The organism is Ruegeria sp. YKSD163 (assembly GCF_059612905.1).
The window spans coordinates 1-114037 of record NZ_JBXWRM010000001.1; the positions used below are offsets into that span (position 1 = coordinate 1).

The 114037-nt window shown below is 63.4% G+C and carries 109 protein-coding genes and 1 tRNA gene (1 of these 110 cut by a window edge); 64 read left to right on the plus strand and 46 right to left on the minus strand.

The features are described 5' to 3' along the window. Positions 1-443 (plus strand): IS110 family RNA-guided transposase (locus AC2FNA_RS00005; RefSeq protein WP_496823431.1); only part of this gene is annotated, 443 nt, incomplete at its 5' end. 346 nt (positions 444-789) lie between these two features. Here the strand turns inward: AC2FNA_RS00005 and AC2FNA_RS00010 are convergent. Continuing rightward, positions 790-1806 carry a helix-turn-helix domain-containing protein gene (locus tag AC2FNA_RS00010; RefSeq protein ID WP_496823433.1) on the minus strand — a complete coding sequence of 339 codons (1017 nt, stop codon included), beginning with the start codon at positions 1804-1806 and terminating at the stop codon, positions 790-792. A 77-nt stretch (positions 1807-1883) separates the two neighbouring features. On the opposite strand from AC2FNA_RS00010, the gene AC2FNA_RS00015 reads away from it, so the two are divergent. The 11 genes from AC2FNA_RS00015 (at position 1884) to AC2FNA_RS00065 (ending at position 12712) form a co-directional block, all read left to right on the plus strand. Beyond that, positions 1884-2636: a hypothetical protein gene (locus AC2FNA_RS00015; protein ID WP_496823435.1), complete on the plus strand. Its 753-nt coding sequence runs from the start codon at positions 1884-1886 to the stop codon at positions 2634-2636. Positions 2637-2742: 106 nt separating this feature from the next. Then, positions 2743-2964 (plus strand): YMGG-like glycine zipper-containing protein, encoded by a 222-nt coding sequence (locus tag AC2FNA_RS00020; RefSeq protein WP_496823436.1) that lies wholly within the window; start codon positions 2743-2745, stop codon positions 2962-2964. Between the two features lie 43 nt (positions 2965-3007). Next, entirely contained in the window at positions 3008-3382 is a 375-nt protein-coding gene (locus tag AC2FNA_RS00025; protein ID WP_496823438.1) for a hypothetical protein, read from the plus strand. Between the two features lie 87 nt (positions 3383-3469). Next, positions 3470-5377, plus strand: a complete 1908-nt coding sequence (locus AC2FNA_RS00030; RefSeq protein ID WP_496823440.1) for a DUF3604 domain-containing protein — start codon at positions 3470-3472, stop codon at positions 5375-5377. A 78-nt stretch (positions 5378-5455) separates the two neighbouring features. Beyond that, entirely contained in the window at positions 5456-7378 is a 1923-nt protein-coding gene (locus tag AC2FNA_RS00035; RefSeq protein WP_496823442.1) for a DUF3604 domain-containing protein, read from the plus strand. Then, entirely contained in the window at positions 7375-8112 is a 738-nt protein-coding gene (locus tag AC2FNA_RS00040; RefSeq protein ID WP_496823444.1) for a hypothetical protein, read from the plus strand. The genes AC2FNA_RS00035 and AC2FNA_RS00040 overlap by 4 nt, the downstream gene beginning before the upstream one ends. Further along, complete coding sequence (locus AC2FNA_RS00045) at positions 8109-8696, plus strand: HupE/UreJ family protein (RefSeq protein ID WP_496823446.1); 588 nt, start codon at positions 8109-8111, stop codon at positions 8694-8696. The genes AC2FNA_RS00040 and AC2FNA_RS00045 overlap by 4 nt, the downstream gene beginning before the upstream one ends. 86 nt (positions 8697-8782) lie before the next feature. Then, positions 8783-9616: a peptidyl-prolyl cis-trans isomerase gene (locus AC2FNA_RS00050; RefSeq protein WP_496823448.1), complete on the plus strand. Its 834-nt coding sequence runs from the start codon at positions 8783-8785 to the stop codon at positions 9614-9616. Positions 9617-9639: 23 nt separating this feature from the next. Beyond that, positions 9640-10638, plus strand: coding sequence for a HupE/UreJ family protein (locus AC2FNA_RS00055; RefSeq protein WP_496823450.1), 999 nt, complete (start codon positions 9640-9642; stop codon positions 10636-10638). 92 nt (positions 10639-10730) lie between these two features. Next, complete coding sequence (locus tag AC2FNA_RS00060; RefSeq protein ID WP_496823452.1) at positions 10731-11279, plus strand: HupE/UreJ family protein; 549 nt, start codon at positions 10731-10733, stop codon at positions 11277-11279. 167 nt (positions 11280-11446) lie between these two features. Beyond that, complete coding sequence (locus AC2FNA_RS00065; RefSeq protein WP_496823454.1) at positions 11447-12712, plus strand: alpha/beta hydrolase; 1266 nt, start codon at positions 11447-11449, stop codon at positions 12710-12712. Positions 12713-13063: 351 nt separating this feature from the next. Here the strand turns inward: AC2FNA_RS00065 and AC2FNA_RS00070 are convergent, their stop codons facing one another. Beyond that, complete coding sequence (locus AC2FNA_RS00070; protein ID WP_496823456.1) at positions 13064-14053, minus strand: GlxA family transcriptional regulator; 990 nt, start codon at positions 14051-14053, stop codon at positions 13064-13066. 75 nt (positions 14054-14128) lie between these two features. Here AC2FNA_RS00070 and AC2FNA_RS00075 point away from each other — a divergent pair, with 75 nt between their 5' ends. Together AC2FNA_RS00075 and AC2FNA_RS00080 are read left to right on the plus strand one after the other, a co-directional pair. Further along, complete coding sequence (locus tag AC2FNA_RS00075; protein ID WP_496823458.1) at positions 14129-16609, plus strand: CoA transferase; 2481 nt, start codon at positions 14129-14131, stop codon at positions 16607-16609. Between the two features lie 4 nt (positions 16610-16613). Further along, positions 16614-18239, plus strand: coding sequence for a N,N-dimethylformamidase beta subunit family domain-containing protein (locus AC2FNA_RS00080; protein WP_496823460.1), 1626 nt, complete (start codon positions 16614-16616; stop codon positions 18237-18239). Between the two features lie 272 nt (positions 18240-18511). On the opposite strand, the gene AC2FNA_RS00085 is transcribed toward AC2FNA_RS00080, so the two are convergent. Genes AC2FNA_RS00085 through AC2FNA_RS00110 form a run of 6 tightly spaced genes read right to left on the minus strand, consistent with a single transcriptional unit; the run spans position 18512 to position 24512 of the window. Beyond that, positions 18512-19507: an ABC transporter ATP-binding protein gene (locus AC2FNA_RS00085; RefSeq protein WP_496823462.1), complete on the minus strand. Its 996-nt coding sequence runs from the start codon at positions 19505-19507 to the stop codon at positions 18512-18514. Position 19508: 1 nt separating this feature from the next. After that, entirely contained in the window at positions 19509-20537 is a 1029-nt protein-coding gene (locus tag AC2FNA_RS00090; RefSeq protein ID WP_496823464.1) for a Gfo/Idh/MocA family protein, read from the minus strand. Next, a complete protein-coding gene (locus AC2FNA_RS00095) occupies positions 20534-21373 on the minus strand; it encodes a carbohydrate ABC transporter permease (RefSeq protein WP_496823466.1) in 840 nt (279 codons plus the stop codon). The genes AC2FNA_RS00090 and AC2FNA_RS00095 overlap by 4 nt, the downstream gene beginning before the upstream one ends. 12 nt (positions 21374-21385) lie before the next feature. Beyond that, on the minus strand, positions 21386-22300 hold the full coding sequence (locus AC2FNA_RS00100; RefSeq protein WP_496823468.1) for a carbohydrate ABC transporter permease: 915 nt from the start codon (positions 22298-22300) through the stop codon (positions 21386-21388). A gap of 56 nt (positions 22301-22356) precedes the next feature. Then, positions 22357-23607 (minus strand): ABC transporter substrate-binding protein, encoded by a 1251-nt coding sequence (locus AC2FNA_RS00105; protein ID WP_496823470.1) that lies wholly within the window; start codon positions 23605-23607, stop codon positions 22357-22359. Further along, on the minus strand, positions 23604-24512 hold the full coding sequence (locus AC2FNA_RS00110) for an N-acetylmuramic acid 6-phosphate etherase (RefSeq protein WP_496823472.1): 909 nt from the start codon (positions 24510-24512) through the stop codon (positions 23604-23606). Before AC2FNA_RS00110 ends, AC2FNA_RS00105 begins: the two co-directional genes overlap by 4 nt. A 158-nt stretch (positions 24513-24670) precedes the next feature. On the opposite strand from AC2FNA_RS00110, the gene AC2FNA_RS00115 reads away from it, so the two are divergent. Genes AC2FNA_RS00115 through nagA form a run of 4 tightly spaced genes read left to right on the plus strand, consistent with a single transcriptional unit; the run spans position 24671 to position 28517 of the window. Continuing rightward, on the plus strand, positions 24671-25561 hold the full coding sequence (locus AC2FNA_RS00115) for a glucosamine kinase nucleotide-binding domain-containing protein (RefSeq protein WP_496823474.1): 891 nt from the start codon (positions 24671-24673) through the stop codon (positions 25559-25561). After that, the gene (locus AC2FNA_RS00120) at positions 25558-26334 is read left to right on the plus strand and encodes a GntR family transcriptional regulator (RefSeq protein WP_496823476.1); all 777 of its coding nucleotides are present in this window, start codon (positions 25558-25560) and stop codon (positions 26332-26334) included. The genes AC2FNA_RS00115 and AC2FNA_RS00120 overlap by 4 nt, the downstream gene beginning before the upstream one ends. Before the next feature lie 9 nt (positions 26335-26343). Next, positions 26344-27375 carry an SIS domain-containing protein gene (locus AC2FNA_RS00125; protein WP_496823478.1) on the plus strand — a complete coding sequence of 344 codons (1032 nt, stop codon included), beginning with the start codon at positions 26344-26346 and terminating at the stop codon, positions 27373-27375. Continuing rightward, positions 27372-28517, plus strand: a complete 1146-nt coding sequence (gene nagA, locus AC2FNA_RS00130) for an N-acetylglucosamine-6-phosphate deacetylase (protein WP_496823479.1) — start codon at positions 27372-27374, stop codon at positions 28515-28517. The genes AC2FNA_RS00125 and nagA overlap by 4 nt, the downstream gene beginning before the upstream one ends. Before the next feature lie 175 nt (positions 28518-28692). On the opposite strand, the gene AC2FNA_RS00135 is transcribed toward nagA, so the two are convergent. The 11 genes from AC2FNA_RS00135 to AC2FNA_RS00185 all read right to left on the minus strand — a co-directional run bounded on the left by AC2FNA_RS00135 (position 28693) and on the right by AC2FNA_RS00185 (position 41253). Beyond that, the gene (locus AC2FNA_RS00135) at positions 28693-30795 is read right to left on the minus strand and encodes a molybdopterin oxidoreductase family protein (RefSeq protein WP_496823480.1); all 2103 of its coding nucleotides are present in this window, start codon (positions 30793-30795) and stop codon (positions 28693-28695) included. 73 nt (positions 30796-30868) lie between these two features. Further along, positions 30869-32029: an ABC transporter substrate-binding protein gene (locus AC2FNA_RS00140; protein WP_496823481.1), complete on the minus strand. Its 1161-nt coding sequence runs from the start codon at positions 32027-32029 to the stop codon at positions 30869-30871. A gap of 29 nt (positions 32030-32058) precedes the next feature. Next, positions 32059-33945 carry an AMP-dependent synthetase/ligase gene (locus AC2FNA_RS00145; RefSeq protein WP_496823483.1) on the minus strand — a complete coding sequence of 629 codons (1887 nt, stop codon included), beginning with the start codon at positions 33943-33945 and terminating at the stop codon, positions 32059-32061. A gap of 17 nt (positions 33946-33962) precedes the next feature. After that, entirely contained in the window at positions 33963-34736 is a 774-nt protein-coding gene (locus tag AC2FNA_RS00150) for an ABC transporter ATP-binding protein (RefSeq protein ID WP_496823485.1), read from the minus strand. Continuing rightward, positions 34733-35497: an ABC transporter ATP-binding protein gene (locus AC2FNA_RS00155; RefSeq protein ID WP_234136653.1), complete on the minus strand. Its 765-nt coding sequence runs from the start codon at positions 35495-35497 to the stop codon at positions 34733-34735. The genes AC2FNA_RS00150 and AC2FNA_RS00155 overlap by 4 nt, the downstream gene beginning before the upstream one ends. Then, positions 35494-36591, minus strand: coding sequence for a branched-chain amino acid ABC transporter permease (locus AC2FNA_RS00160; protein ID WP_496823487.1), 1098 nt, complete (start codon positions 36589-36591; stop codon positions 35494-35496). The genes AC2FNA_RS00155 and AC2FNA_RS00160 overlap by 4 nt, the downstream gene beginning before the upstream one ends. 4 nt (positions 36592-36595) lie before the next feature. Next, entirely contained in the window at positions 36596-37471 is an 876-nt protein-coding gene (locus AC2FNA_RS00165) for a branched-chain amino acid ABC transporter permease (RefSeq protein ID WP_496823489.1), read from the minus strand. 78 nt (positions 37472-37549) lie between these two features. Continuing rightward, complete coding sequence (locus tag AC2FNA_RS00170) at positions 37550-38578, minus strand: zinc-binding dehydrogenase (RefSeq protein ID WP_496823491.1); 1029 nt, start codon at positions 38576-38578, stop codon at positions 37550-37552. An 18-nt stretch (positions 38579-38596) separates the two neighbouring features. Next, a complete protein-coding gene (locus AC2FNA_RS00175) occupies positions 38597-39238 on the minus strand; it encodes a TetR/AcrR family transcriptional regulator (RefSeq protein WP_496823493.1) in 642 nt (213 codons plus the stop codon). Positions 39239-39449: 211 nt separating this feature from the next. Beyond that, entirely contained in the window at positions 39450-40133 is a 684-nt protein-coding gene (locus tag AC2FNA_RS00180) for a hypothetical protein (RefSeq protein WP_496823495.1), read from the minus strand. 151 nt (positions 40134-40284) lie between these two features. Beyond that, positions 40285-41253 (minus strand): LysR family transcriptional regulator, encoded by a 969-nt coding sequence (locus AC2FNA_RS00185; protein ID WP_496823496.1) that lies wholly within the window; start codon positions 41251-41253, stop codon positions 40285-40287. Between the two features lie 93 nt (positions 41254-41346). On the opposite strand from AC2FNA_RS00185, the gene AC2FNA_RS00190 reads away from it, so the two are divergent. The 10 genes from AC2FNA_RS00190 to AC2FNA_RS00235 all read left to right on the plus strand — a co-directional run bounded on the left by AC2FNA_RS00190 (position 41347) and on the right by AC2FNA_RS00235 (position 50563). Further along, complete coding sequence (locus AC2FNA_RS00190; protein ID WP_496823498.1) at positions 41347-42213, plus strand: ABC transporter permease; 867 nt, start codon at positions 41347-41349, stop codon at positions 42211-42213. Then, positions 42213-42998: an ABC transporter permease gene (locus AC2FNA_RS00195; protein ID WP_496823500.1), complete on the plus strand. Its 786-nt coding sequence runs from the start codon at positions 42213-42215 to the stop codon at positions 42996-42998. The genes AC2FNA_RS00190 and AC2FNA_RS00195 overlap by 1 nt, the downstream gene beginning before the upstream one ends. Before the next feature lie 53 nt (positions 42999-43051). Next, a complete protein-coding gene (locus tag AC2FNA_RS00200; RefSeq protein WP_496824296.1) occupies positions 43052-44191 on the plus strand; it encodes an ABC transporter substrate-binding protein in 1140 nt (379 codons plus the stop codon). Between the two features lie 64 nt (positions 44192-44255). Beyond that, positions 44256-45332, plus strand: coding sequence for an ABC transporter ATP-binding protein (locus AC2FNA_RS00205; RefSeq protein WP_496823502.1), 1077 nt, complete (start codon positions 44256-44258; stop codon positions 45330-45332). Position 45333: 1 nt separating this feature from the next. Further along, positions 45334-46665 (plus strand): aminotransferase family protein, encoded by a 1332-nt coding sequence (locus tag AC2FNA_RS00210; RefSeq protein ID WP_496823503.1) that lies wholly within the window; start codon positions 45334-45336, stop codon positions 46663-46665. A 1-nt stretch (position 46666) separates the two neighbouring features. After that, positions 46667-47593: a 3,5-dioxohexanoate:acetyl-CoA acetone transferase gene (gene kce, locus AC2FNA_RS00215; RefSeq protein WP_496823505.1), complete on the plus strand. Its 927-nt coding sequence runs from the start codon at positions 46667-46669 to the stop codon at positions 47591-47593. Then, positions 47593-48072 (plus strand): GNAT family N-acetyltransferase, encoded by a 480-nt coding sequence (locus tag AC2FNA_RS00220; protein ID WP_496823507.1) that lies wholly within the window; start codon positions 47593-47595, stop codon positions 48070-48072. Before kce ends, AC2FNA_RS00220 begins: the two co-directional genes overlap by 1 nt. Next, positions 48069-49094: a histone deacetylase family protein gene (locus tag AC2FNA_RS00225; protein WP_496823509.1), complete on the plus strand. Its 1026-nt coding sequence runs from the start codon at positions 48069-48071 to the stop codon at positions 49092-49094. Before AC2FNA_RS00220 ends, AC2FNA_RS00225 begins: the two co-directional genes overlap by 4 nt. Further along, on the plus strand, positions 49091-50191 hold the full coding sequence (locus AC2FNA_RS00230) for an NAD(P)/FAD-dependent oxidoreductase (RefSeq protein ID WP_496823511.1): 1101 nt from the start codon (positions 49091-49093) through the stop codon (positions 50189-50191). The genes AC2FNA_RS00225 and AC2FNA_RS00230 overlap by 4 nt, the downstream gene beginning before the upstream one ends. An 18-nt stretch (positions 50192-50209) precedes the next feature. Next, entirely contained in the window at positions 50210-50563 is a 354-nt protein-coding gene (locus AC2FNA_RS00235) for a RidA family protein (RefSeq protein WP_496823513.1), read from the plus strand. A gap of 402 nt (positions 50564-50965) precedes the next feature. Here the strand turns inward: AC2FNA_RS00235 and AC2FNA_RS00240 are convergent, their stop codons facing one another. From AC2FNA_RS00240 to AC2FNA_RS00250, 3 genes are all read right to left on the minus strand, one after another. After that, a complete protein-coding gene (locus AC2FNA_RS00240; protein WP_496823515.1) occupies positions 50966-53929 on the minus strand; it encodes a hypothetical protein in 2964 nt (987 codons plus the stop codon). 305 nt (positions 53930-54234) lie between these two features. Beyond that, a complete protein-coding gene (locus tag AC2FNA_RS00245; RefSeq protein ID WP_496823517.1) occupies positions 54235-54879 on the minus strand; it encodes a hypothetical protein in 645 nt (214 codons plus the stop codon). Between the two features lie 95 nt (positions 54880-54974). Then, positions 54975-55823: a hypothetical protein gene (locus AC2FNA_RS00250; RefSeq protein ID WP_496823518.1), complete on the minus strand. Its 849-nt coding sequence runs from the start codon at positions 55821-55823 to the stop codon at positions 54975-54977. A gap of 246 nt (positions 55824-56069) precedes the next feature. On the opposite strand from AC2FNA_RS00250, the gene AC2FNA_RS00255 reads away from it, so the two are divergent. The 3 genes from AC2FNA_RS00255 (at position 56070) to AC2FNA_RS00265 (ending at position 59958) form a co-directional block, all read left to right on the plus strand. After that, positions 56070-56717: a 2OG-Fe(II) oxygenase family protein gene (locus AC2FNA_RS00255; protein WP_496823520.1), complete on the plus strand. Its 648-nt coding sequence runs from the start codon at positions 56070-56072 to the stop codon at positions 56715-56717. A gap of 127 nt (positions 56718-56844) precedes the next feature. Then, complete coding sequence (locus AC2FNA_RS00260) at positions 56845-58641, plus strand: type I secretion system permease/ATPase (protein ID WP_496823522.1); 1797 nt, start codon at positions 56845-56847, stop codon at positions 58639-58641. A 3-nt stretch (positions 58642-58644) separates the two neighbouring features. Further along, on the plus strand, positions 58645-59958 hold the full coding sequence (locus AC2FNA_RS00265; RefSeq protein WP_496823524.1) for an HlyD family type I secretion periplasmic adaptor subunit: 1314 nt from the start codon (positions 58645-58647) through the stop codon (positions 59956-59958). 206 nt (positions 59959-60164) lie between these two features. Here the strand turns inward: AC2FNA_RS00265 and AC2FNA_RS00270 are convergent. Continuing rightward, a tRNA-Ser gene (locus AC2FNA_RS00270) sits at positions 60165-60254 on the minus strand. Positions 60255-60376: 122 nt separating this feature from the next. On the opposite strand from AC2FNA_RS00270, the gene AC2FNA_RS00275 reads away from it, so the two are divergent. From AC2FNA_RS00275 to AC2FNA_RS00315, 9 genes are all read left to right on the plus strand, one after another. Then, positions 60377-61216 (plus strand): DUF2059 domain-containing protein, encoded by an 840-nt coding sequence (locus AC2FNA_RS00275; RefSeq protein WP_496823526.1) that lies wholly within the window; start codon positions 60377-60379, stop codon positions 61214-61216. Further along, positions 61216-62019, plus strand: coding sequence for a DUF2059 domain-containing protein (locus AC2FNA_RS00280; protein ID WP_496823527.1), 804 nt, complete (start codon positions 61216-61218; stop codon positions 62017-62019). The genes AC2FNA_RS00275 and AC2FNA_RS00280 overlap by 1 nt, the downstream gene beginning before the upstream one ends. A gap of 290 nt (positions 62020-62309) precedes the next feature. Further along, a complete protein-coding gene (locus AC2FNA_RS00285; protein ID WP_496823529.1) occupies positions 62310-62891 on the plus strand; it encodes a 50S ribosomal protein L21 in 582 nt (193 codons plus the stop codon). A gap of 11 nt (positions 62892-62902) precedes the next feature. Beyond that, positions 62903-63172, plus strand: a complete 270-nt coding sequence (gene rpmA, locus AC2FNA_RS00290; RefSeq protein ID WP_011047720.1) for a 50S ribosomal protein L27 — start codon at positions 62903-62905, stop codon at positions 63170-63172. Between the two features lie 96 nt (positions 63173-63268). Next, on the plus strand, positions 63269-63880 hold the full coding sequence (locus tag AC2FNA_RS00295) for a LysE family translocator (RefSeq protein WP_496823531.1): 612 nt from the start codon (positions 63269-63271) through the stop codon (positions 63878-63880). Continuing rightward, the gene (locus tag AC2FNA_RS00300) at positions 63877-64413 is read left to right on the plus strand and encodes a GNAT family N-acetyltransferase (RefSeq protein ID WP_011047718.1); all 537 of its coding nucleotides are present in this window, start codon (positions 63877-63879) and stop codon (positions 64411-64413) included. The genes AC2FNA_RS00295 and AC2FNA_RS00300 overlap by 4 nt, the downstream gene beginning before the upstream one ends. Positions 64414-64449: 36 nt before the next feature. Beyond that, positions 64450-65484, plus strand: coding sequence for a GTPase ObgE (gene obgE / locus AC2FNA_RS00305; protein ID WP_496823533.1), 1035 nt, complete (start codon positions 64450-64452; stop codon positions 65482-65484). Continuing rightward, a complete protein-coding gene (proB, locus tag AC2FNA_RS00310; RefSeq protein ID WP_496823535.1) occupies positions 65472-66578 on the plus strand; it encodes a glutamate 5-kinase in 1107 nt (368 codons plus the stop codon). Before obgE ends, proB begins: the two co-directional genes overlap by 13 nt. Before the next feature lie 54 nt (positions 66579-66632). Beyond that, positions 66633-67886, plus strand: coding sequence for a glutamate-5-semialdehyde dehydrogenase (locus AC2FNA_RS00315; protein ID WP_496823536.1), 1254 nt, complete (start codon positions 66633-66635; stop codon positions 67884-67886). On the opposite strand, the gene AC2FNA_RS00320 is transcribed toward AC2FNA_RS00315, so the two are convergent. Further along, positions 67887-68483 carry a histidine phosphotransferase family protein gene (locus AC2FNA_RS00320; protein WP_496823538.1) on the minus strand — a complete coding sequence of 199 codons (597 nt, stop codon included), beginning with the start codon at positions 68481-68483 and terminating at the stop codon, positions 67887-67889. A 49-nt stretch (positions 68484-68532) separates the two neighbouring features. Here AC2FNA_RS00320 and AC2FNA_RS00325 point away from each other — a divergent pair, with 49 nt between their 5' ends. The 3 genes from AC2FNA_RS00325 (at position 68533) to olsA (ending at position 70415) form a co-directional block, all read left to right on the plus strand. Further along, positions 68533-68715, plus strand: a complete 183-nt coding sequence (locus tag AC2FNA_RS00325; protein WP_496823539.1) for a DUF3553 domain-containing protein — start codon at positions 68533-68535, stop codon at positions 68713-68715. 108 nt (positions 68716-68823) lie between these two features. Continuing rightward, positions 68824-69579: an L-ornithine N(alpha)-acyltransferase gene (gene olsB / locus AC2FNA_RS00330; protein WP_496823541.1), complete on the plus strand. Its 756-nt coding sequence runs from the start codon at positions 68824-68826 to the stop codon at positions 69577-69579. A 2-nt stretch (positions 69580-69581) separates the two neighbouring features. After that, positions 69582-70415, plus strand: a complete 834-nt coding sequence (gene olsA, locus AC2FNA_RS00335) for a lyso-ornithine lipid O-acyltransferase (RefSeq protein ID WP_496823543.1) — start codon at positions 69582-69584, stop codon at positions 70413-70415. 4 nt (positions 70416-70419) lie between these two features. Here olsA and AC2FNA_RS00340 read toward each other — a convergent pair whose 3' ends face one another. Together AC2FNA_RS00340 and AC2FNA_RS00345 are read right to left on the minus strand one after the other, a co-directional pair. Next, on the minus strand, positions 70420-71598 hold the full coding sequence (locus tag AC2FNA_RS00340) for a hypothetical protein (protein WP_496823545.1): 1179 nt from the start codon (positions 71596-71598) through the stop codon (positions 70420-70422). Next, positions 71592-72614 (minus strand): hypothetical protein, encoded by a 1023-nt coding sequence (locus AC2FNA_RS00345; RefSeq protein ID WP_496823547.1) that lies wholly within the window; start codon positions 72612-72614, stop codon positions 71592-71594. Before AC2FNA_RS00345 ends, AC2FNA_RS00340 begins: the two co-directional genes overlap by 7 nt. Before the next feature lie 309 nt (positions 72615-72923). Here AC2FNA_RS00345 and rpsB point away from each other — a divergent pair, with 309 nt between their 5' ends. Further along, positions 72924-73697, plus strand: coding sequence for a 30S ribosomal protein S2 (rpsB, locus tag AC2FNA_RS00350; protein WP_234136745.1), 774 nt, complete (start codon positions 72924-72926; stop codon positions 73695-73697). Between the two features lie 77 nt (positions 73698-73774). After that, positions 73775-74650 (plus strand): translation elongation factor Ts, encoded by an 876-nt coding sequence (tsf, locus tag AC2FNA_RS00355; protein ID WP_234144218.1) that lies wholly within the window; start codon positions 73775-73777, stop codon positions 74648-74650. A gap of 492 nt (positions 74651-75142) precedes the next feature. Here the strand turns inward: tsf and AC2FNA_RS00360 are convergent, their stop codons facing one another. The 4 genes from AC2FNA_RS00360 to AC2FNA_RS00375 form a co-directional block, all read right to left on the minus strand. Next, the gene (locus AC2FNA_RS00360) at positions 75143-75898 is read right to left on the minus strand and encodes a helix-turn-helix transcriptional regulator (RefSeq protein ID WP_496823549.1); all 756 of its coding nucleotides are present in this window, start codon (positions 75896-75898) and stop codon (positions 75143-75145) included. Continuing rightward, positions 75895-76344: a type II 3-dehydroquinate dehydratase gene (gene aroQ / locus AC2FNA_RS00365; RefSeq protein WP_496823551.1), complete on the minus strand. Its 450-nt coding sequence runs from the start codon at positions 76342-76344 to the stop codon at positions 75895-75897. Before aroQ ends, AC2FNA_RS00360 begins: the two co-directional genes overlap by 4 nt. Before the next feature lie 99 nt (positions 76345-76443). Next, positions 76444-76932, minus strand: coding sequence for a MaoC family dehydratase (locus tag AC2FNA_RS00370; RefSeq protein ID WP_496823553.1), 489 nt, complete (start codon positions 76930-76932; stop codon positions 76444-76446). 24 nt (positions 76933-76956) lie between these two features. Beyond that, complete coding sequence (locus tag AC2FNA_RS00375; protein WP_496823554.1) at positions 76957-77781, minus strand: enoyl-CoA hydratase; 825 nt, start codon at positions 77779-77781, stop codon at positions 76957-76959. A 56-nt stretch (positions 77782-77837) separates the two neighbouring features. Here AC2FNA_RS00375 and AC2FNA_RS00380 point away from each other — a divergent pair, with 56 nt between their 5' ends. Next, positions 77838-78494: a histidine phosphatase family protein gene (locus tag AC2FNA_RS00380; RefSeq protein WP_496823555.1), complete on the plus strand. Its 657-nt coding sequence runs from the start codon at positions 77838-77840 to the stop codon at positions 78492-78494. A 6-nt stretch (positions 78495-78500) separates the two neighbouring features. Here the strand turns inward: AC2FNA_RS00380 and AC2FNA_RS00385 are convergent, their stop codons facing one another. Next, positions 78501-79493 carry an NADPH:quinone oxidoreductase family protein gene (locus tag AC2FNA_RS00385; RefSeq protein WP_496823557.1) on the minus strand — a complete coding sequence of 331 codons (993 nt, stop codon included), beginning with the start codon at positions 79491-79493 and terminating at the stop codon, positions 78501-78503. Between the two features lie 138 nt (positions 79494-79631). On the opposite strand from AC2FNA_RS00385, the gene AC2FNA_RS00390 reads away from it, so the two are divergent. The 11 genes from AC2FNA_RS00390 to AC2FNA_RS00440 all read left to right on the plus strand — a co-directional run bounded on the left by AC2FNA_RS00390 (position 79632) and on the right by AC2FNA_RS00440 (position 91362). Then, positions 79632-80789: an acyl-CoA dehydrogenase family protein gene (locus AC2FNA_RS00390; RefSeq protein ID WP_496823559.1), complete on the plus strand. Its 1158-nt coding sequence runs from the start codon at positions 79632-79634 to the stop codon at positions 80787-80789. 5 nt (positions 80790-80794) lie between these two features. Further along, the gene (locus AC2FNA_RS00395; protein ID WP_496823561.1) at positions 80795-81910 is read left to right on the plus strand and encodes an acyl-CoA dehydrogenase family protein; all 1116 of its coding nucleotides are present in this window, start codon (positions 80795-80797) and stop codon (positions 81908-81910) included. A gap of 9 nt (positions 81911-81919) precedes the next feature. Next, positions 81920-82738 (plus strand): SDR family NAD(P)-dependent oxidoreductase, encoded by an 819-nt coding sequence (locus AC2FNA_RS00400; RefSeq protein WP_496823563.1) that lies wholly within the window; start codon positions 81920-81922, stop codon positions 82736-82738. Positions 82739-82748: 10 nt separating this feature from the next. After that, positions 82749-83678: an SDR family NAD(P)-dependent oxidoreductase gene (locus tag AC2FNA_RS00405; RefSeq protein WP_496823564.1), complete on the plus strand. Its 930-nt coding sequence runs from the start codon at positions 82749-82751 to the stop codon at positions 83676-83678. A gap of 13 nt (positions 83679-83691) precedes the next feature. Next, positions 83692-84693 carry an NAD(P)H-dependent flavin oxidoreductase gene (locus tag AC2FNA_RS00410; protein WP_496823565.1) on the plus strand — a complete coding sequence of 334 codons (1002 nt, stop codon included), beginning with the start codon at positions 83692-83694 and terminating at the stop codon, positions 84691-84693. Positions 84694-84696: 3 nt separating this feature from the next. Further along, positions 84697-85347: a histidine phosphatase family protein gene (locus AC2FNA_RS00415; protein WP_496823567.1), complete on the plus strand. Its 651-nt coding sequence runs from the start codon at positions 84697-84699 to the stop codon at positions 85345-85347. Positions 85348-85357: 10 nt separating this feature from the next. Beyond that, a complete protein-coding gene (locus tag AC2FNA_RS00420; RefSeq protein WP_496823568.1) occupies positions 85358-86386 on the plus strand; it encodes a phosphotransferase in 1029 nt (342 codons plus the stop codon). Then, a complete protein-coding gene (locus AC2FNA_RS00425; protein ID WP_496823570.1) occupies positions 86383-87183 on the plus strand; it encodes an IclR family transcriptional regulator in 801 nt (266 codons plus the stop codon). Before AC2FNA_RS00420 ends, AC2FNA_RS00425 begins: the two co-directional genes overlap by 4 nt. Positions 87184-87288: 105 nt before the next feature. Beyond that, the gene (locus AC2FNA_RS00430; RefSeq protein ID WP_496823572.1) at positions 87289-88524 is read left to right on the plus strand and encodes a serine hydrolase domain-containing protein; all 1236 of its coding nucleotides are present in this window, start codon (positions 87289-87291) and stop codon (positions 88522-88524) included. Next, entirely contained in the window at positions 88521-90476 is a 1956-nt protein-coding gene (locus AC2FNA_RS00435; protein WP_496823574.1) for an acetoacetate--CoA ligase, read from the plus strand. Before AC2FNA_RS00430 ends, AC2FNA_RS00435 begins: the two co-directional genes overlap by 4 nt. Before the next feature lie 16 nt (positions 90477-90492). After that, positions 90493-91362 (plus strand): acyl-CoA thioesterase, encoded by an 870-nt coding sequence (locus AC2FNA_RS00440; RefSeq protein WP_496823576.1) that lies wholly within the window; start codon positions 90493-90495, stop codon positions 91360-91362. Here AC2FNA_RS00440 and AC2FNA_RS00445 read toward each other — a convergent pair. From AC2FNA_RS00445 to AC2FNA_RS00455, 3 genes are all read right to left on the minus strand, one after another. Further along, positions 91359-92129, minus strand: coding sequence for an SDR family oxidoreductase (locus tag AC2FNA_RS00445; protein WP_496823578.1), 771 nt, complete (start codon positions 92127-92129; stop codon positions 91359-91361). The two genes, AC2FNA_RS00440 and AC2FNA_RS00445, sit on opposite strands and share 4 nt — an antisense overlap. Positions 92130-92361: 232 nt before the next feature. Then, a complete protein-coding gene (locus tag AC2FNA_RS00450) occupies positions 92362-94110 on the minus strand; it encodes a SulP family inorganic anion transporter (RefSeq protein ID WP_496823580.1) in 1749 nt (582 codons plus the stop codon). 142 nt (positions 94111-94252) lie between these two features. Next, on the minus strand, positions 94253-95479 hold the full coding sequence (locus AC2FNA_RS00455) for an acyl-CoA dehydrogenase (protein ID WP_496823582.1): 1227 nt from the start codon (positions 95477-95479) through the stop codon (positions 94253-94255). A 98-nt stretch (positions 95480-95577) separates the two neighbouring features. On the opposite strand from AC2FNA_RS00455, the gene AC2FNA_RS00460 reads away from it, so the two are divergent. Further along, positions 95578-96489 (plus strand): LysR family transcriptional regulator, encoded by a 912-nt coding sequence (locus AC2FNA_RS00460; RefSeq protein ID WP_496823584.1) that lies wholly within the window; start codon positions 95578-95580, stop codon positions 96487-96489. Between the two features lie 16 nt (positions 96490-96505). On the opposite strand, the gene phoB is transcribed toward AC2FNA_RS00460, so the two are convergent. The 10 genes from phoB to AC2FNA_RS00510 form a co-directional block, all read right to left on the minus strand. Beyond that, complete coding sequence (phoB, locus tag AC2FNA_RS00465; protein ID WP_011047684.1) at positions 96506-97195, minus strand: phosphate regulon transcriptional regulator PhoB; 690 nt, start codon at positions 97193-97195, stop codon at positions 96506-96508. Between the two features lie 15 nt (positions 97196-97210). Beyond that, on the minus strand, positions 97211-97912 hold the full coding sequence (gene phoU, locus AC2FNA_RS00470; protein ID WP_234144245.1) for a phosphate signaling complex protein PhoU: 702 nt from the start codon (positions 97910-97912) through the stop codon (positions 97211-97213). A 17-nt stretch (positions 97913-97929) separates the two neighbouring features. Further along, positions 97930-98727: a phosphate ABC transporter ATP-binding protein PstB gene (gene pstB, locus AC2FNA_RS00475; protein ID WP_496823586.1), complete on the minus strand. Its 798-nt coding sequence runs from the start codon at positions 98725-98727 to the stop codon at positions 97930-97932. Positions 98728-98741: 14 nt separating this feature from the next. Next, entirely contained in the window at positions 98742-100100 is a 1359-nt protein-coding gene (gene pstA / locus AC2FNA_RS00480; RefSeq protein WP_496823588.1) for a phosphate ABC transporter permease PstA, read from the minus strand. Then, positions 100097-101557 carry a phosphate ABC transporter permease subunit PstC gene (gene pstC, locus AC2FNA_RS00485; RefSeq protein WP_496823590.1) on the minus strand — a complete coding sequence of 487 codons (1461 nt, stop codon included), beginning with the start codon at positions 101555-101557 and terminating at the stop codon, positions 100097-100099. The genes pstA and pstC overlap by 4 nt, the downstream gene beginning before the upstream one ends. A gap of 72 nt (positions 101558-101629) precedes the next feature. Next, positions 101630-102658, minus strand: a complete 1029-nt coding sequence (locus AC2FNA_RS00490) for a substrate-binding domain-containing protein (protein WP_496823592.1) — start codon at positions 102656-102658, stop codon at positions 101630-101632. 213 nt (positions 102659-102871) lie between these two features. Beyond that, entirely contained in the window at positions 102872-103918 is a 1047-nt protein-coding gene (locus AC2FNA_RS00495; protein ID WP_496823594.1) for a sensor histidine kinase, read from the minus strand. A gap of 15 nt (positions 103919-103933) precedes the next feature. Next, entirely contained in the window at positions 103934-104458 is a 525-nt protein-coding gene (locus AC2FNA_RS00500) for a gamma carbonic anhydrase family protein (RefSeq protein WP_496823596.1), read from the minus strand. Continuing rightward, positions 104455-105096 carry a guanylate kinase gene (gmk, locus tag AC2FNA_RS00505; RefSeq protein ID WP_011047676.1) on the minus strand — a complete coding sequence of 214 codons (642 nt, stop codon included), beginning with the start codon at positions 105094-105096 and terminating at the stop codon, positions 104455-104457. Before gmk ends, AC2FNA_RS00500 begins: the two co-directional genes overlap by 4 nt. 18 nt (positions 105097-105114) lie before the next feature. After that, a complete protein-coding gene (locus AC2FNA_RS00510; RefSeq protein ID WP_496823598.1) occupies positions 105115-106005 on the minus strand; it encodes a YicC/YloC family endoribonuclease in 891 nt (296 codons plus the stop codon). 247 nt (positions 106006-106252) lie between these two features. Here AC2FNA_RS00510 and AC2FNA_RS00515 point away from each other — a divergent pair, with 247 nt between their 5' ends. After that, on the plus strand, positions 106253-106945 hold the full coding sequence (locus AC2FNA_RS00515; RefSeq protein ID WP_496823600.1) for a PAS domain-containing protein: 693 nt from the start codon (positions 106253-106255) through the stop codon (positions 106943-106945). A gap of 75 nt (positions 106946-107020) precedes the next feature. Here AC2FNA_RS00515 and AC2FNA_RS00520 read toward each other — a convergent pair whose 3' ends face one another. Continuing rightward, entirely contained in the window at positions 107021-108391 is a 1371-nt protein-coding gene (locus AC2FNA_RS00520; RefSeq protein ID WP_496823601.1) for a class II 3-deoxy-7-phosphoheptulonate synthase, read from the minus strand. Positions 108392-108562: 171 nt separating this feature from the next. On the opposite strand from AC2FNA_RS00520, the gene AC2FNA_RS00525 reads away from it, so the two are divergent. Then, complete coding sequence (locus AC2FNA_RS00525) at positions 108563-109567, plus strand: GlxA family transcriptional regulator (RefSeq protein ID WP_496823603.1); 1005 nt, start codon at positions 108563-108565, stop codon at positions 109565-109567. 107 nt (positions 109568-109674) lie between these two features. On the opposite strand, the gene AC2FNA_RS00530 is transcribed toward AC2FNA_RS00525, so the two are convergent. After that, positions 109675-110787 carry a PQQ-dependent sugar dehydrogenase gene (locus tag AC2FNA_RS00530; RefSeq protein WP_496823605.1) on the minus strand — a complete coding sequence of 371 codons (1113 nt, stop codon included), beginning with the start codon at positions 110785-110787 and terminating at the stop codon, positions 109675-109677. 159 nt (positions 110788-110946) lie between these two features. Between AC2FNA_RS00530 and AC2FNA_RS00535 the strand changes: the two genes are divergently transcribed. The 4 genes from AC2FNA_RS00535 to AC2FNA_RS00550 all read left to right on the plus strand — a co-directional run. Continuing rightward, on the plus strand, positions 110947-112140 hold the full coding sequence (locus tag AC2FNA_RS00535; protein ID WP_496823607.1) for an ABC transporter substrate-binding protein: 1194 nt from the start codon (positions 110947-110949) through the stop codon (positions 112138-112140). Between the two features lie 138 nt (positions 112141-112278). Beyond that, positions 112279-113067 (plus strand): ABC transporter ATP-binding protein, encoded by a 789-nt coding sequence (locus AC2FNA_RS00540; RefSeq protein ID WP_234170370.1) that lies wholly within the window; start codon positions 112279-112281, stop codon positions 113065-113067. Beyond that, positions 113064-113894: an ABC transporter ATP-binding protein gene (locus AC2FNA_RS00545; protein WP_496823609.1), complete on the plus strand. Its 831-nt coding sequence runs from the start codon at positions 113064-113066 to the stop codon at positions 113892-113894. Before AC2FNA_RS00540 ends, AC2FNA_RS00545 begins: the two co-directional genes overlap by 4 nt. 3 nt (positions 113895-113897) lie before the next feature. Beyond that, on the plus strand, positions 113898-114037 hold the start of the coding sequence (locus AC2FNA_RS00550; RefSeq protein ID WP_496823611.1) for a branched-chain amino acid ABC transporter permease. It continues 871 nt past the right edge of the window; the window shows 140 of its 1011 coding nt (coding positions 1-140); its start codon is at positions 113898-113900; its stop codon lies off the right edge, out of view.

Consider the following 114037-nt stretch of genomic DNA (forward strand, 5'->3'; position numbering starts at 1 on the left):
TAGGCAAGATCGAACGACAGCTGATGGCGTGGCATCGGCAGAGTGCGGCGAGCCGGCGGCTCGAAACGATCCCGGGCGTGGGCATCATCACCGCCACGGCGCTCGCGGCCAGCGTGCCGGATCCGTCCGTGTTCAAATCGGGCCGGCAGTTTGCGGCTTGGCTCGGGCTCGTGCCGCGGCAGAACTCGTCTGGCGGGAAGGAGCGATTGGGGCGCGTGTCGAAGATGGGGAACGGCTACCTGCGCCGCTTGCTGGTCGTCGGCGCCACCTCGGTGACACGGCGCGCGACAACTGCTGACACCCGGACCGGGGCCTGGGGCAGATCCCTGCTTGAACGTAAGCCAACGCGGCTCGTGACCGTGGCCATCGCCAACAAGACAGCGCGCAGGGCTTGGGCGCTGCTCGTGAAGGGAGAGAACTACAGGGCTGCGCCGGCGATCTGACGAAGGAGGAAATTGCGGGGCTCCAGAAGCGCCCTACCAAGATGCAAGGGCAGATGTGAATGATGATGATCGAACGGAACCGCTGTTGGGACACTCCGGGGTGGTGTCTGGGCTTCAAAGCTCGCCTGTCTGAAAGGAACCCGGCATGCGGACTTCATCAAGGCCAGCGGTCACATGCACCGCACACACAGGCCGGACAAATGACCGCAACCTGCTTCGATCAATCTTGCTCAAGAAAACCCTTGCAAAACAGGAGCCGTCCACAAATGACACCACCGTCCTGACTCGTTGACGTCACCCGACAACGCGAAGTGGTCAAAACAACTACGTTCTCAACCCATCTATGTTATTCATCTGAGTGAACCGTTCGGTAGGCGTGAGGCCAAAGCCCCGTCCACTTGCGAAACGCACGCTGAAAGCTTTTGGGTTCTTCATAGCCAAGTGATCGGGCGATGGTTGCAACGGTAAAGTCCGTCTCCGTGAGCAAGACGCGTGCGCGGTTTTCTATTACACGGGCCTTGATCTCTCGAAACGACGTTCCTTCCTGTTGCAAAGCGCGTTGTAACGTGCGTCGTCCTTGCGAAAGGCGGGCGGCGACAAGGTCCTCGGACGCTTCGCCCATTGTGACCTGGGCCTGTATGATCTGTTCCACCATGTTCGTCATCGTCCGGGGCGGTCGCACTCCCATCAGAACCGGGAGATCCGACAGTGTCACGATGTCCCGAGGATGCGGCGGGTGCGGGTTCGGGGTGCCAAGGTCGCCCGCTTGTATGGCGACGAGGGGCATCTCTGCGCCGCATCGGACCGGCGCGCCGATCTTGTCCTCCAGATATTGCATGCGCCGATCCGCGCTGCCTGTCACCTCTACCCAAGCTGGTCGCCAGTCCGGTCCAAGGAAATGCCGGATCACTTGGATGAGGATGAAAAGTGCGCCATCGTCGAGGTGATGATGCCCGATGACCGTGCCGACCGTGGATCGGCGCCCCAATAGGACGTGCGCTTTGGCGTCTTGCAGAACGATCTCACCCCCGGGCTGTATCAGGGGAAAGGTCATGCGGCCCCGTTTCAGCGCCGCGCCCAGGTCGCCGGCGCCCAGAACATACCGGGCATAGGCGGCATAAGCCTGGTAATCGAACTGCGTCGCGACACGGGCACCCAGATGCGGGTCTCCGAGCGACCGGGCGACATGCTCCACAACGCTCGCTTCCAGTCGGTAAGGAATGAATCCCTGTGTTTGGGACAGCAGCCGACGGGAGATGTCTGACGCCGCCAGTGCCCGGTCCACGACACTCGGAGTCGCGACTTTATCAAGAAGGTCAATCACCTGCTTGAATTCGACGACGTTTAACAAGGGAACAATCATACCCAAGAATGTCGCAAAATGATCCCGACTTCCAGTCTATCATTTAGGAGAATCGTTTGTGGGGTCGGGATTTGAGCATGAAGAACAGGGTTTTTTCGTTTTTTGTGCTGGCGATGCAGGGCACTGGTACCATTGCGTCCGCGCAGTTGGCGGACAATTGGGAGTTTCAAGTCACGCCATATGCCTGGCTCTCAGGACTCTCCGGCGAAGTGGGCACCATTCCGGGGCTGCCATCCGGCAGTGTCGATCTGTCGTTCGGCGATATTCTCGACGATCTTGATTTCGCGGGGATGTTGATGGCCAGCGCCAGAAACGGACCTTGGGTCGTCTATCTAGACACAACCTATGCTCGCACAACATCGAATGAGGCTCTGGGCGGTGTCATATTCGACAATGTGAAAATCGAAAGTGAAACGACAACCTTCGCGCTCGCTTTCGGCAGAACGCTTGCGGAGACGTCACAAGGTCACCTTGACGCTTACTTCGGGGCGAGGGGCTGGTGGCTCGAGAACAAGTTCGACTTGACGGCAACGGGTGGCGGCATGTCCAGCCGAACCGAGAAAGCGGACTGGATCAGTCCCCTGATCGGGTTGACCGGTCGTTATCAAGTTGCGGATCGCTGGGCTGTCTTCGGTGCGGTGGAGGCCGGCGGCTTTGGTATCGGCGCAGATAGCGAATGGTCCGTTCTGGCCGGCGCTACATGGCAGGTCAATGACAGGTTCGGCATGAGTTTCGGCTGGCGGCATCTCGATGTCGATTACAACAAGGCCGGCGTCGTGTTCGACGCGGCCCAGTCCGGGCCGGTGTTCGGCGCGAATTTCAGGTTCTGAGGAGAGATTTTCATGCAGCACTACGCAGCGTTGGTGCCGGTGAGCGATAACGCCCCTCGGGCGGGTGGAGACGGCCTTTTCGATGCAGATGTAAGGAGTGAGTGACATGATCCAATTTGCAAAACCCGTTCTGACGGCAGCCCTTGTCGGATGCCTTGCGCTTTCCCTGCCTGCCGAAGCCAGTTCCAAGCGCGCCAAGAACACGATCGGCGGCGCAGCAATCGGCGCGGGCGTCGGCTACCTTGTCGGCGGAGATGACGGTGCCAAGGCCGGCGCCGTTGTGGGCGCAATTTCAGGGTACACCAAGAAAACGAAAAAGAAGAAGTAACCGGCCGGTTCGACCTCGGTCAAACATTGTATTGGAACCGATCATGAAACAGTTTCTCCGCGTCCCGCTCATCGCCTTTGGGATCAGTGCACTTTCCGGTGCGGCACAGGCAGATGACGAGATGGAGCGCATCATACAGGCCGCCACGCCGCATATGCACCACAGCTGTGAAAGTGCTTTGGAAACCTATCCAGACGACGATCAAATGGTAGCAGAGATCGTTCGGCTCATGGCGATGGTGTCACTCTACAATCGTCAGATCGACGTGCTGGCCGAGGTCCCAAACGAGTCCGACCGCTCTGGTCTCAAGGTCGAGTTCATCGAGGAACTCGAAGACGCATGCGACGATGATCCAGGCAGACTTCTTGCGGGTGCGGTGGATGACGCCGTCAAAGAAACGATGGAGGCATTCGAGTGAGGGGCTTTAGGCCTCTCATGACGCGCCGGCCTGCTGACAAGCAGTTTCTGCTTCGATGAGCAAATAAAAATCAGAAGGAGACTTTGCATGAAGAACTTTCTTTTGAGTGTATGCGCTGCAGCACTGATGGCCGGAACTGCTTTGGCGCAAGAGCTTGTCGGCATGGCGCCCGACCCGAACGTCGAGTACTCGCCCTACCTGCAGCATGATTATCCGGATCAGGTGCTCTTCGGAGACACGCACCTGCATACTTCCTATTCCGCCGATGCAGGGCTGATGGCAGCGACGACGACACCGGACGATGCCTATCGCTTTGCCAAGGGCGAAACGGTGATGTCGTCAAACGGAATCCCCGCGCGGCTGGCCCGGCCACTCGACTGGCTCGTCGTCGCCGACCACGCGGAAAACCTCGGACTCGTCATCGCGCTTGACGAACAAAGCCCCTTGCTGGAGGGGAACGCGTGGGCCGAAGGCCTCGCCGAAGTCTTTGCACCGCGCACCCCCGCCGCGATGGGCCAAGCCTATCTCTACTGGACCGGCGGGTTCAGTGAGGAGGCTCCGGACGGCGACCCGTTGGCTAGCACCGGACTCGAGGCGACGATGTGGCAGCGCATCACCGAGGCGGCCGAGCGTCACAACACACCCGGCGCCTTTACCGCGTTTAACGGCTTCGAATGGTCATCGGGCCCGGGCGGCAACAACCTGCACCGCAACGTGATCTTCCGGGACGGCAAGGATTTGGCCGATCAAGTCGTTCCGTTCTCCGCCTACGACAGCGAGGACCCGGAGGATCTCTGGGACTGGATGGAGCGCTACGAAACCAAGACCGGCGGTCGGGTACTGGCGATCCCGCATAACGGCAATCTTTCTAATGGCCTGATGTTCGATGACGTGACCATGGCGGGCGAACCGCTCTCGGCAGACTACGCCACGCGCCGCATGCGCTGGGAGCCGGTCTACGAGGTCACACAGATGAAGGGCGACGGCGAGGCGCACCCGATGCTCTCGCCCGACGACGCATTCGCCGATTACGGCACCTGGGACGTTGGTAGCTTCGGGGCCGAACTGAAGACACCCGAGATGCTGCCGCGGGAATACGCGCGCGAGGCCTTTAAGCGCGGCATGGCTTATGAGGCGGAGATGGGCGTCAACCCGTTCAAGTTCGGCATGGTCGGCTCGACGGATTCGCATACCGGCCTCGCCACCACGACCGAGGACAACTTCTTCGGAAAGGTCTCGATCACGGAGCCGACGGCTGATCCGATCCGCTTCGAGGAACTGATCACTGGCCGGGCGACGCCGGACGATCCGTCCGACGACATCACCCACGCGCAGGTGCTTGCCTCCGGCCTTGCCGCCGTATGGGCGAAAGAGAACACGCGCGAAGCGATCTGGGATGCGCTGGCGCGCAAGGAGGTCTATGCCACGACAGGGACGCGCCTGCGCGTCCGCGTCTTCGCAGGAGCGTCTTTTTCCGAAGATGACCTCTCACGGTCCGATTTCGCGGCTTATGGCTACGCAAACGGTGTCCCGATGGGCGGGGATCTGACGGGCCTCGGCGGTGGCGACGTGCCCGGCCTCCTCATCCGCGCCCTGCGCGATCCCGAAGGGGCCAATCTCGACCGCGTGCAGGTGATCAAGGGCTGGGTCGACGCCGAAGGTGTGACGCAGGAACGGGTCTACGACGTGGCTTGCGCCGACGGTCGGGAGATCGTCGAGGGTGCCTGTGATGGTGCGGTGGGCAATACGGTAGACGTGGCCAGCGCAAGCTACACTAACGTGATCGGAGACCCTTTCCTCGAGACCTATTGGCGGGATCCGAACTTCGATCCGTCGCTGCGCGCCTTCTATTACGTGCGGGTCCTCGAGATCCCGACGCCACGCTGGACCACCTACGACGCCGCTTTCTTCGGGGTTGACCTGCCGGACTCCGTGTCGCCAACTCATCAGGAACGCGCCTACACCTCGCCGATCTGGTACGCGCCCGAGGGCTGATCCTCGTCAATGACAGGCTGCGCGAAGTATATTGAGATCGCGCGGCCTGCCACCAGACCGTTCTGAAGGAGAACCGATATGATCCGCTCTGTCACGATAGCAATCGCCGCAACGACGGCTCTGGCCAGCCCGGCCATGGCGCAATTCATTCCGTCGGAAGAGAGCCTTGAGGGGTTCTATAAGGGCACGGCCTATTCGCCCTATGCTCAGCGCGGGTTTCCCAGCCAGGTGTTCTGGGGCGACACGCATTTGCACACCAACATCTCGCTCGATGCGGGCATGTTCGGTAACGCGCTCGGCCCCGACGAGGCCTATCGCTTCGCCAAGGGAGAGCAGGTCACCTCCTCCACCGGCCTGCCCGCGAAACTCGGCCGCCCGCTGGACTGGCTAGTCGTCGCCGACCATTCCGACATGATGGGGTTGGCCGCCGACTTCGTGGCCGGATCGCCCGTCATCACCCAAACCGAGCAGGGTGCGCGCTGGTACGAACTGTTCTCACAGGGCGGAGAAGGTGCAGCCATGGCGGCGCTGGATCTGATCGGCAACTTCTCGCAAGGCACAATGGATCCCGCGCTGCTCGAAGCCTATGCGCCGGGCGGAACAGCCTATGCCGGCGCCTGGCAACAGATCATCGACGCGGCCGAAGCGCATAACGAGCCCGACCGCTTCACCGCGTTCATTGGCTACGAGTGGACTTCGCTCGAGAAAGGCAACAACCTGCACCGCAACGTCATTCTTCGCGACGGGGCGCGTCGGGCCGAGCAAGTCCTACCGTTGGTGACACAACCGCCCTTCGGTTCGAACGATCCGCTCAAGCTCTACGAGTGGATGGAGATGTACGAACAGGAGACCGGCGGTCAGGCGCTCGCCATCGCACATAACGGCAATCTCTCGAATGGGATCATGTTTCCGGTCGACGCGCAGTTCACCGGGCGGGCGCTCGACGCCTTCTACGTCGAGCAACGCGCGAAATGGGAGCCGCTCTATGAGGCGACCCAGATCAAGGGCGACGGCGAGGCGCATCCCTACCTCTCGCGAGACGACGAATTCGCCGACTACGAGACCTGGGATGCCGGCAACCTGGATCTTTCAGGCGCCAAGACCGAAGACATGCTCGCGGGCGAGTACGCCCGCGAGGCGCTGAAACAGGGCCTCGGTCTGGAGGCAAAACTCGGCACGAACCCCTACAAGTTCGGCATGATCGGCTCGACCGACAGCCATACCTCGCTCTCCACCGCCGAGGAGGAGAACTATTTCGGCAAGGCGCCGATAGCAGAGCCGACGATCATGCGCGCACTTCACCCCTTCGCCAAGAGCGATGTCGGCGAATTCCCCGGATGGTCGCTGGTCGCTTCGGGCTACACCGGCGTCTGGGCGACAGAGAACACGCGCGAGGCGATCTGGGACGCGATGGCGCGCAAGGAGGTCTACGCGACCACAGGCCCGCGCATGATGGTGCGCTTCTTCGGCGGCTGGGACTTCGACGAGAACGACCTGCGCTCGCGCGCGCCCGCCTTCACCGGCTACGAGAAGGGCGTACCGATGGGCGGCGACCTGCGCGCGGCACCCGCAGGGGCGGAGGCGCCGACCTTTATGGTCTATGCGCTGCGTGACGCGGTCGGCGCGAACCTCGACCGCATCCAGATCGTGAAGGGCTGGCGGACGCCGGACGGCGAGTTGAACGAACAGGTCTACGACGTTGCCTGGTCGGACGGGCGCGAGCCCGGCGCGGACGGCAAGCTGCCACCCGTGGGCAACACCGTCGACATCGAGGCTGCGAACTGGACGAACACCATCGGCGCCTCTGAACTCGCGACCGTCTGGACCGATCCGGACTTCGACCCGGCGGCGCAGGCCTTCTACTACGCGCGCGTGATCGAGATCCCGACGCCGCGCTGGGTGCTCTACGACAAGGTGCGCCTGGGCGCCGAGATTCCCGAGGCGGCAACGCTGACAGGGCAGGAGCGGGCCTATACCTCGCCGATCTGGTACACGCCATGACGATGACCTTCAGAGCGGGTTGGCTTGCATTTGCCATGTTCTGGATGGCGCATCCCGCGCTGGCCTGCGGCGTCTGCATCGAGAGGCCTGAGGACAGCTTGTCCGACCTTCTGTTGGAGACCGATAGTGTTGTCGTGGCGCGCGAAGAACTCACCCGACCGTTTCGTTTCGGCGTTACGATGGTTCTGGCCGGTTCCGGCGAGCGCGACACCGCCATCCCGTTTCTGGTCGACAGCGCCACGCGGCGCAAACTGGCGTTGAACCCTTCGGACGTCCGTGACCGGATCGTAGCAGCGTTGCACAATGGTATCATCGGCCAGTTGGGGGCTTGGGCAACGGCTCTTGTCGAGATCGATGGAGTGGCAGGAGTGGAACGTCTGACAGCGGGATGGTTTGACCGACCGGACAGCAGAGCAGAGGATATTCGTGATGTCGTATCGGCTTTGGCGTTGCACGGGCGCTACGGCGATCCAGCTCTTCGCCAACGGATCCTCGAGGAGCTTGCGTCATTGCCATCATTGCGACCCGATGTCGTGGGCTCTGTCGTGATCGCTTTGGGGAACATCGGCGATTATACAAGGACGGACGCCACCCGAAGCGCAGTGGCCAGAGCGCCGGGAAAAGAGCTTACTCGTATCGACTCCGCAGAACTGTTCGCGGCATCGTCCCATGTTTATCGGGCAGGGCAAATTGGTAGCATTCCCGCGAGATCGGATCAGGAGAATAAAGAATGAAGAGAGGGGTAGTTGTCACCTTAACCATCGCTCTCTTTCTCACTGGGGCTGCTGCACAAGCACACACAGATGAGGGCATGCAGGGTGGGCTTCTCAGTGGGTTCACCCATCCGCTCTTTGGATGGGACCACGTGGTGGCCATGGTCGCGGTAGGGCTTTGGGGTGCCTTTCTCGGTCGCCCCGCCATCTGGATCCTGCCCGTGGTCTTCCCGGTGGTGATGGCGTTTGGCGGCGCACTTGGCGTGCAGGGCGTGCCACTTCCGGCAGTCGAGGCGGGCATTGCCCTGTCGGGCGTGGTCCTCGGCCTGATGGTTGCGATGGCGGTCAAGGCCCCGTTATGGATCGCGGCCGTGATCGTCGGGGCCTTCGCGGTGTTCCACGGACACGCGCACGGAACCGAACTGCCCGAGGCTGCAAGCCCCTATGCCTATGCGTTGGGATTCGTGGTTTCGACAGGTATTCTGCATCTGGCAGGTATCGCCTTCGGGTCCCTTACCGCGCGCCCCTGGGGAGGCTACGCGGTGCGGGCCGCCGGTGTCGTCATCGCAGCAGTGGGTGCGGCCTTCTTGACCGGGATTGCGTGATGTCCCCAAATCCGCAGGTACGTTGGTTAAGCGTATCAGGTATCCATGTCCTTCTGGACCTTGCAGCGAAGTAATCGATAACTTTCATGACGTCCTTTTTCCGAGAACCGCTTCTTCACTTCTTTCTTATTGGCTGCGCGGTTTTCGGGCTCTTCGCTGTTTTCGATGACGCACCGCCGCCCGTCGCGGCCAATGAACTTGTCGTTACTGAAGCGGATGCAAGGCGCCTCGTGAATGAGTTCGAAGCAGTCTGGCGGCGCGCTCCTTCAGCACGGGAACTTGAGGGGCTTATAGATCAGCATGTGAGGGAAGAGGTTTACGTTCGTGAAGCCTTGGCCCTCGGCCTGGATCGCAACGACGCCGTGATCCGTCGGCGTCTTCAGACCAAGATGGAGTTCATCACCGAAAGTGGGGCCGAAGCGGTGCAGCCTGATGACGCCACTCTTCAGGGCCATCTCGAGGACAATGTCGAGAAGTTCGCCATGCCGGCGCTACTGGCCTTCGAGCAGGTATTGCTGAACGGTCCTCTCGACGAGTCCGACCTGCGCGCCGCGAAGGCGCTTCTGGAGCGTGGCGGTTACCCCGAGGAATACCTGCAGGCGAGCCTAATTCCGCAAGCGTTTCGTCTGAGCCCGCGGCGGGTCGTCGACGGCAGTTTCGGCGCAGGAATGTTCGACAGGCTCAATGCGTTGCCACCTGGAGAATGGGCGGGTCCTGTCGAAACGCCCTTCGGCCGACACCTCGTGCGGGTAACCGAGAAGCGCGAAGGCGAATTGCCCCCTTTGACCGAGATCAGAGATCGGGTCGAGCAGGATTGGCGCGCGGCCTTCGCAACAAGTCTTCGTGAAGCGCGTTACCGCGCGCTTTTGTCCCGCTACGAGGTTGAAAGGCCGAATGCTGCTGAGGTGCTGGCCCGATGAGTTTGCGAACGTTGTTCTTGGCCATGATCGCACTGCTAGTGCTGTTCAGCCCGAACCGCGTTTCGGCACATGCTCTCGAGCCGGGGTATCTTGAGCTTCAGCCGATTGGTGGCTTGGAATGGCGCGTTACCTGGCGCAAGCCTCAGGTCGGTGGTGCACCCATGCAAATTGACGCCGTCTTGCCCGAGGGGTGCGATCCTCGCCGAGGGCCTGAACCGTCCTATGACGGGCGCGCTTTCTTGAGCGGATGGATCGCGACGTGTCCGGAGGGTCTTGCCGGCGGCGAAATCCGGGTCGAAGGATTGGAGCGGACCCGCACCGACGTGCTTATTCGTTATAGGCTAATCGACTCCGATGCCATTCAAACCGCGCGTCTCACCTCTACCACCCCAAGCTTAACCATCCCTGCGTCGCAAGACACGCTCGGGGTGTTTTCAACCTATTTCTCACTGGGCGTCCATCACATCCTGATGGGGGTGGATCACCTTCTTTTCGTCCTGATGCTGCTTTTGCTGATCCGCGACTGGCGCAGGCTGCTCGCCGCTGTGACATCCTTTACCGTCGCACACAGCCTGTCGCTCGCTGCGGCGAGCCTTGGTTGGATCGTCGTGCCCGCCCCTCCGGTCGAGGCGATCGTCGCACTCTCGATCATGTTTCTTGCGGCGGAATTGCTGCACGAACCCGGTGACCGGTCCCGGCTTTCGGAGCGCTATCCCTGGGCCGTGGCTTTCGCCTTCGGGCTTCTGCATGGGCTTGGCTTCGCCCGCGCTCTGCTTGAGGTGGGCCTGCCCGAGAACGACGTCCCGCTGGCCCTGCTGGCGTTCAACATAGGTGTTGAGGCTGGGCAAATCCTGTTCATCGCACTGGCTCTAGCCGTCGGAGGAGCACTGGCAAAGCTTTATCCTCTCGTGGTGCAGAGACTTGTCGCACCCGGATCGAGGGGCTTTCGGGTCGTGGCCTACGGGGTGGGAACGCTGGCAGCCTACTGGGTCGCCGAGCGCGTCGCCGGCTTCATCGCATGACGAGGAACCGCCGCCCGAAATGGGGCCCCGAAGGGCGATCCTGCAGGCTTCTGCCACGGTTTGCTGCGATCTTGTCGACCAGCGGCGCGGTTATGACGCTCACCCCTGCAACGGCCTTTGCCCATGATGCGTTCGGGGATCTCGGCCCCTTCTACGGAAGCATGCTGCACCCGCTGGTCGACCCGCTGCAGGCCGCCGTCCTCATCGGCACGGCCGCCTTCCTTGCCGGCCGTTCCCTGACGGTCGTGCGCGGCGCGCTTCCGGTCTATGTTCTTTCAGCTGCACTTGCTGCTGTTGCACTGTCGGTTAGCCAGCTGGCTTCGCCGCCGAGTTGGCTCCCTGGCCTTGCCGCTGTGCTGATAGGGCTCGCGGCCACCGTGCCCGAGCGCTGGATGCCGCGACCCACGGTCTACGCGCTCGTTGCCGTGACGGGTGCGCTGACCGGTCTTGCGCCGGGTTCGTCTGACACGGGGCTCTCACCTCAACCGCTGCTGGGAACGGCTTTCGGCATTTCTGTTCTGGCGACGCTTGCCTGGTTCGCGATGGAGGCCGCTTCCCGCCGCCTGTCATGGCTCGTACCTAAGGTAATAGGGTCATGGGTTGCCGCTGTGGGCATTCTGGTTTTGGCGTTTTCGCTGTGATTGGTGTCGTGCGGATAAGCGCTGACGCCCCCCGGACAAGGCGCCCTCGCGAGGGTGAATGGCCAGTTGGTCTTCAATGGGTCAGTTTGGTAGCCTCGATTCCAGGTCGTGTTTGCGCTCCTGAGGTGTTCAAGTGCTTTGCGCCGACCTGCAGAAGGAGACCGAAATTGGCTTCATGGCTGTTGCGCTTTGTGTTATTGGCGGGTCTTGCGACCATCACCGCATGCGGACCGGCCGTTTATGACGAAATCGATTTGATGCCTTCTCCGACGGTCTACGCGGAAACGAACGTCACCCCTTTTGCAGACGTGACAAACGCAAACGCCAGTGACAGAGCGAAAATGTTCTATGTTACGGATCGGATGCCCGCCGATCCCGCCGATCCCCAAGCCTATTACAACAATGAGCGCGGTCACATCCTGCGTGCCGGGATCGCCAGGGTTCAAGTCGACCCGCCGCTGACAAACTGGGGGGAAATCCGGCAGGCCACACTGATGGAGAACCGCGAACAGGACTACAAGCTGAGGCTGTCACAGGTCAACGAAATCGGCGTCTTGCCGTTCAGCATGAGCCGATACTTCGAGGATGCGCCCTCTCGGGAAGAGATGCATGCCGCCGGGCGAACCTTTGCGGCGCAGGTCGACGCGCAGTTGGCAGCCTCGCAAAACAAGGACATCTTCATTTACGTCCACGGGTATAATGTCGATTTCGACTACTCGGCTCTTGTCTCCAAGGAACTGCAGCATTTTCTTGGCTACCAGGGGGCTTTCATCAGCTATAACTGGACGGCTACGCCCAGCCGGCTGGCCTACTTCCGGGACCAGGAATCCGTGCTGTCCACACGGCGCAACCTTCGGGCACTGGTCGAGTATCTGTCGGAAAACACGCGCACCCGGAGGATCCATCTCGTCGGCTACAGCGCCGGTACCCGGCTTGTCTTCGAGGTCGCGTACCAGATCGCCTTGCGATCCGGCTCGAAGGCGAAGCTTGGGCATGTCATTCTGATCGCCAGCGACCTTGACACGTCCTTTGTCCTGCAATCGCTGGACGACGGGCTGCTGGATGTCGTGGACGATCTGACTTTTTATCAGTCGCAGACGGATTCCGCCCTCGCCGTATCCAGATTTGTCTTTGGCAGGCAACGGATCGGGCAGGCGTCCGAGGCGGAAACGGTGCCTCCGGGCCTGACCAAGGGCTTGGCGGATTTCGATGACCTGCACATCATCGACGTGACGGATGCCGAAGCCGCTGACACGGGAAATGGCCACTGGTATTTTCAATCCTCGCCTTGGGCAAGCAGTGATCTTTTCATATCACTGCTAACCGACAAGGCGCCGGAGGCACGTGGACTTGTGCGGGCACCGGGCGATTTCGTGTGGCGATTTCCCGCGAACTACCCTGCCGTTCTGAAGTCTCTGGGACCGGGCTTATGAGGCGACCCGACGATCGCGCGATCCCCGACCTCGGACCTCGGTACTTGCGAGGCGGGCGGGTGCAGCCACCCAATAGCTTTGTTGAAAATCTACATAACAAAAAACATCATCCGCTTTGAAGGCACGAACCCTGTTAGCTATCCTCCCTGGTTTCCAGTCGAATCTTAAGCGTTTGGCTTTCCAAAGGGTAATCCAAACTCGAAATTCCAATGACTTAGTCGGCCTTGAACAACGCCTTCAGATCGGCTGGGCGGCATGAACGCCAAACTTCATGCCGTTGGCAAAGCCTGGAGCCTAACTTACCAACGCGGGTTCTCGCGGGAGCGGGTCAGAACGAATATCCAATTCCGGTCATCCAACACTATTCGAGAATAGCTCGTCGCTCGACTTGTCTTGGGGTTTGCTTCGTGACGGATGTGCCGCTTGTTTCAGAGCGCGCTGAATAGCACCGGCGCAGGAAAACCCGCACAGGGGCGCCGTCTCTGCGGCCGACATTCCCTGTTGAACCATCAGTTCCCGCGCCCGGGCCAGGCGAAGGTGCTGATAGCACTTTCCGGGTGAGAGACCGAGATCGGCTTCGAACAGGCGGGCCATTGTGCGCAGCGTAAGGCCGGCAGCGGCGGCGATATCGGGCAGGCGGCGGGGGCTTTCGATGGAGGCGGCCATCAGGTCCAGCACCTTGCGAATGCGGGGGTCGGGATGGGACGGCAGGCCACCAAATGCACCGTCCGGCTCTCCCGCGCGGTGTGGCGCGTTCAGGAACATCGACGCAGCATCAAACCGGGCCGCCGCGCCGAACCGGCGCGCGATCTCTTGCAGCACCAATTCCATCGCCCCCGCGGCGCTGCCGCAGGTCAGCCATTTGCCGTCGGTCACAAGAGGGACCCGGGTCACGGTCACGTTAGGAAAGGTTGCGGTGAATTCGTCCAGCAACTGCCAGTGCAGGGTCGCGCGCCTGCCATCCAGATAGCCCGCCGAGGCCAGCAACCATGCCCCTGTATCGGCGGCAATGACACTTTGGGCCTTGCGCGCTATCGTCAGCGCGCGGCGGGTGGCGGGCTGGCCAGCCTCCTGCCGGAACCTGTCGCCGCCAACCACGATCAGAAGGTTGCACGCCTTTGCCTGCGCCAGCTGACAATCGGGCGCAAGAGACAACCCGCTGGACGACCCGACGGGGCCATCGCGTGGGGTCAGGATGGTCCAGGTGATGTCCACACCATGCTCATCCCGGACTACGCGCAGGGGTTCCAGTAGACAGGCCAGAACCATGTTCGAGAACGCCTCGAACAGCAGGAAGTTGATCTGCAATGACGGTGTGGTCTTTGGCAGATTTTGTTTCATATTTGGCAGTATCCGTTATTTTAAACGGAATGGCGATGGCGCATCCTGATCCAGGCAGCACCCTGGAGAAACGCCATGTCCGACCGACCCCTGAGCCATATTCGCGTGTTGGATTTCGGCCATTACCTTGCCGGGCCGATGGTCGGCATGATGCTGGCCGATCTGGGGGCCGAAGTGATCCGCATCGACCCGCCGGGCGGTCCGCGCTGGACCGATCCGGCCTTCGACATGCTGTCGCGGGGCAAGCGGTCTTTGGTGCTCGACCTCAAGACCGAGGTTGGGCGTCGGACCGCGCTGGATATGGTCGCCCGCGCCGATGTGGTGATCGACAATTTCCGCCCCGGCGTCATGACGCGGCTGGGGCTTGGCCCTGCCGATCTGCGCGCCGCAAATCCCGGTATCGTGTCGCTTTCCTTGCCCGGCTTTGCCTCGACCGACCTCGAGCTGGCCGGATTGGCCGCGTGGGAGGCGGTCATTGCCGCGCGCACGGGCCAGTTCACCGATATGGGTCTGAACCGGCAGTTGATGGGTATCAACCCGTCGTTTACACCGCTGGGCCTTGCCTCGGCCTATGGCGCGGCGTTCGGCACGATGGCGGTGCTGTTTGCGCTTGGCGCGCGGGAGCGGATGGGGGGCGAGCATATCGAGGTGCCACTGGCCTCGGCCCTGTTCGAGGGGCTGGTTTACAATTGCGAGCAGGTGCAGGATTACCCCGCCCGCTACAAATCTCCGCGCGAGGTGGAATTGGACCGTCGCCGCGCGGGCGGCCTGCCGCTGGACCTCAGCTATGCCGATCTGGGCGCGTTCCTCGACCCGTTCTATCGCACCTATACCTGTGCCGACGGGCGGGGGTTCTATGTCGTGTCCTGTTCGATCAAGACACACCCGCGCCGGGTATTGAATGTGCTGGGGTTGGACGATCTGGCCGAAACACTGCCTGATTTTGACGCATATCTGGATCAGAAGGATTGGCCCCAAGAATGGGCTTTGCGTAACTATCCGGTGGGCGAAAGGGATCGTAAGCGCGTGTCGGAAGCGATGCAGGCGGCCTTCCTGACCCGGCCGTCGTGGGAATGGGAGGCGATCTTTGGCGCCGCCAAGGCGCCGGCCAGTGCGCAGCGCAGCACGCGCGACTGGCTGGCCGATCCGCATGCCCTGGCGTCGGGGTTGGTGCTGACGGTCGAGGACCCGCGCCATGGGCCGATGCGGCAGTTGGGCAATCTGGCGTGGATGGTCGGGGATGCGGGCGCGATGGACAAGAGGCCAGGCCCGGTGGTCGACGACCTCCGCGCCGATCTGCCCGCGCTGTTGGCCGAGACCCCGCGCGCCGTGTCAACAGGCAAGGACGTGGGAGGTTGGCTCGACGGTCTCACGGTGGTGGACCTGACCAACGTGATTGCGGGGCCGACCATCGGCGCGACGCTGGCGCGGTTCGGGGCAAAGGTGACCTCGGTCCAGCCGGTCAGCCCCTCGGTCGATCCGTGGAACGCCATCGTCTTTGGCCTGCACGCCCATCGCGGCAAGGAAAGCGTATTGCTGGATCTGGGCAGCGCTGCGGGCCGCGCGGCGCTGGAGCGGCTGATCGCGGGCGCGGATGTGGTGACGATGAACGGTACCGATGAACAGCGCGACGCGCTTGGCCTGTCGCCCGACCGCCTGGCGACGCTGAACCCGCGCGTGATCCTGGTTCAGCTCGATGCCTGGGGCGGGCCGATGCGGGGACCGAAATCGGACCATCTGGGCTATGACGATCTGGCGCAGGCCGCGACCGGCGTGATGCTGCGCTTTGGCGGCGGGCCGGACACGCCCGAAGAACACGCGCATTTCGGAACCATCGACGCGCTGACGGGCCATGTCGCCTGCGTGGCGCTTGGCGCGGCGCTGGAACGGCGGCGGCAGACGGGCAAGGGCGGCGTGGCACGGGCGGCGTTGGCGGGCTGCGGCGCGATGATACAGGCGCAGTTCATGTATGACTTCACCGGGCGCGCGCCGTTCGATGAACCCTCGGGTCGGCTGGCGCGGGGCTGGGGGCCGTTCTATCACTGTTACCCTGCAGCCGATGGCTGGCTGTTCTTTGCCGCCCCGACCGAGCGGGCCGCCGCCCTGGCCCGCGTTCCGGAACTGGCCGATCTGGCGGGGCAGGGCGAGGACGGGCTGGATGCGGCGCTGGCCCAACGCTTTGCAGCCCATCCCGTCGCCCATTGGCAGGCGCGGCTTGCCACCGGGTCGGCCAGCGTGGTGCCGCTGGGCTCGCTTTCGGCCAATCGAGATGCGAGCCAGCAGCTTGAAAGCGACGGCCCCGCCGATATCCGGCAGGCCACTTATCGAGCCATCCGGCATGACCGGCACCCGATGGGCCGCTGGGTCGATCTGGTGGCACCCAATGCCGTCCGCCCGAACCGCGCCGCGATCACTATTCCCGGCCATGCGCCCAAACCCGGCGCGCAGACGCGCCAGATCCTGTCGCAGATCGGTTATTCCGAGGCCGACATCGCCGCCATGATTGCCGAGGGCACCGCCGCTGACGGCTGGTCCGACAAATACCTGCCGGAGTGACACAATGACGACCGAAGGACCTGGCCCTGCCATCACACCCCGCACCCGCGCCCGCGCGCGGCATATTCTGGATCACTACTATATCGGCCCGGCGCGGGACGCGCGAGTGCTGGAAATCTGGGGCTATACCCCGCGCATGACCTATGCTCCGGGTGAGGAGGTCGTGCTGCATGTCTCTACCACCGCCGAAACCTGGTCATTCGAGGTGGGCCGGGACGGCGCGACCTATGAACCGCTGTTGCGGGTCGATGACCTGCCGGGCCGGTACCACGACACACCCGCCGATTGTTCGGTCATCGGCTGCGACTGGCCCGAAAGCACCCGCTTTACCGTACCGGATGACTGGCGCCCCGGCGGTTATCTGATCACCCTGACCGCCGAGATCAACGGCGACCGGATCGAGGAACACCATCTGATCCTGATCCGCCGCGCGCCCCATCTGCCGCGCGCGCCTTATGTTCTGGTCTGCGCCACGGGCACGTGGCTGGCCTATAACTGCTGGGGCGGGTCGAACCATTACGAAGGGATCACCGGGCCCGAGGGCAACGCGTTCTCTCCTGTCGTTTCCACGCAGCGCCCATGGACACGGGGCTTCTGCAAACTGCCAGCAGGTGCGCCGCGCGCCTTGCCGGATCATCCGCCCCGGCATGGCGAGATGACGCGCTACCCTTACATGGAATGGGCCTATGCCTATGGCTATTCAAAGAAATATGCCTCGGCCGGGTGGGCCAGCTATGAACGCCATTTCGCCCGCTGGGCGGAAAGCGCAGGCTATGATCTGGACTTTTGCACGCAGCATGATCTGGACGCCGACCCCAACCGCCTGAGCGGCCATGCCTGTGCGATCTTTGTCGGCCATGACGAATATTGGAGTGCGCGTATGCGCGATGCGGTCGATGTTTACGTCGATGCGGGCGGACACGTGGCACGGTTCGCGGGCAATTTCCTGTGGCAGACGAGGATCAGCGACGATGGCCGCACCCAGACCTGCTATAAATACGTGGCCGAACGCGACCCGATGGCCGAAAGCGCCACGCCCCACCTGACCACCGCCGCGTGGGAAGTGGCCCCGGTGGGCCGCCCCGGCGCGCTGACATTCGGCGTTAACGCCCTGCGCGGGGTCTATGCGGGGCTCGGGCGCTGTGCGGGCAACGGGCCCGGCGGGTTCACGATCTACCGCCCCGGTCACTGGGCCTTCGACAGCGCGGGGCTGGGATATGGCGATGTGCTGGGCGCCGCCTCGCGTATCTTTGGGTATGAGGTCGACGGGCTGGATTACCGGATGGAGGATGGCTTGCCCTTTCCCACCTGCACCGACGGGGCGGCGCCGGACGTCGCCATCCTTGCCATGGGTCTGGCCACGAATATCGAGGCCGATACCGGGGTCTGGGGCGAAACGCTCTATATCGGCAGCGCCGATGCAGCGTTCAAAGCGACGGCGCTTTACGGCAAGGTCACGCCCGAAACGCTGGACGCCTGCGCGCGGGGCAATGGCATGATCATCCACTGGCAGAAAGGCAAGGGCGAGGTCTTCACGGCCGCGACCTGCGAATGGGTGGCAGGCCTGATCCGGAACGATGCGCAGGTGATCACCATAACCCGCAACGTGCTCGACCGGTTCGGCACATGAGACGTGGCGCCCGTTGCAAGATGAATTCAAACCTTGGCAACAGGTGCGCAGGTTTTGGAACCGGCAATATGCGGGTCAATCTGCGTGGTTAGGTGTCTGTCTCGTGGAGATAGACGCGTTGCGCATCTGGCTGCCAGAGAATAATCGGCGCCCTTGGGATTGGACTTGGCGCCTTGGTCGGTCTCGCGATCGATCAGCTGTTCCGCCGCGCCGCCGGGAGCAGATGTTACGGGAACTCTGCCGCTACACCTTTCGGCTGCGGAGGGTCAGGCCTAGATGCGCTCCCCTTCGGCGCTGAACAACAGCGTGTTGCCCGTATCATAGTCGACCTTGATCTCTGCGCCGGGGTCGATGTCATATTGGCCAAAGACACGCACGGTGAACCGGCTGTCCTGGCCCAGGTCGATCATCACGTTGGTGTCACCGCCCAGCTTCTCGACATGCATCACCTGACCCGACAGCGGGCCGGTGTCACCGATGCGGGCATGTTCGGGTCTGATGCCCAGCGTGGCTCCCACCGGCCCGCCCACCCGGTCGGCGGCCACGAAATTCATGGCCGGCGACCCGATGAACTCGGCGACAAAGCGGTTGGCGGGGTTGTTGTAAAGTTCAAGCGGGCTGCCCACCTGTTCGACCCGGCCGTCGCGCAGCACCACGATCTTGTCGGCCAGCGTCATCGCCTCGGTCTGGTCATGGGTGACATAGATCATCGAGGCGGTCAGTTGCCGGTGCAGGTTGGCGATCTCGATCCGGGTGTTCATGCGCAGGGCGGCGTCGAGGTTCGACAGCGGTTCGTCGAACAGGAACAGCTTGGGCTTGCGCACGATGGCGCGGCCGATGGCGACGCGCTGGCGCTGGCCACCCGACAGTTCGGACGGGCGGCGCGCCAGATAGGCCTCGAGCGACAGCATCCGCGCCGCCTCGGCAATCCTGCGCTCGATCTCGTCCCTGGGGTGGCCCGCCTGTTTCAGGCCCAGCGCCATGTTGCCGTGCACGGTCAGATGCGGGTAGAGCGCATAGGACTGGAACACCATGGCAATGCCGCGCTTGGCCGGGGGCACCGTGTTGACCACCTGGCCGCCGATGTCGATGCTGCCCGAGGTCGCCTCCTCCAGCCCCGCGATCACCCGTAGCAAGGTGGACTTGCCACAGCCCGAGGGGCCGACAAAGACGACGAATTCGCTGTCATCGACGGTCAGGTCGATATTCTTGAGCACGTCGACCGGGCCAAAGGATTTGCACACATTGCTCAGGGTCAGGGCGGTCATGTCAGTCCTCTCTCAAATCCACGGGGGCGCCGGTGCGGATGCTGTGATCGGCGGCCAGGCAGATGCGCAGCGATTGCACCGCATCGCTCATATGTCGGGTCAGGTCGATATCCTCGGTGATGGCGCGCAGCATATAGGCCTGTTCGGTATCGCAGAGTTCTTGGTGGCCGGGTTCGCCCGCCAGCTCGATCAGGGTATCATTGCCGGGGCGGTGCACCAGCAACCCGCCCACGCGGGTATGGCCGTCGACGTCGTCCGAGGCGCCCTTGTTGCCATCGGTGATCGACACCGCGCCATTGGGGCTGATGATATCCTTTACGAAAAAGGCAGTCTCGGACATCATCGGGCCCCATCCCGCCTCGTACCAGCCGACCGAGCCATCGGCGAACACCACCTGGAACTGGCCGTAATTGTACATGTCGGGCGCGATCTCATCGCTCAGCCGCAGACCGATGCCGTTGACCCGCACAGGGGGCGCATCGGTGATCTGGCACATCACGTCGACGTAATGCACACCGCAATCGACGATCGGGCTGGTGGTCTGCATCAGCGCCTTGTGGGTCTCCCATGTGGGGCCGTCGGATTGCTGGTTCAGGTTCAGCCGGAACACATACGGCCCGCCCAGCGCGCGCGCCTCGGCGATCAGTCGCTGCCAGCTGGGGTGGTGACGCAGGATATAGCCCACCACCAGCTTGCGCCCGGTCCTGGTCGCGCAGTCCACCACGCGGCGGGCATCGGCCACGGTGGTGGCCAGTGGCTTTTCGACAAAGACATGCGCGCCCGCCTCCATCGCCGCACAGGCGAAATCGGCATGGCTGTCGGAATAGGTGGCAATCACCACCAGATCGGGCCGCGTCTGCGCCAGGGCCGCGTGGAAATCGGCAAACACCGGATAGGGCCGCAGATCAGGATGATCGGTCATGCCAGAGCGGTTCACGAGGCCCACGATCTGCGCCTGAGGGTGGTGGTGATGGGCCAGCGCATGGCTGAGGCCCATATTGCCGAGACCGGCGATCAGGACACGGGTCATTTGACGGCTCCACTTGTGATGCCGCGGATCAGCTGCCGCGAGAAGATGACATAAAGGACCATGACCGGCAGGATCGCCATGCTGAGCGCCGACAGAACCGCGTTCCAGTCGGTGACGAACTGGCCGATGAAGACCTGGCTGCCCAGCGTCAGGGTCTTGGTTTCCTCGGCCGGGGCCAGGATCAGCGGGAACCACAGGTCGTTCCAGATCGGGATCATGTTGAACACTGCCACCGTCGCCATGGCGGGGCGCACCAGCGGCAGCACCAGGCGAAAGAAGATGGTGTATTCGCTCAGCCCGTCGATCCGGCCCGCATTCTTCAGATCGTCGCTGACCTGACGCATGAATTCGCTGAGGATGAACACGGCCAGCGGCAGGCCTTGGGCGGTATAGACCAGGATCAGCGCCCAGAGCGTGTTGACCAGCCCGCTGGCCACCATCAGCTCCAGAATGGCGACGGTGCCGATCCGGATCGGGATCATGATCCCAAGCGCCAGATAAAGGCCCATCAGCGTGTTGCCCCGGAACCGGTATTCGCTGAGCGCAAAGGCCGCCATGGCGCCGAACATGAGGACAAAGAACAGCGAGGCCACGGTCACGATCATCGAGTTCTGGAAATAGAGGAAGAAATCCCCCTGTTTCATCACTGTCTGATAGCCGATCATCGAGAAACTGTCGGCATCGGGCAGGGCCAGCGGCTCGCGAAAGATCGCCTTGCGGGTCTTGAAGCTGTTGATCAGGATCACAAAGACCGGGAACAGTGCGATGCAGGTATAGAGGATCAGTGCCCCATGCATGGCAAAGGTATTGGCGGGGTTGCGGCGGGCCTTGTTCATCTCGTGTCCCCCTCAGAACTGATAGCGGCGGATCCGGGTCTGGATCGCAAAGAGATAGACACAGACACCCAGCAGGATGATCGCGAACATCGCGGTGGCAATCGCCGAGCCCATATGCGGATCGCCCAGTTGCAGCTGAAAGCCGAAGAAGGTGCGATACATGAAGGTGCCCAGGATATCGGTTGCGAAATTCGGCCCCGCCAGCGCGCCCTGTGCCGCATAGATCAGGTCGAACGCGTTGAAATTGCCCACAAATGTCAGGATCGAGATGATCCCGATCGAGGGCAGGATCAGCGGCAGTTTGATCTTCCAGAAGGCGGCCATGCCGGTTAGCCCTTCGACCTCGGCGGCCTCGAGGATCTCTTCGGGGATCGACAACAGCGCGGCATAGATCAGCATCATCGGGATGCCCACGAACTGCCAGACCGAGATCAGCGCCAGCGTGGTCAACGCGTATTCCTCCTTGCCCAGCCAGGGCGCGAACAGCGCTTTCAGGCCGATGGCATCCAGCATGTCGGGGGCGATGCCCCAGATCGGGCTGAGGATCAGTTTCCAGGCAAAACCCACGATGACAAAGCTGAGGATGGTCGGAATGAAGATGGCCGAACGGTAAAAGGCGGCAAAACGCAGGCGCGGATGGCTGAGGATCGCCGCCAGCGCGATGCCGATCGGGTTCTGCACCAGCATATGGATGAAGAAGAACCAGAAATTGTTGCCCAGCGCGTTCCAGAACGCGCCCGACCAGTTCGGATCTCCAAAGAGGCGGCGAAAGTTGTCGAGCCCGACAAACACCCGCACCTGATCCGCCTCGCTGTAAAGGGCGAGCCGCAAGGTGTTGAAAAGAGGGAAGATCATGATCGCGGTATAGACCAGCACCGCAGGTGCGAGAAAGACCACGACATGCCATTTGATGCGACCTGCGCCCATGGTATGCCTCATCCGGTCGGGGCCGGCCCCGTCAGGCGGAGCCGGCGGATTTCAGGTTACTTCTGCGGGTCGTACCAGCTGGCCAGCCCGTCCTGCAGCCGCTTGCCCGCGTCTTCGGGGCTTTCGGCGCCCTTGATCACCTGAACCGAGGCGTTCCAGGTCTCGTTTTCCAGGTTCGGCGTGCCGCGCGACAGGATCTGATAGGTCGAACGGATGGTCGAGCCGCATTCGCCGCGCCAGCTGACGAATTCCTGCGCCAGAGGATCCTGCATCGGCACGTCAAAGCTCGACAGCGAGAAGAAGCCGGGCAGGGCGTTGGCATAGATATTGGCAAACTCTTCGGAGCCGACCCAGTCTAGGAAGGTTCGCGCGGCCTCGGCATTGGGCGAGGCGGCGTTCAGGCCGATGGCGATATCGGTATGGTCCGAGATATAGCACTTGTCGCCCGCATTCTGCACCGGCGGCTTGAAGGCGCCCATTTCGAAATCGGCCTGTGCGTTGAACCCGGTGATCTCCCAGCTGCCGGCGGGATAGATCGCGGCGCGGCCCAGGGTGAACAGGTTCTGACTGTCGGGATAGGTCTGCGCCTCGTACCCGTCGCCCAGATAGTTGCCCCATTTGGCCAGCGCGCGATAAGGCGCGACCCAGGCCTCGTCGGTCAGCTTCTGGTCGCCGCTGATCAAGGCCAGGCGGCCTTCCTCGCCCTTCCAGTAGTTCGGGCCGATATTGTTGTATCCCATTGTGGCTGCTTCCCACTGGTCGTTGGTGCCCATCGCCATCGGGATATAGCTGCCATCCGCCTTGATCTTCTCCAGTACGTCAAAGAACTCGGCCTCGGTCTCGGGCACGCTCAGCCCCAGCTCGGCAAAGGCGTCCTTGTTGTAGATGAAGCCATGGATGACCGAGGCCATCGGCACGCAGAAGGTGGCGGCGCCGTCATCGGTCTGCCAGGCGGATTTCGCCACGTCCGAGAAATTGGCCATGCCGGCCAGATCGCTCAGATCGGCCAGGTGGCCGTTCTGGTAGAGGCCCAGCGAGGTGTCGAATGGGCGGCAGGTGATCAGGTCACCGGCCGAACCCGCGTCGAGCTTGGCGTTCAGCACGGCGTTGTATTCCGCCGGGGCCGAGGGGGTGAACTTGACCTTGATGCCGGGGTTGCTGGCCTCGAAGGCGGGAATGATCTTGTCCTGCCACAGGGTCAGGTCGTCGTTGCGCCAGCTTTCGATGGTCAGGGTCGTTTCCGCCCAAGCCGTGCCGCCAAGTGCGGTCGATGCCAAAAGAACGGCGCTCAATACTTTGGTTTTCATGTGTTTTCTCTCCCTTGGTCTGTGTTCTTTTTGAGTTCCGCCAGTGCCGGGCGCAAATGGCCACCGGTCCGGTTCAACAACGTGCTTGCCTGTTCCCGTGTAGCGGCGCCGGCGGCGATCAATACCGCTTCCTTGACGTGACCACCGGCCAGGTCGAGCGCCCGCCGGGGCGCGGCGCCGGGAACGATCCGCTCAACGATGCCCAATGCGCGCTGGCGCAATTTGTCATTGTCGGCGATCAGGTTGACCATCATGCCGTCGTGCACATGGCCCAGCCGGACCGCCATCAGCGTCGAGATCATGTTCAGCACTGCCTTTTGCGCCGTTGCCGCGCCCAGCCGGGTCGATCCGGCGATCACTTCGGGCGGTGTGGGTAGATGGATGGCGCAATCGGCCTGCGCCAGAAGGGGCGTGCCGGCATTGTTGGCTATCGCCACGATCCGCGCGCCGGATGCGGCTGCGATACGGGTGAAAGCGATTGGATAAGGTGTTGTTCCACTTGCGGAAAGCGCGATCACAATGTCACCACTTTTCACCCTGCGCGCGGCCTGTTCGGCCTCTTGCACATCATCCTCGGTATGGCCGGGCATGGCGGCGGTCACGGGGACGCCACCGGCCATATGGATGTGGATGCGCTCGGGGGCGATGCCGAATGTGCCGGGCAATTCAACGCCGTCTGCCAGCCCCATCAGCGCCGACGAACCGGCTGCTGCATAGTGGATGTCGCCGCCGGTTTGCAGGGTCTGCGCAACCAGTGCTGCCGCCGCGTCGATCTGCGGCAGACAGGTTTGGATGACGCCGAGCGCGCTCTGCTGGCCTTGCAACAGCAAGGCGAGAATCTCCGGGCCGGGGCGGGTGTCCAATCCCCGTGCCTCGTCTCGCAATGTCTCGGTCTGCGGCAGCATATGATTCCCCTGTGGCTGGTATATCTAATACCTATTTAATACCTTTTGTCTACCTCCTTCCAATTTTGGGCCGTAAATCTACTCTAATCGAGCGAAATTCATGCCAAGTATCGCACAAAGGTCTTTATTGGCATTGAGAGGTATTATAAAGGTATTGCATGTGTGAGTCTGGCTTTCCATATCTGATTGCGGTCGATGGCGGGGGAACCTCCTGCCGGTTTGCCTTGCAGGCGGGCGCCATTCGGCACGAACTGCGCCTGGGCAGCGCCAATGTGTTTTCCAATCGTACCGGGGCCTTGTCCACCTTGAACGAGGGGTTGGCGCGGCTTGTGGTTCAGGCGGGTCTGCCGACCGAAAGTCTGGCCGACATTCCTGTTTTTGCAGGGCTTGCCGGCGTGATCGATAACACTGCGGCCCGAGAGGTCGCCGCCGCCCTGCCGTTGCGCCATGTCGAAGTGGCCGATGACCGGTTACCCGCCGTGGTGGGCGCGCTGGGGAAGCGGACCGGTTGCCTGATCGGGGTCGGGACCGGCTCATTTCTGGGGCGTCAGGATGCCGATGGCATCCGTCTGATCGGCGGTCACGGCTGGTCGTTGGGTGACGAGGCCTCGGGCTGTTGGCTGGGCATGGCCTTGTTGCGCAGCTGTCTCTGGGCGCAGGACGGGCTGGAGTCAGTCACGCCGCTGGTTGCGGCGGTGGCGGAGAGGGTCGGCGCGGGCAGCGAGGCCATCATACGGTTCTCGGCCAAGGCGGGGCCTGCTGATTATGCGGCGCTGGCGCCCATGGTGGTCGAGGCCGCCGAGGCGGGCGATCCCCTAGGGCAGGCGCTGATGCGGGCAGGGGCCGACTATCTGTCCCGCGGCCTGCGCGCGCTTGGCTGGCAGCCGGACGAGGAGATCTGTGCCCTAGGTGGCTTGGCCGGATGCTATACGGCTTTCCTGCCCGCGGACATGTCCGGCGCGCTTGTCCCCGCACGGGGAACGGCGCTGGATGGCGGGCTGGAAATGGCCCGCCGGCTGGCGGAACGCAGCGCGAGGGGAGCGGCATGAGCGGCGATACCATGGAAACCATCGAGGCCCATCTGCGCCCCGGCGCCTGGGTCGAGGACGCGGCGGGGCCGCTCTATGTGCGGCTTCGCAAGCGGATCGAGCAGAGCATCGACAGCGGGTTGCTGGCCAAGAGCGCGCCCTTGCCGGGCGAGCGCGAGATTGCCAGCCTGACCGGCTTGTCGCGCGTCACCGTACGCCGGGCGATGCAGGAGCTGGTCGATCGCGGCATCATCGTTCAGCGCCAGGGCTCGGGCAGTTTCGTGGCCGATGCCGCGCCCAGGGTCGAGCAATCATTGTCGCACCTGACCTCGTTCACCGAGGATATGGAGCGGCGCGGTCTGAACGTTACCAGCGAATGGCTGACGCGGGGTGTGTTCATTCCGTCGCCCGAAGAGGTTATGGCGCTGGCGCTCAGCTCGGGCGAGGAGGTGGCGCGCGTCGCCCGTCTGCGCCGCGCCGATGGGCGGCCGATGGCGATCGAACGGGCCTCGCTTCCGACCGATATCCTGCCGGATCCGCAGATCGTCTCGTCATCGCTCTATGCGGTGCTTGAACGTGACGGCAACCGACCGGTGCGGGCGCTGCAACGGATCTCGGCGGTCAATCTGGGGGCAGAGGACGCAGCGCTGCTGGGGGTTGAACCCGGTACGGCGGGGCTTCGCATCATCCGTACCTCGTACCTGCCGAACCGGCGGGTCATCGAATTCACCCGATCCCTTTACCGCGCGGATGCCTACGATTTCGTGGCCGAACTGCGCTTGGGCAACAGTTAGGACAGACAGATGAACCAGCCCGTCACGCGTATGCGGCGCGAGATCAACGAAATCCCGCAAGCCGTTCAGCGGCTGCTCGATCAGGGGGCACCAGATGTGGCCCGCGTCGCGGCGGCGGTGCGCGCGCGCGATCCCGCCTTTGTCGCCACGGTGGCGCGCGGCTCGTCCGACCATGTCTGCACCTACCTGTCTTATGCAGCCGAACTGCTGTTGGGCCTGCCGGTGGCCTCGGTCGGGCCGTCGGTGGCCTCGGTCTATGATGCGCGGTTGCGGCTCGACCGGGCGCTATGCCTGGCGGTGTCGCAATCGGGCCAGAGCCCCGATATCGTCGCCATGACCCGCAATGCAGGGCGCGACGGCGCACTGTGCGTGGCGCTGACAAATGATGTTACCTCGCCCCTTGCGGGCGTCAGCGCCCATGCGATCGACATCCATGCCGGGCCTGAACTGAGCGTGGCGGCGACCAAGACCTTTGTCACCTCGGCAGTGGCCGGGTTGATGCTGCTGGCCGACTGGGCCGAGGATGAGGGGCTGCGCGCCGCACTTGGCAACCTGCCCGAAACGCTGGCGGCGGCCAGCCGCATCGACTGGCCCGAGATGCGCGCCGCCATCGGCGCGCGGCCGTCGCTCTTCACTCTGGGGCGAGGCACCGCGCTGGCGGTGTCCAACGAGGCTGCGCTGAAATTCAAGGAAACCTGCCAGTTGCATGCCGAGAGCTATTCCTCGGCCGAGGTGCTGCACGGTCCGGTCTCGATCGTCGAGGAGGGGTTCCCGGTGCTGGGCTTTGCCGCGGGGGACGCCGCCGAAGCGCCGCTGGCCGAGATCGCCGACCAGATCGCCGCCAAGGGCGCCACCGTGTTTGCCACCACCGGGCAGGTGAGCCGTGCCCATGCGCTGAAACATGTGCGCAGCGGCCATCCGCTGACTGATCCGCTGAGCCTGATCGTATCCTTCTATGCCATGGTCGAGGCCTTTGCCGCCGAGCGCGGTATCGACCCGGATGCGCCCCGCCATCTCAACAAGGTGACGGAGACGGTATGACCCTTGCCCTGTCCGGAGCCCGCATCCTGACGCCCGAAGGCGTTGTCGACGGGCACGCGCTGCTGGTCGAGGCGGGGCTCATCCTGCGGGTCGCAGCCGAAGAATCGGTTCCCACCGACGCACGGCATCTGCGCCTCGAAGGGGGGTGGCTTGCGCCCGGTTTCGTCGATCTTCAGGTCAATGGCGGCGGCGGCGTAATGCTGAACAACGCGCCCTCTGTCGACAGCCTGCGCCGGATGTCCGAAGCGCATGGCCGGATCGGGGCGACCACAATCCTGCCGACGCTGATCACCGACGCGCCCGAGGTGGTCGCCGCCGCCATCGCTGCGGTCGAGGCAGCGGTGGCAGAGGGCGTTCCTGGGATCGCTGGCCTGCATCTGGAGGGGCCGCATCTGGCGCTCTCGCGCAAGGGTGCGCATGATCCGGCATTGATCCGTCCGATGGGCGACGACGATCTGGTGCTGCTGCTGGAGGCAGCGCAGCGGCTGCCGCTGCTCAAGGTCACGCTGGCGACCGAGAGCGTGTCGCCGGAGCAGATCCGCGCGTTGACCGCGGCCGGGGTGCTGGTGTCGCTGGGGCATACCGATGCGCGTTTCGAGGACTGCCGCGCAGCTGCAGATGCGGGGGCGGCCTGTGTCACCCATCTGTTCAATGCACAAAGCCAGATGGGCAATCGTGAACCGGGCGTGGTGGGCGCGGCACTGGCGCTGGGGGCGCTGTCGGCGGGGATTATCGCCGATGGCATCCACGTGCATCCCGCCTCGCTGGGCAATGCGATCCGGGCCAAGGCCGGTCCGGGACGGGTGTTTCTGGTCAGTGATTCCATGGCGACGGCGGGGTCCGATATCGATTCGTTCACGCTCAACGGGCGCGAAATCCGGCGCAACGGGGACCGGCTGACACTTGCCGATGGGACCCTCGCCGGGGCGCATCTCGAGCTGGCGCAGGCGATACGCAACGTGATGGCCATGGCCGGGCTGGATGTGTCTGAGGCGGTCCGCATGGCCACGCGCTCGCCTGCCGATTTGATCGGACGCGCAGACCTGGGGCGGCTTGCGCCCGGCGCGCGGGCTGACCTGGTGCATCTGGACGATCGATTGGCGCTGCGCCGGGTGTGGCGCGCTGGTCAGGAGATCGGCTGAGACTATTGGAATGCGGGGCGCTCCCGCCTGTCGTTGGGGTTTTCTGACGAAAACCCCGCCTCCCGTTGGGCCGGGCGCCGTGCTGTGCACGGCGCGGGGGCTCTGCCCCCGAGAGACAAAATTCGACGAATTTTGTCTCCTCCCCCGGAGTATTGCGGGCGAAATGAAAGACCTGTCACGCCGGGTGCAGTGAGACCGGCAGGCCGTTGAAGGCGGCATTGCCGCTGAGCGGGTCCGTCCGGCGATCGTCGGTCAGGTCGTTGATCGAAACGGTCCGGTTTTGTGTCGCTGCCGAAAGGTGGCCTCCTTGCTGGCCCCAGCCCTGGGGGATGGAGACGACGCCCGGCGCCATGGCCTCGGTCACTTCGACAGGCAGGGTGACCGTGCCGGCCGCGCTGGTGACGCGGGCTGGCGCGCCGTCGGCGAGGCCGAGGCGGGTGGCATCGCTCGGGTTCACCTCGACCGTGCAACGATTGCGGCCCTTGACCAGGCGCGGGCTGTTCTGGGTCCAGCTGTTGTGGCTGCGTGCCTGTCTCCGTCCGATCAGGGTGAAGGGATGCGCGGGATCGGGGGTGTCACCGCTGGCCAGCAGGCGCGGCAGGTCGTCCAGAAATGCCTGTGGCGCCAAATCAAGCCGCCCGTCGGGTGTCTCCAGCCGGTCGGTCAGGTTGGGTACCAAGGGACCCAGATCGCGCGGTCGGCCTTTCTCTTGCAGCGCCGCGAGCGAGACATTATCGCCGTGGAACCCCTGCGCCAGCAGCATCGCCAGCACCTGATCGGGCGCCGGGCCGATCTGGTTGGCGCCGGTCAGCTTTGCGGTCAGCCGGGCGATGACCTCCCATTCGGCCGGATTGCCTTGCGGCGGTGCAAAGATCGGCGGTGCATAGCCCACCGTGTTGCGCACCGCGAATGTGTGGAACACCATGTCATAGACCGTCTCTTCGAGCGCCACGGTACCGGGCAGGATCAGGTCGGCGTGCCGGGTGGTGTCGTTCACATGAATGTCAAGCGACATCATGAAATCGAGCCCCTGAAGCGCGCGTTCGATGCGTCGCCCATTGGGCGCTGTCAGCACCGGATTGCCCGCCACGGTCACCAGCGCGCGGATCTGGCCGGGGCCGGGGGTTTCGATCTCTTCGGCGAGCACCGAGACCGGAAATTCGCCATTGTAAAGCGGCTGGCCCGACACCCGCGAGCGCCGTTCGGGATAGCTGCGCGCCTTGCCCTTGCGCGAGGTCATGCCGACATAGTCCACCGCCGGGGTGGTGAACATTGCGCCGCCTTCGCGGTCGAAATTGCCGGTCACGATGTTGAGCGCGTTGGTGGCCCATTGGCAGAGCGTGCCAAAGCTTTGCGTCGAGGCGCCCATGCGGGCGTAACAGGCGGCGCGGGGAGCGGCGGCGAAATCGCGGGCCAACTGGCGGATGGTGTCAGCGCCGATCCCGGTGGCCTGGGCGGCGCGTTCGGGGGTGAAAGGGGCGACAGCGGCGCTCAGCCGGTCCAGCCCATCTGTCAGTGGTTCCAGGTGGCGCAGGCGGGCAGGGCCGTCCGACAGGATCACATGCAGCATCGCCATCAGCAGCCAGGCGTCGCTTTCGGGGCGGATGAAGTGATGCTCCCCCGCGCGCTCGGCGGTCTCGGTCCGGCGCGGGTCGATCACCACAACCCGGCCGCCGCGCGCCTTGATCGCGTCGATGCGGCGGCCATAGCCCGGCGCCGTCATCATCGAACCGTTCGAAACCACCGGATTGCCACCGATGATCAACAGGAAATCGGTGCGGTCGATATCGGGGATCGGCATCAGCATCGGGTGGCCCAGCATGTGGATCGAGGCGACGTGATGGGGGATCTGATCGGCGGTGGCGGAACTGTAGCGATTGCTTGTGCCGATCGCCTTGACCAGCGCTGGCAGGTTCAGGAGGTTGCCGAATTTATGCGCGTTGGGATTGCCCAGATAGACGCCCACCGCGTCGCTGTCATGGGCGGCCTGAACCGCGCGGATACGCTCGGCGGCATGGTCAAACGCCGCCTCCCAGTTGATTTCCTCGAAATCGCTGCCGCGTTTCAGCAAAGGTTTGGTCACCCGGTCGGGATCGGTGCGGAAATCCTGCAAGGCGATCGCCTTGGGGCAGATATGGCCGCGCGACAGCGGATCCTCGGGATCTGGACGGATCGACAGCACGTCGTGATCGTCATGTGTGATGATCAGGCCGCACATGGCCTCGCAGATATTGCAGCTGCGGTGCTGGGTGCGGAGCTGGGTGCTTGGGGCTGACATGGGGCATCACCGATCGTGGGGCTGGGCACAAAACGGGCGCCCGAAACCTTCGGACGCCCGCGTTTTTCAGATCTTATTCCTCGTGGACCTTGGCCCAGCCGCCGTTCTCGACCTTGAGAACATAGACCGAGTCCGCGCCCTGGTGATCGTCGGGACCATAGTTGATATGGTTACCGACCAGATCATCCTGATAGTCGAGCGATTCCATCGCGGCAATGAAGCTTTCATGGGTCAGATCGGGGCCTGCGGCCTCGAGCGCCATGACCATCTGCTGGGCTGCGGCATAGCCGAGCATGGCAAAGCCTTGCGGGTCTTCACCGGTTGCGGCCTTGTATTCCTCGATGAAGGCTTTCGGGGCCGGCTCGTCTGCACGCGCCCACAGGTCCTGCCAGCTTGCCGCAGCATAGAACCCTTCGGTCACGCCGCCGGGAACCTGCGCCACCACGGTCAGGAAGCTGGCCGAGGTGCCCATGAATTGCATGTCGGACAGGCCCATCTTCTTGGCGGTGCCGACGATGGTGATCGCCTGACGTACGCCCAAAGCGATCGTCACGATCTGGCAGCCCGATTCCTTGAGTTTGCTGAGCGAGCCTACGAAATCGGTCTCATCCGGCTTGTGGGTGGTCTCGGCGGCAAAGGTCAGACCCGCTTCCTCGACCCCGGCCTTGGTGCCTTCGAGGATCTCCTTGCCAAAATCGGTGGGCAGATACATGGTGCAGACATTCTTGGCCCCATGTGCGCTGGCCAGATATTTCACGCCCACCCGGCTCTGGTCGAAATAGCTCGAGAACGAGGTGAACTTGTTGCCCATCGGTTCCTGGATCATCTGACGCGCTGCCGACAGCGGGGCGATGTTCGGAATGCCCATCGGATCGATCAGCTTGAACCCGGCCAGGTTCATCGGCGTGCCGAGGTTCTGCATCATCGCAAAGACCTTGTCGCGGTTCAGCAGCTTGTTGAAGCCCTGCATCGCGCGTGGCATCTGATAGCCGTGATCTTCGACCACGTAGCGGATCTTGCGCCCATGCACGCCGCCTGCGGCGTTGACCTTGTCGAAATAGACATTGGCGCCCTTGGTGGCGGGCACGCCCACGGCTGCGAAGATGCCGCTCAGGTCGTTGACCGCGCCGATGACGACCTCGTCATCGGTCACACCCTGGGTTTCGGCGCTGGCCAGACCTGCTGCCGCGGTCAGCGCAGTGGCCGCCAGCAGACCCTTGATCATATTCTTCATGTTATTCCTCCCTTTGGATATCCCTGTTGTTATTTGTACATATCTTCGATGAGATGTGCGTGTTTCTTTTCGACAAAACTGCGTTTCAGTTTCATCGTCGCGGTCAGCTCATCGTCTTCGGCGGTCAGCAACACGTCGATCAGGCGGAAATCCTTGATCTGCTCGACCCGCGCGAATTCCTTGTTCACCTGTGCGACCTCGGCCGCGATCAGCTCGCGCACCTCCTTGGCGGCGCAGAGCGAGGCGAAGTTCGAAAACGGTACCTTGCGATCCTGCGCGAATTTCTCGACGTTTTCCTGATCGATCATGATCAGACAGGTCAGGAACTTGCGCTTGTCTCCGACAATCACCGCGTCGGAGATGTAATGGCTGAATTTCAGTCGGCTCTCGATTTCGGCGGGGGTGATGTTCTTGCCCCCGGCGGTGATGATGATGTCCTTGAGCCGCCCGGTGATGGTGACATAGCCATCACCGTCCATCCGCCCGATATCGCCCGTGCGCAGCCAGCCATCGTCGGTAAAGCTTTCGGCGGTCTTTTCGTTGTTGCGCCAGTAGCCCTTGAAGATATTCAGCCCCTTGACTTGTATCTCGCCCCCCTCGGCGATACGCACCTCGATGCCGGGAACCACCTTGCCGATGGTGCCGATCCGGTTTTCCTCAGGCGTGTTGATGGTGGCGATCCCGGCGGTTTCGGTCATGCCGTAGCCTTCGACCAGCGGCACGCCGATGGCCCAGTACCATTTCAGCAGCTCGGGCGAGATCGGCGCCGCCCCGGTGCCGCCCCGGCGCATCTTGTCCATGCCCAGCATCCGGCGCAGGTTGCGCAGGACCAGCCTGTCCCAGAGCCAGAAATTGGCGGCCACACCGGCGGGAACCGGTTTGTTTTCAATCAGGTATTGCGCACGCTTCATGCCTGCCCGCAGCGCCATGCCAAAGGCCGCGCGCCCGCTGGGCGTGGCCTCTTGCGCCAGGATCAGCACCTGGGAATAGATCTTCTCCCACACCCGCGGTACCGCGGTAAAGGTGGCGGGCGAGACCTCTTGCAGGTTGGCAAACACCGTCTCGGGGCTTTCGGCGAAATTCACCGTGCATTTGGAGGCGAGCGGGAAATAGATCGACACGTCGCGTTCCAGGATGTGGCAGAGCGGCAGAAAACACAGCTGCTCGTCGGTCTCCTCGGTCGGCAACCTGTGGGCGCCCGCCTCGATCCCGGCCATGATGTTCTCGTGCGTCAGCATCGCGCCCTTGGGCATGCCGGTGGTGCCCGAGGTATAGATCAGCAGCGCCACATCCTCGGGCCGGATCTGGGCGATCTCGGCCTCGAACGCGCCCGGCTCTTCCTTCTCCGCCTCGCGGCCGATCTCATAAAGCCTGTCGATCATCAAACAGCGGGGATGGTTCAGGTCATGCAACCCCTCATCCTCGAGAATGATGACGTTGAGCAGGCCGGGAACCTCGCCTTCGATCTGCAGGTACTTGTCCAGCTGTTCCTCGTTCTCGGCGATCAGGAACCGGCTGTCGCTGTCGTTGATCAGGTATTTCAGCTGGCTGGCCGAGTCGGTGGTATAGACCCCCGAGGCGATGCCGCCGACGGCCTGAATGCCCATGTCGAACCAAGCCCATTCCTTGCGGTCCTCGCTGAGGATCGAGACGACCTCGCCGCGTTTCAGGCCCAGCTTGCGCAGGGCAAGGCCGATCCATTTGGCGTGCTGCCAGTAATCGGCCCAGGAATAGGATTTCCAGATGCCGAAATCCTTCTCCCGATGCGCGGTGCGGGTGCCCAGCTCGGCGCAGCGTTTCTGGAACAGGGCCGAGATCGTGGTGGTGCCGTCCACCAGCACCGGGCGCTGGCCCGGAGTGGCGTTGAACGTGACCCCGTTGATCACGGTCTGGGCGGGCAGGGTGCGTGTATCCATCTTGCTCACCTCTTTCGTTAGCGCCAGGTTTTCTTGCGTTTCCAGCGGCGGTTCTCCCGCGCGCCTTCCTCTTGCACACCCAGATAGAAGTTCTGGATGTCCTCGGATGCCATCAGCGATTGCGCCGAACCGTCCATGACGATGCGCCCGACCTCCATCACATAGCCATGATCGGCCAGCTCCAGCGCCGCGCTGGCATTCTGTTCGACCAGCATCATGGTCATGTTCTGCTCTTCGTTGAGCCGTTTGAGGATGGCAAAGATCTCTTGCACCAGCAGGGGCGACAGGCCGAGGCTGGGTTCGTCCAGCAGCATGATGCGCGGATTGGCCATCAGTCCACGACCGATTGCCAGCATCTGCTGTTGCCCGCCCGACAGCGTGCCCGCCTCCTGGTTGCGGCGCTCCTTCAGGATCGGGAAATAGCTGAACACCAGTTCCCGGTCGTGTTCGATCTGCGCCTTGTCGGTGGCCGTATACGCGCCCAGGCTCAGGTTCTCGTCCACCGTCAGCAGCGGGAACACCTCGCGCCCCTCGGGCACATGCACGATGCCTTTCTGGACCACCTTGTGCGGTTCCGATCCCTGGATTTCCTCGCCGTCAAAGGTGATGGTGCCCTTTTCGGGGTCCATCACGCCCGAGATGGTCTTCATCAGCGTGGTCTTGCCTGCGCCATTGGCGCCCAGGATCGAGACGATCTGCCCCGGGCGCACCTCGAGCGAGACGCCACGGATGGCCATGATCGGGCCGTAAAAGCTTTCGATATTGCGGATTTTCAGAATGGGCTCGGTCATGCGGCCTTCCCCAGATAGGCTTCGATCACGGCGGGGTCGGATTGCACCTGCGCCGGTGTACCCAGCGCCAGTTTCGCCCCGTCTGCCATGGCCAGCACCCGGTCGCTCACGCCCGAGACCAGCCCCATGTCATGTTCCACCATCAGCACGGTAATCCCCATCTGGCGGCGGATATCGTCGATCCACCAGCGCATGTCGTTGGTCTCCTCGACCGACAGGCCCGAGGCCGGTTCGTCCAGTAGCAACAGCTTGGGATCGGTGGCCAGCGCGCGGGCCACCTCGACCACCTTGCGCACGCCATAGGGCAGGCCGGCGATATACTTGTCGCGATAGGCCTGGAGATCGAGAAAGTCGATGATCTCCTCAACTTTCTCGCGGTTCTCCATCTCTTGTCGCCGCGCCGAGGGGGTGAACAGGATCTCCGAGAACAGGTTGGTGCGGCGATGCCGGTGGCGGCCCACCAGCAGGTTTTGCAACACGGTGGCATGTTCAAAGAGTTCGATGTTCTGGAACGTGCGCGCCACTCCATAGGCGGCCACGCCCGACGGCTTGACCTCCAACAGGTTGTGCCCGTCGAACCGGATCTGGCCCGCATAGGGGTCGTAAAAGCGCGAGATCAGGTTGAACACCGTCGACTTGCCCGCCCCGTTGGGGCCGACGATGGCAAAGACCTCGCCCTCTTCGACGGAGAAGGACAGGTTGTCCACCGCCGTCAGCCCGCCGAATTTCAGGGTGACGTTTTCCAGCTCCAGCAGGCTCATCTCAGGCGCTCCGTCTTCAGATAGGATTTCTGCCGCTTGAACATGTCCTTGCGGTAGAAGGGGAACAGCTCGAAGAAGGTGCGGATCTTCAGCCAGCGGCCATAGATGCCCATCGGCTCGAGCAGGATGAAGGCGATCAGGATCATGCCGAAGATCCCGAATTCCAGCCCCGGAATGGCCACGGTGCTGCCGCCAAAGACGGCGCCCACGTATTCCTTGGCGATCGACAGGAACTGCGGCAGGAACCCGATCACGATAGCGCCGAAAAAGGCGCCGTGGATCGAGCCAAGCCCGCCGATCACGATCATCATCAGAAGCTCGATCGAGATCACCACGCTGAAGGTCTCGTTGTTGAAGGCGCCGGCAAACAGGCCCATGAAAGCGCCCGCCCAGCCGGTGACCATGCACGACAGGCCGAACGAAATGGTCTTGGCCCGCGCGATATCGACACCCATCGCCTGGGCCGATACCTCGCTGTCGCGCACCGCGATGAAGCTGCGCCCCAGCGGAGAGCGGAGCAGATTGATATAGCCCAGCGTTACGATCACGGTGACCGCCAGCACCAGCCAATAGAACAGCATCGGCGTGCCCCAGCGGTCGATGGTCAGGCCAAAGAGGTCGATCCCGGCGATGTACTTGCCGCCGACGCCGCCGGTCCAGGGTTCGGTCAGCACGATGATGTCGTCGACAAGGATCGAAAGGGCCAGCGTGAAGATGGCCAGATAGATGCCGTGCAGCCGCAAGGCAGGGATCGCCACCGTGGCGCCGATCAGCCCGGTGATCACCCCGGCCAGCGGAAAGGCGATGATAAAGGGCACACCCGCTTCGAGCAGGATGACATTGGCATAACAGCCAAAGGCCAGAAAGGCCGCGTGGCCCAGGCTGGCCTGACCGGTATGGCCGGTCAGCACCATCAGGCCCATGCCCGCGATGGCCCAGATCAGCACATTGGTGAGCTCGCCCAGATAGAACGCGTCCAGCAGCCAGGGCGCGGCCACCACGATGGCCAGCAGGATCATGTAGAGGCTCAGCTGATAGCCGTCCTTCCAGGGGCGGATATCCTGCATGTAGTCGGTTTTGAAAACGATGCGCATGATCTCAGACCTTCTTCACGCGGACCTGGCTGAACAGGCCGTGGGGACGGAAGACCAGCACCGCCACAAGCAGCGCATAAGGCGCGATCTGGCTGTAACCGGCGGCGATATAGCGGCTGGCAAAGGGTTCGATGACACCGACGATCAACCCGCCCGCAAGCGCGCCGGGCAGGCTGCCAAATCCGCCGATCACGGCGGCGGCAAAGGCCTTGATGCCCAACAGGCCGGTCGAGGGATCGACCGAACCCTTTGCGGCAAACAGGATGCCCGCAACCGCGGCCACCGCGCCGGCCAGCGCCCAAATAAAGCCCTGCACCCGCTTGACCGGGATGCCCATGTAATAAGCGGCCAGCTGGTTCTGCGAGGCGCCCTGCATCGCCAGGCCCAGCTTGGTGCGGCTGAAGAACAGGTAGAGCGACCCGGTCAGCGCCAGGGTGACGATGATCACCGCCACATCCTCGAGCCCCAGGACCAGACCGCCGAACGACAGCTCCTTGCCCGCCAGCGGGTTTTGCAGCGTCTGCGGCTCGTGACCCCAGATCAGACCGGCGGCAAAGCGGATCACGAAACCCAGCGCGATGGTCAGGATCACAACCGCCGTCTGGCTTTCGCCGAACATGCGCCGGATCACCAGCCGGTCGAGCATATAGCCCAGCCCCGCCATGATCCCGATCGAGATCGGCAGCGCCAGCCAGAACGGCAGGCCCATATATTCGGTATTGGTCAGCCCGATGGTGACAAAGGCGCCCAGCATCATGAAATCGCCCTGCGCGAAGTTCACGGACTCGGTCGCCTTGTAGATCAGCACGAAGCCAAGCGCGATCAGGCCATAGACGCAGCCATTCGCCAGCCCGCTGATCAGCAGCTGTACGTTATCCAAGTTTTCCTCCCTGCGCCGGTTTTCCGGCGTCCTTTACAGCGCCCCGGCCCGCGCATCGGGCCAGGGGCTTGGTCCTCACTATGGCGTGATCATCACCTTTCCGTCAGTCTTTTTCAGAGCTTCGGCCAATCCTGACACAACGTCACGAAGCGGAAGGTGCCCCGACACATCGGTTTTCCAACGTCCGTCGGCAAAGCGCGCCTGCACCTCGGCCACCACGCGGGCCTGATCGGCCAGCGGGGTGGTCATCATCCACTGGGTGAGCCAGAACCCCTCGATTCGCTTGTTCATGAAGATAAGCTGACCCATCTGGGTCAGCACCGGCAATTCGGCGTCTAGCTTGCCATAAGACACCCAGCGCGCGCCGTTGGGCATGGCTGTAAAGATGCGCTCAGAGGTCTGGTCCGATACCGCGTCCAGGAACACACGCGGTTTCAGTGCCCGGCTGATGGCGGTGAATTTCTGAACCAGTTCGGGGTCCGAGGTCACCAGAACCTCGACCGCGCCCAATGCCTTGAGCGGTTCGACCGCTTCTGCCCGTCGCACCAGCGCGATGGGTTTCAGGCCCAGATCGCGCCCCAGCGACACCATCAGCTTGCCCAGCTGGCTGGTGGCTGCCGACACCACAAAGGCCTCGCCCTCGGAGCGGGCGATATCGACCATGGCCATGGCGGTCAGCGGGTTGACGATCTGCGCCGATCCGTCCTCGTCACTGATATCGGGGCGCAGTGGAATACACATCTGCGCCTTGGTCAGCACATATTCGGCCCAGGCACCCGAGCTGGCGGCGACAAAGGCGACGCGCTGGCCCACCAGTCCTTCGGCGCCCTTGCCCGCCGCGACCACGTCGCCGCAGCCTTCAAAGCCCGCCGGCGCGCCCTTGACGCGCGGCTGGCCGTATTCGCCCTTGATGAAATGCAGGTCCGAGGGGTTGACCGAGGCCATGCGTAGCCGGATCAGCGCCTCGCCGGGGCCGGGTTGCGGCACCGCAATCTCGCCCGGCTCCAGCCAGTCGGCCGCGTCCGCGATGGCCGGGCCGGTGGCCTTGCCGGAATACCCGTCGCCGGTCTGCAAGACGGCGAACATGGTGGTGGGGATATCTGTCATTGTCGTCCTCGATCAGGGTCAGGAGGGATGGGCCCGCAGGCCCTGCATGGCGAAGCGCACGATCTCTTCGATGATGGCTTCGTATTTCTGCGGCGTGTCGCTGGGGCGGGGGCGGAACCAGGCGACCGGCCCGTTCAGCGCGCTCATGAAGGTCTGTATTGTGATCGCCGGGTCGGGGCCGGCGCGCAGGCTGCCCTCGGCCAGCCCCTTGGCCAGCAATTCGCGGAACCGCGCCTCATAGGCATCGCGGCGTGCGATATGCTGGGACAGCGATTCCTTCTGGAACTCGGTCGTGGTGGTATAGCGGCGCATCAGCAGCCCGTCCTTCAGCACCAGCATGAAGGAATGGTGGAACAGCATCGCCCGCACATGGCCGCGCGCCATCGCCTCGAGCCGGTCCAGCACCGGAAGATCGGCCTGATAACCGGGATCTGTGGCTTGGAACACGATATCCATGCCCCGGTCGCGCACCGCGTTGAAAAGGTCCATCTTGGACGGGAAATAGTGATAGACCCGCCCCTTGGTCGCGCCCAGGTGCCGCGCCACCGTATCGATCGAGGTGGCGTCGAAACCACGGCTCTGGAAACATTCGGCGGCGGCGTCAAGCAACTCCTCGTAGCGCTCGCTGCGGCTGGGGCTGTTGGTGGTGGTATCGCTCACGGGCTTGTGCCTTCGGCTGTCTGCGGCGGAAAACATACTCTTGGGTATGAAGGATACATACGCGTGGGTATGGATCAATCCGACACTTGCGTGACGTGGCGGCAGACAGGGGAATGCGGCGCGGCGCCTTGGCAGGGTTCCGGGCAGAAATGAAAACGGGCGAAGCCGACTTTGCGGCCCCGCCCGTCGCGCGGTCAGGCTGTCTCGGTGCTCAGTTTGCCATCAGGGCGCGCAGGGCCTGCGCCTGGACCGAGATGGTCTCGGGGGCCGCCTTGATACCGGACAGGATCTGGAGCACGCCGGTCTTGACCGTCGGGTTCAGTGCGCTTGTCTCGACCGCCTCGACCATGGTGTCATAGTCAAAGCCGGACTGGCTCAGCATGCCGTTGTCCTGCCAGTTCTTGAACAGTTCGGCGGCACCAGTCTGGGCGGCGGCAACCTGTTCGCCGACAGCGGTGGCGGCGCCTGTCGCGGCCTCGGTGGCGGTATCGACGGCATTGCCGGCGGTCTCAGCCGCTTGCGAGGCGGCCTCGGCGGCGGCTTCGGTCGCCTGATCCACAGCCTGAGCGGCGGAATCGTTTGCGCCTTCAGCGGCCTGGCTGGCGGCCTCGCCCACCTGGTCGAGGGTTTCGGTCACGGCGGTGGTTGCCTGATCCACCGCCTGAGCGGCGGCTTCGGCGGCCTGTTCGGCGGCGGTCCGGGCCTGCTCCGCCGCAGTTTCGGCAGCGGTTTGGGCCTGTTCGGCGGCCGGTTGCTCGATCGGTTCGGCGACCGGCTCGGCCGGGGTCACTGCGGTGCTTTGCGGCGCTTCGGCCTGCTGGTCTCCTTGTGTAAAAAAGACATAGGCCCCGGCGCCGATGGCGCCGAGAGCGACGAGGATGAGAATGCGATTCATTGCGGTCTCCCGTGACTTGGATGGGCCCTAGATGGGGTGGCACGAGAGGCGGCACTAGGGGGAAATTTCCGTTTGTACGGGTAGTTTTGCCAACGGGCGTCTTTTCGCGGATGGCGGTGACGGCAACAGGCAACAAGCCGCCGTTCCGGGCCTAGCGATAGGTGCGCTGATCCATCGGCGTGGTCTCGATTGCGGTCAGGATCCGCTGCAGCAACAGCTCCTCGGCCCGATTCTTGACGGTTGCCGGATTCCAGACCACGTGCACGTCGATCGCAGGCAGGCCATCATAGGGTGGCACCTGCCACAACTGCCCGTCGCGCACGTCGCGCGCGGCCACATGAAGGGGCAGGGGGCCGATGCCCAGCCCGGCGACGATCATCCGGCGCACCTCTTCCAGATGGCTCGACACGCCGGTGATCTTCTGACCCAACTCAGCCTGGGCTCGCATTACGGTAACCGGTTTCAACACGTCCTGCAGGCGGTCGGTCTCGAAGCTGACGGAACTGTGCCCGGCCAGATCGGCAAGCGTCAGGTCGCGCTTACCGAACAGCGGGTGCGGCGGGCCGCAGAACAGACCAAAGAACTCGCGGAACAGCCGCTGATATTCCAGCTTCGGGTTGTGCTCCTTGACCAGGCAGATGGCGAAAGAGGCGCGTTTGGCGGCAACCTCGGCGATGGCGTCGGCGCTAGAATAGACCTCGATCGACAAGGTTGCGCTGGGGTGGTCCGCGTGAAACCGCGACAGCGCTGTGTCGAGCAGGGGAGAGACCACGTGGCTGGCCACGGTGATCCGCACATTGCCCTGCACCTCATCGGTCAACTCGCGCATCAGCGTGGACAGGCGCAGCACCGAACCGTTGATTTCAACCGCCTCGCGATAGAGCAGCCGGCCCGCATCGGTCAGCGCGAAGTGACCCGGTGACCGGTCCAGAAGCTTGCGGCCGATCCGGTCTTCAAGCTTCTTAAGCGCCGCCGAGACCGAGGGTTGCCGCAGGCCCAGCCGGTTGGCGGCATCGGTGACCGAATGGCTCTCGGCCAGCGCCACGAAGGTGCGCAGCAGGTTCCAGTCAAGCTCGCGTGCGATGCGTTCGGGGTCAAGCCGGTTCGAGTTTCGAGTCATAGAAACCATCTATAGTCAGAATACCTATTATCTATTTGATCTATAGTTGCCGGGTTTGCACAGTGCTTGCAAGTGTTCATCCGAGGCAAGCCCATGTCCATCGAAACCCGCGCGGCCAGACAGCCCTGGATCCTGCTTTCCCCCGCGCTGGTGGCGGTGACCTTGCTGCTGCTGGTGCCGCTGATGTTCATTGTGGTCTACAGCTTCTGGCTGCGCACCGCGACCGGCGCGGATCAGGTCGGGTTCTATCTCGACAACTGGCAAGAGGCGCTGACCGACCGGTTTTACCGGGATATCCTGATCAGTACCCTGCGCATTGCGGCGATCACCACGTTCTGCTGTGCGTTGATGGGGTACCCGGCGGCCTATTTCATAGCCAGATCGCGCGGGAACAAGGCGATTTTGCTGTTGTTGCTGATGCTGCCTTTCTGGATCAGCTACATCATCCGCACGATGAGCTGGATCAATATCCTGGGGGTATCGGGTGCGCTCAACTCCGTGCTTCTGTCGCTGGGGGTGATCGGCGAACCGATCCAGATGCTGTATAACGAGACCACCGTGATCCTGGGGCTGGTGCATTTCCTGCTGCCCTTCATGGTGCTCAACATCTATGTCAGCCTTGAGGGGATCGACACCAATCTCGAGGATGCGGCCAACTCGCTGGGCGCCACGAAATGGCAATCCTTCGTTCAGGTGACATTGCCGCTATCGCTGCCGGGTTTGGCGGCGGGCGGGCTGCTGTGTTTCGTGTTGGGGGCGGGCACCTATATCACGCCGCTTGTGCTGGGTGGGCCGCGCGACGCGATGTTCGCCAATCTGGTGTTCGAAGCCATCATCACCCAGCTGAACTGGCCGCTCGGGTCCGCGCTCAGCCTCATGCTGCTGGCGGTGCTGGGGGCGTTGGTGATGATCTACAACCGCTATCTGGGAATGGCCCAGCTGATGAAGGGGTTGGGTTGATGGGGTGGCAGCTTATCCGTGCGTGGTCGATCGGCGTCTACATCTTCATGTTCTTGCCGGTGGCCGTGGTCGTTTTGCTCAGTTTCAACGCCTCGCAATTCGGCAGCTTCCCGATGACCGGCGTATCGGTGCGCTGGTTCGTCGAACTGTGGAACAACGATGCCATCCTGCGCGCCTTTCGTACCTCGGTGGTGCTGGGTCTGCTGACGGCGCTGATCTCGACCACGCTGGGCGTTCTGGCCAGCCTGGCGCTGGTGCGCTACAAGGTGCCCGGCGCCAATGCCATCTCGACCCTGCTGATCGCGCCCATCCTGGTGCCCGAGGTGGTGCTGGCGGTGGCGCTGCTGTTGTTCCTCAACTTTCTGGGCGTCAACAAGAGCTTTGGCCTGCTGCTGTTCGGTCACGTCATCTTTACGCTACCCTTCGTGATCCTGGTGGTGCAGGCGCGGCTCATGGGGATCAAGCGCGACGTGGAAGAGGCCGCGATGAGCCTGGGCGCGACCCCGGTCCAGACCTTCTTTCAGATCACCCTGCCGCTGATGATGCCGGCGGTGCTGGCCGGTGGTCTCTTTGCCTTTACCATCAGTTTCGACGATATCACCGGCACCCTGTTCTGGAAGCCCGGCGGTGTCGAGACCGTTCCCACCCAAATTTTTGCCATGCTGCGGAACTCGATCTCGCCCGAGATCAACGCGCTTGGCACCGTGATGATTGTCATGACTGTTGGTCTGCCCCTGCTGGGGGCGGCCATCGCGCGGCAATTGGCCAAGAAGAGCGGCACCTGAAAGCCGCTTCAGATCAACGACATACCGACAAGGAGTGAGACATGACCAAGAAAATGGACAATACCACCCGCTATGAGCGCCTGCGCGAGCGCTATATGAACGGCGATATCGACAGGCGCGGCTTTCTGGGGCTGATCGGTGCCGCTGGCCTGGCCTATGGCGTGCAAACGCCCTTTGCCCGCTATGCCCATGCGGCCACCGAACAGGTGCGGTTCGATGGCTGGGGCGGCGTGGTATCCGAGGCGTTCCGCAAGCACGCCTTTGATCCCTATACCGCCAAGACGGGTATCAAGGTGGTCGATGGCACCTTTGGTGGCGGCGACGAATATCTGAGCCGGGTCAAGGCCAGCCAGCCGGGCGAATACAACATCGCCCACCTGTCCGGCGTGTTCGATTACGCGCGCTATCATGGGCTGGGACTGACCTCGGAGTTGAACGAGGCCAATATCCCCAACCTCGAATTCGTCATCCCCAAGCTGGTCGATGTGTTCCGGGGTGTCACCGGGGGCAAGCTGTCCTGCGTGCCCTATGACTATGGCACCACCGGTCTGGCCTATAACCGCAAACATATCAGCGATGACCGGATGAAGGAGATGGGCGCCAAGATCCTCATCGACGACAGCCTCAAAGGCAAGATCGGTGGTTGGAGCGACTGGCGCACCCGCATGTGGTACGCCGCGTTGCAGACCGGACAGGATCCGAACGGTGTGACCGACGAAGACGCCGCATGGGACGCGGTGCGCGCGCATCGCGACCTGGCGCTGAAATACTGGACTTCGGGGGCCGAGTTGATGAGCCTGCTTGCTGAGGAAGAGATCTATGTGACCGAAGGCTGGTCGGGCCGCATCTATGCGTTGCAGGAACAGGGCCACGACATCGGCTACATGGATCCGCCCAACGGATTCGGTTGGCAGGAATGCCTGTTCGTGATCAAGGGCTCGCCGATGGAGGCCTGCGAGGAACTCCTGAACTTCATGCTGGCGCCCGAGACCTCGATCGCGGTGGCCGAGGGGCAGAACTATCCCACCGCGCTTGACCCGAACAAGGTCGATCTGGGTGACAAGATCCCGACGCTGCCGGCCTTTGACCCGACCGGCACGCTGGCGGGCCTGACCTTTGCCGATCCGGACTATTGGAACGGGCATGAGGCGGAATGGTCCAAGACCTTCGGTCGCGTCCAGAAAGGCTATTGAGCCAAATCCGTTCCCCGGGGCAAGGCGTCCCGGGGAACATCCCCCTGATCCGGAGAATGGTCCCGTGAGTTCCGTCACCCTCAACAAGATCGTGAAGCGTTTCGGCGAATTCACGGCGGTGCACCCCACCGATCTCGACATACCCGAGGGCGCCTTTGTCACGCTGCTTGGCCCGTCCGGCTGTGGCAAGACAACCAATCTGCGCATGATCGCGGGATTGCTGGACCCGACCGAGGGCGAGATCCTGATCGGCGGGCGGCGCATCAACGACGTGCCGATCCACAAGCGCAATCTGGGGATCGTGTTCCAGAACTATGCGCTGTTTCCACACAAGACCGTGGCCGACAACGTGGCGTTCGGGTTGAGATACCGCGATGTGCCCAAGGCGGATATCGCGGCCAAGGTTCAGGCCGCACTTGATCTGGTGCAATTGCCCGATGTCGGCAACCGCTATCCCAAGGAGCTGTCTGGCGGCCAGCAGCAGCGTATCGCGCTGGCGCGCGCCATCGTGATCGAACCCGAGGTGCTGCTGCTTGACGAGCCGCTCTCGGCGCTCGATGCCAATCTACGCGAGGATATGCGGGTCGAACTGAAACGTATCCAGCATCAGATCGGGGTCACCACGGTGTTCGTGACGCATGACCAGTCCGAGGCGCTGGCGATGTCCGACAGGATCGTGGTGATGAGCGCGGGGAGGGTCGAACAGGTCGGCACCCCGTCCGAGGTCTACAACACACCTGCAAGTGAATTTGTGGCCCGCTTTCTGGGGGCCTCCAATATCCTGGCCGGGACATGCCTTGGCGCAGACGCGCAGGGTGTCACGTTGGAGGTGCCGCTGTTCGGCAAGGTTCCGGTTCCAACGGCCCGTGCGGTTGGGGTCGCTTCGGGTCCAGCCAAGCTGGTGCTCAGGGCCGAACGACTGACGCTCTATGATGAAAGGGCGGATCTGTCGGGGCTGATCACGGCGCCGGCCACGGTCGAGACGGTCGATTACCAGGGTCAGACCGTACGGTATTTCGTGCGGCTGGGCGAAACGCAGTTACAGGCAATCAACATGATCGACGAGCGCCCCTTTGCCGAGGGCAGCACGGTGACCGTCGGTTTCCGCCCGCAGGATTGCGCGGCGCTGCGAGGGGCGTGAGATGTCGCATCTTTTCTATCAGGGGCGCGGCCGCAAGCCGGTGCTGGACCAGGCGCGCGGCGTCTATATGTGGGACCAGGACGGCAACCGCTATCTGGATGGCTCCTCGGGCGCGATGGTCTGCAATATCGGCCATTCCAATCCGAACGTGCTGGCCGCGATGCAGCGCCAGATGGAGAAATCCACCTTTGGCTACCGGCTGCATTTCGAGACCGAGGCCTCGGAGAAACTGGCCTCGAAACTGGCGGGGCTGGCGCCCGAGGGGTTGAACAAGGTGTTCTTTGTCTCGGGCGGGTCCGAGGCGGTGGAAAGCGCGCTCAAACTGGCCCGGCAATACATGAACGCCACCGGGCAGGGCAGCCGGTGGAAGGTGATCTCGCGCCGCCCCTCGTATCATGGCAGCACGCTTGGGGCGCTGGCGGTGACCGGCTATACGCCGCTCAGCGCGCCGTTCGAGCCGATGCTGCGGCAGATGCCCAAGATCCCCGCGCCACGCGCCTATCTGGACGGGCTGGACCCGGAGGTTCCCGAGACCGGCCATCACTATGCCGACATGCTGGCCGCAAAGATCGAGGCCGAAGGCCCCGAGACCGTGGCAGCCTTTATCGTCGAGCCGGTGGGCGGTGCCTCGACCGGGGCGCTGGTGCCGCCTGTGGGCTATATGGAACGCATCCGCGAGATCTGCGACCGCTACGGTATCCTGATGATCGCCGACGAGGTGATGACCGGAGCCGGGCGGACGGGTCGGTTCCTGGGATCAGATCATTGGAATGCCCGTCCCGATATCATCGTGATGTCCAAGGGGCTTGGCGCGGGCTATGTGCCGCTGGGCGCGATGATCGTCGACGAACGGCTGGTCGAACCGGTGCTGGACGCGGGCGGGTTCGCGCATGGCTATACCTATGCGGGCAATCCCTTGGCCTGTGCCTCGGGCCTTGCCGTCGTCGAAGAGATCGAGGCGCAGCAACTCTGCGCCAATGCCGCCCGGATGGGCGCGCGGTTGCAGGCGCGGCTGCATGGACTGATGCAGAAACACGCGATCATCGGCGACGTGCGCGGCAAGGGATTGCTGACCGCCTTTGAACTGATGGCCGACCGGGACCGCAAGACGCCGCTGCCAAAGGGCTTGAACGCCTATCAGCGGCTGGTCGATATCGCGTATGGCAAGGGGCTGATCGTCTATTCCCGCCGCACCCGCGACGGGGTCGAGGGGGATCACATCCTGGTTTGTCCGCCGTTGATCGTGACCGACGCGCATCTGGACGAGATCATCGAGGGGCTGGACGGATCGCTGTCGCAATTCGCCGATGAGATCGCTGGAAAGGTCGGCTGAGATGTCGCCGATCCTGATCACCTGCGCCATCACCGGCTCGATTCATACCCCGTCGATGTCGCCCTATCTGCCGGTTACCGCCGACGAGATCGCGGGTCAGGCCGTCGAGGCGGCAGAGGCGGGGGCGGCCATCCTGCATCTGCACGCGCGCGACCCCGAGACCGGGCAACCCTCGTCGCGGGCTGCGGATTTCATGGGCTTTCTGCCGCGTATCAAACAGGCCAGCGATGCGGTGCTGAACCTGACGACCGGGGGCAGCGCGGTGATGACGCTTGACGACCGGCTGGCCGCGCCCAGACAGGCCGCGCCCGAAATGTGCAGCCTGAACATGGGCACGATGAACTTTGCACTCTATCCGGCGGCGGACCGGATCCACGACTGGAAGCACGACTGGGAAGAGCCGTTCCTGCGCAATTCCGACGACCTGGTGTTCAAGAACACGCCGCGCGACATGGCGCGCATTCTGACCGAGATGGGCACAGACCGAGGCGCAAGGTTCGAATTCGAATGTTACGACGTCGGGCATCTCTATATGTTGCGTCATTTCGTGGATCGCGGTCTGGTGCGGGGGCCGCTGTTCATCCAGTTCGTGTTCGGCGTGCTGGGCGGGATCGGTCCCGACCCCGAGAACCTCATGCACATGAAGACGATTGCGGACAAACTGTTTGGTCAGGACTATCTGTTTTCGGTCCTGGCCGCCGGGCGCCATCAAATCCCTCTGGTGACGATGGCGGCGGCGATGGGGGGGCATGTCCGCGTGGGGCTCGAGGACAGTCTGATGATCTCGCGCGGGGTGCTGGCCCGGTCCAACGCCGAGCAGGTGCGCAAGATCCGCCGGATCGTCGAGGAACTGGGCCGAGAGGTGGCAAGCCCCGGCGAGGCGCGCGCGATGCTGGGGCTGAAAGGCGCGGACAGGGTGGCGTTCTGATGGACCTGGTTTTTCGCATTGCGGAACAGGCTGATGCCGCGGCTCTGAACCGGGCGCTGCAACGTCTGTCGGACGATCTGGGCGACCGTCACCGGGCGCGTCCCGCCGATCTGGAGCGCGCCGGTTGGGGCGCGGCGCCGGCCTTTCGGGCGGTTCTGGCCGAGAGGGCGGGCGAGCTCGTGGGTGTGGCGCTCTATTCTCCGCTGTTCTCGACGACACGGGGTGGGGCCGGGCTTTTTGTGTCGGATCTGTGGACCGCGCCGCAGCTGCGCGGCCAGCGGATCGCCTCGCGCCTGCTGGAGGCGGCGCTGGCGGATGGCCGCCATCTCTGGGGCGCGGGCTTTGTCAAGCTCAGCGTTTATGACACCAGCACCCGGGCGCGGCGGTTCTATGATCACCTGGGGTTCGTCTCGGCCGGTGGGCAGAGCGAGCTGATACTGGACGAGGCCGGTTGTGCGGCCCTGAAAGGAGAGGAATGAAAGCGGTATTCGACAGGCGGCAATGGCTGCACGATCCGAAACACTTCATGGCCAACGGCGCCATTCTGCCCAATCCCGAACAGCCCCGCCGCATCGAAGTGCTCAAGGCCGGGGCCGAGGCGGCAGGCTGCGTGTTCGCGGCGCCCGAGGATGCCGGGCTGGCGCCGATCGCGGCACTGCATTCGGCCGAATACCTGACCTTTCTTCAGAACATCCATGCCCGCTGGCGCCGGATTCCCGGCGCCGGGGCCGAGGTGATCCCCAATATCCACCCGGCGGCGCGGACGGACGGATATCCGAAATCCGCGGTCGGGCAGGCGGGGTATCATCAGGCCGATACCGCCTGTCCCATCGCCGAGGGCACGTGGGAGGCGGCCTATTGGTCCGCCCAGTCGGCCATTGCCGGGGCCGACCTGATCAGCGGCGGCGAACGGGGCGCATATGTCCTGTCACGCCCGCCGGGCCATCACGCCTTTGGCGATCTGGCGGGCGGGTTCTGTTTCCTGAACAATTCCGGCATCGCCGCCCAGCGGTTGCTTGACGCCGGTCTGCGCCCGACGATCCTCGATATCGACGTGCATCACGGCAACGGGACACAGGGCATCTTCTATGACCGCGACGACGTTCTGACCGTGTCGATCCATGCCGACCCGGCACGGTTCTATCCGTTCTTCTGGGGCCATGCGCAGGAACGCGGCGCCGGTCGGGGATTGGGGGCCAACCTGAACCTGCCGCTGGCGCGGGGGACGGGGGACGATGACTATCTGGACACGTTGGCCGTCGCGTTGCGGCAGGTGGCAAGCTTTGGGACCGAGGTGCTGGTGGTGGCGCTTGGCCTCGATGCGTCGATCGACGATCCGTTCCAGGGGTTGGCCATCACCGGCGACGGATTTGCCCGGATCGGCGCGGCCCTGGCGCGGACCGGGCTGCCGGTGCTGTTCGTGCAGGAGGGCGGATATCTCTCCGACAGTCTGGGCGACAATCTGACCCGAGTGTTGACCGGGTTTCAGGAGGCGTCGTGAAAACGTCGGATGTCCTTGTGATCGGCGGCGGCATCGCCGGGGTCAGCGCGGCGGCGGAACTGTCCGCGCATATGTCGGTGCTTGTGCTCGAGGCCGAGACGGCGCCGGGATACCATGCCACCGGACGCTCTGCCGCGATCTTCATCCGCAATTACGGCAATGCCACCCTGCGCGCGCTGAACGTGGCCTCGGCCCCGTTCCTGGCCGCGCCCGAGGGGGTCAGCGCGCACAGCCTGCTGTCGCCCAGGGGCGAGATGCTGGTGGCCACCGAAGAGGAACTGCCGGCGCTTGACGATTATGCCAACGGCGCCAGCGGGCTTGAGTCGCTGACACCGGCACAGGCGGTGGAGCTGGTGCCGATCCTGCGGCAGGAGCGGATCGCCGGCGCCATCATCGAATGGGATGCGCAGGATATCGACGTCGACCGCATGCTGGGCGGCTACGCACGCATGCTCAGGGCCCGTGGCGGGCAGGTTGTCACCGCCGCCCCGGTGACCGGCATCACCCGCGCGGCGGGCGTCTGGACCCTGACCACAAGGGACGGCAGCTATCAGGCACCGCTGCTGGTCAACGCCGCCGGGGCCTGGGCCGACGAGGTGGCCCGCATGGCCGGAGCGCGCATGCTGGGGCTGCAACCGATGCGCCGGAGCGCGGCGCTGCTGCCACCTCCCGGCGGGCAGGACATCCGTGCCTGGCCGCTTTTCGCCAGCGCCGCGGAACACTGGTACGCCAAGCCCGAGGCGGGCCGGCTGATGGTCAGCCCCGCCGACGAGGACCCGGTGGCGCCGCATGATGCCTGGCCCGACGACATGGTCCTGGCCGAGGGGCTGCACCGCTATGAACAGGCGGTGCGCGAACCGGTGCAGCGGGTCGAGGCAAGCTGGGCCGGCCTGCGCACCTTTGCCCCCGATCGCAGTCCGGTGGTGGGTTTCGATCCGGAGGTCGAGGGGCTGTTCTGGCTGGCCGGGCAGGGGGGCTACGGCATCCAGACCGCGCCCGGCCTGTCCCGCCTGACCGCCGCTCTCATCGCCGGGCATCCGCCCGAGCTGACACCGGAAACCGTCGCGGCACTTGACCCGGCACGCTTTATTCCCTGACAGAACAAGGACCCTGTTATGACCGAGATCACCCGTCTTCATTCCGGCACCCGCATGAGTCAGATCGTCCTGCATGGCGAGACCGTCTATCTGGCGGGGCAGGTCGGCACGCCGGGTGCCAGCGTCGCGCAACAGACGCGGGACTGTCTGGACCGGATCGACGCGCTTTTGAGTGAGGTCGGCAGCGATCGGACCCGGCTTCTGCAAGTGACGATCTGGCTGGCGGATATGGCGGATTTCGACGAGATGAACGCGGTCTGGGATGCCTGGGTGCCCAAGGGCCATGCCCCGGCGCGGGCCTGTGGCGAGGCAAAACTGGCGACGCCCGACTATCGGGTGGAGTTCATCGTCACCGCCGCGAAAGGTATCTGACCAAGGCGCCCCGGCGGGCGTGAACGGCGCGACCATCGGACACCGATCCCCCGCAATTGCGCGCGCCTCTGACATGTCGGAGGTTTCGGCACGCCACAGGACCTGTGCCAGTTGGCATCGGGTCAGAGCTTATCGGGTCAGATCAGAAACAGAGCGGGTTTCGAGGCCCTGACGCCCTGTCCCCCCACAGCCAACACGCGCGGCAGAGCCCGGTGTGCCGGATGACGTGATCACCCGGCAAGCAGTCCTAACGGACCCGGCTGCGCGTGTATTGGCGGACCCGGTCGCATGGTCTTTCTTGTGTCTTTCTCGAAAAAGGAACGGGCGATGCAATGCATCGCCCGGGAGTGAGGGTGGTCCCGTCCGCAGGAAACCCCTGCGGACGGTTCGGCAATGGCCGGCTTAGATAGGCTCGTCGCCTTCGTCGCCTTCGTCGCCTTCGTCGTTTTCATTGCCTTCGTCGTCTTCGTCGCCTTCGTCACCTTCGTTGCCTTCGTCGTCTTCGTCTCCCTCATCTCCTTCGTTGGCATCGGCCTGGCTGTCGCCCTCGTTGCCTTCGTTGCCTTCGTCTCCTTCGTCTCCTTCGTTGCCTTCGTCACCCTCGTCGCCTTCATCGCCGTCGTTGTTGTTGAAGACCTCGTTCTCTTCGTCGCCTTCGTCGTCTTCGTCGCCTTCGTCGCCTTCGTCGTCTTCGTCGGCTTCGTCGCCTTCGTCATACTCGTCGGCTTCGTCGCCTTCGTCGTCTTCGTCGCCTTCGTCGTACTCGTCGTCTTCGTCGTCTTCGTCGCCTTCGTTTTCTTCGTCGCCTTCGTCGTTTTCGTCGTTTTCGTTATCCTCGTTGTTTTCGTCGTATTCGTCGTTCTCGTCGTACTCGTCGTTTTCGTCGCCTTCGTCGTCTTCGTCGCCTTCGTCGTATTCGTCGTTCTCGTCGTCTTCGTCGCCTTCGTCGTTCTCGTCGGCTTCGTCGTCTTCGTCGCCCTCGTCGTCTTCGTCGTCTTCGTCGCCCTCGTTGTCTATGCCGCCTTCATCACCTTCGTCGCTTTCGTCGTTTTCATCGCCCTCATTGCCTTCGTCGCCTTCGTCGAGCTCGTCGTTTTCGTCGCCTTCGTCGCCTTCGTTATACTCGTCGTTCTCGTTGTCCTCGTCACCTTCGTCGCCTTCATCATATTCGTCGTGCTCGTCGTTTTCGTCGTCTTCGTCGGCTTCGTCACCTTCGTTGTCTTCGTCGCCTTCGTCATCTTCGTCGGCTTCGTCGTCTTCGTTGCCTTCGTCGCCTTCGTTACCTTCGTCGGCTTCGTCACCTTCGTCGTGCTCGTCGGCTTCGTCGCCTTCGTCGGCTTCGTCACCTTCGTCGTTCTCGTCGCCTTCGTCGCCACGATTGTCGATATTGGCTTCGTCACCTTCATTGCCCTCGTCACCGTCATCGCCGGTGCCGGTTTCTGGCTCGTCGCCTTCATCGCCTTCGTCGTATTCGTCGCCTTCGTCGCCCTCGTCGTTTTCGTCGTGCTCGTCGAATTCGTCGGACTCGTCGCCTTCGTCGTTCTCGTCGCCTTCGTCGAACTCGTCGTCCTCGTCGTCTTCGTCGCCTTCGTTACCCTCGTCGAATTCGTCGCCTTCGTCGTATTCGTCGTCCTCGTCGCCTTCGTTGCCTTCGTCACCCTCGTCGTTTTCGTCGTTCAGATTGGTTTCGTCGCCTTCGTTGCCTTCGTCGTTTTCGTCGCCTTCGTCACCTTCGTCGCCTTCGTCATCTTCGTCGCCTTCGTCGTCTTCGTCGCCGTCGTTCTGGCCCTCGTCGCCCTCGTTACCTTCGTCGTTTTCGTCGCCTTCGTCGCCTTCGTCGCCCTCGTCGAATTCGTTGTCTTCGTCGCCTTCGTCGCCCTCGTCGCCTTCGTCGTTTTCGTCGCCTTCGTCGAATTCGTTGTCTTCGTCGTTCTCGTCGTATTCGTCGCCTTCGTTGTTCTCGTCGTCTTCGTTGTCTTCGTCGTCCTCGTCGCCTTCGTCGCCTTCGTTGCCTTCGTCGTCCTCGTCGTTCTCGTCGGCTTCGTCGCCTTCGTCGTCCTCGTTATCCTCGTCCCACTCGTTATCCTCGTCGCCCTCGTCGCCTTCGTCGTCCTCGTCGTCTTCCTGGCCTTCTATTTCTTCGTTGCCTTCATCGCCTTCGTTGCCTTCGTCGTCCTCATCGTCGGTCTGGGGGCCTTCGTCGCCCTCATTGCTCTCGTCGTCCTCGTCGCCTTCGTCGTCCTCGTTGCCCTCGTCGCCCTCATTGTCATAGGGATCGTTGGCGTCGCCTTCGTCGCCTTCGTTGTCTTCGTTGCCTTCATTGCCTTCGTTGTCTTCGTCGCCTTCGTTGCCGGCTTCGTTGCCTTCGTCGCCTTCGTTGCCTTCGTCGTCCTCGTTGCCTTCGTCGTCTTCGTCGCCTTCGTTGCCTTCGTCGGCTTCGTTGTCTTCGTCGCCTTCGTCGCCGGACTCGTCGCCCTCGTTGCCTTCGTTATCCTCGTTGCCTTCGTCGTCCTCGTCGCCTTCGTTGCCTTCGTCGGCTTCGTCGTTCTCGTCGCCCTCGTCGTTTTCGTCCTGCTCGTCGTTTTCGTCGCCTTCGTCGCCGTCGACTTCGTTGCCTTCGTCGTCCTCGTTGCCTTCGTCGTCCTCGTTGCCCTCGTCGCCTTCGTTGCCCTCGTTGCCTTCGTCGCCCTCATCGCCTTCGTTGGCTTCGTCGCCTTCGTTGTTCTCGTCGTCTTCGTTGCCTTCGTTACCTTCGTTGCCTTCGTTGCCCTCGTTGCCCTCGTTGCCTTCGTTGCCTTCGTTGCCTTCGTCGCCGAGGTCTTCGTCGCCTTCGTTGCCTTCGTCGCCTTCGTTGCCTTCGTCGCCTTCGTTGTCTTCGTTGTCCTCGTTGCCTTCGTCGCCTTCGTTGCCCTCGTCGCCTTCGTCGGCCTCGTTGCCTTCGTCGTTCTCGTTGCCTTCGTTGTCTTCGTCGCCCTCGTCGGCTTCGTTGTCTTCGTCGCCTTCGTCGTGCTCGTTGCCTTCGTCGTCCTCGTTGCCTTCGTTGCCTTCGTTGCCCTCGTTGCCTTCGTCGCCCTCGTCGCCGCCGTCGGCTTCGTTCTGTTCGTCGCCTTCGTTGCCTTCGTTGCCTTCGTTGCCTTCGTTGTGCTCGTTGCCTTCGTCGTGCTCGTTGCCCTCGTCGTCTTCGTCGCCTTCGTCGCCTTCGTTGGTTTCGTCGCCTTCGTTACCCTCGTCGCCATCGTAGTAGTCGGGCGCGAAGCTGACAGGGGCGTCCAGGCCGGTCAGGGCCAGGGCCTCGTCGATCAGGTCGGCCAGGTCGATGGTCAGGTCTGCGGTGTTCAGCGATGCGGTTGCGATAATGGCGGTCATGACGGAGTCTCCAGTCAAAAATGGGTCAAAGTTTAAGAGCACGGTCGCATGGCATACGACCGCAAATTCATAAGCTGAGAGAGACACGGGACAGGGAAAGCAGTTCGGAAACCTGCGCCGAAAGCGCATTAAAAGAATGGAAATCCGACCCGCACAATCCCGCGGGGCTCATAATGGGTCAAAGTGATGCCAGGCGGCGCCACGACCCCGTAACTGCGTTTTTCAAAGTCATGTTTGCGCCGAATCGGATTCCTGTCAACGGTTAACTCCGGGCAGGACGAAGGCCTATCACGCCGACGTCGTGCCTATCGTGTCATGCCGCAAAGCAGCGAAACAAGAACCGAAAAAGACGCTTCTCCGCGGAAGAGCTCTGTCAGGAATCGGGTATCGCGCGGGGCCTGCCCAGGTATGAGCTGCAGCGCAATCTGGCGCGCGAGGGGATAGTTCCAGTTGTAGTCATATTGCGCCTCAAGCGTATCGAGCGCCGCGCGCAGCCGTCGGGCGACCGGGCCGAGATCGGTGGCCGCGCGGCGCGCGTAGACCTCATGCACCGATCCGGACAGGGCCTCGTCGTGCTGGCTCAGCGCCTCCGTGACGATAGCCTCTGCGAGAAAGGCACAGGTTTCGCGCACCAGAGGTGGCAGCGCGGTTCCGGGACAGCAGGTCAGTTGCAGCGCGTGACCGAACTCATGCGCCACCGTCAGCACGTCATTCGCCTGTCCGGTCAGCGGGCACGAAACATAGACCCGGCTCTGGACTGGCACGAGCAGGGTAAAGGGTCTTGGATGGCGTTCCCGATCGGGGGCAAAGTTGACCAGAGTCTGCCCGGCGGTCTTGCTGATATCGCTGTCTAGCGTCGGCAATTCCGCCGCCAGACAGTCCGCGACCAGCGACCACAGGGCGGGACCGTCAGGGATTGCGGCATCGGGCGCCGAGACAGCCGGCGGCAACAACGGTGTTTTCAGGCCCAGAAGTTCCTGGCAGGTTTGCGCGCTCAACCCGTGTAGCTGAAGCCAACCTGCAACGGTGGGTGGCGGTTCGGAACTCACTGCCGCGCCGCGCAACCCTGGGGTGGTCCGATCTGCCGGGTCAGTGGTTCTCCGGGTGGCAGCAATTCGCGGATATACGCGATTCGTGCTGGAACCGCCTCAAGCGTTACTCTCGTATCAACCGGCGGAAACCGGTCCGGGTGATGCAGGATGGCAAAGGCAAAAAGCGCTGTTTCTGCAAGGTCTTCACGCTCGGGGCGTTTCTGTCCGTATTCGGTCAGGAACATGCCGTCCGATCGCTGGGCCGCGATCCAGGCTGGCGCCAGCCGGTGGGCATGATCCCATGAGGCGTGGACCGCCTCGTGAAACAGAGACTCTTCGAGATGGTCATAGCTCAGCCGGTTCGCGGTCGTGTCCGCATAGACGACGATGCCACCGGTCCCCGCATGGTACCCGCGCCGCCCGTCATGCACGCTGAACCGCTTGATCCCGGCCCGCAGCGCCGAGGGCAGGCGTCCAAGCGCCGGGGCATAGAGTTCGGCCTGTTCCCTGGCGTTTTCCGGCGATCCGAATTCGGGGTTGATGGCGATCTCGATCGACGCGCCATCCGCGTATTGCGCCTGGAAAAGATACGCCAGGACAATGGGTTCTCCGTCAACGCGTTTGTCCCAAATCTGGCGTTCCGCGCGGCCCAGTTCGTCGAGACAGACAAAGGTCGTGGGATCGTCGGCGCGGATGATGTCGAACACCGTACCCGCTGTGTTGTCAAAGGGCGCAGGCTGCTGCTGCGCAATCGCCGGCATGGCACAGATGCAGAGCAGCCCGGCGGTGGCGAGGCGCAGCGCTCCGCGCCAGCGGGGTCGGGCCGGGCGGACAGATGCGGTGGGGAGGGAAGAGTGTGTCATGCTGAAAGGGTGACGCAACGGTGGGATCATGACAAGCGATCTTGACATTTTGCCACGCAAAGCCGGTGTGGCGCGGGCGGCTGGATCCGGCATCGGATAATGCCCGCCAGGCGTCGCTGCAACGCAGCAACCGCGCCTGATGAAAGATTATTTCCGAATGCTCCTTTTCCTAAGCGTTGCAACGCGGTGCGAATTTTGCAAGCATCCGGGCATTCGATATTAATATTCACTCAAGAGAGACTATCCATGTCGCAAAAAGACCTCGGTTTTGTCCGTCGTTCCTACTTTCCAACGATGATTTTCCAGATCGACGTGCCCGAGCCGGAAGAACTGAACAATAAACTTCTCGCGTCGATCTATGCAGAGCGTGAAAGAGACAAGAAGGGCATCAGCCGCTCGAACATCCCCGCGCTTGGTGGATGGCACAGCCATAACGACCTCTACAAGTCGAAGGAATATGCCGATCTGGTCGGGTTGATCGGCAACGCCACCGATATGATCTCGAAGGACCTCGGCTATGCCGACAGCCACACGATCCGCATCGGAACCATGTGGTCGATCATCAATCCTCCGGGTTGCGTGAACCGGGCGCATGTGCATCCCGGCTGCCTGTGGAGCGGGGTATACTATATTCAGGCACCGGAAAACTGTGGTAGCATCGAATTCATCGAACCGCGCACCGTGCATCTGATGAACCAAGCCAAGTTCCAGCCCAACAAGAAGCGGGCGCGCGAAAACTGGACCAAGGTCCGCTATACCCCCGTCGCGGGGCGCATGATCATTTTCCCGGCCTGGCTCTATCATGCGGTGGATCCGAACGAGACAAAGGAAACCGGAGATGCCGGCAATCGGGTCATCATCAGCTTCAACCTGAACCAGGTGAAGAAATCCTGACCCCCTTTGTCTGATAGACACGGCTCTGTCTTTCTGCACTGACAGAGAGCAGGGGGTGGCGATCTGGCGAACGAACCGTCGCGAGGGCGGGTATGTTCGCCGGGTCGCGTGAAAAGGAGGGGACCGAATGAACGCGGCAAAGGCCCTCAGAGGCTCCGCCCGCAAGGCCGTCCGCAAGGGGGGGCTTATCCTCAGTTCTGCCTTTGTGCTGAGTTTCGCCGTCAATCTTCTGCGGTTGGGCGGCCCGTTTTTCATGATCCTGGTCTATGACCGCGTTCTGACCTCCAGATCGATGGAGACGCTGATCGCGCTGTTTTCGCTGTTGATCGTGTTGTTGATGGTGTTGGGAACGCTTGACTATGCGCGCAAGCGGTTGCTGGCCCGGTTCGGAGCGCAGTTTCAGGAACAGATGGAAGAAACCCTGCTGCGGAATTCGGGGCGCAACCATGTTTTCCAGCACAACAAGTCGAAACCGGCTGTCGGACTGGACGAGGTGGATGGCCTGCGGGGGTTCTTTCACTCCGGTTCGCTGATCGCGGTCTTCGATTTCATCTGGACGCCTATGTTTCTGACGGTGGTGTTCTTTCTGCATCCGCTGCTTGGTTGGGCCTGTGTCGCCGGTGTGGCGCTGATCGGGCTGCTGGCGCTGATAAAGGCGGTGTTCATGGGCGGACGTCGCGAGCGCGCACGCGACAGCGCGGGCGCCGTCGCCACCCTGCGGAGTGTCCTGATCGCGTCACGGGAAACGGTGCGTGGCCAGGACATGGGGGTGGGGTTCCGGCCCAGATGGCAGAAGGCGCGCGAGGACGCGCGTGACGACGCCATCGCGCTCAAGGACTGGACCGGCTGGTTCGACAGCATGTCCAAGGTCACTGTCATGGTGGTGCGCTATTCGGTTCTGGCGACCGGCGCCTATCTGACGCTGAACGGTGTTCTGACCGTCGGGGCCATGGTGGCGGCAACCTTCCTGGTGACGCGCATCTTGGGGCCGGTAGACCGGTTCTTTACCCAGATCCCGCAGATGTTCCAGGCCCGCGATCACTGGCAGCGTCTGAACGCCATTCTGGCCACGCGGGCCGAAGAACTCGAGGACGAGTATGCCGAACAGCCCGGCGCCCTGCATCAGCTGATGCTGGACAACGTGTCGGTCCGCTCGCCCCTGACGGGCAAGCTGATCCTGCGCTCGGTGTCGCTGGTCGCCGAAGCCGGAGAGATCATCGAGATCAACGGTTTGTCGAGCCAGGGCAAGACCGTGCTGATGGAGACCATCCTGGGCATGTGGTCGACATCGTCAGGCGCTGTTCTGGTCGGCGGGCGGCACAGTTCGCGCCTGACCGACGCGGATGCCCGCAAGCTGTTCGGCTATGCGCCCGACAATCCGAGCTTTGTGGCGGGCACGATCGAAGAGAACATCTCGGGCCTCGATACCGAGGCGACCCCGGATGCGGTCAGCCTTGCGGCCAGACGCGCGCGTATGCATGCCGCGATCAGTTCACTGCCCGATGGGTACAAGACGATGCTGGATGCGCGGGGCAACTGCCTGTCGAGTTTCGAGCGCTATCAGCTGGGCTTGGCACGCGCGTTCTACGGCGACCCCAAGATCCTGCTGATCGACGGGCTTGATTCCGACATGCTGGTCAGGATCCCCAAGAAACTGAAAGTCACGTTCAACGCCTTGAAGAACAACGGAACCACCATCATCCTGACCTCGCGTGATCCGCTGGAACTGCCCTATGTCGATCGGCGCTTTCAGTTGAAGGACGGCAAGCTGACCGAGATGCTGGCCTCGGGGGCGATGTCGAAAAGACAGGTCACGGCCAAGAGCAAGGCCGAGCCGCCCGTCAAGGAAACCGAACAACGACCGAATGTTTCGGTTCTGCGTGACATACGATCGAAAGATTCGGAAAAAACGGGGACAAGATAGGTCATGGACGACCCGAAATCACGGCGCAGAACATGGACCACCGGGCGCCCCTTTGCGGTAACGGTCTTCTCTCTGATCTTTCTGCTCGGCTGTCTAGCGGTCTGGTCGACACGGGCCAATATCTCGGGCGCGGTGATCGGGTCGGGAACGATCGAGGTCTCCACCTCGATGACAGCGGTGCAGCACCCCATCGGTGGTGTGGTCAGCGAGATCTATGTGCGCAACGGCGACCGGGTGCGAGCCGGAGATATCCTTGTCCGGCTGGACAGCCGCCAGTTCCATTCCGACCTGAATGTCGTCGAGGGCGAACTGTTCGAGGTGCTGGCCAATATCGCGCGACTTCAGGCGATAATGGATAACCAGCGGCAGATGGTCCTGACACCGGTGCTGGAGGAGGCGGCGCAGGCGCGGGCAGAAGTCAGGCTGATGGTCGAGCGGCAGCAACGCCAGCTTGCCGCGCATTTCGAGGCGATCACCTCGGGCATGCATCTGCTGGATGAACAGATCACCCAGGTGCGCGCAGAAATCGCCGGTGTCGAGGCGCAACTCTTGGCAAAGCAGGACGAGATGCGCCTGCTGTCGCTGGAGATCGTCAATGCCGAGCAGCTTGCGGAACGCAAGCTGATCACGATGTCGGAACTCTACAAGCTGAAAAAGGACGACGTCACCATCCGGGGCGACATTGGCAAGAACGAGGCCAAGATCGCGGAACTGCGCGGCAAGATCTCGGAGCTGAATCTCAAGCGCCTTGTCGTGATCCCCAACGCACAGGAAAAGGCTGAAGAAGAACTGCGCAAGCTGCGACCGCTCAGAACCCGTTTCATGGAAATGCGCCTGAGCCTGCTGGACGACCTGTCCAAGCTGGAAATCCGTGCCCCGGTCAATGGGAAGATACACGAAACCCAGGTACAGGGGCGCCGCTCGGTGATCACCGCGGCCAAGCCGCTGATGATGATCGTGCCGGATGACGATCCGTTCCAGATCGGCGTGCGCATCGCCGCGGCCGATATCGACCAGGTTTTCATCGGGCAGGAGGCATCGATAAAGTTCCGCGCCTTCAACGCGCGCGACCTTCCGATCATCCTCGGCGCGGTGTCCCGTATCTCGCCGGATGTCACGCTGGATCCGCTGACCAAGAAGTATCACTACGACGTCAAGGTCGCGCTGAACGCGGGCGAGGAGACCAAGCTCAACGGACGCGCCCTGTTGCCGGGCATGCCGGTCGAGGCGTATATCGCGACCGAAAGCCGGACCGCGATCAACTATGTCGTCCGCCCCATCAAACACTTCTTCGACCGGGCCCTGCGCGACACCTGATTGGGGCCTGGGCTGCGCAGGCAATAGCCGTCGAGCGGACCCGGATCATCCCAATGCACACGGCACTGGCGCCGAGACATAAGGAACTGGAAAGTGGCCGCCATGCAGCGGCAGGGGATTGTAACCTTCCGCAGAGATTCTGTGGATAACGACAAGCACACTACGCCCCGAAAGCTTCGGAATAATATTGCTGTCCAGGGGGATAGTGGCGGAGAGACAGGGATTCGAACCCTGGGTGGGCTTGCACCCACAACGGTTTTCGAGACCGCCCCGTTCGACCACTCCGGCACCTCTCCGCGGGGGTCTGTGAGGGGGGGATTTAGTGAGGTTCGCGCGGGGGTGCAAGCGGAAAGTGACAAGTTTTTGCACCGGCTCGAATTTCCATTGCCCGTGCGGGTAAATGGCTTAGGCTTGGCATATGACACGACTGTTTCGCGACACCTTGCCCCTCCTTTTCGGCTTTTTGCTTCTTGGTCTCGCGCTTGCGCAGCCGCTCAGGGCGGCGGACCGGGCGCGGATCGAGGCGTTTCTCGTCACCACCGGTTTCGACGTGGCGCTGGATTCGATTGCCCAGGCCTCTGCCTCGGCGCCGGGGATGCTGGGGCTGGAGGCCGAGAGTTTCGGCAGCCAGTGGACCACATTGACCCGCGAGGTGTTCGATACCAAGGGAATGCGTGTACAGGCGCTGGATATCCTGGAACAGACGCTGAGCGATGCGGCGCTTGATCATGCGGTCGAATTCTATGCCTCGGACCTGGGTCAGCGGCTGGTGGTGGCCGAGAACGACGCACATATGGCCGATGACGATCTGAAGGAAGAGGCGGGCGAGGCTATCGTGTCCGAACTGGTCCGGCATGGCTCGGGCAGGGTCGAGAGCCTGAAACGGATGAACCGCGCCATCGATTCCTCGGGCACCGCGCTGCGCGCCTTGCAGGAGATTCAGCTGCGGTTCCTGCTGGCGGCCAGTGCCGCCGGGGTGATCGATCTGCAAATGGAGGTCGAGGATCTGCGCGAGCTTTTGCGCGGCAACGAGACCGAGATGCGCAATGCGCTCCAGCTTTCGGCGCTGGCCTCGGCGGCCTATACCTATCAGGCCTTTTCCGATGACGAGGTGGACGCCTATACAGAGGCGCTGGAACAGCCCCTGATGCAGGAGGTCTATGAATTGCTGAACGCGGTGCAATACTCGATCATGGCCGACCGGTTCGAGGTGCTGGCGGTTCGCATGGCGGAGCTTCAGCCGGTGCAGGAGTTGTGATGCGGCGCGTCTGGGCGGTTCTGTGCCTGTGGCTGGCCGCGCCGGTGGCGGCCGACCCCGCGTTCGATGATCTGGCGCAGGCCATGCGGTTGACCGAGGTGGTCGAGATCCTGCGCGACGAGGGGCTGCGCTACGGCGAAACGCTGGATGCCGAGATGCTGGACGGGACAGGCGGCGCGTTCTTCGCCGCTCAGGTGGCGCGGATCTATGCGCCCGATCGGATGTACACGGCATTGAGCAGCGCGCTGGCGGATCACCTGGATGAAGAACAGGTCGCGGCGGCGACCGCGTTTTTCCGGACCGAAAACGGCCAGACCATCCTGACACTGGAAAACTCGGCCCGGCGCGCCTTTACCGATGACGGTATCGAGGAAATGGCGCTGGAGCGGGCCGAGCGGGCAGGGAAGGATGACACCCGCCTGCGCCAGGTGGCCGAGTATGTGGCGGCAAATGACCTGATCGGCCAGAATGTCAAAGGGGCGATCAGCGCCGATTTTCAGTTCTACCGTGGTCTCAGCGACGGGCAGGGAACCGCGCGCGATGACGGTGCGGTACTGGCCGGCCTGTTGGAGGCCCGCGACGAGACCGAGGCCGAGACCCGGCGTTGGGTGATGGGGTTTCTCTATTTCGCCTATGCGCCGCTGGACGATGCGCAGATGCAGGCCAATATCGACTTTTCGCTCAGCTCTGCCGGGCAGGCGCTGAACACGGCGCTGTTCGATGGGTTCGACCGGCTGTATGGAGCGATCTCCTATGATCTGGGCCGCGCGGTGGGATTTGCGCTCAAGGCGTCGGATATCTGAGTGCCGGGCACCGGTGATCTTGCGGAACCCGCGGCCGACCGCGCGGCAAGGAAAAGACATCCCGCTTGTGCCCGCATTTGCGGTTGACAAAGCCCCGCACGACATGGATAAGCCCGCATCCCGGCCCGGATTCCGCGCCGGGTTTCGTTATCGTTTGGCCTGCCCGGAATCGGAAGGGCCGTTAATCCGCCCGAAACAGGGCGCGCTGTTCGCAGGTGGCTTTCCGTTAGGGGGCCGAAACGCTCGGGGCTCCGGGGACCGAAGAACGCGGTGACAAGAAGGAAAGACGCATGTTTGCGGTCCTCAAGACTGGCGGCAAGCAGTACAAGGTTCAGGCGGGCGATGTGCTCCGCGTTGAAAAGCTGGCTGCCGATGCAGGTGAAAAAGTTCAATTCAACGACGTGCTGATGCTGGGCGGTGACGCACCGGTTGTGGGCGCGCCGCTGGTTGATGGTGCTGCGGTTCAGGCCGAAGTCATCGACCAGATCAAAGGCGAAAAGCTGATCCATTTCGTCAAGCGCCGTCGTAAGCACAGCTCGCAGCGCACCAAGGGTCACCGCCAGAAGCTGACGCTGGTCAAGATCACCGAGATCCTGACCTCGGGCGCCGACAAGACCGGTGTCAAGGCCGCAACCGGCCAGGCCGCCGCAGGCGCCGCTGCACCCGCAGCCGCAGCCCCCGCAGCCGCAGGCTCGGACGATCTCACCAAGATCACCGGTGTCGGCCCCGCCGCCGCCAAGAAGCTGGTCGAAGCGGGCATTGGCAGCTTTGCCGCGCTGGCCGCCTTGTCGGACGAGCAGATTGCTGCTATCGACGCGGTCAAGGTAAAGCCCGAATGGGTTGAGCAGGCCAAAGAGCTGGCTCAAGGCTAAGGAGAGAAAGAATGGCACATAAAAAAGCTGGCGGTTCCTCCCGTAACGGCCGCGACTCCATCGGTCGCCGTCTTGGCGTCAAGAAGTACGGCGGCGAAGCTGTTGGCGCCGGCAACATTCTCGTGCGTCAGCGCGGCACCAAGTTCTGGCCGGGCGAAGGCGTTGGCATGGGCAAGGATCACACGATCTTTGCAACCGTCGACGGCGCCGTGAAGTTCCACAAGGGGCTGAAAAAGCGCACCTTCATTTCGGTCCTGCCGGTGGCGGAGGCCGCAGAGTAAGCCGAAACCCAGAAGTTTTAGAAAAAATTCATGGGGGACCGGCAAGGATTGCCGGTCCCCTTTCTCGTTTTTCACCAAAGTTTCATCGGACGCCCCATGGCCGTTGCCACGACCAGCTTTCTGCTCTTTGCCGCCACGCAGGTGGGCACGCCGGGCCCGGCCAACATGGCCCTGCTGGCCACCGGTGCGCGCTATGGCTTTCGCGCGGCGCTGCCCTTTGTCGCCGGGGTGGCCCTGGGCAAGCAACTGGTGATCTGGCCGGTGGGGTTTGGCCTGATGGAACTCGCCGATCGGGTGCCGATGTTGTTTCAGGCGCTCAAATATCTTTGCGTGGCCTATATCTGCTGGCTCGCCTGGAAGATCGCCAATCTGCGCCTGAGCACTGATGGAGGCGCGTCTGACGCGGCACCGGGGTTTCGCGCCGGGTTGCTGGTGCACCCGCTGAATCCCAAGGCCTGGGCGTTGATCGTTTCCGGATTTGCCGGTTTCGTCGCCCCCGGCACCTTGCCGTTTCAGGCGACGTTGACGGTGGCGCTGGGGCTTTTGGCTTGTCAGGCGGTTTTCCACCCGCTCTGGGCCTTTGCAGGCGATCGCATCGCGGCGGTGGTTGCAGGACGGCCTAGCGAGAAATACCTGATGTGGATGCTGGCGGGGCTGACCGTTGCATCCGTGATTTATGGTGTGTTCGGAGGAGGAGCACAGAAATGAAGTTTGATACGATCATAAACCAGCCGGTCATTGAAACCGAACGCTTTGATCTGCGCCCGCTGCGCAAGTCGGATATGGGGCTGATCGAGCATTACGCCCGCGACGAGCGGGTTGCGCGCATGACCACCTCTATCCCGCATCCGCTGCCTCCGGGCATGGCCGAAGGCTTTGTCGCCCGCGCCATGAGCGAGGAGCGGACCGAGGATGTCTGGGCGATGGATGCCACCCGCGACGGCGGGCCCGAACTGATGGGCCTGATCTCGCTGGAACGGATGGATCGCAACCAGTCCGAGGTCGGATATTGGGTCGCGCCCGTGTTCTGGAATACCGGCATCGCCTCGATGGCGGTCGAGGCGTTGGTGAATGCCAACCCGTTGGGCAACGCCACCATGTTCGCCAGCGTGTTTCAGGACAATCCTGCCTCGGCCAGGGTCTTGACCCATTGCGGGTTTCAGTATCTTGGAGACGCCGAGAGTTATTCGGTGGCCCGCGACGCCGCCGTCCCCACCTGGACCTATAGCCGCAAACTGTGACTTGGCCCGCCCGGGCCTTTGCAGTAGGGAGCACATATGAAATTTCTCGATCTTGCAAAGGTCTATATCCGCTCGGGTTCCGGCGGAAATGGCTGCGTCAGTTTCCGGCGCGAAAAATTCATTGAATATGGCGGCCCCGATGGGGGCGATGGCGGCAAGGGCGGTTCGGTCTGGGCCGAGGCGGTGGATGGGTTGAACACGCTCATCGACTTTCGCTATCAGCAGCATTTCTTTGCCCAGAACGGGGTGCCCGGCAAGGGTCAGCAGCGGTCGGGCAAGGATGGCGACGATATCGTGCTGCGGGTGCCCGTGGGCACCGAGATCCTGGACGAGGACGAGGAAACCGTTCTGGCCGACCTGACCGAGGTGGGCCAGCGGGTGCTGCTGGCCAAGGGCGGCAATGGCGGTTTTGGCAACCTGCATTTCAAATCGGCCACCAACCAGGCGCCGCGCCGGGCCAATCCGGGCCAGCCGGGGGTGGATCGCACCATCTGGCTGCGGCTCAAACTGATCGCCGATGTGGGTCTTTTGGGCCTGCCGAATGCGGGCAAGTCGACCTTTCTGGCGGCCACATCGAACGCGCGGCCCAAGATCGCCGATTACCCCTTTACCACGCTGCACCCCAATCTGGGGGTTGTGGGTGTCGACAATGTGGAATTCGTGATCGCCGACATTCCCGGCCTGATTGCCGGCGCACATGAGGGGCGCGGCATCGGCGACCGGTTCCTGGGCCATGTGGAACGCTGCGCGGTGCTGTTGCATCTGGTCGATGGCACCTCGGGCGATCTGGTCGAGGATTACCACACCATCATCGGCGAGCTTGAGGCCTATGGCGGCGATCTGGCGGACAAACCCCGCGTGACCGTGCTGAACAAGATCGACACGCTGGATGAAGAAGAACGCTCCTTTCTGGTCGAAGAGTTGGAAGAGGCCTCGGGCGGGCCGGTTATGATGATGTCGGGCGCCTCGCGCGAGGGGGTGACCGAGGTGCTGCGCGCCCTGCGGGCACGCATCGACGCCAACCGCCTTCGCGAAAAGCCTGTGGAGGAGTCGCAGCCTTGGCAACCCTGACGGCAGCCCGGCGGCTGGTGGTCAAGATCGGCTCGGCCCTGCTGGTCGACCGCAACACGGGAGACCTGCGCGCCGACTGGCTGCATTCACTGGCGGCCGACGTGGCCTGGCTCAAGGGGCTGGGCCTGGATGTGATCCTGGTCTCGTCCGGCTCGATCGCGTTGGGGCGGGGCGTGCTGGGCCTGCCGCGTACGGCGCTGCCGCTTGAACAATCCCAGGCCGCCGCCGCCGTGGGCCAGATCCGTCTGGCGCGCGCCTATGAAGAGGCGCTGGCCCCGCACAGGATCACCACCGCGCAGGTTCTGGTCACGCTCGAGGATAGCGAGGATCGCCGCCGCTATCTGAACTCGCGCGCGACGCTGGAAACGCTGCTGGGTCTTGGGGCGGTGCCCATCGTCAACGAGAATGACACTGTTGCGACCGACGAGATCCGCTATGGCGACAATGACCGGCTGGCCGCGCAGATCGCGGTCACCGTGGGCGCCGATCAGCTGATCCTGCTGTCGGATGTGGACGGGTTCTATACCGGCAATCCCAGCGACGATCCCGGTGCCACTCGCTTCGACGTGATCGAGCGGATCACGCCCGAGATCGTGGCAATGGCCGGCGATGCGGGCTCGGGCCTGTCCAAGGGCGGAATGAAGACCAAGCTGATGGCAGCACAGATGGCCACCGCTGGTGGCTGCGCCATGGCGATTACCGAAGGATCACCCCTGAACCCGCTGAAAACGCTTGAAAATGGTGCCAACTGTACCTGGTTCACCGCAACGCTTGACCCGCAGGCGGCGCGCAAGCGCTGGATCGCGGCGATGAAGCCGCGCGGCGAAATCACCGTCGATGCGGGCGCCGCGCGCGCGCTGGAGGGCGGCAAGAGCCTGCTGCCTGCGGGCGTCACCTCGGTCACCGGCGATTTTGGACGCGGCGATCCGGTGGCGATCCTTGGGCCTGACGGGCGACGCCTGGGGCAGGGGCTGTGTCGCTATACCGGGGACGAGGCGCGCGCCATTCGCGGGCGGCATTCCTCGGATATCGAGGCGACGCTGGGTTATCCAGGACGCGCCGCGCTGATCCACCGGGACGACATGGCGCTTTGACCTGTCGGCCCTTAGACGCTACCCATTGATCCGACCGCAGCCCAGGGGCCCGACATGAAAGACATCGCCGACATCTCCGCCACCATGACCGACCTGGGCAAACGCGCCCGTGCCGCCGCGGCCCAATTGGCCTTTGCCAGCGCCGAAGACAAGCGCGCCGCGTTGATCAGTGCCGCCGATGCGGTCTGGGCCCGGCGCGAGGAGATCATCGCCGCCAATGCGCGCGATCTGGAGTTTGGCCGCGACAAGGGGCTGAGCCCGGCGATGATGGACCGGCTGATGCTCGACGAAGCGCGCATTCAGGGCATCGTCGACGGGTTGCGCACAGTGGCCGAACAAGATGACCCGGTGGGCGAGGTTCTGGCGGAATGGGACATGCCCTCGGGCCTCCATATCCAGCGGGTGCGAACACCTTTGGGGGTGATCGGGGTGATCTATGAAAGCCGCCCCAACGTGACCGCCGATGCCGGGGCGCTGTGCCTGAAATCGGGGAATGCGGTGATCCTGCGCGGCGGGTCCGAAAGTTTTCACTCCTCGGGCGCGATCCATGCCTGTCTGGTCGAGGGGCTGCGCGCCGCGGGCCTGCCCGAGGATGCGATTCAGCTGGTGCCGACCCGCGATCGGGCGGCGGTATCCGAACTGCTGACCATGACCGATTATGTCGATGTGATCGTGCCGCGTGGCGGCAAGGGGCTGGTGGGCCTGGTACAGCGCGAGGCGCGGGTGCCGGTCTTTGCCCATCTCGAAGGCATCGTGCATATCTATATCGACAAAAACGCCGATCCCGAAAAGGCGCTGCGCGTGGTGATGAATGCCAAGACGCGCCGCACAGGGATTTGTGGCGCTGCCGAATGTCTGTTGATTCACAAGGAACTAGCGGACAATCTTGGTGCCGATCTGGTGCGCGCGCTGATCGAGGCCGGGGTCGAGGTGCGGGCCGAGGGCCTGCCCGGTTCGCTTGCCGCAACCGAGGCGGACTGGGGCAAGGAATACCTCGATATGATCATCGCGGCCAGGGTGGTCGATGATGTGGACGCCGCCATCGCCCATATCCGGCAGTATGGCTCGAACCACACCGATTGCGTGATCACCGAGGATGACGCGGTTGCCGCGCGCTTTTTCGAGCGGCTCGACAGCGCCATCCTGATGCACAACGCCTCGACCCAGTTCGCTGATGGTGGTGAGTTCGGCATGGGCGCCGAGATTGGCATCGCCACCGGCAAGATGCATGCGCGCGGCCCGGTTGGGTCGGCGCAGCTGACCAGTTTCAAATACCTGGTGCGCGGGAACGGAACGACCCGGGCCTGATCAGAACCGGATCACCAGCTGGCGGTCGCTGGTTTCCACCGTGACCCGCCGGCCGGCATCTTCGGCCAACGCGGGCAAGAGGGCGAATTGCACCTGCGCCGGTGTCACCTGTTTCAGGGCGGCGGGGTTGCTCAACCCCTCCCACAGGGCGGGATCGACCGACAGTTTCTCGGCCTCGGCGGTGACGATCCAGCGGTCGCCCTGCTGGTCCATCCGCACGCTGCCGCCAAAGGGCAGGGCGGTTTCGCAGCATTGCAGCGCCAGAAAGGCCATCCGCACCTCGGCTCGCGCGACCGGTTCCGTCGGTGCCCAATCGGCCTTGGCCCGGGCGCTGCGGTTCAGGTCGTCGAGCAGGCCCACCAGCTCGGCCCGGCCCAGCATCTTGTCGCTCGACGCGCCATAGGCGATGCGAAAGAAGCGGATGCGCGCACCGGCATTGCCGACGCTGTCGGCAATCAGCTCCATCTCGGGCCCCTCGACCGCGCCGGTCATGTCGAGCAGCTCCAGCCCGTTGGTAATGGCGCCGATCGGGCTGATCAGGTCGTGACAGATGCGAGAGCCGATCAGGCTGGCCAGGTTGACGCCGCTTTGGGCCATGGGATACCTCCGTTGTCAGACCCGCACATCCAGCAGACAGGGCCCGGATATGACCGATCTCAATGCCATTCTTGCACCGGGCATGTTCGTGCGCCACCCTGATTACCCCGACTGGGGAACCGGGCAGGTCCAGTCCAGCATCGCCGGCAAGATCACCGTGAATTTTCCCGATCAGGGCAAGGTGGTGATTGACGGCAAGCGCATCGCCCTGCTTGTGGTCTTTGATCCGTGATTTGCGTTACCGAAAGGTTAACACCAGCGCCCACCACCGCCTTTGTGTTGCAAACCCTGCGAAAGCCGCGCTATCTGCGCGCAACCACAATCCACCCGCCGGAGACCCATGCCAGACCACGGCCCCGCCTTCACCGTCAAGATCGCCGAGACCGAGGCCGAACTGCACGCGGCCCAGCGCCTGCGCTATGACGTGTTCGTGCGCGAACTGGGCGGCGGCGGGGCGCTGGTCGATCATCAGGCCGGGCTGGAGCGGGACCGGTTTGACCCGTTTTTCGACCATATGCTGTGCATCAACAACCGGTCAGGGCAGGTGGTGGGCGTCTATCGTCTGTTGCGGGACAGTCAGGCGCAATCAGCGGGGCAGTTCTATTCCGAGGATGAATATGACCTTGGCGTACTGAAACGCTCGGGTCGCCGGCTGCTGGAACTTGGCCGCTCCTGCGTGCATCCCGATTATCGTGGTGGCATGGCCATGTACCACCTGTGGAACGGGCTGGCCGACTATGTCGCGCAGCACGGGATCGAGGTTCTGTTCGGGGTCGCCAGTTTCCACGGCACCGATGTCGAGGCGCTGGCTCAGCCGCTGTCGATGCTGTATCACAACCACCTTGCACCCGAGGATCTGCGGGTGCGCACCCAGCCCGCCCATTATGTCGACATGAACCGGGTCGCGCCCGAGGCATTGGACCGGCGCCGCGCCATGCTCGAGGTGCCATCACTGATCAAGGCCTATCTGCGGCTGGGCGGGTTCGTGGGCGATGGCGCCTATGTCGACCATGCGTTCAACACCACCGATGTCTGCCTGATCCTGGATACCGCGCGGATGAACGAGCGCCAGCGGCGTATCTATGGCGGGGGCTAGGGATGGTTCCACTCTGGAACAGTGAGAATGACCCCGATCCGATCGAGATCGACTTGATCGGCTGGCTGCTGGTGCTGGTGCGCGGGGTGCCGCTGGCGCTGCTCGTCTTTGGTGGGCTGATCGTGTTGTTGCTGGTGCGGCTGGTCGAGCGGCCGCTGTGCGGCCTGCACCGGCCCGTCACGCCGCATATCACCCAATTTGTCTGCCGCAACGCGTTCCGTATCCTCGGCATCGGGTTCGAGAGCAGCGGAGAGCTGATGCGCGAGCAGGGCGCGGTGGTGGCCAACCATACCTCCTGGCTGGACATCTTTGCGCTGAACGCGCGCAAGCGGGTCTATTTCGTGTCCAAGGCCGAGGTGGCGAACTGGCCCGGCATCGGCTGGCTGGCGCGGGCCACCGGTACCGTGTTCATCGAACGCAATCCCAAGCAAGCGCGCGAACAGACCCGCATTTTCACCGAGCGGCTGGCGGTGGGGCACAAGCTGTTGTTCTTTCCCGAAGGCACCTCGACCGACGGGCTGAGGGTTCTGCCATTCAAGACTACGCTGTTTGCGGCGTTTTTCGCGCCCGAACTGCGGCCGATCATGTATGTGCAGCCGGTCTCGGTCGTGTTCCACGCCCCCAAAGGCCAGCCCGACCGATTCTATGGCTGGTGGGGCGACATGGAGTTCGGCCCGCATCTGCTCAAGACTTTGGCGGCGCGGCGGCAGGGCCGGGTCGAGCTGATCTATCACGCCCCGGCCCGGGTGAGCGATTTCGACAACCGCAAGGCGCTGGCCGCCCATTGCGAAAAGGCGGTGCGCCACGCGCACAGCCTGGCGCGGTTGACGCCCTGAGCGCTCAATCCGCCGGGAGCGCCCGCTGTTGAAGCTTTGGCGCCGGGGTCAGCGGCAGAACCGGGGCCGCTTTGGCCGGTGCTGGTGCTGGTGCGGTTGGCGCCTGCGGCGGCTCTGCTGCGGTCTTGCGGCGGATCACCAGCACGCCGGGCGCGTAGCGGCCCGGATCGCCCCAGAACACCGCCTTGTCGCCCTGGCGCACCGCGATTGCCGCGCCGTCAAAGGCGGCGATTGTGACCGCCCAGAGCTCGCAACTGAGAGAGCGGCCGCGATACGCGTCTTTTTCAGGGTATTTGCAGGGTTCGTCGTCATAGAACCCGTTCGAGCTGAGCAATCGACCAAGCTCGTAGACCCCGGTGGGCTGGCGGGTGCGGACAAAGTTCATGTGGCCAAACCGATCATAAAGTAACACGATCCGTTCTGTGGGCTTGATTTCCGCGCTGGCGGCCCGGTCAAAGGCGATGCGACCGCGCGGGCTGCCTAAACGGCTGTAATCGCGCGGCTCGATCACCCGGCGACCCAGTTGCAACAGGTCCGAGCAGGCAGTGAAGGTTTCCAGGAAGCGCTGCGGACTGCTGCTGTCCGCCAGGTTCACCATGTCCAGACCCTCGACATAAGAGTAGGTGGCCCGGCCCTTGAAATTCAGCCCGAACAGGAACGGCACCTGCCCATCATAGCTTTCGGCGTTGCGCCGGGCCATGTCGTTCAGACACAGGATCGCGTCCAGATTGCGGGCAAAGAACATCGACTGCATGTCGCGACCGTCGATCCGGCGATAGCCCACCACCCGCGTGTCACCCGCCACCCGGGCAAAGCCCATCGGCACCACTGCCACAACAGCGGGGTCGTCGCGCACCGCCAGCCAGGCCTCGGCCATGGTGGGCGACAGGATGCGGGCGCCGCCGGTGGCGGCATTCACCAGAACGCCGTTGGCTGCCCGGTTCCGGTAGGCGCGCTGAAACAGGTCCTCCATATCGAAGAACTCGTATTCGTATAGCGGCACCTCGCGGCCAAACCGCAGCGCATCGTATTCGAAACGCCCGGTCTCTGGCCCGTCAAAGGTGGCGCCCTGTTTGATCCAGACCTTGTCGAACCCGGCCAGGGAGTGCCAGCGCGCCTCTTGCGCAAGGGCGGGCAGGGTAAGGAGAGAGAGCAGGAGTACAAGCAAGCGGCGCATCAGCATGTCTTTCTCCCCTTTTTCGCGGTCACGATGATCTTCATGTCAAAGCCGCCATCGGGGACTTGCCCGTCCAGCGTCACTGGGTTGTTCGGATCCAGCGGCCCGGACCGCTTGATATTCGCCCGTACCGTGACAAAGCCGGAGGGCGCATTGTTTAACGCCGTTCGCACGATACAGGTTACATCGTCCTGAAAGCCGTTCACGTTGATGTTCTGGGTGAAGTTCCCGATGGTGATGGTCAGCACCGCCGCTTCCTGCCGGAAGATGTCGTAGAACCCGCCCTTGGTCTCGGGCCGGACATTGATATGAAACAGCTGATCGTCGGTGGCATAGAACTGGTCCGAGATCTTGAAGCTGGTGTCGTATAGAGCCAATCCGGTCTCGTTCACCGCCTGACGCCCCTCGGCATCCTGTATAGGTGTTTTCTGGTAGAAAAGGTTGAGCGTATAGACCGCGTCGACCTGTTCGGTCACCGGCGAGAGCCACGCCTTGAGCATGTTGGTCTCGCCATATTCGCGGTAGAGGTATTCCACATAATCGTCGCGGAAATCGCTGACCGAGAGCAGCACCTGCCGCTGAAAGAACTTGCGGAAGTCGGGATCGGCGAACAGCGCCTTGATCTCTTCGGCGTCGGGCGGGCTGGCCAGCTGTTCGATGACGGGGCCACCTTCGGCCTCGAGCCATTTCCTCAAGATGGCCGGATCATGGCCCGACAGCGCCCCGATCACGTTGTCGCGGTGCCATGCCCGATAGCCCTCGTCGGGGCGGCTGAGTTCGGTCATGATCTCGGCCGTCAGGCGCGGGCGCAACACGCCCTCCCAGATCACCACCACCACGATGGCGATCGGGGTGGCGACGATGGCGGCGACGATGCCGAAATCCTTGATCAGCGAGGACAGGTTGGACAGGGTTGCGCGCCAACCGGCGGGTTTGGGTTTCTCCGCAGCAGCTGCGGGCGCGGGCGGGGCCGCTTGTGCTGCGGGGGCCGGTATCCCGCCATCGACGGTGTCGTTTGGCATGCCAATTCACCTATATCTACAAAATCATGTCAAAACAGAAGCGGCCGCCGGATGCGGGGACCGGTATGATGCAATCTCTGGATGAGTATCACAAAATTCGCTATGTTTCCAGAAGAGGCATGGCGACGGGTTCGCGGATATGCTCAAAGCCCCTTGCGCCCCGGGTCCTGTCACTGTATACGCGCGCCATTCAAAACCCGCAGGCGGGGTTTTGGTCCGTTTGGGGGAGACATCCCCATCCGAACCGCCGGTTGGAGCATCCGCTTCTTCTCCCCCGCCAAGGCGCAAACCGGAAAAAGGAAATACCGCATGGCTCTTCCCGAGTTCTCCATGCGTCAGCTGCTGGAAGCTGGCGTTCACTTCGGCCACCAGACCCAACGTTGGAACCCGCGCATGTCGCCGTTCATCTACGGCGCCCGCAACGGTATCCACATCCTCGACCTGACCCAAACCGTTCCGATGCTGGACCAGGCGCTGAAAGCCGTGCGCGACACCGTCGCCAAGGGCGGTCGCGTTCTGTTCGTGGGCACCAAGCGTCAGGCCGCGGGCCCGATCGCCGAAGCCGCCGAGAAGTCGGCCCAGTACTACATGAACCACCGCTGGCTGGGCGGCACCCTGACCAACTGGAAGACCGTGTCGCAGTCGATTCAGCGCCTGCGCATGATCGACGAGAAGATGGAAGGCGGCGCCGAAGGCCTGACCAAGAAAGAGCGTCTGGGCATGGAACGCGACCAGGCCAAGCTGCAAGCTTCGCTGGGCGGGATCCGCGAAATGGGCGGCGTGCCGGACCTGCTGTTCGTCATCGACGTCAAGAAAGAAGCGCTGGCAATCGCCGAAGCCAACAAGCTGGGCATCCCGGTTGTGGCCGTGGTCGACACCAACTGCTCGCCCGATGGTGTGGATTACATCATCCCCGGCAACGATGACGCCGCACGCGCCATCGCGCTGTATTGCGACCTGGCCGCACGCGCCGCGCTGGATGGCATGTCGGCACAGCTGGGCGCCGCAGGCGTCGACCTGGGCGAGCTGGAAGAGGCCCCCGCCGAAGAGGCGCTGGCCGAAGAGGCAACCGCCGAGGCCTGATCGGCCCCGTCATCCGAATGACATATGGGGCAGGGTATGACCTGCCCCAAATCCGTTTTGAATTGAGGAGAGCCAAGATGGCAATCACAGCAGCACTCGTTAAGGAACTGCGCGACGCAACCGGCGCCGGCATGATGGACGCCAAGAAGGCGCTGACCGAAACCGATGGCGACATGGAAGCCGCCGTTGACTGGCTGCGCACCAAGGGTCTGGCGAAAGCCGCCAAGAAATCGGGCCGCACCGCCGCCGAAGGTCTGGTCGCCGTTGTCGTCGACGGTGGCAAGGGTGTCGCGGTCGAGGTGAACTCGGAAACCGACTTCGTTGCCAAGAACGGCGAATTCCAGGACATGGTCGGCAAGATCGCATCGGCCGCTCTGGCCGTTGACGATGTCGACGCGCTGCTGGCCGCCGATCTGGGTGGCAAGAACGTGGCCGACACCCTGACCGACAAGATCGCCACCATCGGCGAGAACATGTCGGTGCGCCGCCTGGCCAAGATCGAAGGTGAAACCGTTGTGACCTATGTGCACAACGCCGCCACCGCCGGCATGGGCAAGATCGGCGTTCTGGTCGCCATGAAAGGTGGCGACGAGGCACTGGGCAAGCAGGTCGCGATGCATATCGCAGCCGTGAACCCGGCCGCGCTGAGCGAAGCCGAGCTGGACCCGGCCGTGGTCGAGAAGGAAAAGCAGGTGCAGATGGATATCGCCCGCGAATCCGGCAAGCCCGAAGCGGTGATCGAAAAGATGATCGAAGGCCGGATGAAGAAATTCGTCGCCGAATCGACCCTGTTGAGCCAGCAGTTCGTGGTGAACCCCGACGTGACCGTCGGTGCCGCCGCTGCCGAGGCCGGAGCCGAGATCACGGGCTTTGTCCGTCTCGAAGTCGGCGAGGGCATCGTGGTCGAGAAAGAGGATTTCGCCGCCGAGGTGGCAAAGGCCGCACAGGGCTGATCCAGATCCCTATCGGCTTTGCCGATCCGAAAGCTTTCGACCGGCCGCATGTCTGACGTGCGGCCGGTTTTCGTTTGCCGGTCGATGAGCTGGCCCAGGATTCCAGATGTCGAAACGACATCAGGGCGATACCGGATTGCCGGTATCGCCCTGAGATTTGGGTGAGGGGCCCCGTAAGATGGGGATGGTGGGGCCCCTCATGTTCTCCGGCGCTGACGTCGATCAATAGACAGCCAACGCCGGACAGGTCAGAGAGCCTTGTAATCACAAGGGTCTTTTCCCGATGTTCCCAGGCCAAAGCCACCACTCACGGAACATCATCATAATGCGAAAATCTGGCCCTGTACGAAAGTCGGGGATTCCTTACCTTGTGGTCAACTTTCGAAATGCTCACCGTGCACACAAGGATTGCACCCTTTCAGAGAACGGGAGATTCACCTTCTGATTTTAGAATATCAAATGGTTGCGGGAGAGAATTGAAGTAAGGCGCTCTCAGGCTTCCATGATGAACATCTGATTGTGCAGTGCCGCTTTCAGAACCGCCTGTGCGGTGGTCTCCACCGACAGCGCCTCGCGCGCCAGGCGCAGGTGTTTTTCCACCGTCGCCGCGGTCAGCCCCATCAGGATGGCGATATCCTGGGTGGTCTTGCCGTCACCCACCCATTGCAATGCCTCGCGCTGGCGCCGGGTCAGTGACCGGTTCGGCGCCACATAGGGCAGGGTCATGATCTTGAGATGCGCCACGTTGTTCATCAGCAGGATATCCTGACCATGTTCCTGCCACAGGTCATCGACCTCGTCCTGGCTCATCCCCTCGCGGGCGCAAAGCGAGATTGCGCCCTTGGTCCGGGCCGAGACCGAGGTGAAGCTGATCGTATACCCGGCCGTCACGCCATGCTCGGCATTGAACGCATAGACGCGCCGTTCTTGCGGGGTCATTGTCTCGCTGTCCAGCATGTCCGAGATCATCCGCCAACTGCCGGCGCCCTCGTGTTCCAAAGCCCAATGCAGCATCGGTGCATGGAAATAGAGCCCGTCCTGAAGGAACCCGTTCACATAGGCTTCCTTGTGGTTGCTCAGGATCACGAAATCTTCGGGGTCGCCCAGCGAGGTCGCGGTGCGATAGTTGGTATAGCCGTAGAGCAGACGGTCAAACCCATATTCCGCCATCTGGCGGGTATGGCCGTCCCACAATTCTTCCAGCGTGCGGACGTAGCTGAGTTTTTCCAGATAGCTGCGCAACCTCATTGTGCATCCCCTGGCGACAGATGCGCCGCCAGCGCGTCGAGCGCCAGCAGATAACCCTGGGCGCCAAAGCCGCAGATCTGGCCCAGCGCGACCGGTGCGATATGCGACACATGGCGGAAGGCCTCGCGCGCGTGGATGTTGGACAGATGCACCTCGACCACCGGCAGTTCGACCGAGGAAATGGCGTCGCGCAGTGCGATCGAGGTATGGGTATAGGCGCCGGCATTGAGCACGATGCCGTGATGCAGACCCTTGGCGGCGTGGATCGCATCGACCAGCGCACCCTCGTGGTTCGATTGCAGGCAGGCAACCGACAGGCCCCTAGACTGGCCATGCGCGATACAAGCGCTGTTGACCATCTCCAGCGTTGTCGTGCCGTAAACCTCGGGTTGCCGGGTGCCCAGCAAATTGAGATTTGGGCCGTGCAAGACCAGAATACTGTTCATCACATTAAATCCCCATTCAGGAATCTCTTAGACAGGAATAGGACAAGCTGTCCAGCTTGCAGTCACCCAAACCAGTGACACGGAAGAATTTTCATCGGATCAGTTGGTCGCAGGCAACGTTTGCTCAAACTGGCTCAGTGTCAGCCATTCGGCAGCCAGGGCCGGGGTGTCGCTGCCTTCGATCTCGACCGTCAAGGCATACTTGCGCAGCAGTTCGGTGGCGCCCCGCGGACGTGCCTCAAGCAGGCGGAAATGCCCGCGCAGCCGTGCGCCGGCGGGCACCGGGGCCAGAAACCGCAGCTTGTCAAAGCCGTAATTGATCCCCATTACCTGGCCCGGCAGCGGCGCCAGTACGTCATAGACAAAGCGGCTGCCCAGCGAGAGGGTCAGGAACCCATGCGCGATGGTGCCGCCAAAGGGGGTTTCGGCAGCGGCGCGGGCGGGGTCCACATGGATCCACTGGTCATCCATCGTCACCTCGGCAAACCGGTCGATCATCGCCTGATCGACGGTGATCCAGTTCGAGGCGGGGATCTCTTGGCCGATGCTGGCCTGTTCCTGGCGCAGGGCCTGTTCAAGCGGGGTCATGGTGGCTGTCCTTTCCATCCTGGGTCATGCGCCGCTGAACCGCGGCCTGCGTTTCTCGGCAAAGGCGCGGGCGCCTTCGCGGTGATCGTCGCTGAGCAGGGTGCGGATCATGCGATCTGCCTCGATATCCAGCGCCTGGCGCAGGTCCACATCGCTGGCGCGGTCGATGTTTTCCTTCATGTAGCGCAGCGCCATCGGGGCAAAGCCGGCGATCTGGGCGGCCAGCGCCTGTGCTTCGCCCAGGACATCCGCATCCGCCACCACCCGGTTCACGAGGCCCAGTGCGAGTGCCTCTTCGGCCATGACACGGCGGTTGGTGAAATAGACCTCCTTGGCGCGGGCGGGGCCGATCAGCCGGGTCAGCAGCCAGCTGCCGCCGAAATCGCCCGACAGGCCGATACCGCCAAAGGCGGGCAGCAGATAGCCGCTCTGCCCGCTGATACGGAGGTCGCAGGCCAGCGCCAGAGACATGCCCGCCCCGGCGGCGGCACCGGGCAGGGCGGCGATGCTGGGCTTGCTCAGCCGAGCGAGGCGCAGTGCGATATCGTCCTGCGCCTGCCGCAGGCGGCGGGTCATCGCGTCGGCGTCGGGCTGCGCGCCACCGCCCAGGGCCGCGCCCATGCTGGTGATGTCGCCACCCGCGCAAAAGGCACCACCTGCGCCGGTCAGCACCAGCACGCGGGCGCGGGGATCGTCGTCCAGCAAGGCCAACATCCGGCCCAGCGCCTGTGGCAGGTCGCCCGACAGCGCGTTGCGCCGCTCGGGGTTGTTCAGCGTCAGGGTGGCCACGCCATCGGCAAGGCCGCACAGCAGCAACTCCGATCCGGTTTCGATCTCGTTTTGGGTCATTGCATCCTCTCCCCGGTCCGGGACAGGATGCGCGCAGTCCAGCGTGCGAGAATCCGATGACCCGGGAATACCGTCAAACCGTCTATGCGCCGCCCGCCGGGGCGGTCGATCTGTTGTTGATCCGTCATGGCGAAAGCCAGCCCGCCCGTCCGGGCGAGCCGTTTGCGCATGTGAATGGACAGGGTGACCCGGCGCTGCATCCCGAGGGCGAGGCGCAGGCCCGCGCGGTGGGCGCGCGGTTGAAGAACGAACCGCTGGCGGCGATCTATGTCACCACGCTGCGGCGCACCTACCAGACCGCCGCACCGCTGGTCGCGCATCTGGGGCTGGTGCCGTTGGTAGAGCCGGACCTGCGCGAGGTGTTTCTGGGCGACTGGGACCGGGGCGAATACCGCATCCGTGCCGCCAATGACGATCCGGCCTTCATCCGCGCCAAGGAGAGGCAGGAATGGGGTGAGATCCCGGGCGCCGAAACCACAGCCCAATTGCACGCGCGGGTGCGGGCGGGGCTGCTGCGCATCGCGGCGCGCCATCCCGACCAGCGGGTCGCGGCCTTTGTGCATGGCGGCGTCATCGGCGCCGCCATGGCGATGGCCTGCGGGGCCGAACCTTTTGCCTTTCACGGCGCGGCCAATGGCTCGATCAGCCGGCTGGTGATCCAGGGCGAGCGGATGGTGGTGCGGGGGTTCAACGATGTGGCGCATCTGTCCTAGACCCGGTCAGGGTGTAATCACCACTTTGCCCAGCACCTTGCGGTCCTGCATCATCTCAAGCGCTGCGCCAGCCTGATCCAGCGGGAAGCGCGCGCAGATCTGCGGCTTGATCCGGCCCTCGGCGTACAGGCGGAACAGGTCGGCCACGTTGGCGGCATGGCCCTTGGGGTCGCGAAACACCGAGGCGCCCCAGAAGACGCCGACGATCTGACAGCCCTTGAGCAGGGTCAGGTTCAGCGGGATGCTGGGGATGCCCGCCGGGAAGCCCACCACCAGGTAACGCCCCTTCCAGGCCATCGCGCGCAGGCAGGGTTCGGAATAGGCGCCGCCCACCGCGTCATAGACCACATCGACCCCGTCACCCCCGGCGAGTTTCTTGATCTCGGCCGACAGCGCCTTTTGCCCGTCGCGGTCCAGTTCGCGCGGATAGATCAGCGTCTCGTCGGCCCCGATCTGGCGGCAGAACTCGGCCTTTTCCTGCGATGAGACGGCGGCGATCACCCGCGCGCCGGCGGCCTTGCCCAGCTCGATCGCGGCGGCGCCAACGCCGCCCGCGGCGCCCAGGATCAGCAGCGTCTCGCCCGGTTGCAACGCTGCTCGGTCCTTGAGCGCGTGATGCGAGGTGCCATAGGTGAAGATGAAACAGGCGGCCTCGTCATAGGGCATGGCATCGGGGATTTTCACCGCGACATTGGCCTTGACCGTCAGATGGGTGGCAAAGCCGCCATGACCGGTGAGTGCCAGCACCCGGTCACCGGGCGCATAACCGCTGACACCTTCGCCCACAGCCAGAACCTCTCCCGCGATCTCGCCGCCGGGGGCAAAGGGGCGCGGCGGTTTCATCTGGTAGAGGTCACGGATTATCAGCGTGTCGGGAAAGTTCACCCCCGCCGCATGCACCCGTACCAGCAGCTCTCCCTTGCCGGGTGTAGGGTCCGGCATTTCGGTCAGCTCCAGCGTTTCGGGGCCGCCCACGGCGGTGCTCAGCATGGCTTTCATATCGGTCTTTCTCCCTGTTGCGGTTGCGTGCGTACCGCGATTTGACGTCAAGTCTTTGGCCCGCCCCCTTGGTTGTCAACCGGATATCGAAATGCAATTCTGCTCTGCAAAACAGATATCGGTATATGGGGAGGAGACATGGCCGAAGAGGATGGGGCGCTGGCCGCCTTCCGCGACGAGCTGCGCGCCTGGCTAGAGGCGAATTGCCCCGCAGACATGCGCGATGGCCGCAATGACGAGGCTAGCATCTGCTGGGGCGGAAAGAACTGGAACTTTACGTCAGAAGCACAGCGTACCTGGCTGCAACGTTGCGTCAGCAAAGGGTACACGGTGCCGACCTGGCCGGTCGAGTATGGTGGCGCCGGGCTGAACCGGGATCAGGAGAAGGTGTTCCACCAGGAAATGCGCCGCCTGAACGCGCGCTATCCGCTGCAAAGCTTTGGCATCTGGATGCTGGGACCGGCGCTTTTGCATTTCGGCACGCATGAGCAGAAGCTGCATTACCTGCCGCCCATCGCGCGCGGCGAAATCCGCTGGTGTCAGGGTTATTCCGAGCCGGGCGCAGGGTCCGACCTGGCAAATGTGCAAAGCCGGGCCGAGGACAAGGGCGATCACTGGCTGGTCAACGGGCAGAAGATCTGGACCTCTTACGCCGATCAGGCCGACTGGATCTTTGCGCTGCTGCGCACCGATCGCGAAGCGCCCAAGCACAAGGGCATTTCCTTCATCCTGCTCGACATGACCAGCCCGGGCGTGACCACGCGACCGATCAAGCTGATCTCGGGCGCGTCGCCGTTTTGCGAGACCTTCTTCGACAATGTCGAGGTGCCGCGCGAACAGGTGGTGGGCGAGATCAATCGCGGCTGGGACGTGGCCAAATACCTGCTGACGCATGAGCGCGAGATGATCTCTGCCGCTGGTGGCACCATGGGTTCGGGCCGCGCGCTTGGCGCCGTGCTGGCCGACAGCGGCAGCACCGACACGGTGCTGCGCGCCGATGCGATGCGGGCTGAGGTCGACGGGCTGGCCGTGGCGCTGACGTTGGAGCGTTACAAGGATCAGGCCGAGGCCGGTCAGGGCGCGGGCAATGCCTCGGCCATGCTGAAATACATGGGAACCGAGCTGAACAAGCGCAATCTGGAACTGGTGATGGCGGCGGGCGGGTCCGACGCGCTGGTCTGGGAGGACGGGCGCGCGCCCAACTGGCTGAGGACCAAGGCCAATTCGATCGAGGGCGGTACCTCCGAGGTGATGTTGTCGATCATTTCCAAACGTGTTCTTGGGCTTCCGGGGTAAGGCAGATGGCAAAACTGGTACGAAGCGAAGAAGAGGTCATGCTGACCGATGCCGCGCGCGGTTTCCTGGATCAGGCCGCCCCGGTGGCGCATCTGCGCGGGCTGCGGGACGCGGGGCAGACGCAGGACCGGGCGCTCTGGTCGGAAATGGCCGCGATGGGCTGGGCCGGGGTCTTGGTGCCTGAAGAGGCCGGGGGCAGCGACATGGGCCATGCCGCCGCCTGCGCGCTGGCCGGTGAGATGGGCAAGACCTTGGTTGCCTCGCCGTTTCTGTCCACGGCTGTGATCGCGGCGACGGCGCTGCGGCAGGTGTCGGATGCCCGCGCGGGCCAGGCGCTGGCCCGGATCGCCACTGGAGAGGTCACCTATGCGCTGGCCATCGACGAAGGCGCCAAGTTCGACCCCGAGGCGACGCAGATGCAGGCGCGGGCCGAGGGCAACGGGTTCCGCCTGAACGGCGAAAAACGGTTTGTTGTGGACGGGGCCAATGCCGACCGGCTGCTGGTGCTAGCGCGGACCGATGCAGGGCTGACCCTGTTCGATCTGCCCACCGCGCGCGACGGCATCACCCGCGAAGCACAGGCGATGATTGACAGCCGCGATGCGGCGCGGATCGAATTCACTGATGTGGCGGCAACGGGTGAGGATGTGCTGGGTCAGGTCGATGAGGCAATGACCGTACTGGCGCCCGCGCTGCGCGCCGGTCAGGCGGCGCTGGCCGCCGAGATGGCCGGACTCGCCGCCGGAGCGTTCGGGATGACGGTGGACTATCTCAAGGAACGCAAGCAGTTCGGCGTTCCGATTGGCGCGTTTCAGGCCCTGCAACACCGCGCCGCGCATCTGTGGTGTGAATGCGAGGTGACCGCCTCGGCCATCCTGAACGCGGGCCGGATGCTGGATGAGGACCCCGAGAATGCCACGCTGGCCGTGTCGCTGGCCAAGGCGCGCGCCACCGATACAGCACAGCGTGCGGTGCAGGAAGGCGTGCAGATGCACGGCGGGATCGGCATGACTGACGCATTCGACATGGGATTCTACATGAAACGCGCCCGGGTCGGGGCCGAATGGCTGGGCGATTACGGATATCACGCAAACATCGTTGCGCAAGCGCGCGGATTTTAAGGATTAATCATGACACCTGAGACATTGTTTTCGCTGCATGGCAAGACCGCGCTGGTCACTGGCGGCGCCACCGGCATCGGGCGCATGGCAGCCGAGGCGCTGGTACGCGCGGGCGCGCGCGTCCTGATCTCCTCGCGAAAGGGCGAGGCTTGCGAGGCAGTGGCCGCCGAGCTGAACGCGCTTGATGCCCCCGGTAGCGCCGAGGGGTTTGGCGGTGACGTCGGCAGCAAGGAGGGCATTGACGCGCTGGTGGACGAGGTAAAGAGCCGCACCGAAACCCTTGATATCCTGATGAACAATTCGGGTGTCACCTGGGGCGCGCCGATGGGTCAGTTCCCGCATGAGGCCTGGGAAAAGGTGATGTCGGTCAATGTGGCCGGTGTCTTCGATCTGACCCAGAAACTGTTGCCGATGCTGATGAAAAGCGGCTCGGTCGATGATCCGGCGCGGGTGGTCAACGTGGGCTCGGTCATGGGCGAAGTGCCGATGGGCGATGGCGCCTATAGCTATGCGGCGTCGAAGGCGGCGGTGATCCACCTGACCAAAATCATGGCCAAGGAACTGTCGCCCTATGCCGTCACCGTCAACGCGCTTGCGCCGGGGCCGTTCGTGTCGCGGATGACAGCGTTCGCAACCGCGGACGAGGAAAAGCGCGCCAAGGTCGGCAGCGACGTGCCGCTGCGCCGGGTGGGCCGGGACGAGGATATCGCCGGTTGCATGCTGTTCCTCTGCGGACGTGGCGGGTCTTATGTGACCGGTGCGGTGATCCCGGTTTCGGGCGGCATCAACGTGATGTCCGGCCGCAACATCTTTGAAAAGGCGATGTAAGGGGGCGGGGATGAACATTCGTTTCGACGGACGCGTGGCAGTCGTCACCGGCTCGGGCGCGGGCCTGGGCCGCGCCCATGCGCTGGGTCTGGCCGCGCGCGGCGCCAGAGTGGTGATCAACGATCTGGGGGCGGCGACCGACGGTACCGGTGCCTCATCCGACGCCGCACAGGCGGTGGTCGAGGAGATCCGCGCCATGGGTGGCGAGGCGATCGCGCACGGGGCCGATGTGGCGGACGAGGCGCAGGTGGCCGACATGGTCGCCCAGACCATGGCCCAATGGGGCCGCGTCGATATCGTGGTCAACAACGCGGGCATCCTGCGCGACAAGAGCTTTGCCAAGATGAACATGGCCGATTTCCGCAAGGTGATCGACGTGCATCTGATCGGCAGCGCCAATGTGGCCCATGCCTGCTGGCCCATCATGCGCGAACAGGGCTATGGCCGGGTGGTCTTCACCTCCTCGGCCTCGGGGCTTTACGGCAATTTCGGGCAGGCCAACTATGGCGCGGCCAAGGCCGCGATGATGGGCCTGATGAACGTGCTGCATATCGAGGGCGCGCGCGACAACATCCGCGTCAACTGTCTGGCGCCCACTGCCGCGACCCGCATGACCGAAGACCTGATCCCCGAACAGGCGCTGGCGCTGCTGGCGCCCGAAACGATCACGCCGGGCCTGCTCTATCTGGTGAGCGAGGATGCGCCCTCGCGCGTGATCCTCTGCGCCGGGGCGGGCTGTTACGCGCAGACCCGTATTTTCGAGACCGAGGGCATCCTGTTGGAAGGCGATGCCAACACGCCCGAGGAAATCGCCGCCCGTTTCGCGCAAGTGCAGGATGAGGAGGGCAAGCGAGAGCTTACCGATGCCTTCAGCCAGACACGCAAATTTGCCCGCAAGGCGGCGGATGCGCGTGGCATCGACCTGCCTTGGGGAGCATGAGAAAGTGAAAGACATGACCTGGACACGCGACGAAAGCCACCTGCCGCCCGCCCTGCGCGGCCTGCGCATCCCGCTGATCGGCTCGCCGCTTTTCATCATCTCGGTGCCCGATCTGGTGATTGCGCAATGCAAGGCGGGGATCGTGGGGTCGTTCCCGGCGCTCAATGCGCGCGAAGGCGAGGGCGAGCCGCCGCTGCTGCAGGCCTGGCTGAAACGCATCACCGAGGAACTGGACCGCCACAATCAGGACAACCCCGACCGCCCAGCGGCTCCCTTTGCGGTGAACCAGATCGTCCACCGCTCAAACGGGCGGCTGGAACGGGACCTGGAAATCTGTGCGCGCTGGAACGTGCCGATCTGGATCACCTCGCTGGGTGCCCGGGTCGAGGTGAACGAGGCCGCGCATAGCTGTGGCGGCGTGGTGCTGCATGACGTGATCAACAACACATTCGCCAAGAAGGCGATCGACAAGGGCGCCGACGGGCTGATCGCCGTGGCGGCGGGGGCCGGGGGGCACGCTGGCCAGCAATCGCCGCTGGCGCTGATCCGCGAAATCCGGTCGTGGTTCGAGGGGCCGCTGGCCCTGTCGGGCGCCATCGCCTGTGGCGAAAGCCTGCTGGCCGCCCGGGCGCTGGGGGCGGATTTCGGCTATATGGGCTCGCCCTTCATCGCCACGAACGAGGCCAACGCACAGCCCGAATACAAGCAGATGATCGTCGACAGCACCGCCGAGGATATCGTCTATTCCTCGCTCTTTACCGGCGTGCATGGCAATTACCTGAAGAAGTCGGTGGAACGCGCAGGGATGGATCCCGACAACCTGCCTTCGGCCGATGCCAGTTCGATGAACTTCAGCCAGGGGTCCTCCAAACCCAAGGCGTGGAAAGAGATCTGGGGCTCAGGGCAAGGCGTGGGCGACGTGCATCAGATCGAACCTGTGGCCGATCTGGTGGATCGGATCGACCGCGAATACCGTGCGGCGGGCGCGCGGCTGGCCGCCGAGTTCACCGGCTGAGCCATGGCGGAACTGATTGTTATCCGCCATGCGCAGGCCTCGTTCGGCTCGGACGACTATGACCGGCTGAGCGAGCTGGGTCATCGCCAGTCGGAACTGGTGGGGGCTGCGCTGCGCGATATGGGCTGGGTGCCCGACCGGCTGGTCACCGGCACGCTGGCGCGGCAGAAGGAAACCCTGTGCGGCATGGGGTTCACGGACGCGCCCGAGGAGCACGCGGGCTGGAACGAATATGATTTCCACGACCTGTTGCGGGTGAAATTCGGCGGTACCATCCCCGATCTGGTGCAGCATGACCGCAAGACGCATTTCCGCACCCTGCGCGATGTTTTGCGCGAATGGCAGGGCGGCGGGGTTGTGGGCGCGCGAGAGAGCTGGACCCAGTTCACCGCCCGGATTGAGGCAGCGCGCCAGCAGGCCACGCGCGAGGGTGCCGAACGGGTGCTGGTGATCAGCTCGGGCGGGGCCATCGGACAGTTGACCGCCGCCGCGCTGAGCGCGCCGCCCGAGCAGATGATCGCGCTGAACCTGCAGGTAAAGAACACCGCCATGTCGCGGTTCATCTTCACCCCGCGCGCCTTCTTTTTGCATGAATTCAACGCAACCCCGCATTTCGCCCAACCGGCCCATGCGGATAAGCTGAGCTATAGTTGAGGGACAGGATATGAGCGACACGACCCACAGCCTCGACCTGAGCTCCGTCGATGCCTATCTGCGCGACCACCTGCCGGGCTATGCCGGGCCGCTGGAGGCCCGCAAATTCGACGTTGGCCAGTCTAATCCGACTTTTCTGTTGAAGACCCCCGCGCGCAATTATGTGCTGCGACGCAAGCCACCCGGCTTGCTGCTCAAATCCGCCCATGCGGTGGATCGCGAATTCCGGGTGCAAAGCGCGCTGGCGGGCACGGATGTGCCGGTACCGCGCATGTATCTGCTGTGCGAGGATGACGCGGTGATCGGGTCGGCCTTTTACGTGATGGAGCATCTGGACGGGCGCAATTTCTACGAACCGACGATGGAGGGCGAAACCAACGCGACCCGCACCGCTGTCATCGACGAGATGAACCGGGTGCTGGCGGCGCTGCACTCGGTCGATATCGACGCGGTGGGCCTGTCCGATTATGGCCCGCCGGGCAACTATTTCGAACGCCAGCTTTCGCGCTGGACCAAGCAATACCTGGCCTCGGAAACCGAAACCATCGCCGACATGGACGCGCTGATCGAGGCGCTGGGACAGGAGATGCCCGAGGATGACGGTCAACGCACGCTGGTACATGGCGATTACCGGATCGACAACATGATGTTCGAAAAGGACGGTAGCCGCTGTCTGGGCGTGCTGGATTGGGAGCTGTCGACCATTGGCCACCCCTATGCGGATCTGGCCGCCGTGATCATGCAATGGCAGATGCCGCCGGGCAAGGAGGGGCGCGGGCTGGCCGGTGTCGACCGTGCCGCGCTGGGTTTGCCGACGGACGCCGAGTTCATCGCCGCTTATTGCGCGCGGCGTAGGATCGGCGGGATCGACCGGTTCGGGTTCTACCTTGCCTTCAATTTCTTCCGCATGGCGGCGATCATCCAGGGCGTCTATAAACGCGCGCTGGATGGCAATGCGTCAAACCCCGAACGCGCCCGGCGCTTGGGCCAGTATGTGGCGGTGTTCGCGCAAAACGGGTTGAGGGCGTTGCGCGGGTGAGCGGGCAGTGCGGTGATACGGACGGCCTGGCCGAGAGCAAAGACCGCAACTTCGTCGCCGCGCTGGCGCGGGGGCTGGATGTGTTGCGCAGTTTTCGCCCCGGCGAAGTGCTGCTGACCAATACCGACCTGTCCGAACGCACCGGCCTGCCCAAACCAACCGTCTCGCGCCTGACTTATACGCTGTGCCAGCTGGGCTACCTGGTGCAGGACCGTGAAACCAGCGCCTATCGGCTGGGCGCTGGCGTGCTGCAACTGGGCATGGGTGTGCTGGCGGGCATGGATATCTGCGACCGCGCGGCCGAAGTGCTGCGCGACCTGCGCGCGGGCGGCAACCCCTATATCACCGCCGCCCTGGGCGAGGTGCATCGGGCCGAGGTGATCTATGTCGCGGTGTCACGCTCGCGCGAGAATGTCTCGCTCAGCATGCATGTGGGCTCGCGCCTGCCGCTGTTCCGCTCGGCCATCGGGCGGGCGATCCTGGTGGGGATGGGGGCGGAGGAGCGCGAGGCGGCCATCGCCGCCGGAACCCGCGACCTGGGCTTCCCCGAGGCAGAGCTGCGCAGCCAGATCGAGCGCGCCGTCGAGGAATACGCCGCGCGCGGTTATTGCACCGGATATGGCGACTGGCGGGCGGATGTGAACGGCATCGCGGTGCCGGTGCTGTCGCTGGGTGGTGCCCGGCTGCACGGGCTGAACCTGGGCGGGCCCAGTTTCCATGTCACCCCAGAAGAGCTGGAGCGTGTTTATGCACCGCTGCTGATCGAAGCCGGGCGCAGCCTGGGCATGGTGCCATGAGGGGCTGGCGTGCTCTCTCGACAAGGGTCCGTATTCCTACGTACTTTCCTTGGCGCGGGGGCCGGGTGACACTCGGCCCAGCCGCGACAGCAGGAGGATAGCGCGATGCCCGACCCCGGTTACAGGACACTCGACACCGGCCGGTTGGGCCGGATCGCGGGCTGGATGCAGGGCTATGTCGACCGGCGCCGCTATGCGGGCAGTTCGGTGCTGGTCAGCCAGGGCGGGCACGAGATTTTTTTCCACGCAGCCGGTCAGCGCAGCATCGAGAACCAGTTGCCCTTTACCCGTGACACGCTGGTGCGCATCTATTCGATGACCAAGCCGGTAACCTCGCTTGCGGTGATGATGCTGGCCGAACGCGGGCTGTTCCATCTCGACGCGCCGGTGTCGACCTTTCTGCCGGCCTTTTCGGACATGCAGGCGCTGGTGCCCGGGGCAAGCGCGATTGACCAGACCGAGCCAGCACCCTCGCCGTCGCTGCACCAGTTGCTGACCCATACCGCCGGGCTGAGCTATCCGTTCAACCCGGGCGTTCTGGCGCGCGCGATGGAGGCGCAGGATCTGCTGTTCAAACCGGGTCAGGGCGCGTTGGCCGACATGGTCGACAAGGTGGCGGCGCTACCACTTGCATTTCAACCGGGAAGCCGTTGGGAATACTCGGTTTCCATCGACATTCTGGGGCGTGTGGTCGAGGTGGTGTCGGGCCGGACTCTGGCGCAGTTTTTTCAGGACGAGATTTTCGCCCCGCTAGGCATGACCGAGACCGGGTTCAGCGTGCCCGAGGGCGCGGGCGACCGGTTCGCCTCGCTCTATACGCCTCTGGCCGGGGATGCGATGGCGCTTAACGATGCCCATTCCGGCGGCGATACGCTGCGCCTGTTCGACGAGGCGGGCAACTCGCCTTTCGAGAATGCCAGCATGTATTCCGGCGGCGGCGGTCTGGTCAGCACGATCGACGACTACCGCCGCTTTGCCGAGATGCTGCGCCGGGGTGGCGAGGTGGACGGGCATCGCCTGATCGGCCCGGCAACGCTTGATTTCATGATGCGCAACCATTTGCCGGGCGATATCGCCTCAATGGGACCGCAAAGCTTTGCCGAACAGCCGATGGAGGGGATGGGCTTTGGCCTGGGTGGCGCCGTGGTTCTGGACCCGGCCCGCGCCCGCACCCCCGGATCGGTCGGTGATTTCAGCTGGGGCGGCATGGCCTCGACCTTTTTCTGGCTGGACCGCGTCAATGACATGACGGTGGTGTTCTTCACCCAATTGTCACCCTCCAGCGCCTATCCCTCGCGGTCGGAACTCAAGGCGCTGATCCATGGAGCATTAAGCGAATGACAGATCCCCGGCCCATTCTCTGGACCCCAAGCAAAGCCCGCGCCGAGCAAAGCCGCATGGCGGCGTTTCAGCGTTGGTTGGCAGAGGAGCGCGGGCTGGAATTTGACGACTACAATGCCCTCTGGGAATGGAGCATTACGGATCTGGCTGGGTTCTGGACTGCGATCCGCGATTTCGCGGGCATGCCGTTTCAGGGGGGCGACGGTCGGGTGCTGGCCAAGCGGCGGATGCCCGGTGCGGTCTGGTTTCCCGGCGTCACCACCAATTTTGCCCGGCAAATGCTGCGCCATGCCGAGAGCCGCCCCGAGGCACCTGCGCTGATCCTGCGCTCCGAGGGGTTCGGCCGCAAGGAGGTCAGCTGGGCGCAACTGGCGCAACAGGTGGCCAATGTGGCCGCACAGCTGCGCGCCATGGGCGTGGGGCAGGGGGACCGGGTGGTCGCGATCCTGCCCAATACTGATAGTGCCGTGATCGCCTTTCTGGCCGCGGCCAGTATTGGCGCCATCTGGTCGCTTTGCGCCCCGGACATGGGCCATGTGGCGATCCTGGACCGGTTTCGCCAGATCGAACCCAAGGTGCTGATCGCGCAGGATGGTTATGTTCACGCGGGGCGCACCATCGACCGGCGTCCCGTGCTGGAGGAGATTCGCGCCGGTCTGCCCAGCCTGACCCACACGGTTCTGGTGCCGGTGATGGGGGATGCGTCGCCGGGGATGACCCCTTGGGACGAGATGACGCAAGGCACGGCCAGAGCGGAATTTACCGATCTGCCCTTCGATCATCCGCTGTGGATCGTCTATTCCTCGGGCACCACCGGCAACCCGAAACCCATCGTGCATGGTCATGGCGGTATCCTGATGGAGGGCGCCAAACAGGCGCTGCATCAGGATCTGGGCGTTGACGACCGCTTTCTCTGGCTCACCTCATCCGGCTGGATCATGTGGAACGCGCAATTCGTCGCCACGGGGCAGGGTGCCACCGTGGTGCTGTTTGACGGGGCGGCCAACCACCCCGACATGTTGGCGGTCTGGCGCGTGGTGGCCGACGAGCGGGTGACCAGTTTCGGCGTCGGCGCGGCTTATGTCACCCAATGCCTGAAATCGGGGATCCGCCCGCGCGAGTCGCTGGATCTGTCGTCGCTCAAAGCGCTGGGGACCACCGGCTCGCCCTTGACGGCCGAGGGCTATGACTGGGTCTATGACGCCGTGGACCCGGATATCTGGCTGGCGCCGATCTCGGGCGGGACCGACCTGTGCGGGGCCTTTGTCGGCGGCAACGTGATGCTGCCGGTGCGTGCAGGCGAGATGCAATGCCGCTATCTGGGTAACGCCGTGCGCAGCTTTGACCCGGAAGGCAATGAGATCATTGGCGAAGTGGGCGAGCTGGTTTGCACCGAACCGCTCCCCTCGATGCCGCTTGGGTTCTGGGGCGACACGGATGGCAGCCGCCTGCACGAGAGCTATTTCGACACCTATCCCGGTATCTGGCGCCATGGCGACTGGATCGAAATCACGCCAGAGGGCGGTTCGGTGATCTATGGCCGCTCAGACGCCACCATCAATCGCAAGGGGCTGCGGCTCGGTTCGTCCGAGATCTATCGCGCGGTCGAGGCGCTGCCCGAGGTGCTGGACAGCCTTGTGGTCGATCTGGAGTTTCTGGGCCGCGACAGTTTCATGCCGCTCTTCGTGGTGCCGGCGCCGGGGCAGCTGCTGGACGAGGCCCTGCGTGACCGCATCAAGACGGCCATCCGCGAAACGCTGTCGCCGCGCTTCATCCCCAACGACATCGTTCAGATCGCCGAGGTGCCGCGCACCCTGTCGGGAAAGAAGCTGGAAGTTCCAGTCAAGAAACTGCTACTGGGGGGCGACCCGGCGCAGGTGGTGAACCGGGACTCGATGGCGAACCCGGAAAGTTTCGATTTCTTCGTGACTTACGCGGCCGGGCGACGCTGACGCCGGAGGATGCGACATGACCGATGCGGAACGCCAGCTGCTTGACCTGCTCGATATCGAGCGGTTGGAGGTGGATTTGTTTCGTGGCACCGGATCGGGGGGGGAAACGCCGACCCGCATCTATGGCGGGCAGGTCATCGCCCAGGCATTGGCCGCTGCCTATCGCACGGTCGAGGACCGGCTGTGCCATTCGCTGCATGCCTATTTCATCCGCCCCGGTGACCCATCCATTCCCGTTATCTATCAAGTGGATAGAGCGCGGGATGGAGGCTCTTTCACAACCCGTCGGGTGGTGGCAATTCAACATGGGCGCCAGATCCTGAACCTGTCGGCCTCGTTCCATGCGGGCGATGACGGCTGGGATCATCAGCATCCGATGCCGGATATTTCCGGTCCTGAAACCCATCCGACGCGACAGGCTTTGCAAGAGCGTTTCATCGACCGTATCCCGCAGAAGTACCGCGCCGAGTTCACCCGCGCGCGTCCCATCGAAATCCGCGAGGTCGAGCCGCGCGACATGTTCGAGCCGATCCCGACCGACGACCGTCATTACCTTTGGTTCCGCATGGGTGCGGCAGCCGGGGCAGGGCCGGCGATGCAGCATCTGCTGCTCGCCTATGCCTCGGACATGGGGTTGCTGGGCTCGGGCCTGCGGCCGCACGGGCTCAGCTGGTATACGCGTCAGGTCAACGGCGCCAGCCTGGATCATGCCATGTGGTTTCACGCGCCGATCCGGTTTGAGAACTGGCATCTTTACGCGATGGACAGCCCGTGGACCGGCGCCGGGCGCAGTTTCAACCGGGGCAAGATCTATGCCGAGGATGGCACGCTGGTGGCCAGCGTGGCGCAGGAAGGGCTGATGCGGCGCCTGAAATCCGAAGGCTAAAGCTTGCCGCCGAATTGCCGGTTCAGCTTGCGCATGCCGCCCAGCCAACGGTCGTAATCTGCTGTTTTCATACGGATATAGTCCAGAACCTGCGGATGTGGCAGCACCAGAAAGCGCCGATCGCGGATGGCCTGAACACAGGCCTCGGCCACGTCCGAGGGTTCCAGCAGTCCGTCCAGCGCCGCCACCGATTCCTCATGCCCGCGCGTCATTTCCGAGCGGACCGCCTGCGGACACAGAACCGACACGCCGATCCCGTCATCGCCATAGGTCATCGCCAGCCATTCGGCCAGACCAACCGAGGCGTGTTTGGTGACCCCATAAGGTGCCGCGCCAACCTGATTCAGCAGACCCGCCGCCGAGGCCGTGTTGAGCAGATAGCCACCACCGCGCGCGATCATGCGCGGCACCACATGGCGCGCCGCCCAGACCTGAGACATCACGTTGATATCCCAGATGCGCTGCCAGTCCGCATCCGGTGTCTCGATGCCGCCAATGGTCAGGATACCGGCATTGGAGCAAAAGAGGTCGATGGGACCGATCAGGGTTTCCACATGCTCGATCAGGGCGGCGATATCAGCCTCGCGGCTTACATCACAGCGCAGGGCGACACCGCCAACCGCTTGCGCAACGTCCTCGGCGCCTTGCAGGTTCAGGTCAGCACAAACAACGCATTTCGCGCCCTCGGCGGCGAAGCGTTCGGCGAGGCCGCGCCCGATGCCGCTGGCCGCACCGGTCACGACAACGATCCTGTCTTTCAGTTCCACGGCGGTCTCCCATATTGCGCATTGGCTAAAGCGACGTCTGATCAGTGTGTTACGGGAACACCCTCAGCGATCGCCATTGTTTGAGCGGGCTTGGTTGCCCGGGATTTCCCTCAACGCTAGCGCAAGCGCGGGGCGGTGCCAATCCACGCCATCTGCGTGACGTTCCGGCATCTGGGTGTACGTTTAGAATACATAATACCGATTATAAGAGTCACGGATATCATACTCTGGATCACATACGATCCGCCCTTTTCGAGCGTAGCGCGGCAAAGGCGTCGTATTGCGACAGGAATACCCGCCCTGTCAGTTCTTCAAGAAAATGACTGCGGGCAAGACGGTCCATCACCGGTCCTTTGACCTCGGACAGATGTAGTTTGACACCCAGATCGCCCAGCCGTCGGTTGATCGCCTCAAGCGATTCCAGCGCGCTGAAATCGACCTCGTTCACGGCCGAGCACATCAGAATTACGTGGCGCAAGGTGTCGCGGTCGCGCAGGACCCGGTTCAGGATCAGGTCCTCCATCCGGCGGGCATTGGCGAAATAGAGGCTCTCGTCTATGCGCAGCGTCACCACGGCGGGATCGGTTTCTACCTTGTGGCGCAGGATGTTACGGAAATGCTGGCTGCCAGGCACCTGCCCCACCTCGGCCACATGCGGGCGCGAGGTTTTCCAGACAAAGAGCAATAGCGAAATCAGCACGCCGCTGGCCACGCCTATTTCAACGCCAGCGAGCAAGGTCAGCGCAATGGTGGCAAAGACAGCAGCGAAATCGGCGCGCGAATAGGACCAGGCCCGCGACAGGATCGACAGATCGACCAGCGACAGCACCGCCACGATGATGGTAGCGGCCAGCGTCGCCTTGGGCAGAAAATACAGGAGCGGTGTCAGGAACAGCGCAGCCACCAGCAGGCCCACGGCTGTAAAGGCTCCTGCCGCAGGCGTTTCGGCCCCGGCATCGAAATTCACCACTGAGCGCGCGAAACCTCCTGTCACCGGGTACCCGCCAGACAGCGAAGACGAGATATTGGCGGCTCCCAGCGCGATCAGTTCCTGATTGGGGTCGATACGCTGTTTGCGTTTGGCAGCAAGGGTTTGCGCGACGGAAACGCTTTCGACATACCCGATAATCGAGAGGAGCGCAGCCGGGCCGATCAGCGCCGGTATAAGGCCCCAGTCTACACTCGGAAGGCCAAAGGGCGGCAGACCCATTGGAACCTCACCCACCACGGCAACGCCCAGCGACGGCAGGTTAAGCACCCAGGCCGCAAGCGTTGTGCCAATGACGGCAAAGATCGGTCCAATCCGCGCCAACGTGGAGGCGAGAGCCTTCGGCAGGCCGCATTTTTCATGCAGAACGCGCGCTAGTCCTTTGCGAACCCAAAACAAAAAACCAAGAGCGACTAGGCCTGTCACCAGCGTTGCCAGATTGACCTGTCCCAGATGCCGCGCCAGATCGAGCAGGATTTCGGGCAGAGTATGCCCATGCACCTGCACGCCAAGGATATGTTTCAACTGGCTCGCCGCGATCAGCAGGCCCGAGGCGGTTATGAACCCCGCGATCACCGGATGGCTGAGGAAATTTGCGACGACGCCTAGCCTTAGCGCGCCCATCGCCAGAAGCATAGCGCCCGACAACAGCGCCAGCACCCCCGCAGCGGCCACGTATTCGGGAACGCTCGACAGGTTCAGTGGCGCCAGCGCCGAGGCGGTCATCAGCGAGATCACCGCCACCGGCCCCACCGCCAGCGCCCGGCTGGTACCAAACAGCGCATAGGCCACCAGAGGCAGGATCGAGGCGTATAGCCCCACCTCGGCCGGCAGACCCGCCAGCAACGCATAGGCCAGCGACTGCGGGATCAGCATCACGGTCACGATGACGGCGGCGATCAGGTCACCACTCAACTCCGCTCGGCCATAACTGCGGCCCCAGTCGAGGATCGGCAGATAGGTCCGGGCCAGCCCGCGTATGCGTTGATTCATCCCTGTCCCCTGCCCGATCCGTGCCAGCCATACATATTCACGTAACCTTATATGAATGAAACACGGCGAATGTGAAGGGGGCCAGATGAAAAAAGCGCGAGGCCTGAGCCCCGCGCCTTTGATTTCAAAACCTGAGGGAGGGTCAGAAAAATGCCTGCAACCCGGTCTGTGCCCGGCCCAGGATCAGGGCGTGCACGTCATGGGTGCCTTCATAGGTGTTCACCGTCTCCAGGTTCACCATGTGGCGGATCACCTGGAATTCCAGGCTGATGCCGTTGCCGCCATGCATGTCGCGGGCGTGGCGCGCGATTTCCAGCGCCTTGCCGCAGTTGTTACGCTTGACGATCGAGATCATCTCGGGCGCGGCCTTGGCCTCGTCCATCAGGCGGCCAACGCGCAGGCTGGCTTGCAGGCCCAGCGCGATCTCGGTCTGCATATTGGCCAGTTTCAGCTGGAACAGCTGGGTCTGGGCCAGCGGGCGGTTGAACTGTTTGCGGTCCAGGCCGTATTGCCGCGCGCCGTGCCAGCAGGCCTCGGCGGCGCCCATAACGCCCCAGCTGATACCATAGCGGGCACGGTTCAGACAGCCGAACGGACCTTTCAGGCCCGAGACATGCGGCAACAGCGCCTCTTCGCCCACCTCGACACCGTCCATGACGATCTCGCCGGTGATCGAGGCGCGCAGCGACATCTTGTTCTCGATCTTCGGTGCGCTCAGCCCCTTCATGCCCTTCTCCAGCACAAAGCCACGGATCTTGCCGTCATGCGCGTCAGACTTGGCCCAAACGACAAAGACATCGGCGATCGGCGCGTTCGAGATCCACATCTTGGTACCGGTGAGCCGATACCCGCCGTCGGTCTTGATGGCGCGGGTCTTCATACTGGCCGGGTCCGACCCGGCATCGGGCTCGGTCAGGCCGAAACAGCCGATCCATTCGCCGCTGGCGAGTTTAGGCAGGTATTTCATCCGCTGCTCTTCGCTGCCATAGGCATAGATCGGGTACATCACCAGCGAGCTTTGCACCGACATCATCGAGCGATAGCCGCTGTCGACACGCTCGACCTCGCGCGCCACCAGGCCATAGGTCACATAGCCCGCGCCGATGCCACCATATTGTTCGGGGATGGTGGTGCCCAACAGGCCCATTTCACCCATCTCGCGAAAGATCTCGGGGTCGGTATGTTCGGTCTGGAACGCTTGCGTGACGCGCGGTTGCAGCTTTTCCTGCGCATAGGCGCGGGCGGCATCGGCGATCATGCGTTCGTCTTCGCTCAGTTGGTCGGTCAGGCGGAACGGATCCTCCCAGTCGAAACCGCCCAGATCGGGCTTGTCCTTGTCACGCAGGGCGGGCTTGGCGGCGATATCCATCGGGAAAACTCCTGAAATACGGTCTGACGGGACCATATCTTTCCCGAACCGCAAAATACAGCGAGACTTTTGCGGGTTTTCATGAGTAAAACGCATACATGCTGACCTCGCGCAAGTTCTTTCCGTCGATCTCCTCGCTGCGCGCGCTCGAGGCGCTGGACCGGCTCGGCTCGGCCTCGGCTGTGGCCGAGGAACTGGCGCTGACGCAAAGTGCGGTCAGCCGTCAGTTGCAGACGCTCGAAGGACAGATGGGCGTGGAGCTGATCCGGCGCGACCGCAAGCGGCTGTCGCTGACACCGGCGGCGCAGGACTACGTGACCGAGATCCGAGAGGCGTTGAACCGGATCGCGCAGGCCTCTCTTAGGTTGCAGGTGGCGCCGGCGGGCGGCACCGTCAATCTGGCGATCCTGCCCACCTTCGGGATGCGCTGGCTGATGCCGCGCCTTCCCGAATTCTCGCGCCTGCACCCGGATATCACCATCAACATGACCACCCGGCTGCGCCCGTTCAACTTTGCCACAGAACCCTTTGATGCTGCGATTCATTTTGGCGAACCAGATTGGCCTGGCACCGACCGGCTGCTGCTCAAGTCGGAGCGGGTGCTGCCGGTCTGTGCGCCGGGCCTGCTGCCACATGGGGCGCCAAAATCGCCCGGCGACCTGCTACGTCTACCGCTGCTGCATATCCAGACCCGCCCGCGCGCTTGGCAGGACTGGTTTGCGCAGATGGGGGTCGCCTGCCCCGAAACGTTGCCCGGCACGCTTTACGACCAGTTCGCCACCATCGGACAGGCGGCGCTGCACGGGCTGGGGGTGGCGTTGTTGCCGAATTACGTGGTGGAACAGGACCTGGCCACCGGGCGGCTGGTCGCCGCCTATCCCGACGCGGTCGAAACCCTGGGCGCCTATTACCTGGTCTGGCCACGCGCGCGCGGCAACGACCCGTCGCTGCGCGCCTTTCGCCACTGGCTGGCGGCGCAGGCCGAGCCCGAGGAGGGCCTGCCGCGCTAGACGCCCCCTGCCCGCCTCAGCCCAGCGCGTAACCCGCGCCGCGCACCGTGCGCACCGGATCGTCTCCGCCATGCTGGGTCAGCGCCTTGCGCAGCCGTCCGATATGCACGTCGACGGTGCGGGTATCGACATAGATGTCACGGCCCCAGACCCGGTCCAGCAGCTGTTCGCGGCTCCAGACCCGGCCCGGTTTCTCCATGAAGGTCGACAGCAGCCGAAACTCGGTCGGGCCCAGCTTCAGCGGCTTTTCCGAGCGGCTGACCTTGTGGGTTTCGGCATCCAGCACGATATCCTCGTATTCCAGCCGCAGCCCCACGGTCGAGGGGCGGACCCGGCGTAGCTGGCTGCGCACGCGGGCCATCAGCTCGACCACCGAATAGGGTTTGACCACGTAATCGTCGGCGCCGGTTTCCAGCCCGCGGACCTTGTCCACCTCTTCGCTGCGCGCCGACAGCATGATGACAGGGATGCTGCGGGTCTCGGGCCGGGTCTTCAACCGCCGGCAGACCTCGATGCCACTCAGGTTCGGCATCATCCAGTCCAGCACGATGATATCAGGCGTGTCCTCGTCGACCAGCAGCATCGCCTCTTCGCCGTTCTCGGCGCGTATCACGCGAAACCCCTCGGCCTCGAGATTATAGGCCAGCACCTCGCGCTGCGCCATTTCATCCTCGACCACCAGAACGCTGGGTTGATCGGCTGACATCTGTCCCGTGCCTCCTTACGCGGTGGTTGACGTCACATCGCCCTTGGGGCGCATCTCGTCGGGGCGGTTGCCGGTGACGAGATAGACGACCTGCTCGGCGATCGAGGTGACATGGTCGCCCATGCGCTCGACATTCTTGGCGATGAAATGGAGATGCATGCAGGGAGTGATGTTGCGCGGGTCCTCGGCCATGAAGGTCAGGAACTGGCGGAACAGCGCGTTATACATCTGGTCCACCTCATGGTCGCGCTCGATCACATCGGCGCCCAGCTCGGCGTCACGCTGGATATAGGCGTCCAGCGCATCCTTGAGCATCAGCTCGACCTCGCGCGCCATCCGGCGCAGGGCTGCGGCGCTGTCGCCCACCTGCGGCTGATCGACCAGCACCGTGGTCCGCTTGGCGATGTTCTTGGCGTAATCGCCGATCCGCTCCAGGTTCGAGGCGATTTTGAGCACCGTCAGCACCAGCCGCAGATCGCCTGCCGTGGGCGCGCGCAGCGCGATCAGGCGCGCGGTTTCCTGGTTGATCAACTCTTCCAGTGCGTCGATCGCCTTGTCGCCGGCGCGCACCTCGTTCGCCAGTTCCGCGTCGCGGGTTTCCAACGACCGGGCCGAAGCCATGATTGCCGCCTCGACCAGGCCGCCCATCTTCATGATATGGGCCTGGATCGCCTCCAGATCCCGGTCATAGACCGAGGTGATATGTTGTTGAGCCATGTGTCCTGCTCCTGTCCTCAGCCGATGCGGCCGGTGATATAGCTTTCGGTCCGGGGATCTTCAGGATTGGTAAAGATCTGGCCGGTCTCGCCGTATTCCACCAATTGGCCGAGGTGGAAAAAGGCGGTTTTCTGGCTGACCCGAGCGGCCTGCTGCATCGAGTGGGTAACGATCACCACCGAATAGTTCTGCCGCAGCTCGTCGATCAGTTCCTCGACCTGGGCGGTGGCGATCGGGTCGAGTGCCGAACAGGGCTCGTCCATCAGCAGCACCTCGGGTTCGGTGGCGATGGCGCGGGCGATGCACAGTCGCTGTTGCTGGCCGCCCGACAGGCCGGTGCCCGGTGCGTCCAGCCGGTCCTTGACCTCGTCCCAGATGGCGCCGCGGCGCAACGCTTGCTCGACCAGATCGTCCAGTTCCGCCTTGCTCCGGGCTAGTCCATGAATGCGCGGACCATAGGCCACGTTGTCATAGATCGACTTGGGGAACGGGTTCGGCTTCTGGAATACCATGCCGACCTTGGCGCGCAACTGAACCGGGTCGACCCGCTTGTCATAGATGTCCTCGCCATCCAGCATGAACACACCTTCGACGCGCGCCACCGAGATCGTGTCGTTCATCCGGTTCAGGCAGCGCAAGAACGTGGACTTGCCGCAGCCAGACGGCCCGATGAAGGCGGTGACGGTCTTGTCCTCGATATCGACGTTCACGTCCTTGATCGCGTGCGTGTCGCCATAATAGACCTGACAGTCGCGGCATTCCATCTTGATTTCTTTGGTTCCCACGGTTCTCTCCAGTCGAGACATGTCGTTCATTTTGTCGCTCTCCTTTACCAGCGGCGTTCGAACCGGCGGCGCAGTATGATTGCCAGTGCGTTCATGCACAGAAGAAAGACGAGCAGTACGATAATGGCACCCGATGCCCGTTCGACAAAGGCCGGATCACCACGTTGCGTCCAGTTGTAGACCTGAACCGGCAGCGCCGAGGCAGGGTCGAAGAACCCCTCCGGCGGGCCCGCGGGAAACTCGCGGACAAAGGCAACCATGCCGATCAGCAGCAGCGGCGCGGTCTCCCCCAGGGCCTGTGCAAGGCCGATGATGGTGCCTGTCAAGATGCCAGGCGCGGCCAGTGGCAGGACATGGTGGAACACCGACTGCATCTTGGACGCCCCTACCCCCAGCGCCGCATCCCGGATCGACGGCGGCACCGCTTTGAGCGCGGCGCGCGTGGCGATGATGATCGTCGGAAGCGTCATCAACGTCAGAACAAGGCCGCCGACGATGGGCGCCGATTGCGGCAGTCCCGCCATGTTGATGAAGATCGCAAGGCCAAGGATACCGAACACGATAGACGGTACCGCGGCCAGGTTGGCGATGTTCACCTCGATGGCATCCGTGAGCCAGTTCTGCGGCGCGAACTCCTCCAGATAGACCGAGGCTGCAACCCCCAACGGCAGCGCCAGCAGCAGCACGATCATCATCATGTAGAGCGACCCCAGGATGGCAACGCCCAGACCGGCGGCTTCCGGACGTGTGTCCGAAGCATCGGGCGCCGTGAAGAACTGCCAGTTGAAACCGGTTCGCAGCAATCCGGCCTCCTTCATCTGATCGGCCAGCTGCAACTGCGCGGGCGAGATGTTCCGGTCAAGCTCGGCCGAGGCCATGGTGACGCGGCCTTTGTAATAGCCGTCGATCCGGCCCGAGGCGAGCACTTTGAACTGTACCGTCTCGCCGATCTGGTCGATGTTGTTCAGCACATAGTTCCGCAACTGCGCCGGCGCTTCCTTGGACACCAGCTCGGCGGCATCCTTCTTGTTGATACCCTCGACATTGATACTGGCCTGTTCCATGGCCTGCTCCATCGCGTTCGCGATCAGCGGCGCATAGCCAAAGGTCGTCACCTTGGCGATCTTGTCCGGGTTGCGGTCGCCCGCCTTGTCAAGTTTCGCCGGGTCCAGAAAGACATCCACCGTGATGAAGGTCTGGCTGAAGGCCGAGACCCCGTTCGAGATGATCGAACCCAGCAGACCCGCAAGGCAGAGCACACCGAAGATGACCGCGGCCAGCCCCATCATCCGGAACCGGTTTTCGGCCGAGTTGCGTTTGCGTGTCCGCGCGTCCTTGTCGAACAGCGATCCGGCATGCCGCCTGGGGGATGCCCCGATTGAATTCGCGGTTGCGTCGGTCATTCGTACTGCTCCCGGTATTTGCGCACGATGTAGAGCGCGAGGACGTTGAGCCCGAGGGTAAAGACAAACAGGGTGAGACCCAGGGCAAAGGCCACCAGGGTTTCAGGGCTGGCGAACTCGGTATCGCCAGTCAGCTGACTGACGATCTTCACGGTTACCGTTGTCATCGCCTCGAACGGGTTCAGGCCCAGCTTGGCGGCAGCACCCGCCCCCATGACCACGATCATGGTCTCGCCGATGGCCCGGCTGGCCGCGAGCAGAATGGCGCCGACGACCCCCGGCAACGCTGCCGGCAGGATCACCTGGCGGATCGTTTCGGATTGCGTCGCACCCAGACCGAAGGACCCGTCACGCATGGATTGCGGCACCGCGTTGATGATGTCGTCCGACAGGGAACTGACGAAGGGGATCAGCATGATGCCCATGACCAGACCGGCGGTCAGCACCGACGAGGACGAATTGCCCAACCCCATCGGCTGCGCGATCCAGTCGCGCAGGAACGGCCCCACGGTGATCAGTGCGAACAGGCCGTAGACGATGGTCGGAATACCGGCCAGGACTTCGATCGCGGGTTTTGCAAAGGCTCGCATCGTCTTGCTGGCATATTCCGCAAGATAGATCGCGATCAGCAGCCCGATCGGTACCGCAAACAGCAGCGCGATGAACGAAACATAGAGTGTCCCCCACAGGAGCGGCAGGATGCCCAGTTCGGATCCACCGCGGAATTGCGGGTTCCAGACCGTCGAGAAGAAGAATTCCCGCGCCGGGTACAGCTTGAAGAAATGGAAGGTCTCGAACAGCAGAGAGGCGACAATACCGGCTGTCGTCAGGATCGCCACCAGAGAGGCGCCGACAAGCAGGGAAAGAACGAAGCCTTCGCTGACGTTGCGTGCGCGCCGGTCGGGGGAAACGCGCGACATGGCAAGCAGCGTGCCTGCGGCACACACGGCCAGGACCAGAGCGCTCATCAAGAGCGACGCGGTCTTGTTCGCCTTGCGATAGTCCTTGGCCGCCTCGAACACCTGCACCGGCACTTCCGCGCCTAGCGCAATGCCGACACTCGCCAAACGTGCACGAATGTTGGTGAAATCGGCGCGCATCTGATCAAGCTCTGCCTCGGACATCCCACCATCGGTCATCAGCGCGTCAAGCCCGCCGGCGATACGCCGCACGTCGGCCATCACCAGGCTGCGGGCGCCACCTTCCGGGATCACGCTGTCGGGAATATCGGCGCTGATGCGGCCTTCGATCAGGATCGGCTGCATGAACAGCCATGCCACCATCAGCAGCAGGGCCGGAACGGCCGAGAACAGAAATACCATCTGTCCATAATAACCCGGCAGGGAATGCAGCCTCTTGCCGGAACTCGCGGAGAGAGACAGGGCGCGCTGCCTCCCGAGGAAATAGCCGAGCACGGCGATGCCGAGCACGATCAGGGTAATGATGCTGACGCTCATCTTGCTCTTCCGCAGAGGGAGTAAAAAAGACCGACGGCGTCGCGCGGACACCGTCGGCCATTGGGGCTTTGCTTAGTTCAGCGGGCCCATCGGGGTCCGGTTGGCAACGGCTTCCTGGGTTGCTGCCAGTTCCGGGTCAGAGACCAGGCCATATGCGGACAGCGGGCCATCGGGGCCGGCGATCTCGTCGGAGACGAAGAATTCGATGTACTCCTGCAGGCCAGGGATCACGCCCAGGTGTGCGTTCTTGACGTAGAAGTACAACGGACGCGACACCGGATATTCACCCGAAGCGATCGATTCAACCGAGGGAACCACGCCGTCCATGGTGGCAACGACCAGCTTGTCGGTGTTGTTCTGGTAGAACGACAGGCCGAACACGCCGATGCCGTTCTTGTTGGCGTCGATGCGGGCCAAGGTCTCGGTATAGTCGCCGTCGATGTCGATCGACGCGCCGTCGGTGCGCAGTGCGTTGCAGCCCTTGGCTTTTTCGTCGCCCGCGGCCTTGAACAGTTCTTCGGCGCCGGTGGCTTCACAGCCAGCGTGGATCACCTTGTCGTCGAACACTTCACGGGTGCCGTGCTTGGTGCCCGGGATGAAGGCCAGGATCGCCTGATCCGGCAGGGCCGGGTTCACGTCTTTCCAGGTCTTGTTCATGTTGTCGACCAGAGCGCCGTCCTTGACCACCTTGGCGGCCAGGGCGTTGTACCAGTCGGCCGGGGTAAAGGCGAAGGTTGCGCCGTTGATGTCAGAGGCGAACACGATGCCGTCATAGCCGATGCGAACCTCCTGGATCTCGGCCACGCCGTTCGAGGCGCACAGGTCGATGTCCGACTGCTTGATGCGCGAAGACGAGTTGGCGATATCGATGGTGTTTTCGCCAACACCTTCGCAAAGCTTCTTGCGGCCGGCGCCCGAACCGCCCGATTCCACGACCGGTGTCGGGAATTCAAAGTTTTCACCAAACGCTTCGGCAACGATGGCGGCATAGGGCAGAACGGTAGACGAGCCGGCGATCTGGATCTGATCGCGGGCAGCGGCAGCGGTAGCCGAAACAGCAGCAATTGCCAGGGCCGAAGCCGACAGTTTCACAAAGGACATTGCAGTCTCCTTGACAGCGGTAATCTAGTGATCATCCCCATGATGATCTCGGGCCGACTTCTAGGGGTCGTGCATGAGGCTTTTGTGACGGGTATGTAACAGGGATATGACAAAGCCAGGATTTGTGACGGCAAGTTTGCATGACAGCCATGTGACAGAAGCATGACGTCGCTGTTGCAGCGGCGGATCATTGCCCGGGGCGACGAGTCGGCGCTATTTCGGCAGAATCACGGTAAAAGTGGTGCCGCTGCCCAGGGTGCTTTCCACCCGCATCCGGCCACGATGGCGGTTAACGATATGCTTGACAATGGCCAGCCCGAGTCCGGTGCCGCCCTTCTGGCGCGAGCGGTGGTTGTCGGCGCGATAGAAGCGCTCTGTCAGGCGAGGCAGATGCACCGCGTCGATGCCGGCCCCCTTGTCCGAGACCTGGATACGGGCGGCGGGACCGCGCACCGCAGGGTCGCGCTCGGCCTCGCTGAGGGTGACGCGCACCTCGCCGCCGCTGCCGCCATATTTGATCGCATTCTCGATCAGGTTGGTCAGGACCTGGCGGATCTGGTCCTCGTCTCCGGGCACAATGACCGGGGTCTCAGGACCGGTGCTGTGCAGTTCGACCCCCGCCTCGGTTGCCAGCGGGCGCAGTGAATTGAGGGTCGAAGCAATCTGCGCCGTCAGATCCACCGCGCCTCGGGGGCGGACCCGCTCTTCGCTTTCGACCCGGTTGAGCGACAGAAGGTCGCCCACCAACCGGTTCATCCGCCCGGCCTCCTGCTCCATGATGCCCAGGAACCGGTCCTGGGCGGCAGGATCGTTGCGCGCCGGGCCGCGCAGGGTTTCGATGAAGCCCATGATCGCGGTCAGCGGCGTGCGCAGCTCGTGGCTGACATTGGCGACGAAATCGCGCCGCATCTGCCCGGCCTGTTCCATTGGGGTGACGTCGCTAAAGCTGACCAGCACCGCGCCGCCCGCAACCGCGCCGATCCCCTTCACATAGCGGCAGGCCACCTCGAACGTGGTGTCCTGTGCGCCGTCATTGGCCAGATGGCGGCTGCGGCTGGCGCCCTTGTCGCGCAGGGAGCGCTCGATTGCCTCGATCACCTGCGGCTGGCGCAGGATGGTGGCATAGTGCCGCCCGACGATCTGCTGTCCCAACAGCGTCTGCGCCTCGGTATTGGCGGCGATGATGCGTTCAGACTGATCGACCAGCAGGGCCGCCAGTGGCATGGCGGCCAGAAACTCTTGGTTCTGATCCTCGGGCATCGTGGCGTTCCCGAGTCAGTCGACCACGGTCAGGCTGTCGCGGAACCGGCGCATGTTTTCCTGATAGTGCTTGGCACTCCAGGCGATGCGGGCGACGGCGGCCTCGTCAAGCTGGCGCACCACCTTGCCGGGCGCCCCCATCACCAGCGAGTTGTCGGGGATTTCCTTGTTCTCGGTGATCAGGGCACCAGCACCGATCAGACAGTTGCGGCCGATCCTGGCGCCATTCAGCACGGTTGCGCCCATGCCGATCAGTGAGTTTTCCCCGATGGTGCAGCCATGCAGCATGACCTTGTGGCCAATAGTGCAGTTCGCTCCGATGGTCAGGGGATAGCCCGCGTCGATATGCATGACGCAGTTTTCCTGCACATTGCTCCCCTGCCCGATCCGGATCTCTTCGTGATCGGCGCGGATGGTGCAACCGAACCAGACCGAGGCGCCCTCTTCCAGCACCACCTTGCCGATCAGGTTGGCATCGGGGGCGACCCAGGTGTCGGGATGGATATGCGGGCGGTGCTCGCCCAGGGCATAGATGGTCATGACAGGTCCTCGAATTCACTTTGCAGCTTGCGCACATGTTCTTGCAGCGCCGGTTGCTGGATGCGGCGCATCCGCTCGGCGCTGACAATGGTTTTCAGCCGTTCCTCGGTGGCGTCCAGATCGTCGTTGATCAGGACATAATCGTAATAGCCCCAGTGGCTGATCTCGTCCCAGCTTTTGAGCATCCGGCGCGAGATCACCTCGGCGCTGTCCTGGCCCCGGCTTTCCAGGCGTCGTCGCAGCTCCTTGATGGACGGCGGCAGGATGAAGATCGACAGCGCGTGCTTGCCCAGATCCGAGTTGCGGATCTGAATCTCGCCCTGCCAGTCAACGTCGAACAGCACATCCTGGCCTGCCTCGATCGTGTCGCGCACGGGGCCTGCGGGCGAGCCATAGAAATTGCCGAACACATGGGCATGTTCCAGCATCTCGCCGCGCCGCACCTGTCCCTTGAACTGGTCTTCGCTCAGAAAGTAGTATTCGCGGCCATGTTCCTCGCCCGGGCGCGGGGCGCGGGTGGTGGCCGAGACCGAGAATTTCAGACCCGGGTCCCAGCTCATCAACCGACGGGCGAGCGTGGACTTCCCCGCTCCCGAGGGTGAGGAGAGAATGATCAAGAGGCCACGGCGGTCTGTCATCTGTCTTGCTTCCTGTCTTTATTCCACATTCTGCACCTGCTCGCGCATCTGGTCGATTACCGCCTTCAGCTCCAACCCTACCCCGGTCAGATCAGCATTTTGCGACTTTGAACAGAGTGTGTTCGCCTCTCGGTTGAATTCCTGCATCAGGAAATCCAGCTTGCGGCCCACCGCGCCGCCCTGGGTCAGCAGGTCGCGGGCGGCCTTGATATGGGCTTGCAGGCGGTCCAGTTCCTCGGTCACATCGGCCTTGACGGCGAGCATGGCCAGTTCCTGCGCCACCCGGTCGGGATCGGCGCCGTCGCTGTTGCCCAGCACGCGGGCCAGATTGGCGCGCAGGGTTTCGGCCACCAGCGGTTTTCGCGCCTCTGCCAGCGCCGCCGCCTGCGCGCTCAGGTCCGCAACGCGGGTCAGGTTGTTTTGCAGAATCTCGACCAGCGCCTTGCCTTCGGTCTCGCGCATTTGCAGGAATGCGGCGATCAGCGGACCCAGTTCGGCCTTCAGCCGTTTCACCAGCGGGGCCGGATCGTCGCCGCCGCCACCGGCCTCCAGCACCCCCCTCAGCGCCAGCAGATCGGCCGCGCGCGAGGGTGCCAGCGTCATGCCCCGCGCCATCGCCTGATCCTCGACCTCCAACAGCGCCTCCAGCACCGCCGCCAGCGCCGCCGGGTTCAGAGACAGCGCCGCGCCCTCCTCGCCCCGGCTCAGCCGCAGGCTGAGCGTCACGCTGCCGCGCGTCAGCGCCTTGCCCAGATCGGCGCGGATCGCGGTCTCCAGACCTTCGAGCCATTCGGGCACGCGCAGACGCAGATCCAGCCCCTTGGCGTTCACGCTGCGCAGCTCCCAGCTCCAGCTAAACGGCGCCAATTCGCCGCGCGCCGAGGCGAAACCGGTCATGGATCTGATCATCGCTGCCCTCTCTGGTGGTTCCGGTCCAGCCGGAAATGCCCCCGCACCTAATGCCAAGCCCGCCCCTTGGGCAAGACCCGGCCGGATTTTCGTCAAGTTTTACCCAGTTAACCATTCGTTAAGAATTAGGTCCAAGATTGGGGCAACCCGTGGCAGGTTAACGTTTAGGTAACCTGTCTTAAGCTCAGCCCTTGCCCTGCAGGACGCGAGCCAAGGCAGGAGAACGACGAGCAACAGGGTAACGGTGATGAAGACTTTTTTTGGTGGCAAATTCCGGTCGGGATCCGGGGACAGTGCGGGGAACGTAATCTCGATGGACCGGTTTCGCAGCGGACGTACCGTGTCGCCGCTTCGGCAGGCCGAAGCCTATTGGGCGGCCCTGCGCGACGGTGACGGGGTGCCGCGACGCTCGGACATCGACCCGCGCGGGCTGGAGAACATCCTGGAATACACGTTCATACTGGAACGGATTGCACCCGGTATCGCCCGGTTCCGCCTGGCCGGCAGCCATCTGAGCGAGATGGCCGGGATGGAGGTGCGCGGCATGCCGCTGACCGCGTTTTTCACCGCTGCCGCCCGCTCCGAGATCGGGGCCACGCTGGAACATGTCTTCGACACGCCGGCCATCGCCGAAATGACTTTGAACGCGGAACGGCGGTTCACCGCTCCTCGGGTCGAGGCGCGGATGATCCTCTTGCCGCTGCAAAGCGATTTCGGTGATGTCAGCCGGGCTCTGGGTATCATGATCTCGGATGGGCCGCTGGGCACTGGCGGGCGCCGCTTCGAGATCGCCGGATCGACTCTGCGCGACCTTCCTGCGGCAGCTGACACGGCAACGGAACAGATCTCTGGGCCTGCTGAAACTGTGGGGTTTGCCGAACCACGCACGGGATTTGCGGGCGGCAAGCCGCAGTTGCGCCTGGTTCTACCCGAGGATTGAAGGAAAACTCGGGGTCACAACGGAAATGGCCCGGGACGATGTCCCGGGCCAATTTGTCTAAAGTCTGATACTGCTTCAGCTCGCGGCGCGGCGGCGCTGACCGGCGCGCAGCCGGGTCAGTTCCTCGGCCACGAGAAAGGCCAGTTCCAGCGACTGGCTGGCGTTCAGGCGCGGATCGCAGGCGGTGTGATAGCGGTCGCTCAGATCCTCGTCCGTCACCGCCCGCACGCCGCCGGTGCATTCGGTCACGTCCTGGCCGGTCATCTCGAAATGCACGCCACCCGGCACGGTGCCCTCGGCCTGGTGCACGGCGAAGAAGTCGCGCACCTCGCGCAGGACCGAATCAAAGGGCCGGGTCTTGTAGCCCGAGGCCGATTTGATCGTGTTGCCATGCATCGGGTCACAGACCCAGGTCACCTTGGCGCCTTCCTCGCGCACCGCCTTGATCAGGCGCGGCAGGTGGTCACCCGCCTTGCCCGCGCCAAAGCGCGCGATCAGGGTCAACCGGCCCTCTTCGTTCTCGGGGTTCAGCTTGGCCATCAGCACCTTGAGATCCTCGGCGGTGGTGGTCGGCCCGCATTTCAACCCAATCGGGTTCAGCACGCCGCGGCAGTATTCCACATGCGCGCCGTCCGGCTGCCGGGTCCGGTCGCCGATCCAGATCATGTGTCCCGAGCCCGCCAGCCAGTTGCCCGAAGTCGAATCGAGCCGCGTCAGCGCCTCTTCATATTCCAGCAGCAGCCCCTCGTGGCTGGTGTAGAACTCGACCGTCGAGAATTGATGCGTGGTATCGGCGGTGATGCCCGCCGCGCCCATGAAGTCGATCGTGTCCTGGATACGGTCGGCAATCTCGGAATATTTCTGCACGTCTTGTTCGTCGGTAAAGCCCAGCGTCCAGGAATGCACCCGGTTCATGTCGGCGAAACCACCGGTCGAAAAGGCGCGCAACAGGTTCAGCGTCGCCGCCGCCTGGGTATAGGCCTGCAGCATCTTCTGCGGGTTGGGTATCCGCGCCTCGGGGGTAAAGGCCAGTTCGTTGATGATATCACCGCGATAGCTGGGCAGTTCAACCCCATCCACCACCTCGGTCGGCGCGCTGCGCGGCTTGGCGAACTGACCCGCCATGCGGCCGACCTTGACCACCGGCACCTTGGCGCCGAAGGTCAGCACCATCGCCATTTGCAGCATCACCTTGAACGTGTCGCGGATGCCGTCGGCACTGAACTGGTCAAAGCTTTCGGCGCAATCGCCGCCTTGCAGCAGAAAGGCCTCGCCGCGCCCTGCTGCGCCCAGATGCCGTTTCAGCCGCCGGGCCTCGCCGGCAAAGACCAAGGGCGGATACTGGGAAAGCTGCGCCTCGACCCGGGCCAGTTCGGCCTGATCGGTATAATCGGGCATCTGGACCCGCGGTTTCGCGCGCCAGGTCGATTTTTGCCACTCGCTCATCGCTCTCATCTCCGCAAGGATATTCACAGGGGGCCTCTATACAAAATGACCCGGGCAGAGACCATATCAGATTTGCGCCTCTTGACGTCGCAAACAAGCTCTGAGCAATGTGAATGACAACCCAGCGCAGACGCCCCCGACGTGGCGTCACATAAGGCAAGGAACGCGCGCATGAAAGAGCAACGCCAAGTTGTCAGAGTGGATACCGGCCAGAAGAAGCCGCAGAGGTTTGTCTTTGTCCTGCTCGACCAGTTCACGATGTTGTGTTTCGCCTGCGCTGTCGAGGCGTTGCGCATCGCCAACCGGATGGCGGGACAGCAGCTGTATGAATGGTCGGTCGTGGGCGAAGGCGGCGCCTCGGCGACGTGTTCGAACGGTACCGTGTTCAAGCTCGACGGCGATCTGGACGAGTTGCGGCGCGAGGATGTGGTGCTGGTCTGCGGCGGCATCGACGTGCAGAAGGCCACCACGAAAAAGGTGGTCAGCTGGCTCCGGCGAGAGGCGCGGCGCGGTCCGGTGATCGGTGGGCTCTGCACCGCCGGCTATACCCTGGCCAAGGCCGGTCTGCTGGACGGCAAACGCGCCACCATCCACTGGGAAAACCAGGACAGTTTCATCGAGGAATTCGAAGAGGTCACTCTGACCAAGTCGGTTTTTGTCATCGACGGGCCGCGCATCACGACGGCGGGTGGCACCGCCTCGATCGACCTGATGCTGAAGCTTATTGCCAATTCCCATGGCGAAGAACTGGCCAACGCGGTGGCCGATCAGCTGATCTATTCCTCGATCCGCACCGATCAGGACACCCAGCGCCTGTCCACCCCTACCCGCATCGGCGTGCGCCACCCCAAGTTGAGCCAGGTCATCCAGATGATGGAGCGCAATATCGAAGAGCCGATCTCGCCCGCGCTGCTGGCCAAGGATGTGGGCATGTCCACCCGCCAGCTGGAACGACTGTTCCGCCGCTATCTCAGCCGCAGTCCCAAGCGCTATTACATGGAACTCAGGCTGCAAAAGGCGCGAAACCTGCTGATGCAGACGGACATGAGCGTGATCAACGTGGCGCTGGCCTGCGGCTTTGCCTCGCCCAGCCATTTCTCGAAATGCTACCGTGCGCATTACAACACCACGCCCTATCGCGAACGCGGCGCGCAAAGCGCGCGGCTGTCGGTCTAGCGTCACGCGCAGCTTGTGTCGCCGCTGCCAGACACAGGCTTGCGTTTTTGACACCAGGGCGCGTTCGTACCAGATGAACGACCTGTAAAAGACGCGGCGAGCAGGGACTAGCCCCCCGGCGCCACGCGATAGACCGCGCCCCGGCCTTCGGAGATGAACCAGATCGTGCCGTCGGGCGCCTCGACGATGTCGCGGACGCGCTCGGTCTCGGGTCCCTCTAGCCGCTCGGCTTCACGCAGGGGGCTGCCGGTCAGTCTGACGATATGGTCGAATTTCAGCGACCCGACAAAGATGTCTCCGGCCCAGTCAGGCCAAAGAGCGCCGGAATAGACCAGCAGGCCAGAGGGGGCGATTGACGGATCCCAATGGAACTGCGGCTGCTCCATCCTCTCTTTGTGGGTACCTTCGCCAATCTTGGCCCCTGAGTAATGCCGGCCATAAGAGATCACCGGCCAGCCGAAATTGGCACCGGGCCGGATCAGGTTCACCTCGTCACCGCCGCGCGCGCCATGTTCCGAGGTCCAGAGCCGCCCTTGTGCATCCAGCCCCGCGCCCTGCGGATTTCGGTGCCCCAGCGACCAGATCTCGGGCCGGATACCGCTTTGTCCCACAAAGGGATTGTCGGCCGGAATGCTGCCATCTGGATGGATGCGGATCACCGATCCTTGCGGGTTGCCCGGATCCTGCGCGCTCTCATCGTCGCCGCGATCGCCCAGGGTGACGAACAGCGTCCCATCCGGGGCCTCGACCACCCGGCTGCCGAAATGGCGGCCGCCCTGCCCGCCCGGTGGTACCTCGTAGATACGACTGAGACCGGTCAGGCGGCGGTTGTCCTCGGTCAGCCGCGCGACCGCCACCGCCGTTCCAGCACCGCCACCCGCTTGTGGCTGCGCATAGGTGAGGTAAAGCCGCCGGCTGCGGGCGAAATCGCGGGAGAGGGTAATATCCAGCAAACCGCCCTGCCCCGCGACCCGCACCCGAGGCAGACCGGCGACCTCGCTCTTGCGGCCCTGTGCGACATGCACCAACACACCGTCCCGCTCTGTGACAAGAAATCCGCCGTCAGGCAGCGGTGCCACTGCCCAGGGTGACTCCAACCCTTCTACCATGGCTTCGACCCTGAGCGGCCCCGCCCGCGAGGACAGTTCGGCGCTGACCTGCCCGGAGGCAAGCAGGCTTGCTATCATCAGAATCACGCTACCAAGTTGTACGATTGTCATCCCGTTTCCTCCCGTCCGCCCAGTCTCAATTCAAGACCAGGATAACCAAAACATCCATGATTTCCGGCACCAAACCACTTTTTCGTTAGGACTTTTCTTTTGGCGACAGCTTGCCTAGGGTTTCGTCAGAACGATTACGTTCCAACAAGGGAGTAACATATGAAAAAGCTTCTCACGGCCACTGCGGCCTCTGCCCTGATGGCAAGCGCGGCCTTTGCCGGTGGTCATGCCAAAGAGGTGAAGATCGGCGTGATTCTGGGCTTCACCGGCCCGATCGAATCGCTGACGCCCTCGATGGCCGATGGTGCCGAACTGGCGATGAAGGAAGTCACCGACTCGGGCCTGCTGCTGGATGGCGCCACCGTGACCTCGGTGCGCGCGGACTCGACCTGCGTCGACGCCGCTGCAGCCACCGCCGCCGCCGAGCGTCTGGTGACCTCGGACAAGGTTGACGGCATCATGGGCGCCGACTGTTCGGGCGTGACCGGTGCGATCCTGTCCAACGTCGCCGTCCCGAACGGCGTCGTGATGATCTCGCCCTCGGCCACTTCGCCCGCGCTGTCGACCGCCGAAGACAACGGCCTGTTCTTCCGCACCGCGCCCTCGGATGCCCGTCAGGGTGTCGTGATGACCGAAGTGCTGATGGAAGAAGGCATCAAGGAAGTCGCGCTGACCTATACCAACAACGATTATGGCAAGGGTCTGGCGGACAGCTTCCAGGCCGCGTTCGAGGCCGCTGGCGGCACCGTGACCATCTCGGCCGCGCATGAAGACGGCAAGGCCGACTATTCGGCCGAAGTGGGCGCGCTGGCGGCCGCTGGCGGCGACCGTCTGGTGGTTGCCGGTTACGTCGACCAGGGCGGTTCGGGCATCGTGCGCTCGGCCATCGACTCGGGCGCGTTCGACACTTTCCACTTCCCCGACGGCATGATCGGCGCCAAGCTCGAAGAGAATTTCGGCGACGAGATCGAAGGGTCGAGCGGCCAGCACCCCGGCACCGACAGCCCGGGCGTTGCCAAGTTCTCGGAAATGGTGGGCGGCGCGTTCGATTCCACCTCGCCCTTCACACCGGAATCCTATGATGCGGCGGCCCTGATCATGCTGGCCATGCAGGCGGCCAACTCCAAGGACTCGGGCGATTACAAGTCCAAGATCATGGATGTGGCCAACGCACCGGGTGAAAAGATCTATCCCGGTGAACTGGCCAAGGCGCTTCAGATCATCAAGGACGGCGGCGAGGTTGACTATGTCGGCGCCACCGCGGTTGAGTTGATCGGGCCCGGCGAAAGCGCCGGCAACTACCGCCAGATCACCATCGAAGGCGGCAAGATCACCACGGCCAAATACCGTTGATCGCCCCGCGATGAGATGACACCGAACAGCCCGGGCCTTGTGTCCGGGCTGTTTCAATGACAAAAGGCCGCACCTCTTTTCGGGGGATGAGGCAACAACCAACAAGGCCGCAGAAAACAAGCGGCCCCGGGGGAACACATGATCGTCGTCGAAGACGTGCACAAGCACTTCGGCGGATTCCATGCTGTCGATGGTGCGACGCTGGAAATCGCCAAGGGCTCTGTCACCGGTCTGATCGGACCGAACGGAGCCGGCAAGACCACCCTTTTCAACGTGATCGCCGGCGTCCTGCCGCCCACCAGCGGCAAGGTCACCATGGATGGCGAGGATATCACCGGCCTGCCGCCGCACGAGCTGTTCCACAAGGGGCTGCTCAGGACTTTTCAGATCGCGCATGAATTCAGCTCGATGACCTGCCGCGAGAACCTGATGATGGTGCCGGGCGGCCAGTCGGGCGAGACGCTGTGGAACACCTGGTTCGGGCGCAAGCGGATCGCCGACGAGGAACGCGCCCTGCGCGCCAAGGCCGACGAGGTGCTGGAGTTCCTGACCATCGAACATCTGGCCGACCACAAGGCGGGCCAGGTCTCGGGCGGACAGAAAAAGCTGCTGGAACTGGGCCGCACCATGATGGTCGACGCCAAGATCGTGTTCCTTGACGAGGTCGGCGCCGGTGTGAACCGGACGCTGTTGATGACCATCGCCGACACCATCCTGCGGCTCAACAAGGAACGCGGCTATACCTTTGTCGTGATTGAGCATGACATGGATTTCATCGGCAAGATCTGCGATCCCGTCATCTGCATGGCCGAGGGCAAGGTCCTGGCCCAGGGCACCCTGGACGAGATCAAGGCCAATGAACAGGTGATCGAGGCCTATCTGGGCACCGGCCTGAAGAACAAGGCACAGCTGGAGGCAGGCGCATGAGCGACAATCCCTATCAGGACGGTCGCGGCAACAAGGACGCCTCGATCACCAACACCAAGGGCATGGGTACCATGACCCCCGCCCATCGCAAGAGCGGCCCGACCTCCAAGGTCGATGGCGGCCCCTTTCTGATCGGTGACACCATGACCGGCGGTTACGGCAAGGGGCCCGATATCCTGCATGAATGCACCATCGCGGTGAACCCGGGCGAGATCGCCGTAATCGTCGGCCCCAACGGTGCTGGCAAGTCGACCGCGATGAAGGCGGTGTTCGGCATGCTCGACGTGCGCTCGGGCTCGGTCCGGCTGGATGGCGAGGACATCACCAGGCTCACCCCGCAGGACCGGGTGGTCAAGGGCATGGGTTTCGTGCCCCAGACCAACAACATCTTCACCTCGATGACGGTCGAGGAAAACCTGGAAATGGGTGCCTTCATCCGCCGCGACGACATCCGCGAGACCATGGAGCAGGTCTATGACCTGTTCCCGATCCTGCGCGAGAAACGCTATCAGGCGGCAGGCGAGCTGTCGGGCGGCCAGCGCCAGCAGGTCGCCGTGGGCCGGGCGCTGATGACCAAGCCCAAGGTGCTGATGCTGGACGAACCCACCGCGGGCGTCAGCCCCATCGTGATGGACGAGCTGTTTGACCGCATCATCGAGGTCAGCCGCACCGGCCTGCCGATCCTGATGGTCGAACAGAACGCCAAACAGGCGCTGGCCATCGCCGACAAGGGATATGTTCTGGTTCAGGGCCGCAATGCCTTTACCGGCACCGGCAAGGAACTGCTCGAAGATCCCGAAGTTCGCAAATCCTTCCTGGGGGGCTGAGACATGGAAATCCTCAACGCCCTTGTGGCGCTTTCGAACTTTGTCCTGATCCCCGCGATCGCCTATGGCAGCCAGCTGGCGCTGGGTGCGTTGGGAGTGACGCTGATCTATGGCATCCTGCGGTTCTCGAACTTCGCCCATGG

Coding starts and splice junctions, on each gene's coding strand:
- AC2FNA_RS00380 (WP_496823555.1), top strand. CDS start 77,838: ATGACCCGGGAATACCGTCAAACCGTCTATGCGCCGCCCGCCGGGGCG.
- AC2FNA_RS00100 (WP_496823468.1), bottom strand. CDS start 22,300: ATGGGCGCAGGTCGCATCAAATGGCATGTCGTGGTCTTTCTCGCACCT.
- AC2FNA_RS00390 (WP_496823559.1), top strand. CDS start 79,632: ATGGCCGAAGAGGATGGGGCGCTGGCCGCCTTCCGCGACGAGCTGCGC.
- AC2FNA_RS00435 (WP_496823574.1), top strand. CDS start 88,521: ATGACAGATCCCCGGCCCATTCTCTGGACCCCAAGCAAAGCCCGCGCC.
- AC2FNA_RS00045 (WP_496823446.1), top strand. CDS start 8,109: ATGAAGAGAGGGGTAGTTGTCACCTTAACCATCGCTCTCTTTCTCACT.
- olsB (WP_496823541.1), top strand. CDS start 68,824: ATGCCAGACCACGGCCCCGCCTTCACCGTCAAGATCGCCGAGACCGAG.
- AC2FNA_RS00295 (WP_496823531.1), top strand. CDS start 63,269: ATGGCCGTTGCCACGACCAGCTTTCTGCTCTTTGCCGCCACGCAGGTG.
- AC2FNA_RS00495 (WP_496823594.1), bottom strand. CDS start 103,918: ATGCCCGAGGATCAGAACCAAGAGTTTCTGGCCGCCATGCCACTGGCG.
- AC2FNA_RS00545 (WP_496823609.1), top strand. CDS start 113,064: ATGAGCGACAATCCCTATCAGGACGGTCGCGGCAACAAGGACGCCTCG.
- AC2FNA_RS00225 (WP_496823509.1), top strand. CDS start 48,069: ATGAAAGCGGTATTCGACAGGCGGCAATGGCTGCACGATCCGAAACAC.
- AC2FNA_RS00015 (WP_496823435.1), top strand. CDS start 1,884: ATGAAGAACAGGGTTTTTTCGTTTTTTGTGCTGGCGATGCAGGGCACT.
- AC2FNA_RS00155 (WP_234136653.1), bottom strand. CDS start 35,497: ATGAGCCTGCTGGAGCTGGAAAACGTCACCCTGAAATTCGGCGGGCTG.
- AC2FNA_RS00135 (WP_496823480.1), bottom strand. CDS start 30,795: ATGTCAGCCCCAAGCACCCAGCTCCGCACCCAGCACCGCAGCTGCAAT.
- AC2FNA_RS00450 (WP_496823580.1), bottom strand. CDS start 94,110: ATGAATCAACGCATACGCGGGCTGGCCCGGACCTATCTGCCGATCCTC.
- AC2FNA_RS00120 (WP_496823476.1), top strand. CDS start 25,558: ATGAGCGGCGATACCATGGAAACCATCGAGGCCCATCTGCGCCCCGGC.
- AC2FNA_RS00025 (WP_496823438.1), top strand. CDS start 3,008: ATGAAACAGTTTCTCCGCGTCCCGCTCATCGCCTTTGGGATCAGTGCA.
- phoB (WP_011047684.1), bottom strand. CDS start 97,195: ATGTCAGCCGATCAACCCAGCGTTCTGGTGGTCGAGGATGAAATGGCG.
- AC2FNA_RS00180 (WP_496823495.1), bottom strand. CDS start 40,133: ATGAATCGCATTCTCATCCTCGTCGCTCTCGGCGCCATCGGCGCCGGG.
- AC2FNA_RS00540 (WP_234170370.1), top strand. CDS start 112,279: ATGATCGTCGTCGAAGACGTGCACAAGCACTTCGGCGGATTCCATGCT.
- AC2FNA_RS00375 (WP_496823554.1), bottom strand. CDS start 77,781: ATGACCCAAAACGAGATCGAAACCGGATCGGAGTTGCTGCTGTGCGGC.
- AC2FNA_RS00210 (WP_496823503.1), top strand. CDS start 45,334: ATGTCGCATCTTTTCTATCAGGGGCGCGGCCGCAAGCCGGTGCTGGAC.
- AC2FNA_RS00160 (WP_496823487.1), bottom strand. CDS start 36,591: ATGCGCATCGTTTTCAAAACCGACTACATGCAGGATATCCGCCCCTGG.
- AC2FNA_RS00530 (WP_496823605.1), bottom strand. CDS start 110,787: ATGACAATCGTACAACTTGGTAGCGTGATTCTGATGATAGCAAGCCTG.
- AC2FNA_RS00490 (WP_496823592.1), bottom strand. CDS start 102,658: ATGTCCTTTGTGAAACTGTCGGCTTCGGCCCTGGCAATTGCTGCTGTT.
- AC2FNA_RS00085 (WP_496823462.1), bottom strand. CDS start 19,507: ATGACCGCCCTGACCCTGAGCAATGTGTGCAAATCCTTTGGCCCGGTC.
- gmk (WP_011047676.1), bottom strand. CDS start 105,096: ATGACAGACCGCCGTGGCCTCTTGATCATTCTCTCCTCACCCTCGGGA.
- AC2FNA_RS00140 (WP_496823481.1), bottom strand. CDS start 32,029: ATGAAGAATATGATCAAGGGTCTGCTGGCGGCCACTGCGCTGACCGCG.
- pstB (WP_496823586.1), bottom strand. CDS start 98,727: ATGAACGACATGTCTCGACTGGAGAGAACCGTGGGAACCAAAGAAATC.
- kce (WP_496823505.1), top strand. CDS start 46,667: ATGTCGCCGATCCTGATCACCTGCGCCATCACCGGCTCGATTCATACC.
- pstC (WP_496823590.1), bottom strand. CDS start 101,557: ATGAGCGTCAGCATCATTACCCTGATCGTGCTCGGCATCGCCGTGCTC.
- AC2FNA_RS00115 (WP_496823474.1), top strand. CDS start 24,671: ATGTGTGAGTCTGGCTTTCCATATCTGATTGCGGTCGATGGCGGGGGA.
- AC2FNA_RS00515 (WP_496823600.1), top strand. CDS start 106,253: ATGAAGACTTTTTTTGGTGGCAAATTCCGGTCGGGATCCGGGGACAGT.
- AC2FNA_RS00260 (WP_496823522.1), top strand. CDS start 56,845: ATGAACGCGGCAAAGGCCCTCAGAGGCTCCGCCCGCAAGGCCGTCCGC.
- AC2FNA_RS00415 (WP_496823567.1), top strand. CDS start 84,697: ATGGCGGAACTGATTGTTATCCGCCATGCGCAGGCCTCGTTCGGCTCG.
- AC2FNA_RS00050 (WP_496823448.1), top strand. CDS start 8,783: ATGACGTCCTTTTTCCGAGAACCGCTTCTTCACTTCTTTCTTATTGGC.
- AC2FNA_RS00190 (WP_496823498.1), top strand. CDS start 41,347: ATGTCCATCGAAACCCGCGCGGCCAGACAGCCCTGGATCCTGCTTTCC.
- AC2FNA_RS00520 (WP_496823601.1), bottom strand. CDS start 108,391: ATGAGCGAGTGGCAAAAATCGACCTGGCGCGCGAAACCGCGGGTCCAG.
- AC2FNA_RS00510 (WP_496823598.1), bottom strand. CDS start 106,005: ATGATCAGATCCATGACCGGTTTCGCCTCGGCGCGCGGCGAATTGGCG.
- AC2FNA_RS00430 (WP_496823572.1), top strand. CDS start 87,289: ATGCCCGACCCCGGTTACAGGACACTCGACACCGGCCGGTTGGGCCGG.
- AC2FNA_RS00200 (WP_496824296.1), top strand. CDS start 43,052: ATGGACAATACCACCCGCTATGAGCGCCTGCGCGAGCGCTATATGAAC.
- nagA (WP_496823479.1), top strand. CDS start 27,372: ATGACCCTTGCCCTGTCCGGAGCCCGCATCCTGACGCCCGAAGGCGTT.
- AC2FNA_RS00170 (WP_496823491.1), bottom strand. CDS start 38,578: ATGACAGATATCCCCACCACCATGTTCGCCGTCTTGCAGACCGGCGAC.
- AC2FNA_RS00410 (WP_496823565.1), top strand. CDS start 83,692: ATGACCTGGACACGCGACGAAAGCCACCTGCCGCCCGCCCTGCGCGGC.
- rpmA (WP_011047720.1), top strand. CDS start 62,903: ATGGCACATAAAAAAGCTGGCGGTTCCTCCCGTAACGGCCGCGACTCC.
- AC2FNA_RS00265 (WP_496823524.1), top strand. CDS start 58,645: ATGGACGACCCGAAATCACGGCGCAGAACATGGACCACCGGGCGCCCC.
- AC2FNA_RS00500 (WP_496823596.1), bottom strand. CDS start 104,458: ATGACCATCTATGCCCTGGGCGAGCACCGCCCGCATATCCATCCCGAC.
- AC2FNA_RS00060 (WP_496823452.1), top strand. CDS start 10,731: ATGACGCTCACCCCTGCAACGGCCTTTGCCCATGATGCGTTCGGGGAT.
- AC2FNA_RS00055 (WP_496823450.1), top strand. CDS start 9,640: ATGATCGCACTGCTAGTGCTGTTCAGCCCGAACCGCGTTTCGGCACAT.
- AC2FNA_RS00315 (WP_496823536.1), top strand. CDS start 66,633: ATGAAAGACATCGCCGACATCTCCGCCACCATGACCGACCTGGGCAAA.
- tsf (WP_234144218.1), top strand. CDS start 73,775: ATGGCAATCACAGCAGCACTCGTTAAGGAACTGCGCGACGCAACCGGC.
- AC2FNA_RS00460 (WP_496823584.1), top strand. CDS start 95,578: ATGCTGACCTCGCGCAAGTTCTTTCCGTCGATCTCCTCGCTGCGCGCG.
- AC2FNA_RS00360 (WP_496823549.1), bottom strand. CDS start 75,898: ATGAGGTTGCGCAGCTATCTGGAAAAACTCAGCTACGTCCGCACGCTG.
- aroQ (WP_496823551.1), bottom strand. CDS start 76,344: ATGAACAGTATTCTGGTCTTGCACGGCCCAAATCTCAATTTGCTGGGC.
- AC2FNA_RS00040 (WP_496823444.1), top strand. CDS start 7,375: ATGACGATGACCTTCAGAGCGGGTTGGCTTGCATTTGCCATGTTCTGG.
- AC2FNA_RS00090 (WP_496823464.1), bottom strand. CDS start 20,537: ATGACCCGTGTCCTGATCGCCGGTCTCGGCAATATGGGCCTCAGCCAT.
- AC2FNA_RS00525 (WP_496823603.1), top strand. CDS start 108,563: ATGAAAGAGCAACGCCAAGTTGTCAGAGTGGATACCGGCCAGAAGAAG.
- AC2FNA_RS00255 (WP_496823520.1), top strand. CDS start 56,070: ATGTCGCAAAAAGACCTCGGTTTTGTCCGTCGTTCCTACTTTCCAACG.
- AC2FNA_RS00340 (WP_496823545.1), bottom strand. CDS start 71,598: ATGCTGATGCGCCGCTTGCTTGTACTCCTGCTCTCTCTCCTTACCCTG.
- AC2FNA_RS00075 (WP_496823458.1), top strand. CDS start 14,129: ATGTCCGACCGACCCCTGAGCCATATTCGCGTGTTGGATTTCGGCCAT.
- AC2FNA_RS00235 (WP_496823513.1), top strand. CDS start 50,210: ATGACCGAGATCACCCGTCTTCATTCCGGCACCCGCATGAGTCAGATC.
- AC2FNA_RS00325 (WP_496823539.1), top strand. CDS start 68,533: ATGACCGATCTCAATGCCATTCTTGCACCGGGCATGTTCGTGCGCCAC.
- AC2FNA_RS00110 (WP_496823472.1), bottom strand. CDS start 24,512: ATGCTGCCGCAGACCGAGACATTGCGAGACGAGGCACGGGGATTGGAC.
- AC2FNA_RS00420 (WP_496823568.1), top strand. CDS start 85,358: ATGAGCGACACGACCCACAGCCTCGACCTGAGCTCCGTCGATGCCTAT.
- AC2FNA_RS00395 (WP_496823561.1), top strand. CDS start 80,795: ATGGCAAAACTGGTACGAAGCGAAGAAGAGGTCATGCTGACCGATGCC.
- AC2FNA_RS00105 (WP_496823470.1), bottom strand. CDS start 23,607: ATGAAAACCAAAGTATTGAGCGCCGTTCTTTTGGCATCGACCGCACTT.
- obgE (WP_496823533.1), top strand. CDS start 64,450: ATGAAATTTCTCGATCTTGCAAAGGTCTATATCCGCTCGGGTTCCGGC.
- AC2FNA_RS00080 (WP_496823460.1), top strand. CDS start 16,614: ATGACGACCGAAGGACCTGGCCCTGCCATCACACCCCGCACCCGCGCC.
- AC2FNA_RS00070 (WP_496823456.1), bottom strand. CDS start 14,053: ATGAAACAAAATCTGCCAAAGACCACACCGTCATTGCAGATCAACTTC.
- AC2FNA_RS00280 (WP_496823527.1), top strand. CDS start 61,216: ATGCGGCGCGTCTGGGCGGTTCTGTGCCTGTGGCTGGCCGCGCCGGTG.
- AC2FNA_RS00220 (WP_496823507.1), top strand. CDS start 47,593: ATGGACCTGGTTTTTCGCATTGCGGAACAGGCTGATGCCGCGGCTCTG.
- AC2FNA_RS00535 (WP_496823607.1), top strand. CDS start 110,947: ATGAAAAAGCTTCTCACGGCCACTGCGGCCTCTGCCCTGATGGCAAGC.
- AC2FNA_RS00345 (WP_496823547.1), bottom strand. CDS start 72,614: ATGCCAAACGACACCGTCGATGGCGGGATACCGGCCCCCGCAGCACAA.
- AC2FNA_RS00150 (WP_496823485.1), bottom strand. CDS start 34,736: ATGACCGAGCCCATTCTGAAAATCCGCAATATCGAAAGCTTTTACGGC.
- AC2FNA_RS00185 (WP_496823496.1), bottom strand. CDS start 41,253: ATGACTCGAAACTCGAACCGGCTTGACCCCGAACGCATCGCACGCGAG.
- AC2FNA_RS00275 (WP_496823526.1), top strand. CDS start 60,377: ATGACACGACTGTTTCGCGACACCTTGCCCCTCCTTTTCGGCTTTTTG.
- AC2FNA_RS00320 (WP_496823538.1), bottom strand. CDS start 68,483: ATGGCCCAAAGCGGCGTCAACCTGGCCAGCCTGATCGGCTCTCGCATC.
- AC2FNA_RS00030 (WP_496823440.1), top strand. CDS start 3,470: ATGAAGAACTTTCTTTTGAGTGTATGCGCTGCAGCACTGATGGCCGGA.
- AC2FNA_RS00125 (WP_496823478.1), top strand. CDS start 26,344: ATGAACCAGCCCGTCACGCGTATGCGGCGCGAGATCAACGAAATCCCG.
- AC2FNA_RS00300 (WP_011047718.1), top strand. CDS start 63,877: ATGAAGTTTGATACGATCATAAACCAGCCGGTCATTGAAACCGAACGC.
- AC2FNA_RS00455 (WP_496823582.1), bottom strand. CDS start 95,479: ATGGATATCGCCGCCAAGCCCGCCCTGCGTGACAAGGACAAGCCCGAT.
- AC2FNA_RS00440 (WP_496823576.1), top strand. CDS start 90,493: ATGACCGATGCGGAACGCCAGCTGCTTGACCTGCTCGATATCGAGCGG.
- phoU (WP_234144245.1), bottom strand. CDS start 97,912: ATGGCTCAACAACATATCACCTCGGTCTATGACCGGGATCTGGAGGCG.
- AC2FNA_RS00195 (WP_496823500.1), top strand. CDS start 42,213: ATGGGGTGGCAGCTTATCCGTGCGTGGTCGATCGGCGTCTACATCTTC.
- AC2FNA_RS00095 (WP_496823466.1), bottom strand. CDS start 21,373: ATGAACAAGGCCCGCCGCAACCCCGCCAATACCTTTGCCATGCATGGG.
- AC2FNA_RS00240 (WP_496823515.1), bottom strand. CDS start 53,929: ATGACCGCCATTATCGCAACCGCATCGCTGAACACCGCAGACCTGACC.
- AC2FNA_RS00285 (WP_496823529.1), top strand. CDS start 62,310: ATGTTTGCGGTCCTCAAGACTGGCGGCAAGCAGTACAAGGTTCAGGCG.
- AC2FNA_RS00145 (WP_496823483.1), bottom strand. CDS start 33,945: ATGGATACACGCACCCTGCCCGCCCAGACCGTGATCAACGGGGTCACG.
- AC2FNA_RS00385 (WP_496823557.1), bottom strand. CDS start 79,493: ATGAAAGCCATGCTGAGCACCGCCGTGGGCGGCCCCGAAACGCTGGAG.
- pstA (WP_496823588.1), bottom strand. CDS start 100,100: ATGACCGACGCAACCGCGAATTCAATCGGGGCATCCCCCAGGCGGCAT.
- AC2FNA_RS00370 (WP_496823553.1), bottom strand. CDS start 76,932: ATGACCCCGCTTGAACAGGCCCTGCGCCAGGAACAGGCCAGCATCGGC.
- AC2FNA_RS00405 (WP_496823564.1), top strand. CDS start 82,749: ATGAACATTCGTTTCGACGGACGCGTGGCAGTCGTCACCGGCTCGGGC.
- rpsB (WP_234136745.1), top strand. CDS start 72,924: ATGGCTCTTCCCGAGTTCTCCATGCGTCAGCTGCTGGAAGCTGGCGTT.
- AC2FNA_RS00400 (WP_496823563.1), top strand. CDS start 81,920: ATGACACCTGAGACATTGTTTTCGCTGCATGGCAAGACCGCGCTGGTC.
- olsA (WP_496823543.1), top strand. CDS start 69,582: ATGGTTCCACTCTGGAACAGTGAGAATGACCCCGATCCGATCGAGATC.
- AC2FNA_RS00020 (WP_496823436.1), top strand. CDS start 2,743: ATGATCCAATTTGCAAAACCCGTTCTGACGGCAGCCCTTGTCGGATGC.
- AC2FNA_RS00250 (WP_496823518.1), bottom strand. CDS start 55,823: ATGACACACTCTTCCCTCCCCACCGCATCTGTCCGCCCGGCCCGACCC.
- AC2FNA_RS00035 (WP_496823442.1), top strand. CDS start 5,456: ATGATCCGCTCTGTCACGATAGCAATCGCCGCAACGACGGCTCTGGCC.
- AC2FNA_RS00010 (WP_496823433.1), bottom strand. CDS start 1,806: ATGATTGTTCCCTTGTTAAACGTCGTCGAATTCAAGCAGGTGATTGAC.